The sequence below is a fragment of the Sphingobacterium sp. GVS05A genome, from assembly GCF_019969845.1.
In the GTDB taxonomy this organism is placed as follows: domain Bacteria; phylum Bacteroidota; class Bacteroidia; order Sphingobacteriales; family Sphingobacteriaceae; genus Sphingobacterium.
On record NZ_JAHXYR010000010.1, the window covers coordinates 115,344 to 230,686 of the forward strand.

The following is a 115,343-nucleotide window of genomic DNA, read 5'->3' on the forward strand; positions in this document are numbered from 1 at the left end:
GTTGTTGAAATGACAACAAAAGTTCATGCATAACTTTCAGTAAAAATCAATGTTGTTTTCTTCATTTTAGAATCCTAAACTACTTTTATCCCTTTATAATTTTAAAACAACAAAGTACAAATATAGTATTCTTCTAAAAAACGAAAGTAAATCAAGTGTAATATAATCTTGTTATTGATTTTGTGCAGTTATGCTGATAATGGACTCACGAATAGTCTCAGCAATCTGATGAAGCTCATCTTCACCTAGACTTAACTTAGGCCCAGCAAAATTTAAGTCACTTATTTTATTGATCGGAACAAGATGGATATGTGCATGCGCGACCTCCAATCCTACGACAGCCACACCAACCTTAACACATGGAATTACCTTTTTTATCCCTTGTGCAACAATTTTCGCAAATACCCAAAGCGCCATGTATTCATCATCTTCGATATCAAAAATGTAATCTGTCTCTTTCTTAGGGATGACCAGTACATGACCTTTTGCCAAAGGACTGATATCCAAGAAGGCTAGAAAATCATTACTTTCTGCAACTTTGTAAGCTGGAATCTCTCCAGCAACGATTTTTGAAAAAATTGTTGACATATTATTCTATATTGGAATAAATTCTTTTTGTATTAACGTATTGAGATATTAGTATTAAGTATTGAGACTTCGGTTGTACCAGCCATCGGCTTGCATAAGGAAAGTCTAATGTCTAATATTTCCTATCTAAACACATTTGATAAAAACGACCATAAACAACATAAATATGACGTTCACAACAAATATAAACAAAAAAGGTCGCGATTGCTAGAACCCGACCTTCTTAATATAAAGTTAATTTGTGGATGTGCGGTTATGGCGTACCGCACATAACCGACATATATTATCTCGAAATTTCTACAATTTCAAATTCGATCTTACCTGCAGGCACTTCAATCTCTGCAGTATCCCCTTTCGATTTACCCAATAACCCTTGAGCAATTGGTGATTTAACAGAGATCTTACCTAATTTAAGATCTGCTTCAGACTCAGCAACCAATTGATAAGTCATCACAGCTCCATTTTTTTTATTTTTGATCTTAACAATTGACAAAGCCAATACTTTCGATGTATCCAACTTGGATTCATCAATCAAGCGAGCTGTAGCCAACGTGTTTTCCAAATTGGCAATTTTAGCTTCATGAAGCCCCTGAGCTTCTTTAGCAGCATCATACTCCGCATTTTCAGACAAATCACCTTTGTCCCTAGCCTCTGCAATTGCATTGGCAATTTTAGATCTTCCTTCCGTCTTCAGATAAGCTAGTTCCTCTTTCAGCTTACGCAATCCTTCTTCCGTAAAATAAGTTACTTCTGCCATAATTTTATCTTTTTCTTATTTTCTACATTTTAAAAAAGAAACAAGACCATATTACCCTCGTCGGGAAACATGGTCTCGCTTTCAATCTATACGAAGATAATAATTGTTTTCAACAAAACAAATTCTTATCCATCAAATATAATCAAATCTCCTCTTCGTCAACAAATTTATACCCCAACCCTCTCACCGTTTGCAGATAATGTGGTTTATCAGGGTTTGTTTCGATCTTTTTCCGCAGACGCACAACATGCATATCCAATGTGCGTGTATTTACATTTGAACTATAGCCCCATACCACTTCCATCAACTCCTCACGTGTAATCTCCCGTCCCAAATTTTGAAGAAAATGTAATAAAATCCTGTTTTCAAGAATAGTTAGTTCAACCTTTTTACCATCACGTATTAATGAATGGATATTTGGATGGTGCTCTGTCTGCCCAAACTTGTAGATCTCCGGACTATTTTTAGGTAGAAAAAACTTCACCTTATTATCTATCATAGCAATCAACACATCCATATTGAATGGCTTACTAATATAGTCCGTCACACCAAAGCTATAAGCCTCAATCTTGTCCACATCCTGGGATTTAGCAGTCATCATAATAATGATATTCTCAAATCCTGCTTTACGGACATCTTCGCAGATCTCGTTACCTTCTTTTCCAGGGAGCATCCAATCTAACAGGACCACATCGGGTCTCTTTTCCAAGATTAAACTTTCTGCTTCATTCCCATTTCCGCTTTGGATGACTTGATAGCCTTCAGATTCTAATCGATGTTTTACCAAGAAACGTAAGTTCTCATCATCTTCAATAACAGCAACAGTGATGTCTTTATTCATAAGTAAATAATTTGTCTTTTAAATGTCTTATGGAATATCCAGTTTATTATCACAAGTCTTCATGCTTTCTAAACATGGATATTTCATATTTAAATTAATTTTTTAAACCGGAAATACCAACGTAAAGGTAGTGCCTTGCCCCAATTGACTTTTGACTGTAATGTCCCCACCTATAAACTCAGTGATTTCCTTACAGAAAGCCAAACCTAAACCAATACTTCCTTGCTGATTATATTGACTTTTTATTCTATAAAACTTTTTGAAGATATTGTTAAACTCCGCCTTCTCTATCCCAATCCCTTCGTCCTTAAAAGTGATAACAAAATTCTTCTTATTTTGTTGTATCGTAATATCCAAGATTTTATGCCCCGCTTTCGAATACTTATAGGCATTGTCTATCATGTTTTGAAACACACTACTTAATAACACTGGATCTGCCAGCATCGATGTTCTTACATCAATTTTTGTGCTAATTTTAAAGTCAGCATATTTTATTCTTGAAGAAGCAACCAGGTTTTCGGTAAATTCCTCCAGATCCACCTCTTCTTTGTTTAATTTAATAGTTTTATTTTCAATCTGGCTAAAAGATAATAATTTATTCATTAGATTATTGAGCCGATCAGCCTCCTGATCCAATATATTACCATACATTTTTCTTTCCTCGTCGGAAAGTATTTGTGCACTCTTAATATTATTTCCCGCAATTTTTATTACGCTAACAGGTGTTTTAAACTCGTGAGTCAAATTGTTGATAAAATCATATTGCAATTTAAAAAGTCTCCCGTTAATTTCTAAATTTCTATAAATTAAATACAGAATCGCTATTAAAATAATGTAAATCAATGAAATACCACCTAACACAGGCCAAAAACTACGATTTATTTCCGCCGAAAGAAAACTTTTACTCGATCTGAAAAGCAATTTATAATCAGCCAAAGCTCCTGGCAATGGCATTTCTGTTGAAATTTCATCATCCTCAGGTGTAATTGGCGCGCCCACCAATGGCACAATCGCTACCTTTTCGTAAAGATTTGTATAACTATTTTTCACCTCCAAATACATTGGGTCAATCTGAAAGTTGAACATATCCTGTTCATAGCCGACAGTATGGTCGAGATTTCCTTCCATAATGGATTTATAAACAATCAGATCATTAACCCTGGGTATATTTAAATACGTAATCTGGCCCGGCCTGATCGTATAAAATACCTTTAAAATATCCTTATCAGAAAGCTTCGCATTTGCCTGAAGCTTATCAATATAAGTTGCAAGTTTAACCCCTATATTATTAATTTCCTCAGAATGCAATCCCATTTGAGCACGGTCTAAAATTGTATTTTTATTCAATCCCGATCGGGACACCGTAAAAAAGGTAATTGTTTTGGGTTGAATCCGCAGGTTATTAACGATAAAACCATAGTTCAGATTATGATCATTATTGAATTGCAGATCAAAAAAACCTATTTCCCGTACAAAAGGATAAGAACTTAAAATACTATATGCGTATTTCCCTGCTTGTACAGAATCCAGGAAACCTTGGTAAAAAGACACCTCGGGGATTCTATTTTGAAAAAAGTCATTAAAGGGAATCAGAGTCTGATCAAAAATTTCAGATTTTCTATTTGTAAATTCATTTTTTATATGAGATTCAGTATAATTTCGAGATAGAAAAAGCGCAAAAATATAAAGACCACTGATGACGATAAAAAACACCAACAGTAATCCGTAGTTCTTTCGATAGCTGTATTTTTCTGCTTTCATATACCGCTCTAATCTGCTAAATATTTCGCCAAAAACCGCTCCAGCTCATTGTAATAGCCAAATACATTCTCATCTTTTTTGAAGGTTCTATCTTCATCTTCTTTTAGAACATACTGTACAGGAACATTGTTGTTCTTTAACTTTTGAACAAATTGGTTCGCATCAGTCACAGAACTAAAACGATCTTTTCCGCCCTGAACCAATAACACAGGGATCCTTACTTTATCAGAATGGAACACAGGAGATATATTTTTAAAGAGCTCCGCCTCCCTGATAGGATTACCAACGATCTGATACATCTTCTGTACATAAGATTTAAAATAAGGTGGAATGTCCCTAAAATAGGTGAATAGGTTGGTATACCCTGAATAAGAAACTGCACATTTATAAAGATCCGAGTTGAAACAAGCAGCATGAAGTGCAGAGTAACCACCAAATCCCTTTCCGACAATAGCGACGCGATTCCTATCCGCTATCCCCTCTTTAATCAGCCACTTCACTCCATCAGTAATGTCATCTTGAATTTTTCCACCCCATTCTTTAAAACCCGCTGTCCAAAACTTTTTCCCGAATCCTGTTGAGCCTCTATAGTTCATCTGAAAAACCAAATACCCTCTATTTGCCAAAAACTGCGCCTCATTATCAAAGCCCCACACCTCACGCCCATTTGGCCCATCATGTGGCAATACCACCATTGGAAGATCTTTTCGATTGGAATGAACCGGATAGGTCAAGTATCCAGATATCTCAACTCCATCTCTCGCTTTATAAGTAATAAACTCATTTGGAGACAACTCCTTGTCTTTAAGATCAGAATTATTATCGGTTAATTTGGTCAGTTTTTTTGTGGTAAAATCATAAAAATAAATTCCACCAGGATTAACATCTGTATAGGTTTTAATAATCACTTTTTCGCCTGAAGCATCGGTATTAAGAACTTGGAATTCAAAACCATCAATCTGTTTAGACAATTCATCATATTTCCGCTTTGTCTCCTCATCGAAGAAATGCCTGCTTTGCCTTGAGGTTGTATAATTCACAAACAACAAGCGATTTAGCTCCGGAAAATAACCTCCTGGACTCATATCAACCTCTTTATGGCTAAAAAGCTCGCCCAGTTCCCTTTCATTGACCAGATCATAGCTTACCAAGGCCAATTTATCACGGTTTATATTCGATAGTGCATAGATAATACTATTTGAACTGTCTCTATATCCCAGCGGAGTGAAACTACTTTCTACATCACAACGTATGACCTCCTTGAAAGGTTCTTTCTCAGAAGGACGGAAAAGAACAGATTGTTGTACGGAATCATTTGCAATAGCCAAACGTATCTGTCCATCATTGGAAGCAATCCAAGAGCTCATATTGCCTGGATTTTGTAAGATCAATTCGCGTGGTCGACCATCCAAATAAATACGATATAGATCAAAAAAAGAGGAATCACGATCATTAATCCCCGCAACAAAGCCCTCTCCACCGGACACCGTCGAATGAATCCATCTAAACCGCGCACGAACTGGCTTAATTAATGCCCAGATTTTCTCAGTATTAATATCCACAGCATACAAACGCAAACTGTCTTGAGAAGATTGTTCTGTCAAAAAAGAAATCTTGGAATCGTTATTCCAGGCAAAAGATTTTACATTGATATCATTCTGATAGGTTAATTGCTTGGAGCTATCCTGATGCTTCAAATCAATCAAATAGATATTTTTGCAATGATTATCCATGCCGATATAGGCAATAAACCGACCATTAGGGGAAATTTTAAAATTTGATTTTTCAGGTGTGGAAAAGAATTGATTGATGGGTATAGGATCAACCTTATGTTGTTGGCATCCCAACATAGTCAATGCACAAAAAAATAAAACAGTCCAAAATTGCAACCTCATAATCCCAAATGCGTCCTTATCAATTAACTCAAATATTGTAATTAAATACCAAATTGCAGTCAATGCAACCTTATTTTTACAAGATATAGTAATTAAACGTAATATTCAAAAATAGCGTATAAAACCGTATTTTTGTTTATGTTTTTATATAATGTCTCTGTTATAGCAGAAGAAACGATCCACAATGATATCGTTTCTTGGATTCAGGATAATATCGTGCAATCCCAAAAATTCCAAGTGCATTTCCTCGAAATGCTCCAGTCACCCCATGAAGGAATGACTTATTGCATCCAAGTAGTTTTACCTACTGAAGAACATATTGCGGACTTCCAACAGGTACATTTGATACCATTACAACAATTTATTTCAAAACTGTATAAGGACAAAGTTTTCCTTTTCGACAGTACAATGAAATACTTAAAAAAATAAAGAGCTCTAGAGCTCTTTATTTTTTTAAGTATGTATACAAACTACAGTTCTTAATTCATCTTATTTCCCTTGGATTCCTGATCCTTTTCACCAATTTCCAAAGCTAGTTCGTAACGTGGATCATAACTTATTTTAGGTGTTAAGAAATGTAATAGGATCAACCTCGCGTACCTAAAATTAAAGGGAGCAAAAATTAAGATGGTCACAGCTAAACCAGCCAAATAGAACCAAGGAGATTCACTTCCGGTCAAAATTGCAATAGCAACAGATACGGATACAATCTCAGCAACAGAAAGAGCATAACTGACATACATCGCCGCATAAAAATAGCCCGGCTCAACTTCATATTTAACACCGCAGTGTGGGCAAACGTCATTCATCTGTTGCTTCCGCAGGCTATAGACCTTTCCTTCAAATACTTTTCCAACATGACATCTAGGACATTTGGAATGTATCATTGCGTGAAATTTAGAAGTCGGCATCAGATTCTACTTTATCTCGTTAATAAATTTTTTGGTTGGAGGATTCTTTTTACGGTATTTCTTATACCATAGATAGCCCAGTCCCGCTGCTGCCAAATAGGGAATCACCAATAAAAATAAGATTCCATCATTCAATCCTCGTCCTTGCATATTACCGTCTTTGGTAGAATTCTCAGCTGTCAATGTACACATCGCACACTGTGCTTGAGAAATAGATACTGTCGAGCAGCTTAGGGTAAATATTACGAGTATATATTTAAACCATTTCATAGTCCAAAGTTACTGAAAATTTAGCGATTAGCCCACCAATACTTCAAATTTGTCCCAAAAACCATCTTGCGGCAATGAGGCCACCAATTCCATCTTTTCTTTTTTAATGGGATGTGTAAACACTAACGACCGTGAGTGCAAACAGATACTTCCCATTGAACTTCCTCTTGGATACCCATATTTGTTATCGCCAACAATAGGACAACCCATTGCTGCCAACTGTGCTCGTATCTGATGTGTACGACCTGTTAGGGGTTCGACCCGCAAGAGGTAGAATCCATTTAATTCACCCACTATTGCATAGTCCAATTCAGCGTAGGTACCGCCTTTCACTTCACGCGGAAATGCTTTCGTTACTCTTGTCTGTCTATTTCGAATTAACCAGTTGATCAATTTACCTTCAGCATTACGTGGACGTTGCCGTACGATTGCAAAATAAGTTTTTTTCACCATCCGGTCTTGAAAGAACTTATTCATACGTTCGAGGGCTTTACTTGTCTTCGCGAAAAGAATCATGCCACTGACAGGCCTATCCAAACGGTGAATAACACCAACATAAGCATCATTGGGCTTATCATATTTCTTTTTCAGATAGATCTTCACCATATCCTCCAATGAAAGATCCCTAGTTTCGTCGACCTGCACAATATCGCCTGATTTTTTATTAATCGCTATCAGATGATTATCTTCAAAGATCACCTCTTTATCTGTAATTTCAGATTTATTCATTTCTTCTATACTAAAAGGTTACGCAAACCTCTGTTATTATCTAAAAATCGGATTGAAATACCGAAAAAAAGGCCCTACGCAAGCGTAAAGCCTTTTCATATCTTCTTACTAAAACTTATTGTACACTATCGGCCTTTAGTGCTTCTGTTTTTTTAGCATTCTCTTTCATTTTTTTCTTAAAGAAGCCTCGTAACAAGAAATTATGTTGTAAAGCTTCCATATTTTCATCCAACTTTTCAGTACTAGAATTCAGATTATTAATGGCTGACTTAATTTGATTTGCTGAAGCAGGGTCATTCAATAAGACACCGACCGCATTGTCTTTATCGTTCAATCGACTAGAGGCATTATTCAAGTTATTGATCAATGCATTTGCAGTCTGCGATACCCCCTGCAACTGCGCTGCAGACTGACGTAAATTTGAAAAAATAGCGGTATCGGTAGTCAGATCGTGGATCAACCCTTTATTGCTGTTCAACGAATTTGTTAATGTAACCAAATTTGCAGAAGCTTTATTGGCATTATTCATTGCAGCACTGATGGACAGTAAACTCGCACGTAACGTATTCACCATCGCAGTATCGGTCAACATTGCACCAACCATACCTTTACCATCAGCCAAACCACGTGATATCTCGACAAAGTCAGTCGTAATCTTAGCCAAGTTTTCGTTATTTACCTGCAATGTTTCCATCATGGCCTCCATGTCTGCAGTTTTCGCTGATCTTAAAAAATCACCAGTTTCCACAGTAGGTGCATTTTGAGACCCCCCAGTAATAACAACAATTTTATTACCAATTAATCCATCAGAGCCCAATTTTGTGACAGCATCTTTGCGAATATATTCCGCAGATTTTTCTTCAATAGTTAAAACAACTTCGACATCCTGTACACTTTTAAAGTGGATATTTTTAATGATCCCCACCTTAACCCCAGAAAACCAAACATTACTTCCTACTTTCAATCCTGCAACATCAGGAAATGAAGTTGCTATCTCGATGTTTCTTGTAAATTTCTTTTGTTGACTGCCTAAAATAAAAATCCCGGCCAAAAGAATCAATACGCCTAAAAAAACAAAAATACCAACAATGATTGCTCTTTTATTTTCTGCCTTACTCATGTATATTATAGAATAAAATTATAATTATAAAACGCTTTAACACGTGCGTCATCTGTATCAAAAATTTCCTCAAAAGACCCCTGCCTTTCAAACTTGCCATCCAATAGCATTACAATACGATCACCGACTTCCTTCGCACAGGCCAAATCATGTGTAATAATAATTGACGATGTCTTATACCGCTCCTGAACCTCATTGATCAATCCATTGATATCCAAACAAGTGATCGGATCGAGACCCGCTGTAGGTTCATCATACATCATGATCTCCGGCCTAAGTATCAAGGTACGTGCGATACCAATCCGCTTACGTTGCCCCCCCGACAGTTCGGATGGCATTTGGTTGATGGCCTGAGATAAACCTACACCATCCAACACCTCCTCCACTGCATGATTAATCTCAGATCGTGTGAGATTTCGTTTATTTCTCACCAATGGAAACTCCAAATTCTCACGAACCGTCATACTATCATAGAGTGCACTATTCTGGAAAGAAAAACCAATTTTTAATCGTAATTCACGCAACTCACGATCATTTAATGACGTGACAGATTCACCCAATACATCAATTGTTCCTTCATCAGGCTTTAATAATCCCGATATCAACTTAATCAAAACTGATTTGCCCGTACCCGAACGTCCTAATACAACAAGATTTTCCTCTTTAAATAAATCTAGGTTAACCTCCTTGAGTACATGGTTATCCCCAAAAGATTTACTTACATTTCTGATTTCAATGACTGATTGAGAATGATCTATATTTACTTTAGTCTTTTCCATATACCGCTATCCAAAGAACGACAAAATCTGAACAATAATTATCTCCTCAATAAAGACAAGAAACATCGAAGCAACCACGGCCGCATTAGCGGCCTTACCTACTCCTTCTGTACCTTTCGAGGAAAAATAACCACAATAGCAACTTACAGCTCCAATAGTAAAGCCAAATATTACGGCACGTAATACCATAGCGCCTAAATCCTTGAAGGCAATTGTTTCAAATACCTGTGTAAAAAAGCTCAAAAAACTCAAGTCATCTTTACTCATCATACTCAGGTAACCACCTAAAAGGCCTATACCTGCCACATAAAAACATAGTACAGGAATACCAATAGTTGTAGCTAAAATTCTACTTACAATCAAATATTTATACGGATTAGTACCCGACACCTCCATTGCATCAATCTGTTCTGTCACATTCATGGAACTTAATTCAGCCCCTATCTGCGACCCCACTTTACCCGATGCAATCAAAGCAGTTACCAAGGGGGCTAAGGCACGAACAATCGCAATTGAAATTAACGATGGCAACATGGAGGTTGCACCAAATTCTTCCAAGGAAGGACGAGATTGTTTCGTAAAAACAAAACCAACGATAAATCCGGTTAAGCTAATCAAAGGCAAAGATTTATAGCCTATTTCATAGCATTGGCGTATAATTTCTTTGAATTCATATGGTGGAGTTACTAATTCGCGCCAAAACCGTAATAAGAAACGATGAATGTTTGCGAATTCTAGAAAAAAAGTCTGAAGTTTTTTAGCCATTTAAAAATATGTCTATGTCAAATTAATGTGTCATAAAACACCTCATATGCTCAACAAACACGTAACAATTCGAGCGGTAAAGGTAAATAAAAAATATGTATCTAAAATTGTCGTTTATGTAAAAAGATCATCAATTTGACTTTTATATAAAAAAAATCAGATTTATAGTGTACTGATTAAACCATTTAATACGTTATGCTGTCATAATAACAAAGACAATAGCATAGAGTTTTGTCTTACTTAAAATATTACGAAGATGAAAAATTTAGGAAACATAAAATATTGGGTACTGGGGTTAATCGGTGTTGCTTCCTTTACAAGTTGCACAACTACGATGGCTCAAAGAGGAGGATATACAGGTTATAATAACTATAACAATTCTGGTGTTTCATTTCAGACCTTCTATGATGAACTTTCACCATATGGACAATGGGTGAATGATCCAAACTATGGATATGTTTGGATTCCTGATGCCGGACCAGACTTCCAGCCTTATGCAACCAATGGTTATTGGTCCATGACAGATTATGGTAACACATGGGTCTCCAATTACGATTGGGGGTGGGCTCCTTTTCACTATGGCCGGTGGAACTACAATGATCGTTATGGTTGGGGATGGGTTCCAGATTACGAATGGGGACCAGCATGGGTAAACTGGCGCCAGAGCAATGACTACTATGGTTGGGCTCCACTAGGCCCTGGCATGAGTATCAATGTGTCGGTTAATATACCAATGAACTTTTGGACCTTCGTTTCGGTCAATCATTTTATGAACCGAAACATGGATAGATATTATGTCAACCGTCGAAATTATAACAATATCTATAATAGAACCACAGTGATCAACAATACAACGATCATCAATAATAACTATTATGTGGGCGGCCCGCGTAGATCTGACATCGAGCGTTATACAGGTAGAACTGTCAATGTAAACCGTATTAACAATGTAGATAGACCAGGATCGGTGCGCAGTAGTAATAGCCGTACAAGGTCAAACGAAATCAATATGTATCGTCCAAGTGTAGACCGCAACACTCGTTCATCTGCACGTCCGACCAATGTTGTTGACGCTTCAACTCGAACACGTAGTAATAATAGTGAAATTTCGGACCGCAACAATCGTGTCATTTCCAACCGGGATAACATCAATACCAGATCTGGGAATCGTGAGTTATATATTGACAATAGCGGTAATGCTTCGGTAAGATCACGCAATGATGCGAATAATAATAGCGGATCTACACGTAACTCTAGTAATACTAATGGACGCACAAGAGACAATAGCTCGAACAATAGAAATAATGTAGGTACAACACCTACTTCAGACAATTACGATTTTAGAACCCGATCCGGCAGAGAGTCGAATCCATCAAATACAAACAACCCTACTTCTACCAGTAGAACCAGACAAGGAAATGCTGTTGACAACAGCGGTGTTGTCAACAGCCGAAATTCGGACTATAATACACGAGTAAGAACAGGCACCAGCACTACAGGTGACGCGGGTTCATCCCGTAGTGGACAGCCAACAACAATGCCGCAACGAAATGGAAATTATGATGCTGGCAATACTAGAACACGCGCTAGTCAGCCTGTATCACAACCTAGTCAACCGGTGCAAAATAGAAGTTATGACACTGGCAACAGCAGATCGCGCTCTAGTCAACCTACAGCACAACCTAGCCAACCGGTGCAAAATAGAAGCTATGAAAATACCCGAACACGGTCCTCAGCCCCTTCTGTTGAAAGATCGAGTTCCTCGAATACAAGAAGTTCTTCAAACTCAGGAACCAGGTCATCTGAAGGAGCTGGTCGCTCAGGCGGTGGCTCCGAAAGATCAAGAACACGATAATAGGTCGAATTTATAAAGCAAAAAAGCGGGTCAGCACATCACTGACCCGCTTTTTTTGACCATCCCATTCTTGTTTATCTTCATTAGACCCACGGGAGTTCATCCCTCCCAGTAATTGATTTATTTCTCCCTTGTGCATAAATGGATTTCTTTGCTTCTTTAGTGGCTCAAACCACAGCTATCCTTATTTCGGACATCATGAAAGTTTTATTTATGATGAACAATCCGCACATTTTCATGTTAATTAGTAAATTTACAGCTTCAAACAAAAATCAGATTAATAAAGATGGCTTCATTCACCTCTATATTAGATAACGACTTTTACAAATTCACGATGCAGAATGCGGTAGTCAAGCTATTTCCAAAGGCAAAAGCACGCTATCACTTTATCAACCGGGGGCATCATAAGTTTCCAGAAGGATTTGACACTCTTTTAAAGGAAGCCGTAAACGAAATGGCAGACCTACGACTTACAAAAGCTGAAAAAGCTTTTTTTGCTAGAACTTGCCCCTACATTGATCCGACTTATTTTGATTTTTTACAAGGTTATCGCTATGATCCAGATGAAATAAAAATCACGCAGGATGGCCCCGATCTCGAAGTTGTTATTGAAGGATACTGGTATCGAACGATTCTTTGGGAGGTACCGCTGATGTCGCTGATCTGTGAGCTTTTCTATGAATCGCAAGGTTTGGTTCGCGCATCAGATGAGGAGGTTATTGCAACGGCCAAGGATAAAATCGAAAAATATAAAAAACTGCATATCACCATTGCCGATTTTGGTACCCGTAGACGCCACTCCTATGAAGTCCATGACTTGGTTGTCCGTACGTTAAAACAATACGGCGAAAAAACCTTTATCGGAACCAGTAATGTTCACCTGGCAATGAAATATGAAACCAAACCGATCGGTACCCATGCACATGAATGGTTTATGTTTCATGCCGCTAAATATGGCTACAAGATGGCCAACCTCCTGGGATTGGAACACTGGTCGGATGTTTATCGGGGTGATCTTGGAATTGCGCTGTCTGACACCTATACGACAGAAGTTTTCTTTCAGCAATTTGATAAAAAGCTTACCAAATTATTTGACGGAGTACGTCACGACAGTGGTGATCCGCTAGAGTTTACAGACAAGGTTATTATACACTACAAGAAAAACGGTATCGATCCATTGTCAAAGACAATTATATTTTCCGATGGCCTTGATTATGAGAAGGTGGAAAGAATTGCAAGTTACTGCGAAGGTAAAATATTGCACTCCTTTGGTGTCGGGACCAATTTCACCAATGATGTAGGACTTAAGCCGATGAACATTGTCATCAAAATGACTGATGCCCTTCCAGAAGATGATCAATGGACCCCAGTCATCAAACTATCGGATGAACCAATGAAACACACTGGCGACGAAGAGTCCATCTACATCGCAAAAAAAGTACTAATGATTAATAATGACAATGTATAGAGACGTATATGGTGAGGCCCTGGATGATTACTTTATCCATCAAGAAGAAAAATTTCCATTAGTCCTCCATACAAGCTATGGCGACCAAGACGAAATGCCTGTAGAAGTTTTCTTTAGGGATTCCGAAGATTTTCCAGAACTGGAGTTCATCGGATTATCGCTCTGTGATGGCCGGGTATTGGATGTGGGTGCTGGGGTAGGTAGCCACAGTTTATATTTACAAGAAAAGGGATTTGAGGTCGATGCCCTAGAAATATCGCAAACAGCTTGTCATATCATGCAACAACGTGGTGTACAATATATCATATGCCAAGATTTCTATGAATTCAGTGGACAAAAGTACGATACACTTTTGTTTCTGATGAATGGTGTTGGTATCGCTGGCGACATTGACGGTTTTAAAAAGCTGTTGCAGCATAGTAAAGAGCTCCTGACCGATAGGGGGCAGCTTATTTTTGATTCATCCGATATCGGTTATCTCTACGAAGATTATAACATCAAAAAACCCAGCCATTATTTTGGGGAGATCCAATATCAATACGAATATAAAGGACAAAAAGGAAATCCTTTCAAATGGCTTTATCTAGACCAGGATAAGCTGATCAAAATAGCCCATGAACTAGGCTGGGTTGTTCAGATTCTATATGAAGATGAACATGATCAATATCTAGTTCGTATGGAACCCAAAAAATAGCCACCCCATTTTAAGGCTTCACGTAGAACAGAAAACGCACAAAAAAACCTTAAATACTGACTAAGTATTTAAGGTTTTTTTGTCAATCAGGAAATTATCCGCCTATTTCAGGACTTCACATACTATTTTTGGGTTCTGATATAGATATCTCCCATGGAGGTTTTCAAGATCACATCCTGTCCGCCACCATTCATTTTCCCTTTCACAGTATTTGACATAATGTAAGAATTTTTAGGTTCTTCGACAGGCTTTTCAAACTGAAATTCATCTGCGGCATAGATATTACCCATGGAGGTCTTCATATCTACGTTAGCGCCGAATTTTACAGGGAAGGCCACATCCACCGCGCCCATTGCCGCGATGAGCGAGATAGGCCCTTTGACTGGCTGTACAAATTTAGCGACCACATCGCCTTGGGCGACTTTCACATTGAGCGGTCCAGTGACATTGATTACCTTTACATCCCCCATTGTACTAGCGACCTCAACCTCAGCTCTAATATCTTTTATTTCAATACCACCACCATTAAAGAGCCCACCACGACCACCTCTCACACTAATCGATAGATCAAAAGGAACCCGAACATGCACAGAATCCTCTAGTGGCATACCGATCATACTAATTTCCGTAACACCAGCGATATTTTGAATGTGCATTCCCATACCCGAATTATCGGACAGCCCAGAGCCATTGACCACACGCAGGCCTTTCGCCCGGTCATTCTCTTCCTGCTCCTCCACCTTAGCTGTAATCACAACATCTTTTCCATTATAGCCCTCGATAGAGACATTGTCAAATTTCAGCAAGAGCTTCTCACCTACATTAGGGACTTTAATTTCTTTCCAGACCCTCTTCTCACTGTCACCATAAGGCATTCTCATTGTCTTAGGAGGTTTAGGTGCCTTTGGCGGAACGGCGCGTTCAGCATTCTCCTTTATTTGGGCCTGCAATGCATTAGCAAAGAGCAGTACCATTCCCATAATCATTATTCTTATCTTTTTCATCTGTATAATTTTTTTTTCAATTGTAATGAGGCTATCAGATTTATTCTCCCTTGTGTGATTGATAAATCATAATGGTTTCATCTTCATAATTATTACTGTCTAGTCTATTTTTTCAATGGTATTCATGAGCTCACAAGCTCCATTTGTTTTTATTAAGGTGATGAAGCCTGGAGGTTTATTCCATTAGCTTAGCACGTCTCTACAGCTTCATCGTATATATTATTTGTTCTATTGGTGCAACAGTACCGCATAAGCTTGTTCTTTCACAAATTTCAATGTAAAGGGATCCTCTACAATCGCGTTCAGCTTATCCTTAGTACTATTTTTTATTTCCTGTTCATCTCTTTGTGCAATCATCTGCATCAGCTCAACCTGTAATGTAGGATCATTCTGTGCGACAAAAAAGTCCTGAACCTTTTGTTGCCTAACTTCTGGTGTCATTCCGTCCAGTAGGGTCTCAATCGCTGCCATACGTACATTACTGCTCTCATCCGAAACGGCTATTTTCTCTAATGCTTGTGTTGCATCCTCTTTCAGATTTCCTTGTTTTTGGAGTGCGAGTACGGCTGCTAATCGTGTACTTGCCCAAACAGAGTCCTGAAGCATTTGCATATAATCTTTTTCAAGCCCTTCTTTCTTATCTACAGTAACCTTTTGTGCCATCCTGTTAACTTCACGATGTATTTTTTGCGTACTTGTCATCGTCTGTATTGACCGTATCGGTTCCTTCTGACCAGCTTCTACTGCTACCTCTTGTTGAGATGGGCGCAGGATGTCCACTGGCTCTTTTTGAACAGGGACAGATTTCAAATCTGCTACTCTGCCCATTTGATCATCCTTTTTCTCCTGATTGAAGATGACAAAAGCCGCAGATCCGACCAATAATATAGCTGCCGCAATACTTGCCCATCGCCACAAAGGTTTAATCTTCTTTTCCTGTACCGGAGGAACAACCTGTGGTCTGATTTTATTCCATAAATCCACTGACGGTTCTTTACGGTCAAATGCATCCCGATTGGCGTTCACAAAATCCTTCAAATTATCCCGCATAATTATACCTCTCCTTCAATTGTTCGTAAATTTTCTTTTTGGCGCGATGGTATTGACTCCGCACCGCTACCGCTGTCATTCCCAAAGATTCGGCGACTTCATCGTGGCTCATATCTTCAAAAAGATACAGATTGATCACCATCTTGGGTATCCCGGTCAGCTGATCAATGACTGATTCCAAATCAGTCAGCCGACATTCTCGCCATTCCTTTTCCAATAGTTCATCTTCGCCTTCATCTTGGATTTCCAGATCATCAATCGGCGTATAATACTGCTTATTTTTCCGTAAAAGAGAAATAGCCTTATTCACTCCCATCCGTCTCAACCAGGCTTCAACACTAAGTACCGCTTGCCACTTATCCGATTTTGAGAAAAACTCCACAAAAGTCTCCTGCAAAACATCCTCACTTTCCTCCTGATTTGACAAAATCCGATAGATCGAGTTAAAAATCTTCTTCGCATAACGATGATAGAGCTGTGCAAAGCCCGACTCGTTACCTGATTGGCACATCGCTAATAAATCTTTATCGCTAAGTTGGTTTTGCACGTTTACTATTTAATACACTTAATTCCTATGTTTCTATTGTATAGTCGGATCGTTCTGGAAAATGTTGCAATTTAATTTTATTTTTTTTCTAAAATAAATAACATGCTATTTGTGAGCAGCAATAAATCTATTTTTTTTAGGTTTTAAATCCACAAAAAAACACCCATGGAAAATACCGTGGGTGCTTGCATTAACAAAATATACTTAATGAAGTTTTGTACTCTTCAATAAGAGCGCTTTTATTTCACTTTCAGATAAGTTTCAATAATCGTATGTTTTACCCCCAGTTCAGGCAAATTCTCTTCCCCGTGTTGGATAAGCGTATCCCCTTTAAATTCCAATTCAAAATCAAAGTTCTTACTTTCCCAATCGCGTAGACTACAGTATTGCAATCGCTCCTGATATTTTTTACCATCAAAAGAATAAGTTCCGCCTCCCGCAATAAAATGAGGTTCCTTTCCTTTCCCCTTTTCTTTATCATGATTGAAAAATGAAAAATGATCCTCGTTGAACATTTTAAACATTTCGGTTTTGCTTGTATCAGTGAAAGCAGTCACCGTATCTTTCCCTTTGATAGTCTTAGCCTCTAAGAGTCTGTACGTTCCGGTCAATGTTTTGTTTTTTGTGGTCTCATTTTCCTTCGTTTTATCAACTGCGTTATTACAGGAAAGAGCAATACATGGCAAGACCACGATTAGTAAAATTTGATTTTTTAGGTTCATAGTATTTTATAAAGGGTTTAAAGAGGCCAAACTACGAAAGTTCAGCCTCATAAAAAACAAACCATTGTGATTATTTGTCCCACCAAACGCGACCAGCGAGATTATCGCCTCCAGGTACTGCTGAAGAGGCTGCCTTATAGTTTTCTCCATTGATAGCCGCTTCATTTGCAGGATAAGGAAAGCGACGTGGAATAGTGGCAGAAGTTGCATTCCCTGGATAATTTACAGGAATTAGCACTGGGAAGCCTGTTCTACGCCAGTTACTCCAAGTTTCATAAAAATCAAGCATGGTAATCGTATGTGCCCAATACTGTGTGTTTATTTGCTTCAACCCCTCCGCAACATTAAATGGATGTGCCTTCAAATAAGCGTCTGCATCCGCTTCACTGATTGCCATTGAACTATCATATTGATCGAGGAAAGTTATACTACCTTTAACCCCTTTGTTGTAATGATCACTAGCACTCCCCCCTATTCCCCATCTTTGTGCAGCCTCAGCCAGAAGTAACTCGGACTCACCGTAGGTTAAAATAAATGTAGCACCTGTTCGTTTAACCATATTGGGATTAGGAGATGAATAATCTGGAAAAGTAGTATAGCTCGGATCTCCGTTGATATTATACAATGGATTGGATCCAAGATCCTTACCATTAGGCATACCTTTTTGTTTTGCTGGATCAGTTATAAACCCAGCATTTTGATCTTTGCTTTTCTCAGACAAGTATAGTTGAGTCACCGCAACCTTTCTCAATCGTGGATCATTATTTGATTTTAAATAATCAATAAAAGTCTTGGACCATTTTACATAATAGTTTTCCTGTCCACCATCGCCGAGGAGTACTTGGCTATTTCGGTTCTGGGTAACACGGGAACCAGACACATCATGCAAGATAAAGGCATTATCCGCATTGTTGGTCATCGTCTTCCCAATTGCCTTTTGGGCATATTCTTTGGCTTTGGCTTCATCTATTTTCACTAAGCGCATTGCTGTCCGGAGCAAAAGTGAATTCCCAAATTTCCGCCATTTCGCAATATCGCCCTTGTAGATAACATCTCCGGTTATTTTATCACCATCATCTTTTAAGGCTGCAGTAGCCGTTTCAATTTCCTTCAATAGATCGTTGTAGATGTCTTGTTGTTTATCGTATTTTGGTTTATAGATTTTATTGTAAAATCCCACACCTGCCTCAGAATAAGGAACATCACCATATAGATCTGTTAAACGGGCAAATATCAACGCCTTCCAAATTCTTGCGACATGATGAAGATTTGCATATTTTGGTTTATCTTTTGTAAACTCTACAACGTCAACGATATTTCTAACCTGCTCAATATAGGCGCCGACAGTTCCATTGCCCCAATAAGCTGCCGTATAACTTTCGTTTAACATATATTTATCTCCTGCCCAATAACTTACTACAGTAGACAAACCCTGCATCATTGTAGCCGAATAGATTAAATTTCCACGCCAAGTATCATAGGCAAAATCAAAACTTCCTGTATAAAACAATTGAGCAGAACTAAATGTATAATTAGGATCCCAATTATCCTTGCTATAAGAAATTGGGTCTGTATTTATTTTTTCAAAATCTTTTGTACAGCTACTTACAATTAGTGAAGCCACTGTAACCAAGCTAACAAATGCTGGTTTTATATATCTTTTCATGATTATTTGCAATTAAAATTTAATACTTAAATTAACACCATACGTACGTACAGCAGGAACACCACCGAGTTCCAAACCTGGAAAAGTAGCATTGTAACTTGATTCAGGGTCAATATTGTTTGTCTTTTTCATAATTATCCAAAGATTTCGTGCTACAGCACTAACTGTTATCGCCTTAATCTTGTTATTAAATAAATTGGATGGGAAAGTATATCCCACAACAATTTGACGTAGCTTAACAAAATCAGCATTGTTGACAAATATCTTCGATACATTGTTTGCAGTATTGGTATAGTGGGTTGCTGCTGTACGGCCCAAACTTTCGCGATCTGCTACTGTTTCTTGATGTAATCCAGCAATATATCCGTAATAATCCGTTCCTGAAAACAGCTTTCCACCCCATTTTCCATCAATCAAAAAAGAAAAATTGAAGCGTTTATAATTGAATTCATTGTTCCAGCCCGCAAACCATTTGTTCATTGCGGAACCATAAGGTTTTAAATCACCACGTACAGGAGAGCCATCATCCGCCTTAACAATATTGCCATTATCGTCGTATTTATAGTCAAATGCCATAATTTGGAAAGCAGGCATCCCAACCCGATTCATTAAATAGCCTACTCCTGAGCGTGAAGTTGCAACAGATTGCTCATCCATTCCCTCGGCCAAAGACAATACTTTATTATCATTATATGAACCGTTCAATGAAGAAATCCATTTAAAGTTTTCTGATTTGAGAATTGTTGCTGAAATTAATGCCTCAAACCCCTTATTTTGCATTTCACCTGCATTTAACACAGCACCGGTGTAACCACTTGAAGATGGTGTCGTTATAAACGAAATTTCATTTTTCGACTTTTTGTTATACCAGGTAAGATCTAAATTCACGCGGTCATTGAAGAGGCGTAATTCAGTTCCAATTTCCAACTCTGTTGCTGTTGAAGCTTTTAAGGAAGAATTGGGAATGTTTGCATTTGAAATTGTTCCCAATGGTTGTCCGTTCAGCGTTTCGCTCCTAAAATTATAAGTTAACAAGGTTTGATATGGATCTGTGGCTTGTCCCACTTGCGCAAAACCGGCCCTCAACTTTCCATAACTCAACCAGGATGGTTTTAAATATTCTGAAAAGATAAATGAACCCGAAACAGCCGGATACACAGAATTCAATTTATTGTCAAATCCGGGTGTTGCTAAAGTAGAAAACCAATCTGATCGTAAACTTCCGGTCAAATAAGCGACATCTTTATAGGCAAATTCCAATGTACCATAAGTGGATTGTGTTTCCGATTCACTTTCAAGATAACCAACAGACTTATTCTTTGCGTTTAATATATTATACACACCAAATATGGCGAAATCCGTACCTAAATTCGTGGTCTGTTTGATTTTCGTATTTCTGTAACTCGCTCCAATATTGGGGGTCAATGTATAATCTCCTAGTACAAAAGACTTACCAATCAATATATCTGTATTGACATCCGCAAATTTTGTTTCTTGCTCCGCAATCTTTCCACTTGGGTAATATCCCGCACCTGAGGGAACTACATTCTTATAGTGATCGGAATATCCGTCCCGTCCCACGCGTCCCTGAAAAAACAGGCCATTATTCATTGTGTATTTTGCAGTTACGGAAGCGATAGAGCGATCCCTATTGGTATTGTTGACAAATTCATTTGCAGCAAACCAAGGGTTAGTTGCATAAACATTACCTGCGTTATAAAGAATCTCATTGCCATCAGCACCTTTCCATGGCTTTAAATCGTTGATATTAATACTTGTCGGTAAAAACATCGCGTTATAATTGGCATTTCCAGCACCATCAGATACCATCGGACGGTTTTTCACCTGTTCTAAAATCATATTATAACGAGCGTCAACAGTCAAACCTTTAAGTGGCTCAAACAATCCGACCAAATTGAAAGACTGCCTCTTAAGACCCGAATTAGGTACAACAGATCTATTATTTACGTCTGTTCCTGATAGACGGATTGAACCACCCTCAAAAGATTTGTTCAATGCCAAAGTATTTGTCCATGTAGAACCTGTTCTATAAAACCTCTTAAGATTTCCCTCCTGTAACGAATATGGTCTTTCCTTTCCATCAAATTGCACAACTGGTGTACCATCCAACTTCGCACCCCAACTGGAACCACCAACCTGAGCGGCACCCGCTTGAGTATTTGGCTTCTCGCCATTAGCACCCTGGCCATATACAGTTTGCCAGTTGGTATTATCTATAATTTGTTCCCCTACGAAATTGCTATTAAAATCTATCGAATTCCCCTTCCCAGATTTTGTTGTAATCAAAATAACACCTGCTTTTGCCCGCGAACCATATAATGCTGAAGCCGCAGCTCCTTTTAATACCGAAATACTTTCGATGTCGTCAGGATTGATATTGCTGATTGCATCACCTAAATCTGGGGCATTGTCCCACTGACTGCCAGCGTTTCCTTTAGTATTCGCATTACCTATACCTACCGGCTTACTCTCCATAGGTATTCCATTAATCACATATAAGGGTTGATTTGTTTGATTCAGACTGGAAACACCGCGTATAGTTACATTCGAAGCTGCTCCCGCACCACCAGAAGTTGAACTAATATCCAAACCTGCTACTTTTCCGACAAGTGAATTCATGACGTTATTTTCACGTGCTGTAGTCAAAGATTCTCCTGCGACCTGTGTCACCGAATACCCCAAAGAGCGTTTTTCTTTTTTCATACCCAATGCTGTCACCACCACCTCGTTTAACATGCGGTTGTCTTCGATTAAGATGATTTTCATATCGCCATCTTTAGTTACAGCCGCTTCCTGCGATGCATAGCCCGCGAAAGAAACGATCAACGTATTGCCGGTAGCGGCGTCGATGGAAAACCGTCCATTAATATCGGTCGCCCGCCCTACAGCAGTACCTTTAACACGTACACTGGCTCCCGCTAACGGATTCCCTTTATCGTCTGTTACCGTACCCGAAACGACAACTTGTTGTTGTTGACTGACCACAACAAGTCCTTCTTTGGATACTGAATAAGCCAGTCCACTTTTATTGAAAAGCTTCGCCAACACGTCCAATACCTTCGTATTATTGACATTGACAGACACTTCTTTATTTAAATTCTCGTTTGTCGAATTATAGACAAAATAATAATCACTTTGCTCTTCGATCAGTTTAAGTACCTTGCTCAGTTTTGTTTTTTGAACATCCAAGGACACTTTTTGTTGGGAAAATACAGATGCTGAAACATTGATTACAGCACACGTAGTCATAATTAAGGCTAGTTTCATCCGGATAATGAATCTAAAATGCACAATATATCCATTGCGCATTTGCAATAAGCAATTTTTAATCATATTTTAGTGTTGGTTAAAATTAATATTAAGCAGCACGCCCCAATGTTGCTGCTTTTGGTTAATCATTTTTTCAATGAAGGATGGTGTTGGTCCACCATCCTTTTTATTTTTCTGAGATAGTTATTTTTTTCCCATATAGTTCAAATTTAAATGGTTCGACTTTTTGTAAAGCACTCAGTACCTGAGTAATGTTTTCTTTGCTAAAGGTTGCCGTGAAGCGATAACTTTTCAATTCTTCACTTTGAAGCTGAATATCCACATCATACCAGCGTTCCAGGGTTCTTCGTAAAGACTCGAAATCTTGGTCCACGATTTCCAATCTATTTTCTTTCCATGCGATATCTGGTATTTCGGTCGTATTTGACTCCACTACAGGGATATTTTCGATTGCAATTTCCTTAATAGGCAACTTACTTAGGCTTGGTTTATTTCCTTTACTTGCACTTACCGTAAGCTCAGCTTGGTTTTTAAATATCGTAATTTTTTGATTTGGCTTAATGACAACGGAATTCTCGCGCTGTCCTTTGCTTTTCATCTCAATAGACCCCTCCACCAATACAGCTTCGGCCGTTGGCTCGTCGGGATAACTTTTCACATTGAAGGTCGTTCCTAAAACTTTGATATCAAAATCAGAAGCCTGCACCATAAATGGCTTTTCTTTATTCTTTACCACCTGAAAATAACCTTCACCGACCAACCGTACCAAGCGCAATTCACCATTAAAATCCGAAGACAGCTCCAATTTACTCGCTGAGTTGAGGGTAACAGTACTGCCATCAATTAACTCAAAGGTCTTTTTTTCACCTTTCTTTGTCTGATACACCTGACCAACGTTTGTTATCGTCTGTGGATCAATATCCTTCGTCGGACGTGAATAGTACCATAATCCACCTGCAACCAAAGCAACAAATACTGCAGCAATAGCACCCCACTTTTGCCAGGTAATCTGGCGGATAGGTGCAGATTCAATTGGTGTATTTTGGAGATCAGTCTTCAATCTCTCCATCTGTTCATGGATAGATTTTCGGTTTCCGACCAAAATTTGGTAAAGACGTTTTGCTTTTAGGATCATTTCGGCCTGCTCTGGATGATTTAAGCAGTATTGTTGCCAGTAAAGGACACAGTTTTTATCTTCTCCAGAACAGTACTTTTGAAAAGTATCGTCAATCAAAAAATCTTCTAACTGTTTATAATCTTTTTGGCTCATTCTAATGGGTATTTACCCTATAGTGCCCAAGAAGAGATCTTTTTCCTAAGAAAAAAACAAACTATTTTATAAAATATTGATATTCAGGGTTTTTATTTTAAAAAACAACACGAAAAATGAGGTATAATGCGCAACGATACGCTATCATTCGCTTACAACACCGGTTGTCGGTATTATCATTAAATGTCCTTCAGCTCCTCCCGCAATATTTTTAGTGCATCGTAGAGTGTATTATACGCTGTTTTTACCGACATCTGCGTGATTTCAGAGATCTTTTCGTACGAATAACCTTCAAAAAATTTTAGATTGACCAATTGTTTTTGACGAAAAGACAACTTCTCCAGTGCTGCCTTCAACCGGATCTGAATAATCTCATTGGTTTGCACTTTGATCACAAACTCTTCATAAGGCATCTCAATCCATTCATCTTCCGCTTTTACATTCTGAAGTGCAGTATTAATTTTATGTTGCTTTTCGATCAGGCGTAGAATACGTCTTTTTAGAAAGGTAATAAGGTAGGACTGTACATTTTCAACACGTTCAAGCTGCGTTCTTTTTTCCCAGATCTTGACAAAAACCTGATCCGTCGCTTCACTTGCTAAGTCCGTATCCCCACAGGTACGAATTCCAAAATTAACAAGTTCTTGATAAAGCGCCCCATACAGATCAAAAAATGCCGCCTCGTCCCCCGTACGAATACGCTCCCACAACAGGCGGTACCCCATTTTATTTCTCATAACAAAGCATATAATCTGTATTCAAGCTATTTTACGTCCCTGTTTCCAAAAGTATAAACTTAATCCGTAAAAGGAAAAAGTTTTTATCTTTAGGTATAGTTATTTGTATGTGGTCTGAAATTATTATTGTCCTATTTATCTGTATTGTACTGAACTACTATGTATTGCGGTGGATTAAAGATAATCGAAAAATGCGTCCAAAAGGAATTTTGGCCTACTTAATCACGCCAATACTTTACCTATGTATCCGCTTATTGATGATGAAATGGGTATTTATTACTGTCTTTGCATTGGCCTGGATCGCGATTATTATCTTTTTGCTCCGAAAGTCTATTCACTATTTGACACCACAAAAATTTCACCCAGAAAATGAAGAAGTATTAGAGCCCGAAATCGTTGACAGCAAAATTGATGAACCTATTGCCTATCCTGAGAAACCAACCAATTCTGAGCGGGTATCAGGTATAGCTGAAATCCAGATCGTTCATTCAAATCCTCCCAGTGTAGGACCTGATAGCCCACAGCAGCAACTCAATTTACAACACAAGGCTATTTCTATTGACGAAGCAGCAGAAATACAGGCTGAGCAACACAAGAAAGATCGAAAATTTCTAATGTTACAACGTGTCTCTTTTTACGCGACTATTTATAACCTTATTTTTTGTCTCTTTCTTATTATTAGAAGAGCTTATTTACAGACAGACGCAAAGGATGATATCATTGGCCTTTTTGGCACTTTTCAGATTAACAGTATTGTATGTTTGGTCATCACTGCCATCATCTGCAAATTGTTTGATACGCTGAATAGATTAACCAATCTGATCCAAATGGAAAAAAGAGGTTATAAGTTTTCACTTTTTATCTTGCTTGGTATCGTCTGTTTTTTCTATTTCCGCGCAGATTTCATCACTTTAGAATCGCTAATCACTCAATCCTATACTAACCAGGGTGTCTTTTTTCTTGTCGGAATAATTACCTTCCTACTCGCGCAACTTGCCTTTATGACGATCGATTATCCCAGTTTCATTCGGTATCAATTTGCGCGAAAAAGAGATTTAAAAGCAATTATTATACTCAATCTATTTCTATTTGTTTTGGTCATGATTATCTGTGAGGTCCTATTGTCGGGACATAAAAACAGGTTCGATAGTAGCCATATTTTCACGCTGTACCCCACTGTACTGTTATTTTTTCTGGAGCGGAAAAATTACCTTCAGGCAAAAAACTATGTCAACCGTATGGATCTATAATCGTAAATTAGTCGCTTCAAAATCTTACATCGTAAAATTGACATGGAAGTGTCGGCAAATTAATAGATTAAAAAATCAGGGTCTTTAGTCCCAGCAAGTAAATATATTCAATGAAAACCATTTTCGCGATAATAGGCAGTGCAAGCGAACATTCATCCAATCATCAGCTCGTACGTCATCTCCAACATAAGGTAAACCCCGAGGTCAATCTTATTCTCTTTGACCGTCTGAAGGAGCTGCCACATTTCGACCCTGAGGAAAGTACATCCCGTCCGCCAATCGAAATCATCGCTTTGCGTCAGGTCATTCAGGATGCAGATCTGGTATTGATCAGCAGTCCAGAGTACATTTTTAGTGTCCCAAGCGGATTGAAAAATCTACTCGAATGGTGTGCAGCAACGACCATTTTTACAGAAAAACCCGTCAGTATTATTACCGCATCAGCACAGGGCGAAACGGGCCATGCCGAGCTACAACGTATTATGCAGGGACTTGGTGCTCAACTTGATCCCGAAAGGAATCTTCTTATTCAGGGCGTGAAAGGAAAACTTGACGCAGTAGGAAATATCTGGGATGAAAAGCTCGATCAACAGCTTGATTTGCTTGCAGAACAGCTCAAGAACTCTTAGTTAAAATACCATTGGATTAAGCTTAATGGTATAACAACACAATAAAAAGTTATTATAAAGTATATAAAGATTTCTAACTTAACAACATGCAAGAACAAGTCAATAATCCATTACACGGAAAACGGTTGGATACAATCATCGAGTATTTAGTGGAATATTACGGATGGGAAGAACTGGGACAAAGGATATCCATCCGGTGTTTCAATGAAAATCCGAGTGTTAAATCCTCGCTAACTTTTCTGCGAAAAACACCCTGGGCCCGTGAGAAGGTTGAACAGCTCTATGTAAAAACCTTAGGTAAAAAATAATCTTATTTCTAGGATAATGCAAATAATCTGATTATTAAGCATATCTTTGCCGCCATGAAAAAAATTGCCGACTACCGTAAGTTGTTAAATGTGGATAAATCAGTGGATCTCAAAACCCTAAAATCCACTTACCGGACGATCATGAAAGAATGTCATCCGGATAAATTTGTCAATGACGAAGAAGGTCGTTTGGCTGCTGAACAAAAGAGTGTAGAAATGATTGAAGCTTATCATTTTTTGGTAAGCATCTGCCCCGAGACAATTGAACAACAATTACCGATCTATACAGAGACAATCACGAATTCAGGTATTCAAGATATTGATTGGAAAGCCCAGATATTGACGATCACCTTTCACGATGGCAGTCAATATGAATACTTTGGCGTCCAACGAAATGACTATGTAAAATTTGTCAATGCCGATTCTTTGGGACGATTTGCACGTAGACATGTTTTCCATTCCTATCCTTATCGGAATGTGTTGAAGACTGCTACAGTTGTTGCATAATTAAACCCTATATTTCGAACCTTACTAAATAAATTGGTCTATAGACCAATTAAAACATAAACGCCCTTTGTCGAAATAACAAAGGGCGTTTATTTAAAATGTTAAATGTTTAAAAGCTACTTATATAACAGCTGTACAACCCAAATAGTTTTAGTTTTATAATTTTAACATTAACCCCGCTGTTCCACCACCATAGAATGTGTTTCTCGTACGGTCTCTTCCCCAAGCTTTCCATTGAGTACCACCGCCTGATACAGCATCTTCATCCCGCTCAGCATAATTGAAACTGGGAGCTACAAATATAGACAAGGCATCAGTCAACTTATACGAAGGAATCACACGAAAAGAAGATTGGTGATTGTCCAGCAATTTAAAATTGTCCGTTAAATGATTACGTGTGGTAATTTCCGTACGGAGTGCAAACTTGGACTTATTCAACAGTACAGCACCCAATCCCGCTTCAAAGGCATATTTCGCAGGACTATCGTTACCAAGAGCCGCACCTATAGATAAGACACTATAGAGTACCCGGCCTCCGGAACGAAACTGCAACGAAAGATAGCTATCCTCGTCTATGGCCAACGACAGATTTTTTTCTCCGTTTTTGATTAGATTTAACAGACCGATCGGGTAATCACTACTATCAGCAATATTAACTATTCCTGCGAGCTGAAATCCCTTTACTTTTTTTGCTTTATTGGCAATACCTGCTATTTGGATGCCCACATCTCCGCTGCTGTTGTTTAATACACCGGCTAATTGGGTTGTTCCGGCAGCTTCCTTTGCGGTATTAGCAACACCAGCGATCTGTACACCCAGTACCGTATCAGCCTTATTCAATACCCCGCCAATCTGAACACCTTTAACGGTTCCAAAAACCCGATTGCCTACCCCCGCTAACTGTACTCCACCTACATTACCGCCGACAGTATTAAATACCCCTGCCACCTGAAATCCCTGCATATTATATTGGTTGATATTGAATACCCCCCCGAGCTCAACGCCCTTCACTCCAGCGGTTGCACCGCCGATAATATTTAATGAAAACTTATTGACAATCTGTGACCGAATAAAGCCGTGTGAACTTAGTCCCGGTGTCATAGATATTTGATAGGGACTGTACAGAAACATACCACCCAGATTCATGCTCTGTATCTGTTGGGCAGGAGACAGGAATATCCGGCCAAAAAAAGACTTATAAAGGCCATGATCTTCTTCATAGCCTTCGAAATAACCGTATTGCCGTTTCTTTTTATCTCCTATTTTTGCTTCAATAGGAAAAATAACCATTACACTGGTATCCCGAAACATCTCTTTACTCACATTCACTGCGATCAGATTACTTTTTTTCTTGACATCCAATTCAAAATAACCATTTTTGTCTGTTAATGTAGATAATAAAGCACTTCGGTCAAAAATACTGGCATTGGATATCGGATTATTGGTTCGGATATTTTTGATATACCCTGTGATCACAACCTTGTCTTTCCTTGGCGTCTGTACCTCAAAATCAACCGACATCCGTTGCGGCGTATATTGAACAATGATATGTTTTCCTAATTCTTTAAAGCTATACTCCTTACCCAAAATCCCATCGAGATAATCATATAAATTTCCCTTATAAGCCCTGGGGTAAATGACACTATCCATCTGCAAGATATTTCCATTGAAGGAAAACAATACATCTTGCCGTTCCTTTAGTAGCTGAAAGACTTCGCCAACCGTTGCTTTAGAGAAAGCAGGCATTTGAATTTCAGTAGCGAGCTTTTGCTGCGCTAGCCCCCAATGAAAGGAGCATAGCAGAGAGAATAGGATATAAAATCTGATTCGCTTTATAAAAAATAGTATCATGATGCTATCTGTACAATTTTGCTTCGAAAACATGTTATCGCTTTTGATTATTTGTTAAGTGAATTTCTTTGCCCTGAACCTCGACCTTTAAGTCCAGGCTCTTTGCCATCACCTTGAGTATTTCGGTCAGGCTATTTCTTTCAAATTCGGCTGTATACGGTATTTGTTGAAGGCTGGGATCATCTATAATAACTTTATAGTCATACGCACGGGTAAGCAGCTCAGCGACATCCTTCAAGGGTGTATTCACAAAATTAAACTTACTGTCTACATAGTATTTATAGAATTTATCCTGGACAGGCTTTTTTTGCACTGTTGCAGTATCTGCATCTCTGATCGTCAGCATCTGATCTGGTCGCAGGAAAATCTCTTTATCTGCATAGGCCACTTTAACCAACCCCGTGGCAACGATGACCTCCGTTGCATTGGAAATGCGACGCACATTAAAACTTGTCCCTAGTACTGTTATATTCGTATTACCTGTCGTGATCACAAAAGGATGCTTTTTATCTTTTTGTACCTGAAAAAACACCTCTCCTTTTTTCAATTCCACATTTCTGTTTTTATTGCTCCAGGTGCTTGAGTAAGCTAACTCCGTATTTTTGTTGAGTGTCACCATAGACCCGTCGGGTAATGAATTTTGAAGTACTGCCTCCTGGCTAGCAAGATGCATTTCTTTTCGCTGTGAACGGTCAAATACATAGAATCCCACCATGCAGACCAACAAGATGCTCGCCGCAGCCCACCAATTCCATTGGATCAGGTTTGTTTTCCTTTTGGGGATTTCATCAAGTTCAGATGCTCTCCTGTCCCTAACAACTTTAAAATCCATCCAAGCCTTATCTACATCCACTTCTGGAACCTCCAGGGGTTTAGGCAAGCTATCCCATAACTTTTTCATTTGCAAATATGCCTCCCTATTATTAGCGTCTTTTTCTAACCATTCCTCTACGATCATACGCTCAGCTTCATTCGTTTCCCCGACCATATGTCTTTCTAGCAATTCCTTATTCATAGCATATAGATAAGATAGAAATACATTTTTCACTTTTAGGTATTCCGCTTTATTGTCAGGGTCTTCCTCCAACCAGCGCTGTACCAAATTATTCTCTGCTTCGTTAGTTTCCCCAACGATATATCTTTCAAGTAGTTCCTTATTCATAGCATATAGATAAGATAGAAAATAATCAATGTTAAATAATCCATAAGCTCAACCCGCAGATGACGCAAGGCCTTGCTCATATGCCCTTCGACTGTTTTTATCGAAAGATCCAATGTTGTTGCAATATCCTTGTATTTCATCTCCTGAAAGCGGCTCAGCTCAAACACCGTCCTGCTTTTTTCGGGCAGTTCAGCCAAGGCCACCCTTAGTTTTTTATCGAGGTCCTTACTGCTTTCATCCACTGCAGGCTCCCATTCCTGTCGATGCTGTTCATATGACTGATATTTAAGCTTACGCTGTTCCCTTTTGAGGACATTCATACTCTCATTATAGATAGCACGATAGAGGTAAGCTTTCAGCGAAGTATGAATCTGCGCTTCCCAATCTTTCTCCCATAACCTCAGAAATACTTGCTGTACGACTTCCTCAGCACCATCACTATCCCCCAAGTATCTAAAAGCATAACGATGTAATTCCTTGTAATGCGCTCGAAAAAGCTGCTCGAAATTCTTTTCTTTATTTTCCGACATTGGCCAAATCTACCATTTGATTAAACAATCTACTTTATACTAAGACAACACAAGTAGTTATTACCCTTATTTATTTTTTATTTTTTTTTCTCACTGATAATAGCCCTCCATCAACTTACTAATAACCAGCCATTACACGCTATCTCTATACCTGAGGTCATCTACCAATATGTACGATCATACCCCTATCCTCCATATATACCCGAAAACATAATTCTTCAGTATAAACTGCCATTATCCTCTCTGTATACAGGAGTTGATCCTTCAATATGTACAGCCAGTCGAATTAAATTATGACAATGTGCTATCAGCTATGTAAGATTGGAACTAAAGTTAATTATCTAAAAATAGAAAAATGTTTTTTTTCTAAGGGTATACTGATTTTCCGTTGTCATAGAATAAAAGAACACGAAAAACTAGATAACAAAAAAATAGTATCACAGATGAAAACAACAATCAAAGCAGCCCTAGCGGCATTGACATTATTCGGAATAACAGGTACAGTACAAGCACAGGAGGTTACCTATGGTATACATATAGGAAGCAACTATCACATGACATCATTTGGCAACAAATCCGTTAAAGACAATAACGGCAAAGTAGGGGTTTCTGTCGCTGCTTTTGCACGGATTGGAGATCGTATCTTCTTCCAACCAGGCATTGGAGCTAGTCTATTGCGAAAAGAATATACTTTTGAAAACACACAAAAGACGCCTAAATTCTATCAGATCAATCTTCCCCTCCAGGTCGGTTATACATTTTTGCAGAATGGTGATTTCAGTTTTCGTGGTCTACTGGGCCCACAATTAAATTACGACCTTAAGACTGTCAAATCCAGTGCAGCTACAGATTATAAGAAATTTTCTCTTGATGGCAGAGCAGGAATCGGCATTGACGTCAGTTGCTTTACAGTAGACGCTTACTACAGCCATGGATTCACAAGCGTAGACAAAACTTTGGATGCCAAGAATAAAACAGTAGGCATTATGGTTGGATATAAATTCTAACAGCAATTTTTCAAAAAACAGCTTCAAAAGAAGTTGTTACCATCACAAAAGTGTCTCCAAGAATGGAATTTTCGAAAAGAGCGCACTGGAGGATACGCATAAAATCAAAAAAATAGGATGTCCGACCATTTGTTTGGACATCCTATTTTTTATTTAGATTTTATTTTTTGCCAATAATTATTATTTTAGCACCACCAAAAATTATTACTGAAAAAACAAGTTTAGGATCATCAGATCTATATATCGGAATAATTCGGGATGTAGCGTAGCCCGGTATCGCGCCAGCATGGGGTGCTGGAGGTCGTCGGTTCAAATCCGGCCATCCCGACAAAAAAATAAAGCCCACTCTATTTTAGTAATTAAGCGGGCTTTATTTTTATAACACATAGTTCCATTGTCCGTTAAAACAATGGAAGATCCACTGATAAATTAAATTTCCGTCACGATCAGCTCCTGTTCCAGCATAAAAGTAACAATCCATTTCTTTCCAATTTTAAAAGCTTTTAAATTATTGGGTGTATTGTCACTGGATTCTGTTTCCAAGGGAACATAAGAATAAACAAGCTCGGCTTCTCCCTCTTGTTTAAATGTAGCCCCATTAATTAAAATAGTCTTTATTCCGTGTGTAAACGCATCCCCATATTCATAGAAAAAACGAAAATTATCCCCATCTGGAACCAGTATAAAACGATCAAAAACCTGATCCGCTAGTTTGACTGATGGCATAGGCTCTCTGTGATCGACCGGATAGAACTGCAGCTCATTATCGACTTTATCAAAATAAAAGGCATGCTTATCAACGGACAAAAAGCTTGGATGCCACGGTAAATTCGTTGGCAACTTTGCTGTTTCAACGGGCATTAATTTGTTATTGAGTGAGATGTGGTATACGACCCCATTTAATTTAAACAGCAGGGGAAAGTTTTCGGTAGTTCGGTTCATTGTCGCAAAGGGCAAATACTCGATTTTTCCTTTGGTAATATGTGCTTCTGTCAAAAATCTATCTAATGATTTTTGTGCAATTATTGCGCCTGTCCTACTGTTAATACATAACATTTCATAATTCACTGTCCGGTCCTTATGATAGAGGATATAACTATACTCCTGTGTCATATAACAGCGATCGATAATCATATCCCGTACCTCGGACAGTAATTTTCTGGAAGCCCTTTCCTTATAGAATATGTTTTTTACATTGGCTGGTTCCGCAATGTAATGTCCCCATTGGAATAGTTTATTAATGGTAAATAGAGCTCCATTTTCAACTCTAAAATCGAAGAATTCCTGGGCATTTGGTTGTTGTGGAGAAGCAATTGTACTGACTTGAATACTACTGTCAGAAGGATTGATTAACAACAGTTGCTGATCCTTAAAATTAAGATAATCCGGTTGAGGGTGTAACCTAATGATTTTGCCGTTTGTTTCATCTAGGGCAAATAGCCCATTCGTATTTTCCTTAAATGTCTTCGTCCATACCTTTGTCCCTTCTTTTAAGAATCGATCTTTTGGATAAAGGCGGCTCAAATTATCTAGCCAAGTCTTCCATTGTTCCCTTTGAGCATCCTCTTGCGGCGGACCTAAGGATACCATCTTATTTCTAACATCGTTTAATCGTTCCCTTGCAAGATCAGCTACCGCAGTAGGCTTGTAATCATGTATTGCCAGCCCTCCATCAGGTGTTTCCGCGCAACCCACATAGTGAACGATAACCTGTTGCTTGTTATCTAAGTGATCTATCCATTGCGGCAGGTCCCGTAGGTCGCGATAATCCGTAAAAATTGCCCACTCTATTGTATCCTTCAACGTAGGCTTATTAAAAATAGATGCTGAATAACGATCATTTTCAGACGCGATTTTATCCTTATTATGGGTATTGAAAAATGAGACATTCTTGGTATAATAGCAGTTTTCCACCCCTGGCACAGCAATTATTTCAAACGTAAAGTCCTGATCATAATTATACAATAAACTTCCTCTATCGGGAAAAAGGGGGATCAATAAAATATAATCTTTGCCAAGACGCTTGGCATCCTTCGGACTCAATTGCAGAAAAAAGCCATTTTCGGGAAGATAAATATCCCCTTTATTGAGCACAAAAAGCAACTTTTCCATTGCAGAGCTTAACTGGACAACCCGATAGTTTGACTTGAATTGCCCGGTAACAGATCGCACTTTTTCCATCGTATCCACTCCTGGCTGAAATTTTCCGTTATTTGCTATAGCATTGCTATTACCATGACATTGGCAAAACGCGATGACCAATACGATCAAGTAAAGTTGCCTAAGGACCATTCTCACTGTTTATTTAATCTTTTGCTTAATTAAATCTACATCTTTTTTATCGATTACAAAAAAACATTAAAAGCTTCCTCTTTTTACAGCTATCAACAGCGAAGGAAATTAAAACATGCGCTGATCTTGCCCAAAATAAATTCGTCGGATCAACTCCGGCCAATACGTTGTTAAATTATCTTTTTGTATCTGATCAAAAAAGCTTGCATTTGACTGGTCAATTAAAGGAACAACTTTCCCGCTACTGACGGTAATTCCCCTATTTGCTAATTGCTGTATAGCTGCTTGTTGAAGTAGAGATTCGTACTTATTTTTGGACTGCTTGCGTTGGTTTATCTGCTGTAGAAGATTTGTTTCACCGGTACTATTCCCCATTTTCTTTTGTAGATATGCTGCTAGCCAATCTGCAAGAATTTCATTTTTTTCATCAGGATAAGGCTCCCCTACACCGAGTTGAGATGGCCAAAGTCTTGACTCTTCTACCTTCAGGTTTGCTTCCTTATACTTTCTTTGCTGCAGGTATTGATAGGCCAGCATTAATTTGGTCTGTACATAGTAGTTATGTCCTTCGGTTGCCCCTTCAAAAGGAAGGATTTCGATCTTTTGCAATTCAGCTTCAGCGCGCTGATATTCTTTATTCAACAACAAAGTCCGTACATGTGCCAAGGTCAGGATGTAGTTCTTTGGAAACGCGCGGCGATACTTTGTACTGACCTGGAGTGCCTGATCATACTGTTTTCCTTTATTTAATAATTCAACTAAACGAAGACCATATCGCCATTCATTCGGTTCGGCGGTTACTGCTAGTCGCATAGCTGTAATAGACATATCGATCTTTTTATCTTCCTCAAGACTGGATTTCAGGGCAAAGTAAGCACCAAAATCCGACGGTTCAGTAGTCACGGCAGCTAATAGTTGCTTCGCTTTTTCGCCTTGATTTCGGAAACGATAAAGTAAGGCTTTCAAATAAGCTACTTTCCAGTTTTTGAGCTGTTCTCCGGCCCATTCAAACACCGGCTCACTTTCTTCACGAAAAGGAAACACAAAGGCAGGGCTGCTTGCTGTAGCACGTGTCAGGTAGCCCCGGCTCACTATTGGTTCCTCTCTAGTCAGCCAAGCCAGCCACAATAGCATCTCCGTATGCGGCTTATTCTTACTGAGTAGGGTAATAGCACGTTTATATTCGTGTAGATCGGCATACCAAATAGCCAGTTCAAAGCATTTTTCCGAAGCGAATTCCTGCTTTGATAACACTTCATTTTTCTCTTCAAATTGAATAAAGGCATTGAAAGGATCGTATTGGGCAATACGTTGACACAAAGCCGTATCCAGCGTTATCCCTTTTCGTTTCTGAATAAGTAGCTGTAATTGCAGGGCATCTATATTTAACGGATTCGCTAGTATCGCTTTTTCAGTATAGGCAAGCGCAGGCTCATCCTGCTTAATCCGGTAGTGGTACTTGGCAAGCTGTAGATAAGCAGCACTGCGCCATGTAGGATCTAAGGATGCAACTTCAAATCCGTCCAAAGCATCATGTGTCTTTCCCAACTTAATCGCAGCCAGACCATAATAATAATTAGCGGGAGCATGGTATGTATCAATCGCTAACGCCTGACGTGCATAGTCATAGCATTGCTTATAATTCATTTTGAACCAAGCAAGTTTGGCCTTTTCCAACAAGAAATCCAATTTGGGAACTTGCTTTTCCGTCAACCCATTTAACATGTTTTCCGCTACACCATATTGCCTAAACCGGAGTAAGTCCCGTACTTCAAATAGTTTGGTTTGATTGCTATCTATCGCTACTCCACTATTTGATCCAGTAGGTCGATTCAATGCAGCAGCAAGCTCATTCTGCCTTAAATCAAAATAATCTTTCCCTATTTTGAGATAAGAGGGAACATCTTCACTTTTTAGTTTCAAAGCAATGTGTTTTACTTCCCCCACTTGAGCGGACAGATAGCTCCCCCCCAGCCTCATACCATTACTGTCGAGTGCAAAGATGCTGTCCTGTAGCGGTCGTTTGGGATCGACGGTCAACAGTAGCTTTTTCGCTTCTTGCTTCACCTGTAGTGCCGCGGATAATTGAAAACCTTTAGGTTCGCCTATGCCAGCAAAAGGCATCCAATACTCCGTCCATGCATCACTCTGATAGGGGGCAAATCCAATTTGTTTGAATGGGGTTAAACTACTTGACGGCACATTTTGATTGAATAATCGACCACTTTGGATCTCCACATATTGACCGCTCTGATCTGTCAGCAGCTTCTCCCAGATCTGTCCATCGCCCGCTTGTGACCACAGAAATATTTTCTTGCCCAATTTATCTTCACGCAGGGCATATCGGGCCATGCCATTATCACGATCTTTATAATATACTCCAAAGGCCTTACTATGTGCCCCAAGGACGTGGTAAGATTTCGAACTGCCGAATGCATTTTCACGATAATTGGATAGGTCACGTCCTTTATCGTCAATGGGCCATGGATGTGCATCTCCATCATGACCGATGTACTTATTCCCTGGATACAAAAACTTCAAACCCTCGCCAGCCTCCACTCCTAAATTCATCCAGGTATAATAAGGTTGTTCAACGGCATTGCTATTGGACCAGAAAGAACGCGTGGAGAAATAGCCTTTGTCTTTTTCTAAACGAATTTCCATAGTCCAGTTGCTACGGCTCAAAAGATCAAAAGCATGAATAAAGCAACTAACACTGCCATCGGTATGCTCCTGTAACAGATAATCCACGGGAGTAGACGTATTGGGGGTATGGCCAATAATTCCATAGTTCGCTTCAATACCTCCGCTTGTCCATGGTCCCCGCATTGCAATATCTCTGAATTTCACGACCCCATTGTTATAGATATAATCCCGCTTTCCTACTTTATCATAGGCAGACCAGATCTTGCCCCCTATTTCGGGCATAACCTGAACACGGATATAATCATTTTCCAAGATCACGGTCTTCCATTCTTTTTCAATGGAAGTATTTGTAAAACCGTCAAATCGAAAATAAGGATAAAGTTTCTGTGCTGAAGCGATCGGGTCTGGATCCGAAAACGGATAAGTCGTATAGCGTTTTTTTATTTCAGAAATCCTTGCCGGCTGCTGTGCCAATACCGTGAGCGTACAATTCCCCAGCAATAATATCACTATCCATTTTTTCATTGAAATATGTATTTATTCATTAATTCACTAGCCACCAAAAGTTTTCCTATAACTCCCGGCAATTTCGACAACAACATTCCCCCAGCCCTTACTCCCCATGGAACCTAAAATAACTCCACGCTATATACAGACTACGGCTATTATTCTATTAAAAGAATGATTCCTTTATTCTTAGCAATAGAAATCTTATCTCCAAATTTATATGGTTTACCCGATTGAAAATCGGCTATTGTTGGAATCGATAGTTTCGCCTTTTTCGGATCAATACCTAATTTATCCCAATCAATAGCTAGTACCACATCAACGTCCGTATCGGCCCAGCTAGCTATAGCGACCATCGCTTTTCCAGGTCTGCTATAAACTGTTGTCAATACCTTCTCGTTATCTGTCTTTACCGGGATGTTTGGTGACCAGTAGCCAATCATATTGCTCCCTTTGATACCAAAGTTATCCCAGGTCTTCCATAAATCTTTCGGTGTCAGCTTTTGGTAAGGCATCCGATTAGTCATCCCATAGATCATTCCGCGCCAAGGATTACCGCCATCCTGAAGCATTTCGCCCATCAATCCAAAAGGGATCCCACTTACTTCTGTTAAGAAGAAATCAGGTTGGTTATTTTCGTAATCAAAATATTCGCCAAACCATAATCTATTGATATAAGGAAAATGCTCGAGATAGAGATTTGCACTGTTGTTAAAGCCATCGCTTTTGTTATATTGATTCGCAGAGTGTAAATCAATTAGGCCCGATTTCCCATTTTTGGTCAACACTCGCTTGATACGCTTCATTGTTACCCGGTCAAAAGCAACATCATCAAGATAAATTCCATCAATACCAATATTATCTACCAGCCAGTTCATGCCTTCTACATAATAGTTGTGCCATCTATTCATACCACTGTTGATAACGGCAGCATCTTTAAATTCGGGTACATACCAAGCGGCAAGGTAATTGTTTCCCACATGTTCCTGCAACCAAGAATAGCCGCCACCCTTTCCGGGTGAAAACACCTCCGTGCCTAGGCTCCGCAAAGGATAGAGCTCGTACACTCTGTTGGAAACCTCGCGTACCGTATTGTAAATCTTCACTTTCAATCCTGCATGATGTGCCTGATCAATATATTGCTTCATCTCTTTGGTCGCGATAAATGGATAATTGATATAGGGATTGATCACGTTAGCATGGTGGATATTAATGACATTGGATCCACTTGCCACGACCGAATCTACCGGTTTATAAGCGTGATAATAGCGTTCATTCCATTGTGTTTCAGTATTTATCGGATGGAATGGTGTAATTAATAGAGTAAAATTATAATAAAGTACTGCTCCTTTTTTAAGCTGACGTTCACCACTATAGCTATTGACCAAAACCGATTTGCCCTTGAGACCGATATCTATTCCACCTTTATTCTCATTACCCCAGGAGGTTGGCAGCACCAATGGTTTTTGAAGATAGAAGTTTGTGTTAAGTGGCCGTGAATAATGTTCATCGCGCAGTGAAAACTGAAGTCCTGCATTTACAGAACCAATCCAGCCGCCATCTTGATTCTTATTTGCGACATCCCATTTCCACGAAAGCTGTTCCGGTCGCTTTCCTCCCTTCTGTCCTAGCCCCATAAAATAGTTTGCTTTGTCAGGCATGACTGGAATATGCATATTGATATCTTTTAAAGTGATATCATTTAATGCTGTTAGTTTAACCACATAATGTAGATAACCATCAAATTCCAGTTTCCCCTCCACTTCCATCGTCAGGTCGGCAGATTCATTTTTGGCTATCCAACGATACTCACCTTCATTTTTCTCTTTAAATTGAACGCCCGAAGCTTGTAGCTGTATTTCCTTTCCGTCTGAGGCACGATAGAAATGAAAATGTACAGGTTCATACAACAATGTATTTGGCTTTTTTGAGATCGATGTCATTTCGGGCGTAAAAAATGTACTGATCTGTTTGGGCAGACCACTTGCGCTCAACTTAACTTCACGTCCCAAGAGCTGTAAGGTTGAATCAGCTGTCAAAGCAATTGGCGTATAGGGTGCAATGACAGTATTCTTTTGCGCCAGCGTTGAATTCAGCCAGGGCAATCGAGTCATTTTCCAGGGTTGGTCAACACTTGCCAGTCCACTGGCGTTGTCCGACACATGAAATACAAGCTTGACCTTCTTGGCTGTAGCATTATTCGCTTTTACCGTGGCTGTGCCGACATAAGTCCCCACCGGAATATTTTCCGGCACTTGCATGCCACACCAAAGGGCTTGTATCTTGTTAGCAGGTACATTCACAGTCAAATGCATCGCCTCTCCTGTATAAGCCGTGCCTTGCGTATTTAAACAGTTCAAGCTATTGGCAGCAATAATTACCCCATCGCTAGACTTAAAATCCGAAAATGATACCTGAACTGTTTGAAGGTCTCGCTTCGGCGACCACAATCCCAATTGAAAAGCATAGTATTCGCCTTTTTGTGCATTTCCCTCCAGTTGATTCGGAACCTTAGTTTTCGTCATCCACAGTTGTGGGAGGTTATTTTCCATTTTTATGGGAGACTCCCGTCTTTCAGGAAAAACAAAATAATCTTCTTTTGCGTTGCTGTTCAAGAAGCTTTTGATCTCCGCTTTAGTAGCCAGCACTTCCATGGGATCATTGCTATTATACTGATCCACCGCTTCAAACCGTTCAACAGTGATACCTTTGGAACTAATAGCGCCATTTTTTGCCGCTTGAACGGGTGCTGGCGTTGAATTTTTCAAGTAGATCGCATCCGGATAATTTCGGCTACGTCCACCCATTTTATAAGGTAAATAATAAACATAATATATTCCCTTGCCTGAAGTCGGACGAAAACCTAAGCCACCCGATTCTGCATTCATCCAGAGATAATTAATCGACGTTACCTGTTTATTACTCGCACTATCAACAATTATGACCTCTTGATTATCCTCAACCCATCGGTTACGCCAAGGAATAACAGCTTGAACCTCTTTTTGATCTGTATTTATCTTGAGAACCGCACGGTGATTACCAAGTTGATCCGCATCCCATTTTTGCTTTTCAGGCGGATAAGCCAGCTGTCCATGGACAGCGTTTACGAATAATGATACGGCAAGGATTGTTGCCAGCTTACTATAGGCTGTTCTTTTCTTCATCATACAAGGTGTTAGGTGTACACAAAAGCCAGTACACGTAAATAGTTATTAATTGCCATTAAAGTCACCTTGAGCGAAAGTGATTATACCGGATATATACCACACTCAGCTCAAGGTGATCTTATGCTTTTTTATGCATTAGTTTTTTCGATATTTATTCCAAATTTCTTCGGGGACATACAGGGCACGATAAGGTATAAAATAGGCATTTAACTCCCAGAGTACTTTACCTTTTTTATCTGTTATGAGCACCGATCCGGTCTTTGAGCTTGTTTGCAGCAGATTGCCATTCTCCAATTCATAAGCACTTCCCATTCTTGCAGTAAATTGTTTTTTAGGAATAGGGGCTGCATAAGCTAATGTTGCCGTTTTGTTCTTTTGGTCAAGGATGAAGGCGATGGCACGGGACTGTTTATTGGCCGTTGTACTATCACGAGGGGAGAAATCGCCATTATCAAAAAGAAGTAGTTCACCAGTTTTGGTGATATGCGGTGCATGCTGAAAATAGAACAAGTCTTTTTCCTTCAATTTAAAATCACCGTCCTTTCCTAGTTTCCAGAGGATATCGCCCGTTTTCGCATCAATTTTCCAAACTTGATTTTCAATTGGTGAAGAAGTGAGGTAATTGCTGTCCCTGTCAAAGGAAATGGTATTAAAGTGGAATCGGTCATGTTTTAGGCTATCCAATTTTTTATCGTTCTGAATATCCCATTTTTTCCAGGGGGACCATTTTTTCAACACATTGCCTTTGGTATCCATGGTCAATATAGCATCTCCCCAAAGCGTATCTTTTGGATGACCGGGTCTATCATCTATTCTAAAATCCCTGACGATACCAACGATATTATTTTGCTTATCCATCTGTACGTCGTGATGCATGACGATCCCCTTTTTATCCAGATCGATCCGGGTAATTTCCTTTCCTGTCAGATCAATCTCTACCAATACAGTCCCGCCTACAAATCCGATCCTTCCGCTGCGCAGATAATAACTGGCATTGGTTGATTTCTTACTCGGTTGGTTGGGCTTATTGAACTCATCTTTACTTGCAGGAGCCAGTAAGGCTAAAATTGTTCCCCTAGGTGTTAATGAAGCCAGGCGTACACCCAATTTCTCATCTTGCCAATACCATCGGATCGTTCCTTTCCCGTCGACCATAGCCATATAGCCTGGATAACCGCGATAGCATAATAATACCAGGCCATTCCCCAGTGCTTTTTCATCATGCGGGTGGTCGGCTTTGATCCAATCATGCACCATCCATGGCGATTGCGGTCTTGTCTTAAAAGACCTTTCACTGGATTTGATGGGGATTACTTGATCGATGACTATCCGAAATTTGTAGCTGCTATTAGGTTCCAGCGTCAAGAGATGAAAGTTATGATTCAGTGACGATTTCGACACAACGGTTTGATGGACCTGCCCACCATCCTCTTTCCAATATTCGACATAGGCATCCGCAGCTTTGCTCAGACGTACATGAATATCCTCATCGAGGGGCAGGTTATTGGGTGATGTGAGTTCAATCGTTTCGATTTCTACCTGATTGCTGTAATAATAGTAACCGGCAGAGGCAGCCACTATGGCCGTTAATACGATAATTGCTTTGAAGAATTTCATCTGCACATATTTTTTTATTCCGTCTTATTATTATTTAGGCAATCGTGATGGATTTGCTGCAGTCATTTCCTGATGTAAGCGGGCCTCTTCCAATGGATAAGGAAAATACCGCATTGCTTCAGTAACATTCTCCCTCAATCCGCGACCTTTAAGATAGGCATTACTCACTTTTTCATAACGTCCCAATCGGATCAAGTCTTGGCGTCTTTTATACTCGAATACCAGTTCAAAACCACGTTCATCCACCAACGCATCAATCATCTGGTCCTTACTTGTCGGTACTGGGAAGTCTGGATGATCACCATAAGCTGGTGCACCAGCCCGTTTGCGAACTTCATTGATGTAAGGCAATGCAGCTGCGGGCCCATTCAATGCATTTTCAATTTCCGCTTTACACAAAATCACATCCGCTAAACGAAATACTTGTATGGTCCGTCCATCAAGATAGGAGTTGTTGACCATATCGTAGGAGTATTTTTTTGTAGCGACATTTTGCAAAAACTTCACTGTATCACTAGGCGGTGTTGTCTGCCCTTTTGCTGGTAGCATGTAAAAAAATCCATGTTTCGTATTTTTATCACGTGCCGCTTTACCCTCGTAATTGTAATAGAAGAATTTTTTTCGCGGATCGAGATCACTATACTTCCGCCAAAAATCCAATGATACACCGTAATATTGCCATCTATCCGGTACTTCTGGATTATCGGTTGGACCAAAGTGGTTTGTAATCTCGCCTCCATTTAATGTAGGTTCATGTAGAACACCAAAGATCAAACCCATATCCACCTTATTGTCATCAGACCATTCTTTCTTAAAGTCAGGGTTTAATTTATATATACCTTTGTTTCGCAGCGCCAGTACTTGATCAATATAAGTCTTTGCTTTTTCATAGTTATGTGAACGCATATACATCTTGCCCATCAGTGTAAGCGCGGCACCTTTTGTCGCACGTCCAATTTCGGCGGCCCATTTTTCCGGAAGGTTATCCATTGCATATTGACAATCTTCTGCAATCTGTGCGTCGATTTTTTCAACGGGAGCCAAGGGCTCATTGTAGCTTTCTGTAGGATTTTTAACCGTAGTAATTAGCGGCACAGGCCCCCAAGCATCCGTTAGATCCATATAGGATAAAGCGCGCAGAAATCTCGCCTGTGCAATAATTTCCTTTTTACGCCCCTCAGAGATCGTTACATTTTCAATACGGTCAATCAGCATATTCGCATTACTGATAACCTGGTACATATTCTGGTAGTTGAACTTAAAATACCGGTTATTGTCATCGTATGTAAAATTACTCATCCGTGTAGGATCTCCAGCTGCCGTAGAAAACCCTATATCAGTCGCATAATCTGTAATCATCACCAGATATCCCGCATAATATAGATAGGCATCACCGGGATAAGGTGACAAACTTGTATATATACCTGTTAAGGCTGCATTAATATCGCTTTCTGTTGAATAGGCGTTTTTAGTTGTTAGATCGCTATATAACTTTGGTTCGAGCTTGGTGCAACTTTGCAAACTTCCTGTAAGAATAGAGGCTAGTCCAGCTATCCCCAGCATATATTTTATATTCGTTTTAATCTTGTTCATGTCGTATAGAATTTTTGGGTGTTACATATTAAAATGTGGCACTAACGCCAAAAGTAAATGAACGCATTGAAGGATAGGAATTGAAGTCCAATCCCACACCAGCATTAGCACTCTGGTTATTTCCGGATCTATTCTTTACCAACGCATCATTTTCATAACCTTTAGTATCCACCTCGGGATCCCAACCGGAGTAATTACTGATTGTAAATAAGTTTTCTGCCATGCCGTACACACGGATGGATTGAATTGCTTTCGTTTTCAATGGAACGGTATAACCCAATGTCAAGTTCCGTAAACGTAAGAAAGATGCATTTTCAACAAAATGATCATTGATATACCCGCCATAACTCATATAATAAAATCCATTTCTTGGGATATCCGTGTTGGTATTAGTCGGTGTCCATCGGTTCAACGCTTCTGTACTCCGTTGCCATTCGAGATTCATACGTGTCATATTGAGCATATCGTTTCCTATATTCCCATAGACAAACGCAGTTAGATCGAAATGTTTATATGTAAATGTATTGGTCATACCAAAATTCAATTTCGGATATCCCCGACCAATGATTGTACGGTCAGCTGAGTTGATCGTGCCGTCACCATTGACATCAGCAAATTTCGGATCACCAGGATCTGAGTTAGGTTGAGGAGCATACTTCTCCCCCTGTTGGATCACACCAAGATATTTATAACCAAACAAGGATCCTAGCGATTCACCTACACGAATCACGGAATAAGCCTCTTCCGAGACATTGCCCATTGGTTTTGAAGAAGTCAATAGTTGATCTGGTTCACCACCGAGACTGGAAACTTTATTACGGTTCATCGCAAGGTTCAATTTTGTTTCCCAGTTAAATTCACCCGTCATGTTCTTACTTGTTACCGAGAACTCCAATCCTTTATTATTCATCGTTCCCAGATTACGCTGTCCAGAGCTATATCCAGTGTAGTATGGCAGTATACTTCTTATCAAGAGATCGTTTGTCTTCTTGTAATAAGCATCCAGGGTAAATGCCAATCTATTTTTAAAGAATGAAAAATCAACCCCCACATTATACTGCGTGGTGGATTCCCATTTTAGTTTATCGTTTTCAGGGTAATTCGGATTTTGCTTTACACCACCGGCGTTATTGACGCCATCAAAAGTATAGTGTCCATTATCCATTAAGCCATAGGAAGCATAGTCCGCCACGCGGTCATTTCCGGTCTGACCGTAGCCCAATCTAAACTTTAAATCTGAAAACAACTGTTGCTCTTTCATAAAGTCCTCATTATAGATTTTCCAGGCAAAGGCCGCTGAAGGAAAAGTTCCCCAACGGTGATTGGGACTGAAACGCGAAGAGCCATCCCTTCTTAAAGTCGCCGTCAACAGGTATTTATCGTTATAAGCATAATTTACACGCCCAAAGAAAGAGATCACGAGATTCTCAGATTTTGCCGAATTCACGCCAGTAATACTCGAAGCCATCCCTACATTATTGTACTCTAATAAATCAGTCGAAAATCCTTTAACGTTTATGCCCTTATTGTTACGCACATATTTTTCGTACGAATAACCGCCCATCACATTCAAGCTATGCTTTTCGTTAAATACTTTTGCGTATGTCGCGTAAAAGTCAATAAGATTATGTGTTTCATTATAGTCAGCCTGACTAGCAACCCCATCGTCGATGCCCCCTTGATAAGAATCTCTGGTTAGATAGCTACCTAATTGGTCATGGGTAATCTCTGTCCCAGCATTCATACGTAATGTCAATTCTTTGATCGGATTGACTTCGACGAAGATATTTCCATTTAATTTGTCGCGTTGCACATCGTTGATTCGAGAAATTAAGTTGGCCAATGGATTATCACCCTGTCCGCCCGGAGGCCTTCCAAAGCTACCATCGGCATTATACACTGGAACCGTAGGATCATAAGTAAGGATGCTATACAATACATTGGAATTCAAAATATTTCCATCATAAACCTGCATATTGGATTTCTCTCGTTGGGCAGACAAAGTTGCACCAGCTCGAATAAAATCGTTAACTTTTTGATCCACATTGATACGCCCCGATACCCGATTAAAATCCGTTGTCTTCAGAACTCCTTTTTGATCAAAATAGCCTAGGCTTGTCAATACTTTTGTTTTCTCACCACCTCCAGAAAACTGTAGGTTATGATTCTGCAAAATGCTATTGCGCATCGTCTCTTTTATCCAATCGGTATTGACATCCGACTCAAGCTGTGATTTTGTGTATACTGCATATTCCTGATTTTCTCGTCCCTTAATTTCTTTATACAATGCATTAGCCAGATTCATATATTGCTTGCCATCCAAAAAAGTGAAGGGATTAATCGGATTTTGTGTCCCCACATAACCACTATAAGTAATATTATTTTGATCTGTCTTACCTCTTTTCGTCGTAATGATGATGACACCGTTTGCACCTCTGGATCCATAGATCGCTGTTGCTGATGCATCTTTGAGAATGTCCATGGAGGCGATATCATCTGGGTTGATATTGATCCCATTATTTGTAGGGAAACCATCAATAACATACAATGGATCATTACTTCCACTGATGGAATTTGTTCCTCGAATCCGAATAGATGTACTTCCACCCGGAGCTTTCGAATTTTGTGTTACTACTACTCCTGAAGCTTTTCCTTGCAATGCTTGCCCGACATTACTCACAGCACCGCCTTTTGTTAGCTCATTGCTCGAAAGCGAAGCAATGGCCCCCGTCAGATCACTTTTTTTCTGCTTACCATATCCGATCACCACTACATCTTCCAATTGGTTGACTTGATCCTCCAGGATAATAGACAGGGTTGTCGCGCCCGAAACTGACACTTGTACATCTTTTTCTACATAAGTCTGATAACCTACATAGGAAAAGGTTAATTCATAACCTTTGGCATTAGGGACTTCCGCAAAACGAAAGCTCCCGTCTGATGCACTAGAACTGCTCGTCGAAAAATTACTTCCCGCATTTTTCAATACGATACTGACCCCAGCTAGACGCTGTCCGGCAGCATTCTTGACAATACCATTGATCGTTCCAGCCAGACATTGAAAGGACATCAGTGTCAGGAGCAGCAAAACAAAAAATGGTTTCTTGGTTAAGTTGAGTTTTACCATAATTCTATTTTTTAGGTTTGAGTATATATGTGTTCTGTTGTTTTTCCAACTTAAATGGATTTACTTCAACAATCAATTGTAGAATGGATTCAGCCAGTTGTGTTTTATCCTGTAAATCCATAGCCGCATTCCTCCGGAAACGCCCTTTTAAACGATAATTCCTGACCAGTAACGAATCATACGATACAGGCATATCTAGTTCATGATTGATGTATTGGATAATTTCGGACAGGGAAGTTTGTTCCATTTCCAACCAGTTTGCCGATTGATGAATCGTCATTGGGTAACTATATTCTTTTTCTTTCGCTGTACCTATAAGCTGTGGCAAGAAATTAACTACACGGTCAGCTCCTTTACTAGTGTTTCCGAAGTCGGAAAGAACCATTTGCGAAGCTGCTGAGAAGTAAATTTGCTGTCCAGGTTTCAGGATTTTTACATGCTCGGCACTTTGCATTACATGTGCCACACGTACCTTCCCTTCCAGCAACTGTACAAGGACGTCTTTAGAGCGACTTGTGTAGTTTACAATAAATTGTGTTCCGAGTGCGGTTGTTGTCAATTGATCACTCTCCACAATAAAAGGCTTAGATGGATCTTTTGCTACTTTAAATTGAACTTTTCCCTCCAATACCTTTACATATCTGAAATCAAGATTTGATTTTATTCTGACCTGCACCAATGCTCCCGGTGCAAGAACAAGATGAGATTCATCGTCCGTAATGATTTCTTTGGGCCGAGATAACGGATTATAATAGGTCTTCCTAATGATCTCTTGTGCAATTTGACCTTGTCGTTCCTCAAACAGATTTGAGCAAAAAAACAGCAAGCCAAAGACGACAAAAACAGTAAATATCTTGGAGATATTGCCATTCCTACGCTTAACATTTTTCTCCTGTGCAATATAAGAGGTCCAATCATCCTCCGAGATCAGGTCATCCAATAATTTCGGGTTCTCATTAAGCCAAGAGAAGACAAGTTTAGCCTCTTCCGCTGAGCATTGGTTTGCCAGGAATTTATTTAATAATTGCTTACGATTCATAACAGTTGTTGCCCATTTGCGAGCAGGTATTTAACTGTTATACGAATAAAGGTTACCTTATCCCCTAAAGCAATTTGAAAAATTTCTTAATGAATTTTAAACCGATACTAATGTGATTCTCTACGGTCTTAGGCGAAATAGATAATTTGACGGCAATTTCTTTGTAACTCAACTCTTCAAACTTATGTAGATAAAAGACCTGCTGCCTCATAAAGGGCATTTGCGCAATCAGCCCTTTGACATATTCCAACTCGTCTTTGTAGGCGATCCGTCTTTCCATATCTTCATACTGGCTCAGCACAAAAGGTTTCTCAAAATCTACGTATTTTCGGTTTAAGGCCTGCCTGCGAAGTTCGTCAATCAATTTGGTACGCGCAATCTGAAAGAGCTGTGTACTGAATAGCACCCGCTGATCTGCCCCATTTTTACGTTCCCAAATGATCAGAAATGTTTGTTGGACAACATCTTCAGCGAGATCCGAACACTGCGTTTTCTGATATAAAAAATAATATAATTTTCTATACCAATAACGATAGACTAGAAAAAATTCTTTTTCGTCAGTCGGTGCGCGCTGTAGGATGTCATTAATCATATTCTACATTTAGATGGTCGTATTTCCATACAATCTTTCCGATGAAATCTTGTAATGGAATAAGCTATTTGAAAGTTTCTAAGTTTTAACCGTCAAATAACCAATCCTCTTTGGCTAGTTATCCACAACTAAAGTGACTATTTTTTATCAAAAAAACAAGATAATATTTTCGGGTTCAATAGGTATCATCAGGGAATTTTGAGGGATATACAGCTAGCAGCTTCAGAAAATCGCTAATTTGCCCAAACAAAAAAAGTATTTAAACTACCACAGTAATGACGATAGTCTAAATACCTTTAATAAAAAATCAGCAATCTACAAGCCGCCTCCTAGGGAGCAACTGTAGCTTTTGCGTATTAATAACCTGGATTTTGTTTCAGGTTAGGGTTTACCGCAATCTGTTGGCTAGGAATTGGATAAATCAAGGTTTTTGGATCTGGATCAGCTGCCTTCTCTTGCCATGCCAGTAAAAACTTGCCGAATCGGATCAGATCTTGTCTCCGCCAACCTTCCCAATACAATTCACGTGCACGCTCATCTAATAGATTGTCGAGCGTCAAGGTCGTGAAGTTAGTAACGCCACGATTGGTACGAATTTTATTGACTAAATCTAGAGCTTCTGAAGCAGAACCTGTCCCACCTCTCAATACAGCCTCTGCTTGCATTAATAACACATCAGAGTAACGAAACACAACCCAATCGTTATTCCGTTGTCCAGTCACCGCATAGTCAAATGCATACTTCATTGGGCGGATACCTGCCGTTTCCAATGTGGTCCCCGAAGTCCTGATTGTTACTTCACGTGTGAATGATAGGGGTGCTGTTGAAGGGTTTCGAGCCATTAGGGCCTTATTGGTACTCCAATTATATTGCTGTCCGGCAAAAAAGCCTACATTCTGACGTTGGAATTTCTTGGTTCTATTTGAGGTAGTATCTGCTGGATAGTCATAGTAAATACCTCTACGCTCATCTGCCGCCGCAAATTTATCATAGTAATCCGAGAGTGTACACCAGCCATTCCATCCTCCTGGATTCAGATTATAATGGGCAACTGTATTCCAGGTTCGATCCACATTACCACCTCTTTCTCCATTTTTATTGAATAAGGTATAGATATTCTCGGTTGATTTTTCATCATTATCCGGGGCAAAATTATCAAAATACTTTCCTTTTGCAGATACCGTATATGCTCCACTTGCGGTAATTTCTTTTGCTAAAGCAACCACTTTATTCATGTCCTCTGCCGCAAAAGTTGGTGTTTGCCGAGTTAAAAATGCGCCCTTATTTAAGTAGATTTTCATCAATAATGTTCTTGCGGCATTCCTATTTGCTACATAAGCCGCTCTTGGCCCATTGGCGGGTAAACTACTTAAGATTTCGTTCAGTTCTTTTACCATAAAATCAATGGCTGCCTGCGGCTGCAATACATCTGGCGCTATTTTAAAATCTTCAAGTGAGGGGCCCTGTCGTAAAGGCACTACTCCATAGAGATCCAAGAGATCAAACATGGCCAAAGCGCGGATAAATCTTGCTTCTGCAGCCTGCTGTGCATTTGGATTGCTACGCACGACAACACCCGCGTTGTAAACTGCAGTACCTAAACTAACAAAGGTATTATTCATATAACCATTATCTGCATTCCAGGTATGAAGATGAATTGCCCGGTGCATTCCGTTATCATCCCAATCACCACCACGCGTAGGGGCCATCGCCGCATCTGTTGATATTTCCTGCATTACCCAACGCTGTTCCTGTTGATAAGGAGTATTTAAAGAATTATAAGCAGTCACTAAGAGTGCCCCCGGATCTATAGCCGATGTCCCCTCCTCTAGTTCACCCCTAAATTCTTCCTTCAGTTTTGTACAAGAGAATGTACTTGTCACAACTGAACCGATTATTCCGATATATAATAAAGTTCTTAATTTCATCTGTCTTATATTTTTGTTATCCAATGACATTTAACAATATACTTATAGTGAGAAGTTCACCCCCAATAGAATATTTCTGGCTGGAGGATAAGGCAAATACTCAATACCCAATGATGGGATACCATTACTGGAACCATCGGTGTTAACCTCCGGATCGAAGCCTGTATATTTAGTTATGATAAAGAGGTTTTGTCCGGTGAGGGAAACATTTAAATTTTTAAGTGTTTTCCCTATGTTGCCCACCTTATAGCTCAATGTCAAATTAGCCATTTTTAAATAATCTCCTTTTTCCAGATAACGTGTCGAGGCTGACGCTGAATTCGATGTGGATTCTTTAACAGATGTATCAAAGAAAGCCGAGCCAATATTACGGGAAGACAAATTACTGATGCCTAAAGTTGTCGCGGCAGTGTTATTGAATAAGTAATGCCCAAGTGCACCATTCATATTCGCCGCCAAAGAAAATTGCTTATAGCTAACATTGGTCGAAAGACCTAGCAAAGTAGTAGGATTAGGGCTATTCATATAAAATTTGTTACTTGCAGGATCATTCGTTGTATTGATGCTTCCGTCGTGACTACGATACATACTTGTCCCTGTCTGCGGATCAATACCCTGATAATCGGCCAAATACCATACATTTAATGGTTGACCATTGACCATGCGCTGTCCCAATACACCTGAGAAACCTTGTCCTCTCAATGCACCAGTTTCATAATAACCAACCAAACCGCTCACACTATTTTTTAGGAATGTAGCATTACCGGTCAAATCCCAAGTCCAGTTGTCATTTTTCACGATTGTACCTGTCAATGCAATCTCTACCCCTTTATTGACAATTTCACCATCCAAATTTACCCAGATACGTCCAGCAGGGCCATCCTGTGCTAATGTCTGTTCAAATAAGGCATCCGTAGTTTTCTTATTGAAATAGTCAATTGAACCGTACAAACGTCCTTTTAATACAGAGAAATCAATACCAGCATTGAGTGTTGTGGAGGTTTCCCATTTTAGATCTCTATTTTGAAAGTTGGCTCTACCTACACTTTGATTGCCGAAGGTAAATCTATTCAATGAGGCTCCCGAAGGAAATTCTTGATTCCCTGTTTTTCCCCATCCTATTCTAACTTTCAACTGATCAAAAATTCCGCTGGATTTCAAAAACTCTTCCTGCGCCACATTCCAAGCGATCGCAAGGGATGGGAACATTGCATATTTGTTGTTAGCACCAAATTTAGTTGAGCCATCTCTTCGCGCTGTCGCTGTAAATAAATAGCGATCCAAATAATTAAATCCACCACGTAAGAAAAATGACTGCAATTGATTGGTCGGACTTCTGTAAGAAGCTATTTCTCGGGTTGAAACTGTCGAGTATTGCAAATAATCAAAGTAATCTAATCCCATATACTTAAATCCGCCACCGAATGAGATGTTGTTGTTGTAATTATAATCCAAATACTCATAACCAGCAACAGCGTTTACACTCCAGTCATCGTTGATTTGTTTGTTGTAAGAAAGCATATGTGTCATCTGCAAATTTGTCTCGCCATTATTAGAGATAAATGCTTGCTCATTATTCACTGCCGATGGATCAATTAGCCCAGCTCTATACATACCTTCACGGTTACCAGTTTGTCGCATGGCACTATAGATAAATCGGTACTCTAAATCATCCGTAATTTTATAGTAAGGTGCCAAATTGACCACCATGGTGTTTGTCGTTGCAACGTCCTTGAACGCTTCGATACTGGTCAATGGATTACGTGTGGTTGAACTAACAAATGTTAAATTGCCTTTATCATCGCGCAATGGTCTTGTTGGATTCCATTGTAGGGCCTGCGAGATTACATTTCCTTCCGACCCCACGGTTGCGTTGATTGGTGCATATTTGTTATCCATTTGAGTTAAGAACACAGCGAAGTCAAGTCCTAATCTTTTGTTTTCCAAAAAGCGAAAGTTACCGCTAAAATTTGCAGTATATTTCTTCAATTGGGATCCACGGATAATACCATTTTGGTTTAAATATCCACCAGATAAGCGATATTTCCCGTGCTCAGTACCCCCGGCTACATCTGCATAGTAATTTTGAGTTATTGCTTTTCTTGTAATTGCTTTAAAAGCATCTTCGTTACCGCCAAAGTCAGAATTTGCTACTTCAGAAGGCGTATAATAATTCAATGCTTCTCTAAATCGCGACGCATTTAGCACATCCGGATATTCACGCATCGTAGATACCCCCGCAGAAGCACCAACAGAAATTTCCGGTGGTCCGACTTTTCCTTTTTTCGTTGTGATTATAACAACTCCATTTGCTCCACGTGACCCATAGATTGCTGTAGCGGAAGCGTCTTTCAAGATATCCATGCTTGCAATATCACCTGGATTCAGGTAAGTCAATGGGTTCCCTCTATCCGAGGAAAATCCGCCCCTGCCCTCCGGCAATGGTGAATTACCTGACATTGGCACCCCATCAAGTACAAATAGCGGATTATTGCTCGCCCGGATCGACGAATTACCACGGATACGTACTGTGGTTGATCCACCTGGCTGCCCCGTGTTGTTAATAACCATTACACCAGGAGTTTTTCCCTGGATCAATTGATCAGGGCTCGTCATTATACCTTTATTAAAATTCTTGGCACCAATCGTTACCATAGATCCCGTCAGGTCTCTTTTACGAGCAGTACCGTAACCAATGACAACCACTTCATCCAACCCCTGATTGGAGCCAGGTTCAAGTGCAATGGTCATGTCGTTGCCTGCAATTGGTACTTCCTTGGTTGCATAGCCAATATAGGATACCTCAAGTGATTTCGCATCATTACTGATATTTATTGAAAATCCACCGTCAGCATCGGTGGTTGTTGCTGTAGTACTCCCTTTTACTTTAATGGTAGCACCAGTCAATGGACTTTGGGTCTCATCCACAACCTTTCCTTTCAGTACCCTGGTCTGGGCTACCGCAAAAAAGGTTGTAAGCAGTAATGCTGGCATCATTACACATTGCGCAAGTAGTTTGTTTTTCATACGCTTCTAAATTGGTGGTTTAATTGATTATATTATGTTGAACTATGTCCTGTTCAAATAATGTTAAGTGATTTCAAAATCTATCGCAATCAAAAATTTCGTGCTTCATTAGGCACCCGTCAAATAGCGACAACTGACCTTCTTAAAACAACATACTTCGAGAGAAACCAAATTAGAAACAGTGCAAAAATTTAAGACATTGAAATATAGCATCATCAACGCTAAACATTGAGAAGAAACTCGCTGAAAAATAAGATTACAGGTTTTCACTGTCATAATTTTAGGGCAAGACATACGTTTATATTTGGTTATTATCGTTCCATAAAAATGAGAAAATCTTTACTGCAACCCCAATCATAGCGTCTCAATTTTATATCACAGTGTATCAGCAAAACTCTTTTTTTTCTTTTTTATTGACTATTTTTAGAGATACATTATCAATTTTGCGCGTAATAACCCTTATACCTATCCTCTATCTCCTACTTGTATGGACTAACCTACAGGCGCAATCGTTCTATTTTAAAAATTATCAACCCCACGATGGTCTCTCAAATAGTTCTGTTAAGTGTATTACGCAAGATACCCAGGGCTTTCTTTGGCTAGGGACTAGGAATGGTCTTAATCGTTTTGATGGCAATCAATTTAAGATATTTAGGCACAATGCTTCAGATCCCACAAGCATCGGGAGCTCGTCTATTTTAAGTATCCTTACCGATAGCAAAGGTATACTATGGGTAGGAACGACACGGGGGACCTATTGTTACAATCCGGTTAAAGAAAACTTCCAACCATTCAATAGAATACCGATTGGAGAGGTAAATGCCATACATGAATATGCAGGTTTTATCTGGCTGCTTTCCACGGGAAAACTCTATCGTTATAATCCTTACACGACGGAAATCGTTCCTTTTGATCAAAACAAAAACACCCTAGTAGCCATTACCAGCAGCAAAAAAGGCGGGCTGTGGACCACAGATATTAACAGTACAATCGAACGCTATCAGGTCAACTCTGGCAAATTTGTTCAAATTGCACTCAAAAAAGCAGATCGGAAAGCACTGGCTAACACAAAGACCGTCTACGCCATCAACGACTCCTTACTCATGGTCGGCACCATCAATTCAGCCTACCTGTTTGATTTTAAAAACGGAACGTTAAAAAACTTATTTGCAAACCATTACCCCCAAAAAGTCATCCAGGCAAATTGTATTATCCAACAGACAGAGTCGGTATACTGGATCGGAACGGAGACTGGAATATATACTTATGACATCCATACAGGTCAGAGCCAACACATCAAAAAGGATCTGCTCAATCCATTTGCCATATCGGACAATGCTGTTTTGAATTTCTATCGGGACCGTGAAGATAACATCTGGTTTGGAACATTTTTCGGCGGTTTTAACCAATACAGCAACCAATTCGACAATTTCAAAAAGTACTTGTATGGATTTGGAAAATCTGCCTTATCAGGGAATATCGTACATGACATAAAAAAAGATAACTATGGAAATTTCTGGATAGGTACAGAAGATGGTGGTCTAAACAAAATAGATGCTCAAACACAACAGATCCAGCATTTTGTTGCCAATGGAAAAAAGGGAAGTATTGCACATAACAATGTCCATGGCCTCGCAACAATCGGCGATGAGCTCTGGGTAGGCTCCACAACACATGGACTGGATATACTCGACGTAAAGACCGGAGAATTAAAAAAGCACTATGACCGCATCGGTAGAGGCCCCTTGCAAAGTAGCTTCGCTGTTTGCATCTTTAAATCCAGAGACAACAGCATGTTTGTCGGAACGGATCGTGCATTATATGGCTACAATAAACACAGCGACAATTTTAACCTCCTTCCTATTAAAGCCTGGATACAAGGAATTTACGAAGACGAATATGGTATACTTTGGGTCAACACTTATGGCAGCGGGGTCTATCAATATAATCGCGGTACTGGTGAGATACAACATTTAAGCTCCGAACAAGGTAAATGCAATACGCTCGTCAATAATTACGTCAATGGCTTATTTGAAGACAGCAAAAAAAATCTGTGGTTTTGCACCGAAAGTGGCCTTTCAAAATACCGTCGTGATGGGCATTTCACCAACTATCTGACCGAATCGGGTTTACCTTCCAATCAAGTATTTAAAGTATTGGAAGACGATAATAACAGCATATGGATATCAACAGGTGGTGGACTGGTCAGACTGGACGGAAATCTCCCCCATATGGTCATCTATACATCGAGAGACGGGCTTCCCGCGGATCAGTTTAATTATAATTCAGCATTTAAAGATAACGACGGTACATTATATTTTGGCACCATAAAGGGAATGGTAAGCTTTAACCCGACAAAATCCATTAAGAATAGCTTTATCCCGCCCATATTTATTAGTGACATTCAGATCAACAACGAGAGCATACCAGTTCGTGAAAATGGCATACTGAAACAATCCATCTCACTATCAAAAGAGATTCAACTGTCCTATAACAGTTCCAATATCAGTTTTAATATCGCAGCCCTGAGCTTTGTTTCCCCAAAAAGCAATGCCTATCGTTATATCATGGAGGGGTATGATAAGGGCTGGACGGATATTACAGGCAACCAAAAAATATATTATAATAAGCTTCCTCCCGGAACCTATACCTTTAGATTTAAAGGGGCTAACAATAATGGAATCTGGAACCCGGCGGAAAAACAGCTACGTATTGTCGTCTCTCCCCCCTGGTGGTCATCCAGCTGGGCGTATACCATTTATTTCGTTACTTTTAGTACAATTATTTTATTGATCTTGAGGTATTACTTTTTGCTGATCAAAGCAAATAACGCGCAAAAAATGGATAGCTATGAACGTAAAAAGGAACAAGAAGTCTATAATCTTAAACTTGAGTTTTTCACCAATCTAGCCCATGAAATCCGTACACCACTGACTTTAATCAAAATGCCACTGGAGAAACTCATCCGTACACATCAATTTGAAGCTAATGACACGGTAAATGACCTTGCCTTGATCGAAAAAAACACTACAAGGCTGATTAGGCTAACTAATCAACTTTTAGACTTTAGAAAAGCAGAAACAAATAATATGAGCCTTATCTTTACAAAAACGGACATTAACAACTTGTTACTTGACGTTTTCAATGATCTGAACACACTCGCAAAGGAAAAGATGTTGCAATATGATCTTTCCTTGCCCCGGATTACACTCACTGCCCAAGTCGATGAAGAAGCTTTGCGAAAAATATTCACCAACTTGATTCATAATGCCATAAAATATGCTGCTCATCAGGTACATGTCAAATTGCTTCCTTTCAACAGTGATGATATTATGTTCAATATCGAATTTCGAAATGATGGTGATATTATTCCCTTCGAAAAAAGGGAAAAAATATTTGAACCTTTTTACCGATTAAACGAATCGAACAAAGATACCGGGACGGGTATTGGCCTTCCTCTCTCCCGCTCCCTGGTCGAGCTTCACCAGGGTTCATTATCGCTGGCTTATACGGAAGAAAATAGGAACATCTTTCTGCTCTCGCTCCCAATCCTGCAGGAGCAGACCTTGGACATCAAACCAATCCTCGAAGAGACAGTGGTTCCTAACGAAGACAAACGGCAAGCAAAAATAGATCAAAACGTCGAAAAACCTGTCATCCTGATTGTCGAAGACAACAAAGAAATCTTGGCCTACCTCAATAAGGAGCTGAAAATTGATTATACAATTCTACGTGCTGGCAATGGAGCTGAAGCACTTGAAATATTGGATCAGGACAATGTACAGCTCGTCTTGACAGATATCATGATGCCTATTATGGACGGCATCGCTCTTTGCAAACGTATCAAGAGTGATATCCTGTACAGCCATATTCCGGTTATCTTCCTCACCGCCAAAAATGCACTTGATTCTAAAATTAATGGGCTGAAAATCGGTGCTGATGCGTATATCGAAAAACCCTTTTCACTGGAATTCCTGACCGTACAGATCAGAAACATCCTAAATAACCGTAAGATCATCAAAAATTATTTTACAAATTCTTCCATTTCTAATCTGACGGATATTAATGTATCGGCTCCTGACAAGGATTTTATCAGCCAGCTCAACACAGTGATCTATGATAATATTTCAGATATCGACCTCAATGTGGACGAGCTGGCGCGCTTAATGAATATGAGCCGGCCAACATTATACCGTAAAATTAAAGGCTTATCTGACCTGACACCCAATGAACTGATCAATATCTCCCGCTTAAAGAAAGCAGCCGAATTGCTAGTCCAAAGAAAATATAACATTACCCAAATTTCCACGATGGTGGGCTATACTGTACAATCCAATTTTTCGAGAGATTTCCATAAACACTATGGCATGCCGCCAAGTATTTACATGACCGAAAACAGCTGATTGTCCCAGGGCTAAGCAACGGTTAAGGAAAAATATCAGAAGTGATCGTTATCGAGACAGTTCAAAGAGCCCGGTGAATGAAGAGGTTAAATCAGCCGATCAAATCCTAGAATAGTCTGATCATGTTATCCGCAGGTAAGGATAACTACTGAGAAAGTCAAAAAAAGAACTGCATGGGCCATCTTTGGGCCACATGCAGTTCCTCAAATCTAGTGCTGGCTTTTGGGAACAAAAAATGCGGCCAAAAACATAAATACACCGGCAAGCAATAAGCCATAGATGGATTGGCTCTGGAAGATAAATTTAATGATCATTCCTCCGAAAAATCCACAGACAATCTGCGGCAGCGTGATAAAAAAGTTAAAAAGCCCCATATACACACCCATTTTTGTGGCGGGTAAATGATCGCTCAAAATGGCATAAGGCATAGCCAATATGCTGCCCCAGGCGATGCCGATCCCCAGCATGGGTAAAACAAGCATGTTGGCGTCTTTTATGAAGAACAGCGAGATCAACGAAAGCCCACCGACAATCAAGCCAAAAGCATGGGTTTTACTCCGGCCATAACGTTTAGCAATCCTGGGGATAAATAACGCATAAATAGCCGAAACACCATTGTAGATACCAAATAGCACCCCCACCCAATTAGCGGCTTCCATATAGAGATCCTGACGGTTGCCAGCTTTCGAGTAAAACACCGATTCTGCAATCGCCGGCGTTGTATATACCCACATCATGAATAGGGCAAACCAGGAGAAAAACTGTACCCAGCCCAATTTCCTCATCACTGCCGGCATGACTTTAATATCCCGTATGATCGTGCTTAATCCAAAAGCCGCAGCATTCTCCACAGGCTCAATGGAATTTTTAGCAAATGATTTCAGTTCCACCGGACTATATTCTTTCGTTTTGAACACCGACCATAACACTGAAAGTAATAAAACCAGTCCACCGATATAGAATGAATAAATCACGTTATTAGGTACATGTCCTGGCTCTGCAGTGCCGGCAAACCCCAAATAATTGGTCAGGATATAAGGCAATAGTGATCCTACAACCGCCCCTATACCAATGAGAAAGGTCTGTACTGAAAACCCGAGACTACGTTGGCTACTGGATAAATTATCACCTATCAACGCCCTAAAGGGTTCCATCGTTACATTGATCGAGGCATCCATAAACATTAATAGCCCAGCCCCTATCCACAGAGGCGGAAGCAATGCCACAACCAAGGCAGCATTGGGCATGAGAAATAAGGTCAATGTGGTCAGTAGTGCACCGATCAGAATATAAGGGCGACGACGTCCAAGACGGGTCCATGTCCGATCGCTATAATGCCCAATAATGGGTTGAACGATCATGCCAGTGATCGGTGCCGCTAGCCAGAATAACGACAGATGCTCCACATCAGCACCAAAAGTTTGAAGGATACGTGAAGCATTACCATTCTGTAAAGCAAAGCCCATTTGTATTCCTAAAAATCCAAAACTCATGTTGACGACCTGGCTTATACTTAATTGAGGTTTATTCCCCATAATTAGCTATCAAAATTTAAGACAAAATACAATTTAATTACCATTTCAGCGATTTGCAAGTGCAGAAGCCTTCCACTCTTGCAAATGCGAATCTATCCGACCTGGGGCACCTCTTTTCGGCTCCGCGCGGCCAACGTAAATGCGTCAGTCGTAGTCTGTATATCAACACCTGTATCGCTGATATTGTCTACTGTATATCCATCGCCATGTACTTCGATCAATAGAATAGCACCGCGAAAGAGCACGCGGAACTTATACCCTTTCCATTCCGTAGGTAACATAGGATTTAAATATAGTTTTCCTTCTTTTACACGCATTCCGGCAAATCCTTCGACAATCGTCATCCAGGTACCGGCCATCGAGGTGATATGCAGACCATCTTCAGTGTCGTTATTATAATCATCCAGATCCAGGCGCGATGTCCGTAAATAGAACTCATAAGCCTTGTCAGTTTTACCAAGCTTAGCCGCTAATATGGCGTGTACACAAGGAGAAAGCGAGCTTTCATGTACCGTAAGCGGTTCATAAAATTCGAAATGGCGCCGCAGGGTATTGTTATCAAAGCATTCCTCAAGAAAATAAAAGCCCTGTAGCACATCCGCCTGCTTAATATAACAGGACCGCAAGATGCGATCCCAGCTCCATTTCTGATTGATAGGGCGCTGTGAAGGATCCAGGTCCCCTACTGCAATCAGTTCTTTATCCAAGAAACCGTCCTGTTGCAAAAAGATCTGCCGTTTTTCATCATAGGGATAGTAAAGGTTATCGATGATATGTTGCCAGCCATTACGTTCCTCACCGCTTACACCCAGCCGGTCAGACAGCGCATTAAAGAATTCAGGATGAGCACGTTCAGCATCGCTCAAGCAGTTCAGGGTATATTCCAGACACCAGGATGCAATCCGGTTGGTGTACCAGTTGTTATTTACGTTATTCTCATATTCGTTAGGTCCGGTTACGCCCAACATGACATATTGCTGTTTATCCGTGCTCCAATTAACGCGTTGGGCCCAGAACCTGCTGATGGCAACCAAAACATCCAATCCATGCGACCAGATATAACCCGTGTCCCCAGTATAACGGACGTAGTTGTAAATGGCAAAAGCAATGGCACCATTGCGGTGTATTTCCTCAAAAGTTATTTCCCATTCGTTGTGGCATTCTTCACCATTGATGGTCACCATCGGGAAGAGGGCCGCGCCATTGCTAAAGCCCAATTTTTCTGCATTTTCAATTGCTTTGCCCAATTGTTGATGGCGATACAGCAAGAGGTTTCGTGCAATCTCTGGCGATTGTGTTGCCAGGTAAAAAGGGATGCAATACGCCTCGGTATCCCAGTAGGTTACCCCCCCGTATTTCTCGCCCGTGAAACCTTTTGGCCCGATATTCAGTCGGGCATCCTCACCGGTATACGTTTGGTTAAGCTGAAAGATATTGTAGCGGATGGCCTGCTGAGCAGCCACATCACCAAAGATCTCGATATCACTTTCAGCCCAGATTGCCTGCCAAGCTTTGGCCTGTTTTTCCTTCAATTGGTCAAACTGCAATGGGGCCAATTCCGCCAGGCGCGCTGTCGCAACTGCCTGCAAGCCTGCGGCCGCATGGTTTTCCGATGTTACGATCGCTACTCTTTTTTCAATGCAGAGTGTTTGCGATCTGGCTACTGTCGTGCGATACTGTTGTCCTACACAACCATTTTCCGAAATGCTATCCCCTGCGCTAATGATGCCATCCGCTCCTGTAACCCGCGTTTGGAGCTCCGCGCAGACTTCAAAGCCCGTTTTCTTTGTCCGTGAGCAGACAAACAGGTTGTCTCCCCGTTCCCCCTGCGCCAAGGGCTCCCAAAACTTCTCATCGTAGTTGCTGTCCCGATTGACGACCTCTGCATCCAAAAACGAAATTAGCTCGATCGCAACATCAGCTGTCAATGCTTGGATAGTATATTGTAAGGATGCCGTTTCAGAAGCAAAAAGATGATACATACGACTGGCCTCCACCTTCACTTCTGTTCCGTCGGGCATCACCGCAACAAAACTACGCTGCAAAACACCCCGTTGCATATCCAAGCGGCGTTCAAATGATTTTACCTTAACCTTTGCCAGATCCAGTGGCTGACCATCGATCATGATTGTCAGTCCGATCCAGTTGAAAGAGTTGATTACCTTGGCAAAATATTCGGGGTAACCGTTTTTCCACCATCCCACACGGGTTTTATCTGGATAGTAAATGCCTGCCAGATAAGAGCCCTGTAACGTTCTTCCACTAAACTGTTCTTCAAAATTGGCCCGTTGTCCCATGCGTCCATTACCAATGGAAAAAATACTTTCCGAAAATTCGTTATGATCAGGTCTAAACTCATCTTCAATAATTTGCCAAGGATCATGCTTGATATATGTTTTCATACGTTAATTGCTACTATAATTTAAAATTTATCGACTAATGCGCCTAAATTGGCCACGATGTCATCCGCTCCTTTTAGGTTATCGGCCTCTCCAACACCAATAACCTGCATATTGGCAGCCTTAGCGGCATCAATGCCCGCTTGGGCATCTTCAAGTACCAGACAATACGGAGGTGCCACCCCCAAAGCCGCTGCTCCTTTAAGAAATACTTCCGGATCCGGCTTAGATGCGCTGACGACATTCCCGTCAATCAATGCATCGAAATAATCCACAATCCCAGTTTTCTGAAGGATGTTCAATGCATTTTTGCTGGCCGATCCCAATGCGATCAAAATATGCTTTTCGCGAAGCTTATTGAGCAGGTCGAGGCTACCGGGAAGCAGCTGTTCAGGATTGAGCTGCTCGATAAGAGCCAGGTACCACTGATTCTTCTGAACCAGCAACTGCTCTTTTTCCTGTTCGGATTTTTCCAATCCGGCCCATTTCAAAATAAGTTCCAGCGATTCCACCCTGCTCACACCTTTCAGTTGCTCATTATCCGCCACAGAGAAGGAATAGCCCAGACTCGTAGCCAGTCTATGCCAGGCTTGAAAGTGGTAGATTGCCGTATCCACCAACACACCGTCCAAATCAAATATTACGGCTTTTACAGTAGTATAATTAATCATTGAAAAAATGAAATTTAAAATATCGCGTTGTATTAAAATTTTAGGTCAAGTACTTTCGTCTCGTAAGCCGCCAGTTTGATTTTATGATCAGTTGGTTTCAGTGCCTGTTGACTGATGACGTCCACATAACCTGTTGCTTTTGCATTCCGTTCAGCGAAGCGGTCGAGCTTCACTTCCTTTTCCTGATCGTTGCAGTTCATCACAACCATTACAGTTTGCTGATCATTATAGCGGAAATAGACGTATACACCATCCTCCGGCACATACTGCATCGTTTTTCCTGATTGCAGGACAGGATGCTGCTTGCGGTAGTTGGCGAGGGTGCGGACAAAAGACCACATCTCCTGCTCGGCTTCTGTCCGGCCTGCGACGGTGAATTTATCCTTCTTGTCGCCAGCAAAACCACCCTGAAAATCTTCGCGCAACAGACCATCCGGATTGGAAAAGTTCTTCATTAGGATCTCTGCTCCATAATACAATTGGGGGATCCCCCTTGTCGTCAGCAGCCAAGCCATAGCCGATTTATATTTTTGTACATTTTCGCCTACGACCGAGAAAAAGCGATCCTTATCGTGATTGTCCAAAAAGATAACATTCTGTTGCGGTTGTGGGTATTGGTAGTCTGAGGCCAACGTGGTGTAAAGTTTATTTGCTCCTGCTGTCCATTCGCTCTTTTGATTGAGCGCATCCCCAATCGCATAATTCAGCTGAAAATCCGTTACCCCCATCAGCTTCGAATCAACCGCCTGTCCCACACGCTTCCCGCCTAGAAAATAAGCTTGGTTTGCGACCCCGTGTACCCATGTTTCACCAAAAAAAGTAAAGTTTGGATACTCCTTTTGAATGCGGTCGGTCCATTTTCCCATAAAATCCAGATCGTTGTAAGGATAGGTATCAATACGAAATCCGTCGATGGCTGCTGTCTCTATCCACCAGATATGACTTTGCGTCAAATAGTTCTGTACATACGGGTTCTGTTGGTTCATGTCCGGCATCGTCGGTACAAACCAGCCTTTGACCATTTTCTTTTTATCCGCCGCAGAGGCATAAGGATCGAAAACAGTCTGATCCTTGTAAGAGGTCTGGGTATATTCCGGCCATTCATTAAGCCAATCCGCCATGGGTTTGTCTTTCACCGTCCAATGGTAACTGCCGATATGATTGGGTACGACATCAAAAATCAGTTTCATCCGGCGTTTATGCAACTGCTCGCCCAATTGGACATAGGTATCATTGCTTCCAAAACGTGGATCAACATGATAGGTCTCGGTATTTGCATAACCATGATAGGAAGCTAAGGGCATATCGTTGGTCAATACGGGCGTCATCCAGACCGAGGTCACCCCCAGATCCTGAAGATAATCCAGTTTACTGATTACGCCTTCGAGATCTCCACCATGCCTTAAATACATGGAATCCCGGTTCAAGCTCATATCCAACATCCCCTTTACCTGATCATTTACCTTATTGCCATTCGCAAAACGGTCGGGCATAATCAGGTAGATCAAGTCTTCGCTGGTCACTCCCTGTGCTTTGACACGTTGATCTCGTTTTTTGAGTTCATAGCGATAGGTCAGCTTCTTCTTTCCCTGACTAAAGGTAAAGGTAGACCAGCCTGGTTGAGCTGCCGCTGTTATCTTCACATCCAAAAACAGGTAATTGGGATTTTCTGTCCGGTTCACCCGAAGGAGTTCGATGCCTTTGTTGTCAACCTGTACCTCACTTTTCCCAATCTGAGGGCCATAGACGACAAGCTGCAAGGTTGGGTTTTCCATTCCTACCCACCAGTTCAGGGGTTCCACCCGCTGAATGGATTGCCCCTTTAAGGGGCTCCATCCAAGCGCTGTTAGTGCCACAATTCCTGTGGTAAGTCGTATCGTTGTTTTTAGTATGGTCGGCATCATTTCTTGGTTAAAGTGTATGTATTCGCATTGAGATCAAGGACGATATCGTAAGTTCCCGCATTTGCTACCGCGATATCGGCACCACCGGCGACAAGATTTCCATTGGAACCGCCGAAGTTGGTGCCCCAGTCATGATTCTTGCGAAACTTGATCGCGCCGGCTGTTAAGTTGACCCTGAGTTTCCACAATTGGTTGGCATTATCGTATTTCATGTCTGTGTCTGCATCCCATCCTTTTGGCGTAGCACTTCCGATGACACCCCAACTATGGTCTTTGAATATGATAGTATTCGCTGTTGTATTGACTTCAATTTCGAGGTTGCCTGCGCGCGGTGCTTTGATGTTATCGCCGCTGTTATAGGCAATTTTACCCGTTGCCGTCTGCCCATAGGAATTTGCCCAATTACGTTCAGTGGTCAGCTTAAATTCCGAATTCGCCTCTGGGAAGGAAATAATGCCCGTGTAGACGCCGTTACTCGTCGGCGAGACAATGGATTCAGCAGTAGCCGGATCCCAGCCTTGGTATGCGCCGGGCACATACAAATAGCTTGTTGATGCATAAGGGACAGCTTTAAGGCTAGCTAAAGCAGAAAAAACCGCCGCAATTTTTGAATTGATACTTGACTTAAGCCGAACATCAAATTCAGAAGCCGTTCCTGTAGGAACGCCAAGAGAAAGCAAGTAACTATTCAATTCGTAGCCTGTGAATCCCATTGCGCTTCGTCCATTTGGAATAACGACTTCCTTTACCGTTTTGAAGTTGTCTCCTTTAAGGCCAAATTGAAGCACATTGGTCACCGCTGCCTGAAAACCAAAGTCAGGTTGGATCATCCGAAGGTGCAATACCGTATCATTCGCATTTGCTTTGGACAAGGTCAGATTCGTCTTGTCAAGCGTTAAAGTCGCCGGTTTTACAGCGTCGGTACTCGCCAATCTTGCTTGTGTTTCGTCTTTTTTACAACTCTGGAAAGTCGCCAATAGCAGTAGCACCAATCCTATATAATGTATTATTTTCATTTCTAAACATCTATTTATTAATCACTTAAACAAACCCTTCTACCCAGACTTTAATCCTTCTATCGCAACGATAGAAGCTGTGGGATCAAAGTTTGATCATCCGGTTAATTGTAGCCAGGATTCTGTACTAGATTCGAATTCGCTATAATATCCGAAGCAGGCAACGGAAACAACGATCTATACCCTGCAACTGCCTGACCGCCAAGCACGCCCCCTTTAAAAGGCCAGAGGTAACTATCCCCGGTAAATTTGCCATAACGGATCAGATCCGAACGTCTAAATCCTTCCCAGTAGAGTTCCTTCACACGCTCGTTGAGAATATCGTCCAACGAAAGGTTTGTCAAGTTGCCCGTATTGTTACCATAGGCACGTACACGTAATTTGTTAATATAGTCCAATGCCTTTACTAAAGTACCGCCAGAACCACCGCGTAAAGTTGCTTCGGCATAGATCAAGTTCATTTCTGCCAGACGGATCAATGGGAAATCTACGGATGCAACGAAGCCTTCGGCAGCCGGAGGAGCAGTCTTACCATCCTTGTTTACATTGCGGAATTTGGTTACTGCCAGCCCCTGTTTATAGACGGCAATATCTTCAATTTTAACACTTGTATTCAAGTGAAACATTGCCCGCTTATCTGTTGCTCCGGAATAGTCCCCAAAAATAGTTGCGATATTATCACGTGTTCTATTACCGGCCCAGCCTCCGCCCGGTACACCAAAAGATGTCGGATTCATTGTTGCGTCAATCGCTGCATTGATCAGGTAAGTTGTTCCACCCTTGCTCTGAGTCTTGGTCCCATCATAAGGTAGATAGAAAATAAACTCAGGGTTGTTCTTATCATTATCAGCATAGAAAAGCTCACGATAATTTGCCCCTAGACGATAAGCCGAATTCAATACTTTTTCCGAATAGGTGATGGCTTCAGTATATTTTTTATTCCCGGCGCCTAGGTATACTTCGGCATTGAGATACAAACGAGCCAGCAATCCCCATGCTGCGACCTGATCCACCCGACCATATACATTCTGTTTAGGCCCCTTTAGTTGTCCTGCTACTTCCAACAGTTCTTTCTCCACATAAGCGAAAAGCGCTGGTCTTTTAATCTGGGGAGGAGCCACCTTACCTACAGGCGTTTCTTCGGTCACAAATGGTGGATTTCCGAACAAATCAAGTAATACCCAATAGTTGTATGCGCGTAAGAATCTTGCTTCGGCGCGATAATAAGCTATTTCAGCTTTATCAGCATCCGAAATTCCCCGCGCGCTTAATTTGGCATCGGTACTTTCTCTTAAAAACTCATTGACCAAGGTTGCGCTATAGATGCAACGGGTGTAGAGTCCACGGAGCATAGGATTGCTATCGTCAAAATTGAGATAGTCCAGACCGCTGATGCCAGGGTCGTTAAGCCATGCACATGCAGCCTCATCGGTGGTGAGTTCCTGCGCGTTCCAAAAAAGGCGTAAAAAATCCGAGGTTCCGGCATCCAGGCCACCTAGATCCGAATTGTTTGGCCCCGAGGTACTCGTCAGTACCAATGAGCCATATAATCTGGCAAAGGATGAAGTATAACCCTTAAAATCCTGGTAGGCAACATCCGCTGTAATATCATTGGTCGGTTTTAGATCCAGATCCTTATGGCAGCTGCTCAAAGCAATGGTCAGTAAACAGACGCCTATATATTTATTTAAACTTTTCATTGTTATTCATTTAAAAATTCACATTTACACCTAATACATAGGTACGTGGTCTAGGATAGAAACGGTCATCTATTCCATTCGAAATCTCGGGGTCAACGCCTTTATATTTGCTGATGGTAAATACATTCTGTACGGTTGCTGAAATCGACATAGACGCCTTACTATTCCGTATAAATTTTCCTAGATTGTAGCTTAAATTGATATTATCCATCTTTAAGAAAGAAGCATTCTTGATGTAATAATCACTTTGTAGCTGTTTGAGGAGAAAATTGGTATTTAGAAAGTCCACTGGTGCGTTGTTAACGACCAAAACTGCCTGATCATTTATGTTGGCACCACTTCCCAGATTAGAGGAAACATTGTCGTACACATAGTTATCCAGATTTGCACGCAACACCGTGGATGCTGACCATTTTTTGTAACTGTAGGCTGCCGTAAAACCTAAAAGATATTTAGGCAATGGAGATTTATATAAATACCGATCATTATCACTAATCACACCATCGCCATTACGATCGACGTAAACGCCTTCTACCGGATGCCCCTGCTCATCATACACCTGCTGGAAAACATTGAAACTATTGGGCATAAAATCCACCTTATGTGCCTGAATATTCCCGCCTGTTCCACCGCGGATACCACCTGTCTCCACTATAAAACCTGGATCATCGCTTTGCGTCAGGTTAGTCACCTTGCTTTTGTTGTAGGTAAAATTGAAACCCAGATCCAACGAAGAACGCTCTGTTTTTAAGGGAATATAGTGAAGGTTAAACTCCAAGCCCTGATTTTCCATATTACCGATATTGGTCAATAGGAAATTACTAAAATTAGATCCCACCGGAATTGGAATAGTGCTCAATAAGTCTTTAGTCTTTTTCGAATAGTAATCTATACTTCCATAGAATCTGTTATCCTGAAAACCAAAGTCGATACCTGCATTATAGGTTGTAGTACTTTCCCAACGAATATCGCGGTCGTAAACTAAAGGTGAATTCAGGTAATAATAGGTATCACCGAAACGGTACATGGATTCATTACCACTGATGGAATAATTAGGCATGTAGGAATAATTAGCAATACCATCTTGCTGTCCGGTTTGTCCATAACTCAGGCGAACCTTCAGATCCGATACGGCATCCAGCTGTTTTAAGAAGCTTTCGTTTTTGGCACGCCAGGTAAAGCCTACAGATGGGAAATAGCCCCAAGCATTATTATTTTGTTGGTCAAACCGCGAAGAGCCATCAATACGTAGGGTTCCTGAAAGGATATAACGGTTGTCAAATGAATAAATCAAACGACCATAGTAGGATATCAGCAAATTTTCGGGTTTGTCAAAGGCCCGCGTTGGTTCATTTAAGATCCTATCCCCCTCAGCGTTGGTCCGGTTGAAATTATAGACTTTACTGCTGTTTTTATAATAGCCATACCCCAATGTTGCATCGATATTACTTTTAATTGCAGAAAGCTCCTTATCGTATTTTAGGTAAAACTCCAGGGTTTTGTTATTGATATCGGTCTTATATTCCGTGCGTTCTCCGCCCTCATTAAAATTACGTGCTGCAATTGCCGGTGTCAATGTATTCCCTTTGGACCGGGCCAGATCGTAGCCGACATTTAAGTTAGCATGTAGTTCCGGCAGGAAGTGAAAACTATAATCCAATTTTGCATTACCGATACTACGGAACACATCCCCTTTATCTTTACGAAGCTCCAGCAAGGCCAGCGGGTTGCGGGGCGCATTGGGGTTGGGTTTTCCTCCTTGTATCCACTCATAATATCCACCAAAGCTATTTTTATCGTCCACATAGACGGGCTGTGTCGGATCGAACTGTATAGCCGAACCGATGGCATCCTGTGTTGCAAATTTGGACTTTGACCAGGTCCCGCGTACATTCACATCCAACGAAAGGTGATTGTCGAGAAATTTCGGTGTCAAGGCCAGCGCCGCTGTTGTACGTTTGAGGTTATCATTTTTCAGCACCCCGTCCTGATTCATGTATCCAGCCGAAATGCGGTAAGGCATGTTTCCTGCTTTGGAAGCGATATTGATGTTGTTATCCGTGGTAAAAGCATTGCCATAGATCACATCCTGCCAATCGGTATTGGCCGTCCCCAGCAGCTTTTTCATGACATCGGTTCCATTTGTATTGACATAGTCCCGAATCTGATCGGCAGTCAGCAGATCTACCTTTTTGCCCACGGTAGCCAAGGAGTTTTGTGTAGAAAAATTGATTTGCGTACCCGATCGACTCCCTTTTTTTGTGGTGATCAGGATAACACCATTAGACGCACGAGAACCATAGATGGCTGTAGCGTTAGCATCTTTCAGGATGGTAAATGTCTCGATGTCATTGGGGTTGATCAAGCTTAACGGATTGGCCACACCTGATACCGATCCGCCGGCCAATGGAATACCGTCTACCACAATCAATGGATCATTGCTGGCATTCAGGGAGGCTCCTGTACGGATGCGGATAGTACTACCTGCACCCGGCTGTCCACCACTTGTGGTGATCTGTACCCCCGGCACCTTACCCATGATCAATTGTTCGGGCGAGGAAATCTGCCCTTTTTGAAAGTCTTTGGAAGTAACTGTGCTGATCGAACCGGTAAGTTCACTCTTTTTCTGCGTACCATAACCGATCACAACCACTTCTTCCAATTGGCTTGCATCCGATTTAAGGTATAAATTTAAAGGCTTACTGCCCTCTCGCACCTGAATCAGGGTATCGAGTGTAGCATAACCTACCATACTGACTTTCAGGCGCAATTTTCCCGCTTTCAATCTATCCAAGCTAAAATCCCCGTTTGCATTGGTAGACAGCGATCGCTGAATATCCTCGAAGCGCAGCGTTGCGCCACTCAAGGAAGTTCCTTTCTGGTCCATTACTTTCCCTTGAAGCGTGGCCTGCTGTGCGAATGCCGAAGCACTCACCCCGAGTAACATGTTCAAGGCCCAAAATGGACGTAATAGCTGTTTGTTCATAAAATAACTGTTTATTTATTTAGTTTAGTTTTGCTGACCAGTAGATATTCTCCCGGCTGAAGACTTGCTTTCGTTTGATTGGTCCAATCCAGGGTGCTTCCTGTAAAATTATTTTGCCAAACAGAGCGTAAAGACTTTGGCAGTGCAAAGTCAGCGCTTGTAACGCCAAAATTGCCAAGTACCCCTACTTGCTGCCCATCTTTCTCCAACAGAAAATATTTCATGGCCTCTTTCGTTCCCGATTCTACGAGCATTCCATCACGAAAAATGCTATTCTTTGTTTTGAAACGCGTCAATGCTGCGTAGACCTCAAAAAGCTGTTTACGCTTGTCCTGTTTCAGATAATCCCAAAGGATCGGTTTCTCCCCGGTACGCCCATTTTCATCGATGGAGATATCATAACCGTATTCGCCAAACTGCCAGATCATCTTGGGACCTGGAGCGGTCAATAGGAATAGGGCCACCTGCTCCATCCGTGCTAAAGCCGTATTTAAATTTTTTATGCTATAGTTTCCTGACGCATTTCCATAATTGAGGCATTTGAACAACAGGCGTTGTTCGTCGTGACTTTCCATATAGGAGACAAATGAAGGCTGTGACATGCCATGACTGCTGGCAAAGAGACGACCAAGGTCAGATCCGTTGTTGCTATTCCAACCCATCGCAGCCTCGTTAAAGACAGCATTCATATTATTCCAGAGCAGTATGCCGGACTGCGCCAATTCCATTTCCTCCTGCTCACCACCGAGATGTTCCAAAATTACATAACAAGTCGGATCAAGGTTATGGATATGCTGTTGGTACTGCTTTAAAATCGCAACACGCGATGCATCATAGGCATTCCAAGCCGACAGGTCAGTCTCCGATGTGCCCGAATTTTTCTGTGTAAAACCTTTCGAGAGATCAAAACGAAAACCATCGATCTTATATTCTTTCAACCAATAGGTCAACATATCTTTTACAAAGGCCTGCGTGTAGGCACTCTCATGATTAAAATCAAATCCCACGTTAAAAGGATGTCTGGCAATGATATTGAACCAGGGATTATGGCTGGAAATGTTTGCATTTTCGGCATATAGCTGTACCATTGGCGACTGACCAAAGGCATGATTAAATACTACGTCCAGGATAACGGCAATGCCATTTTCGTGGCAGGCATCGATATAAGCCTTAAAGTCATTCTTCGATCCATAGTACTTATCCAGCGCCCGATGAAAAGAGGGGTTATAGCCCCAGGTCGAATTGCCCTCAGACTCTTGAACAGGCATCAGTTCAACTGCATTGACCCCTAAGCGTTTTAGGTAGGACAACGAATCCTTAAGCGTTGCATACTGATGTTGCTTGACAAAATCACGTACCAGGAGTTCATAAATCAGCAGATCCCCAGCGGCAGGTTTAACAAAAGAGCTTACCTTCCAGGGATAAGGTTTCGCAGTAAGGTCAAGTACCGCAACGATTCCACGTCCCCCCTGTGGATACGAGGGCAGATTGGCGATTTTAGTTCCTAATGCAGGATCGTTTTGCGGGTCGAGAACCAATTCGGCATAGGGATCGGCTATATATTGCTGACCATCGATCAGAAATTGATAGGTATATGGTTTTGTAAAGTCCAGATCCGACAGGGTTATCCACCATGTTTTTCCATCCGGTGTCTGGCTCATCGCATATGCCGAGGTTGCCTTATAGCTGTTAAAATCGCCTAATAGGTATACATTCTTTTTTAAGGGTGCGGTAAGCGCAAAACTCACCTGCTTTTTTGTTCGGTCAATTGTAATACCATTCGGATTGATTCCGGCTGGCAATGCAGCGATTGCAGGTTTGGCCTGTACCAATAATTGCATTTTACTGCTCACAACCTTACCATTACTTTGGAGCCGGGCTTCAATTTCATGCATGCCATCGATTTGCAGGCTTAGCTTTTTCTCTAGCAAAGACACGTTGTTTTCTAGGGCAATTTGCACGCCGTTATCCCATAAGGTCATTGTCCCGGGCTGACTACCTTGCACTTTGAGCGTTAACAGATCGCCGACATTATAGTTATCTTCTGCCAACAATGGGCTCGTGGGTTGCGCCACCGGAGAAAGAAAGCGGATAGCGCCATGCTCCCCGGCCAGTGGCAGAAATAAATCCGAACCATCGCGGTTGCGTTGCACCAACGATCCATCCGCATTACGTACCAGGAGCGCGATCTGACCAAAAGCAGTGCCGTTGTTGAGCTTAAAAAATGTTGCCGGATTCAATGTGAATCGATATCTACCAGCCGAAACAAACTGCAGTTTATAGGTATTATCGTTCTTATTCCAATCGGTCAGCACATGTTGCCAGTCTCCCCCGGTGGTAGCAATCAATCCGGCATGCATGTAAAGATCGGCAGCACTTGCTTTTAAGGCTCCGTTACCTTTCGAAAAATCAAATTGCAGTGTAATTTCCTTATCCCAAAAGATAAAGGGCGAAGAAGCATATACCAAACCAGTAGCATCCAGCTCGGTGATAGGCGGTTGTTCTGGATCAACGATATCCTTTTTGTTGGCGCAAGAAGACAACAGGATGAGTATCCAAAGACACCCGAGGTAATGAATTATATGCTTGCCCATCGATAATTAGCTTTGCTTGGTTTGTTTTGGGAACGTTCCCGAAACTAAGGAAAAAAGAAATCGCCAGTTGCGATTTGCCTATTAGTTCCCTTCCAATGTTTTACAAAAATTGATTATTTAAATTCTTCGGGAATGTTCCCGGAGTGAATCAAAGCTAAGTATTGGGTATATTAAAAACAAATATTTTTTTACTTATTTCTGGCTGGATTCTTGAAAAATAAGCTGGGAATCAAGATAAACCGAATTAGCAAACTTTTCATTATCGGGGTCATCCATCTTCTCCAACAGTAGTTTTGTCACTAATTCTCCCATTTCGAACGCGGGCTGTTTGACGACACTGAGAGCCGGATCGATTAGGTCCGCAATATCGAGACAAGAAAAACAGATTATTTTCAGCTGTTCCGGAATCCGTATATTTAATTGCTTTGCAACCCGGATACTCGAGATTGCCAAACGTTCGACAGCAGCAAATATAGCATCGGGTTTTTCCGTTTCGATGAGCTTTGCGATATCCTTCATATTCTGTTCGGCATCGTTGACGGTATCGAGGATCAATTTGGGATCAATACGTAGTCCAGCTTCAGTTAGGGCTTTCTCGTAGCCTTCCTTACGCACTTTACCAATAGATATATGGGGATTTATTGCTAGGTATGCTATTCTTTTGCAGTCGTTTTCAATCAGATGTTTCGTCGCCTCATAAGCCGAATCCTGGTCATTTCCCGTGATATACCCCCCCTTCCAATCGTCATAGGTCCGATCAAAAAACATGACCGGAATCCCCCGTTCTTCGAGCAATTGGATGTGGGAATGATCTTTCCCCTCCCCTGATGCCGAGATAATAACCCCATCCACGCGACCATTGACCAAGGAACGGACAATCGATGCTTCATTTTGTACCTGATGATCCGTCACATAGATCAAGGTATGATACCCTTTTGACCTCGCCACAGCTTCGATACCCTTAATGGCCTGGGAGAAAAACTTATTTCCAAATTCGGGAATGATGATTGCAATTGTCAGGCTTTTATTCGCTTTAAGGCTGCTGGCATATACGTTGGGTGAAAAGCCGATTTCTTCAGCCATTGCCAGGATACGGGCCTTGGTTGCGGGATTGATGTCCACATTGTCCCGAAATGCACGGGAAACGGTTGATTTTGATAAACCTAGTTTTTTGGCCAGATCAACGATTGTTAATTGAGACATAGTGGTAGTTCCCTCTGCTGTTAAGCGCTTAATAATTGCGTTATGCAAATAAAGCAATTATCTTTCCAGAATAACAAATTTTCTTTTCCAGTTTCCTTACTTTGTTGATTATAATACGCCCCATCTTTTTTCCATGCAGCCATTTCTGGTATATTAGGCGTATTTTTTCCAGATAAGCTGATAGGAAAAGACAAAACAGCCCCGACAAGATATATTTGCCGGGGTTGCTCTGGCTCAACTGTTAAAAACAACCGGCACAATTGTACTTATTCAAGTAACTTATTCCTGAACCGGCACCAACGTAAGCGATGCAATCTCTGGTAACATATCACCTTCAATTGCCGCTGCCTCTAACGTAACCCTGGTACTTGGCTCGCCGATAACCTGCTGCGAAACTTCTACCGTACCCAGTTCCATCTCTTTAAATCTTGTTCCATTTTCTGCAGCAAAAGCAAATGGAAGCTGCTGTCCAAGTGCCGAAAGTATCACCTTACCTTTATGTTTTGCATTTGGCAAATAACTAATCAATACACGGTATTTACCTGGTTTTTGGATTTTGATGTCCCAATAGATCCGGTCATTGCTATCTTTCCATTGTCCGATGGCATTTGGACGATTGGGATCATGGGTCGACGCACCGATAATTTTAAGTCCTTTTCCATCTAGCAATTTTGCGTTATTTGCATTCATCACAATACGTCCATCCGCCTGAGTCTGCGTCAGATTTTCCTCCACATCCGGTTTACCCTGAATTTTGACAACAATTACTTTCGGTCCTTTTTCAATGTCGAAAACATCAACCGGAATCACGGGTCTTCCCTTATCTACCGCAACCTTTAGCTTGGTTTTAGGGCTTGCCATCGCATAGGCGACAGTGACTTTGTTTTTGATCGGTAGATCAATTTTTCCGCTGGCAGGTCGATCAAATATATGTAAATACAATATACCTGCCTTTTGCGTACAATAGCCCCAGTCCAATGCCTGAAAAGGACTTGCTGTGGTACCGTAAATCGCCTCCTTATTGACCTGCATCCAATCACCTATACGCTCCATAATTTTAATCGCTGGTGCGGGAATCGCTCCATCCCCATCCGGTCCTACATTGAGCAGAAAATTACCACCTTTGCTTACCGTTTCCACAAATAATTGCATGATTTTAGGAAAGCTCTTCCAATTTTGATCATGAGCACTATAGCCATAACTTTCGTTCATGGTATGGCTGACTTCCCAATCCATGCCCGGAAGTCCTGTTGGTGGAATATATTTTTCAGGGGTTCCAATATCACCATTTTTGTTTTCTAACCCATCCCAAAACCGATTGTTGATAATGATATTGGGCTGCCATTTGATCAGATCTGTCAACATGCGTTTTGTTCCCCAAGCCTCACCTTGGTGCTGTTTGCTGCTAAAGTCAGGCCAGAGCATATCCAATGGGCCGTAATTCTGCGCAAGTTCTTTAACCTGTCCATAGAGGTATTCCTTATAGCGGTTATGGTCAGGCTGGTGGTTATCGGGATTCGGATTTAAATTAAAAGCCTCATAGGAATCTGGATGCTGCCAGTCGAGCAATGAATAATAAGCACCTACTTTCAATCCTTCCTGACGAAATGCAGTCATGATCTCTTTATATAAATCCCGGCCTTTGGGGGATAAGTTGGCACTTCCTGTAATGTCATTTTTTAAGGCGTACGGCTGCTGGCTATTAAATAGGCTAAAACCTTCATGATGTCTGGAAGTCAATACCATATATTTCATTCCTGCTTTTTTAGCCAGACGTGCCCAGGCTTTAGGTTCAAACGAACGTAAGGTGAACTTTGGTTTCAGCACGGCAGCGTACTGCTTGCTGGGGATTTTCCCCCAGGTCTGGATCCATTCAGCGTAATGTTGCGGATATTGCTTTCCCTCAAAACTACCTCCAGCGGCACTGTACAGTCCCCAGTGGATAAAAAGACCAAAACGTGCCTCTCTAAACCATTCCATCCGTTTATTCTGGCTTTCGGTCCATCCGGGCACACCTTCATAAGGTATTGATTTTGTCTGGGCAAATGATCCCTCGGTCATACACAAAAGCATTCCCACTACCGCTGCGCATTTCCATTTAAAAAAATTAAGTGTCATTATTATATTGTGTTATACATAAAAGTTCATCGCAAAAGAGCCTTCGCTAAAAAGTAAATTGGCGTTACAAATTAGGTCTAGTAATTGTCATCCCGCAAAACAACTGTTAAATATATCAAATCGAAGCTAGTCTTTAAAATTATTCTAGCTAATCAGGTATTTATTTTACAATGTGATAGTAACCTGATTGTGATCAGCTTAGGGCATAAAACAAACGGGCCTTTTAAAGAAAAAGGCCCGTTTGTTTTATGTGTAAATGGTTTATTTGTCCCTGAATGTGGCAATGTTTACATCTCGAAATACTAAGTTATTATCGCCCACAATACGTATCCGAGTCATTGGTTCCTCCGGAAAAAACAAGCTGGTCATTGCGGTTAATCCATTATCAGCAAAGAGCTCTACGGAACTGACATCAATATATAGGCTTAATGATAATGATTCGCTATTGGATAGTCGCCCCGCTATGCTTCTTTTTGGGAAATCTGCATTGAAAGCAATTTCCCCAGATTTTGAACGATCAATATAATAGGCGTCCTGATCTTTGTCATAACCAACAACCAACTTATTTCCAACAGCATTAGACAAAATAAGTTTAAAATTCTGTACTTTTAGCTTATTGATCTCCAATCGAAATGCTTGTGGCAGCTGCTCTTGCACCGTTAGCTCTTTTGATTGATTTGCCTGATATTTTTTTACAGACTGAAATGCTTTAGCCACCTCGGGTGCTGCTGTGCTGCCTACATAATATTTTTGATCTACTTTTTGCAAAGCTAATTCACGTGGGATTGTTGAAGATGAGCGCCAGCGCGTCGTTGGTACCACATTGGCATATTGCCAGTTGCTCATCCAACCGATCATCAGGTGCCGTTCTCCTAAATTGCTCCAGGTTACACCAGCGTAGTTATCCGGCCCCCAATCTAACCATTTGACTGATGTATCTGCGGGCTGAAATTGATGTCCATCGAAATCACCTACAAAATATTGTGTTACCGAACCACCATTGGGGCCTCCCGGATTGATGCTGACCAATAATACCCATTTGGTTTCACCGTTATATTTCATTGGAATCAGGTCAGGACATTCCCAGACTCCACCATGTGCTCCCACTTCCTTACCAAATTCACTCTCCTTTTTCCACTCTTTTAAGTCTTTGGATGAATAAAAGGTGATGCAATCTTTGGTCGCTAAAGTCATAATCCAGCTTTTTGTTTTTTCGAACCACATCACCTTTGGATCCCGAAAATCCCAGATTCCTGGATTTGGCAATACTGGGTTACCTTTATATTTGGTCCAGGTTGCTCCCTGATCCAGGCTATAGGCCAAACTCTGATTTTGGTGCAGACCTGTTTTTCGGTCTTCCTCCTGATGGTTGTGATGCGTAAAAATAGCGACCATAGCCCCTTTTCCAAACCCAGCGGTATTATTCTTATCAATCACTGCACTTCCCGAAAAGATCGTCCCCAAACTATCGGGATACAAAGCAATTTTTTGTTCGTCCCAATGAATCAGATCCCTACTAATAGCATGTCCCCAGTGCATGGGACCCCAAACAGATTTTTCGGGGTTATGCTGAAAAAAGAGATGGTAATTTCCATTAAGATACACCATTCCATTGGGATCATTCATCCAGCCCTGCTTGGGGGTAAAATGGTAGATCGGCCGGTATTTTTCAACAGGCTCATTTATGTCTCGCTGTCCTACTTGAGCAAAAGCCGAACTCAACAAACTCGCAAAGAGCATGATGGTTCCATATTTCTTTATTCTATTCATATCTTATTAAGTTTTATATCACATTATCCTCACCGTGCCTTAGCCAATAAAATAGCTAAAATTCTTATGATTTCTCGACTTTCATTGTATTGACTTTTATCGTACCCTGATCGGCATAAATGGACCAGGGGTTCCGATCCATTTTATAGATCCGATTGGTAAAAGCGACGTTATTATTTACGTAAACCACACAGATCGATTTCTCGATTACAATTTTCACATCAAAGACCTTATTGGCGGGGACAATCAACGGCGTAAAATTAAGTTCTGTTTTACCGGCTATTCCACCGAGACCCGTTTCACGATTCATAAATAATGCAGGCATACCCCAACGGTTTGAAGACGTCAGATCAAAGGCAATACTATACAGCTCCGAAGGATCGTCACAGGCACCAAAAGAGAAACCGAAATAATCTGATTGCGAAGCATCTATGGTCAGCGACATTTTAACGCTAGCAGTATTGCGGTTGAATCTTGCATAACTTCTGGCGCCAGACTGTGCAGTAATACTATATGTTTTATTATTTTCGGAAACATTTCCAACGGCATTCAGCTTTTCAAAAGCCAGTTCTTTATTAAACTTATTGTTTATTGCAGCAGGAATGGTTGGATATAATCTCCCCGTCGGTCCCTGAACTAATTTATGCGAGATTAAACTTCCTGACCAAGGTAATTCATTGTTGCTGTTCACCGTCTGACCTGTTGAACACCAACCTGAAAGATAGCGTGTCGTTCCATCCGTAGCCGTCTTTCCAGCATACAGAAATAAACCATCGAAAGTTTCATGATGACCATCTGCATCACGACAGATCCTCCAGGGACCATCCGGCGAATCAGCAATTCGATAAAAAGTCTTCCTGTGCTCATCCCTATTAATCCGTGAAAATGTTAAATACCATTTACTGCCCATTTTAAAGATATCGGGACATTCCAATATTTCAGCATCCGTTTCAATCTCATGTTTACCCACTGCGGGTGCTGCAGTCGCTAACAGAGGATCTATAATAGACCAGCTGTTCAGATCTGTGGATACATACCGTGCTATCGCCCCTTTGCCATCCTTACGGGTCGTGACCAGCATCACATAACTACCGCGACTTTCGTCCCAGTATACATGTGGATCCCGAAAATTATTCTGATCATAGCCTACACTGGCCTGTATTGTCCCACCAGGCTGTTTCATCCAGTTCAGCAAGTCTGCCGATGTTGCGACCATCACTTTTTCAGCCGGATTCAGGTTACCGTTATGACCAGTATAAAAACAGTAATAGGTCTGACCTCTCTTCATAAAACTGCCTGTTCCAATCCATTCATCCTGACTTCCGCCAGCACCGGCGGGCAATATTTCCGTAAAGCCTTCAAATGTTGCATAATCGCTGGTTTTGGTAACATAGATCGGGTGGCGATTTGCATTTTCGTAGAGATAGAACAAATAGTACTTTTTGTCATCGACATTATAATAAGGCATTGGATCACCGACAAACCCTTGCTGCGGCTTATAAAAAGTCTGAAACAGACCTGTCTCCTGTACCATGGTACAGGAGGTGGATCGGTCTACTGAAGCAGGGTCATCAGGTTTGTCGACAGGCAGGGTCTGATCCCCACTTTTACAGCTCGTCAGCAAGGCTATAAAGCATAGTGCTGGAAATAAATACAAGTTAGTTTTCATTTAAAATCTCCTAATAAAACCATATTCCAATTATTTACTCCGGCTATTCTTTTGGCAATGCCTTCAACTCGTCCCAATACATCCGCTGGGTCGGGAAAACCACCGGCTGTCCATTGGGATGTTCATGGGGCATTACAAGAATATTATTGATGGTTGCTGTTCTCCCAGCAGGAATCTCAAAGATCAATTCCTGCCATTCCCCGACATGTGCTTTCACATACCTTGCCCGTAACCAATCTTTATTCTGTTCGCCATCCGATTGGGTCTCCAGCTGTACATCTCCTTCCACATCCTTCAATACCATGATAGAGAAACGGTTGTACTCTGCAGGGTTAATATTCACCTTATTGGCATTCCATAATGCGCCACCGTGCCAGCCAGCACCTGTTTCAGCGTCTCTGATAAAGGATGCACAGAAAGGTGTGGTATTGGCCCCTTTCGTCTTTGGATTAGCATAAGGTGAGTCTAACCCACTTACACCCAAACCATCAAAATGCGGTACAACAGTTTCACCATTATAAATTGTCAGTACCTGCTTTGGTTCCTCGCCGAGTATGGCCGTTACGATATATTGAAATGTTTGCCCCATATAGGTAAGCGTATATTTTACCGGGGAACTCAGATTCACAAATCCGCCCAGTCCCGGTGCAATGCTCGCTCCCGATGTGAACTCGACAGATGGTGTGAGGCTTTTCAAGTCTGTTCCCAAGGGCAGATAAATTTTGATTTGCTTATTTTGCTGATCAATTAATCCTGATCGGTTTCCGATACGAAAAGCCGTTATTTCCGCCTTTATTTCTTTGACAGTAACCTGGTAAGTATTATACAAATTACCGTTATACACACGATAGGTGACTGGTGTCGTGGAAGAAAAGGAAAAATTTTGTACCAGACCCGAAGCCGGAGATACCCTAGCTTCACCCGGCAATTCAATTACAGGAGCAAGCGCTGATAGATCTGTTCCTGCTGGTACCAACACACTGATGCTGCCTTTCTGCTGATCTATCGTCCCTATGGCCGTACCAACTTTAAAAGACAAGATGTCCACGTCAGCATTTAGATCAAGAGCGCTTTCAACGTCCTGTTTACAAGCTGAAAACAACCCTATAAACAGAAGCATAAGCCCCAATCCGATGTTATATTTTAATGTTCTCATTGGTATAAATTGGTTAGTATGTTAGTTAATATCCTGGATTCTGCTTGTATAGGTATTTGCTCAGTCTGATTTGTGCTTCCGGAATAGGCAAATATTCACTCTTATTCGCTGTAAAATGAGCTGCGGCATAATAAGAACGACGCGATTTCTCTGTTTCATAATAAGCATTCATGGTCTGCTCTGCGATTCCCCAGCGTACCAGGTCGAAGAAGCGTCCATTTTCCATGGCTAATTCCAGACGACGTTCCGCACGTAAAGCCTTCCGTGCATTTTCCTCATTCCATATAATGTTATCTCCATTTTTATAGGTTTCTACCAACATTTTATCCGTCGCATAGCCCGTCATGGTGGCGCTATTTTTTGCACGAATACGCAACTGGTTGATCAGTGGTAAAGCTTCGGTGGGACGGTGCAATTCAATCAGCGCCTCAGCACGCATCAATAGGACATCGGCAACACGCAGTACAATACGGTTTTTTGTATTTGCAAAGAATGGTGCCATTGGAACAAAACAATCGCAATCTGGATCGACATTCTCCTTCAACGATGCATACACCGAATAGTCCGCAGGATTGCGGTTCCAGCTCTCCTCGTAAATGCGTTTGGTATTATATTTATAAGGTAATCCGGGAATTGCCACAGTATGGAATAGTCTTGGGTCGTATTTTTCCGATGCATTGAAGCTATTCAATGTATTGTAATTATCAAGCGGTACCCCTTTTCCCGTTGTACGGAATACGTTCACCAAATTCTGGCTAGGTTTATTGAAATCACAACAGCCCAGACCCATCGGAACAGAGAGCAGATCCGAGAAATTTACACGGCCGAATTTCGTGCCATCATCTTTTGAAAATTGGATTGAAAACAATGCTTCTGTACCATTTTCATATTTCCCCGGCAAAAAGTTGAAGGCAAAATCCGTTTCAAGAGCATGGTTTGATGCAAGTACGATGTCTGCGTTCTGCAATACTTTTTCCAGATCTCCCGGATTGATTCCGGTTACCACATGGCGTTCCTCGTTATCCTGACGGTAGGCTTTGTACAGGTATGTTTTAGCAAGATAAGCTGCTGCCGCAATTCGATTTGCACGACCGACTTCCGTCTGTACAGCTGGCAAATGATCTACGGCATACTGAAAATCATCGACAATCTTTTGCCAGAGTGCATCATTGCTCAATGCTCTATTTGACACAGTCTCATAGCTATCTACCGGCACATTTTCATCAATGTAGGGTACATATTTAAAAAGCGTCTTGAGCATAAAATAGAAGTGCCCCCGTAGAAATTTCGCTTCGGCCAACTTCCCTTCCTTGCCCTCAAAATTGTTCATTTCCTGAATCGTTTTGATGGTGGTATTAGCCCGTGAAATAGCGACATAAAGCTGAAACCACAGTTTATCTACCTCAGCAAAATTGGTTGTGACATTATTGGAGACCTCAAGAAAATGGAACGTCTGTATATCCTGCGGTCCCGATCCGCCTTTATATGCATCATCAGATCGTACTGTACCATAAGGCCATAAGCTAAAAGGCACATCATAATGATCATTGCCTAAAGCTGCATAAGTGGCTGTCAGTAATCTTTCTGGTTCCTTTACCTGGTCGGAGCTCAGTACGCCATTAGGTGTCTGATCCAAGAACTTGGTGCATCCGGACAGCAGCCCCGCAAACACCATCATTATCGCGATTTTATTGGTTATTTTTTTCATTGGAATTCTGTTTTTTTATATTCCATATTTCCATGGATTTATTGTTTTGGTCCCTCGTCTCCTCCATTCCCCTCTCATCCACTAAGGCTTTTGGTTCTCTCTTCTAAAAGCCAATATTTACCCCCGCTGTCCATGTCGTCGGGATCGGATACCCCCAACCTACATTCTCGGGATCTACGCCTGTGAAGTTCTTCGATTTAACTGTAAACAGGTTCTGACCAGTAACATACACACGTAGGCGGCTCATCCGCAAACGAGAAGCTGTTGCCGTTGGTAAGGTATAGCCAAGCGACAGGTTTCGGAGTTTCATATAGGATCCGTTTTCGATAAAGTAATTGGAAAGACGCCCCTCATCATTATTGTTTGTTGTCTGCAAAGCCGGAATTGTGGATGTCGGATTCTGTGGAGTCCAGGCATTAAGTAACCGTACACCTTTATTGGAATTCACATCATCGACACTCCAGAAATCAGTCTGTTTTTTCAACCAGTTTTCAACGTCTATGCCCTGCACCCCTTGAAAATAGGCGGACAGATCAAATCCTTTATACTTCAATGCAATATTCAAGCTATAGGAAAAATCGGGATGCGGGTTGCCGATCCAGGTGCGGTCCATATCTGTGATCTGCTGATCAGCACCATAGACATTAAGATAACGCAAACGGCCAATTCCTTTACCGGTCTGGTTGACATGATCATCCACCTCCTTTTGATTCTGAAAGATGCCATCCGTTACGTAACCGTAAAATGAACCCAATGGCCGACCGATAATATTATCGCCCTGACGACCACCATAGGAGTTTTCCACGGCTTCGGGCAAATGGGTCACCTTATTTTTATACGACGAAAGGACTGCGGTCACATCATAATCCAGACCAAAGGAAGTCTTATTGCGGTAGCCTGCCGTAATATCCAAACCTTTATTTTCCATCGAAGCACCATTAGCCCAGCGATAGCCGCCTTCACCGACGACACCGATGTAAGCAGGATTGATCAGCATATCTTTTGTCGCTTTAATGTACCAGTCGACTGATCCGTAGAGACTCTGGCCAAATAGCGTGAAGTCCAAGCCGATGTTGGTCTGTGTCGTTGTTTCCCATTTTAGATCATTATTTTCAGTCTGGATTTTTCGGTACCCGGAAGGGAGAGTCCCTGTTCCGGTACCTGAAAGATCATAAGCGGTACCATCGACAATATTCCAGGTGGGATCCCCCACCCCATATTCAGGTACAAAGAGCCCATAGGTCGCCAAGTTGCCAATTCCCTGATTACCGGTCTGCCCCCAACCTGCACGCAATTTAAGATCAGAGATAAAGTCTTTGGTACCGGCCATAAAATCTTCGGATGAAATCCGCCATCCTGCCGTTACAGCCGGAAAGGTTGCAAAGCGATTGTTTTTCCCAAAACGCGAAGAACCATCATGTCTCACGGTGAAAGAGGCCAGGTAGCGTTCATCGTAGGAGTAGTTAGCCTTTCCAAAATAAGAAAGAAGTGAAAATCCTGTGGAGCCACCACCCACAGCAGCCGTCCCTGTACTTACACCGGGCCACATATATTCTGGTGTTTCAATGGCAAAAGCGCCATCCCCTGCTGTATATGCGTTAAAATTGATATCGTTCTGACGATTCATTTCTATACCAGCCAGTAGATCTATGGTATGTTTGTCAATCTCTTTTCTATACGTCGCTGTATTCGACCAAGTCCACTTTAACCCTTGAGTCTGTTCCATATTAACAGCGCTTCTGTTGCTGCTCATAAAACCCGAACGATAGGAAACTTCAAGGTTGCGTTTGTAGAAATTACTATAATCAATACCGTAACTTGTACGCAGGTGCAAGTCTTTGATCAGCTGCAAATCGGCGTAAGCATTTCCGAATAGGCGCCAGTAATTGTATTTATTACTCCTGTTATCATGCAACAAGCGCATCGGGTTATGACGGTCATTCATCCCCAGGGCAGGACCACCCCAGCCTATTCCGTCTACGGTATGTACAGGTATGACCGGCAATGCCTTCAAGGATAGATCAAGCACATCACCAGGCACCTGCACCTCCCCGGTGTTGTTCACTGTAAAATTCTCGCCGACAACCAACTTACCGTCAAACAGTTTATAATCGGCATTCATCCGGGCTGATATACGTTGGAAATCCGTATACCGAAGTGTTCCACTGTTATGCAGATAACCTACGGAAAAATAAGAACTTGACTTTTCTGTCGCCGAACTCAAGGTTGCATTGTACGATTGAAGCAAGCCCGGTTTGGAAACTTCATTGAACCAATCGGTATCTGCGGCATACATCGTACGCTCGCGATCGATATATTTGGATACAAATACAGTGTTGAGCTGCGGCAAGCCATTGGCATCGTTGTTCCACTCAAATTGATAGCCGATATTATTGCTGTTCGGATTACCGCCGCTATTGATCGTTGCCCGCCACAGCGCCTGACCATACTGCTGTGCATTGAGCACCTTCATGCGATTATTAAAATGTGTACTGGTCACATAAGCGTCTACAGTAAGCTTTGGCGCTCCGAGTTTTCCTCTTTTTGTTGTGATCACGATAACACCATTTGCAGCACGTGAGCCGTAGATACTTGCCGAGGAGGCGTCTTTTAATACCTGAATGCTCTCGATATCGTTGGAATTGAGCTCATGCATCCCACCTTGTGTCGGTATACCATCGATAACATAGAGTGGATCTTGGCTGCTGTTGATCGAGCTGATACCACGCATCCGTACAGTGGCTGCGCCACTTGGGCTACCATCAGAAGTTACTGTCATACCCGCTACGCGCCCCTGAAGCGCCTTCATGGGATTATTTTCAGGGGCTTTCATCATTTCGGTCACATTGACGACGCTCACAGCGCCGGTCAGATCCTTCTTGCGCTCTCGCTGATAGCCGGTGACAACTACCTCATCGAGTCCTTTTTCGGTACTGACCAACCGGATATCCAAAAATTTCTTGTCCCCCAATAGTATTGTCTGGGATTCGTAGCCAACATAGGTTATTTCCAATGTACCGCTGTTGCCCGATAGCTGGAGTACAAATTCCCCTTTTTCATTTGTCTTTGTTGCCTGTCCGGTTCCCTTGACCACTAATGACGCTCCGATGATGGGAGCGGCTGTTCCGCTGTCCGCAATCCGCCCCCGGATTTCTGTCTGCTGCGCAAAAGCAACAGCTGAAAAGAGAGCCAAAGACGGAAGCAACATAGCTTGCTGTCTTGTAAACATAATTGGTTATTATAAGTAGATTATTAATTTGATTATTTTTCCTCTTTTTGCCTTTACCGCATTTTCCCTTTTTGCAGTACAGGCAGCTATAGCTTCATCTTCTGTTCGCTATCACGGAAGATGGGATTCAGCCAGTGAAAGCGGTTGATATCCTCTGCATTATAAGCAGGACATGCTCCGCTACTCTGTGTCACAAAACCACTTAACGTAGCCGCAAATTCAAGCACTTCTTCCAAGGCGATTCCTTCGGCCATCTGAAACCGTTTGGTCAAAAAAGCAGCTAAAAACGAATCGCCACTCCCGATGGTATCTTCCACATGTACTTTCAATGCAGGAAAATGATAACTGATATTTGCTTTTTTATGATGGTATACTGCTCCAGCCGCGCCGTAAGTAACAATAGCTTCCTGAATAGAGAAACAATCTAACAGTAGATCTACCCGCTGCTGATCGGTATACGTTGTAGCTGCCCCACTCCATTCAGCGATAATATGCAGTTCCTCCGCGTTCATCTTAACGAGATCCGCGTAGTGTAATAGTTCATGCACACGATGAGGATCGAAAAAAGGAGCACGCAAATTGACATCCATTATCCTGAAGGAAGCCTCCTTTAATAAGGTCAACAGGCTTTCAAAACTCACGTCATCGCGACAGGCCAAACTGCCATACACCAAAAAGTCAGCTTTGGAAACAGCTTCCAATACAGCCGGTTCCGCTGTAATTCTGTCCCAAGCAACAGGATATACAATATCGTATTGTACATTACGATCTGCATCAATTGTCACTTCAACTGTAGAGGTCGGCAAGCTGTCATCGTACTGAAAGAAGGCCGTCGGAATCCCCAGCTGTTCACATATAGTAAGCAGTTCATATCCATTTTCATCCCTTCCGATACGTGTAAGCATTTGTGCAACAACACCTAGCTTATTGAGATGATAAGCAACATTTAGCGGAGCACCGCCCAGTTTTTTTCCGGTCGGCAGATTATCCCAAAGAACTTCTCCGAAACAAACTCCTTGTATTGATTTATTCAGGTTTTTCATTGTCATCATTATTTGTACGCATAAGCGATTGGATCAATAATAGCGCGATACTTAATGTAGATTGATGGTCTGCCCCATATCTTCCAGCGACCGTCCTTTTGTTTCGGGCATAAATTTCAGCACATAAACAAGCTGCAATACCATAAATAGCGCAAAAGTCAGGAAGGTACCCCCACCACCGAGCACCTCTGTCAGCGCCGGAAAACAAAATGTAATAATCGCAGCCATTACCCAATGGGTCAAGCTGCCAAATGTCTGGCCTTTGGCACGCACATCATTCGGAAAAATTTCGGAAATAAACACCCAGATCACAGCTCCCTGAGAGAAGGCAAAGAAGGCAATAAAACTCATCAGGTAGATTGTAATAGCAAATCCTGTTGTTTGCCCCGTATAGAAAGCCTGCGATACCAGTGCGAGTGATATGATCAATCCGATAGAACCCACCAGCATCAGTTTTTTGCGACCTACCTTATCTATAAAATTGATAGCCACTAAGGTGAAAATAAAGTTGATCACTCCGATCCCTACCGTGGAAAGTAAGGAACTTTGGGAACCGAGGCCTGCCATTTCAAAGACACGCGGTGCATAATAGATAATCGCATTGATACCCGAGAGCTGATTGAACAGCGCAAAACAGAAGGCCAATAAAATTGGTCTAGCGTTTTCCCGTATAAATAATTTGCCTTCACCTGCCATTACATCTTTCGATGCCTGAATTTTCTCGATCTCAAGCTCATAGCCCTCAGAATTGATTCGCTGCATGATTTTTGTTGCTTCAGGTAGGTTGTTCTTATGCAATAACAGCCATCTGGGACTTTCGGGAATAAAGAAAATCAGCACAAAAAACAGCAACGACGGAAAACACTGCACACCCAACATCCAGCGCCAGGATTCTTCCCCTACCTGTCCGATAAAATAGTTTGATAAATAAGCAATCAAAATACCCAGCACCACATTGAATTGGAAGAGACCTACCAGCTTGCCCCGGGAAGCTGCGGGTGAAATTTCGGAAATATAAATAGGTGCCGTTACCGAAGAAACACCGACACCAATACCGCCCAAAAAACGGAATAAAATAAAAATTGTCCAGTCATTGGCAAGCGCACTTCCGATCGCTGAAATAAAATATAATGCTGCTACGACAAATAATGTATTTTTCCGGCCGAGCTTGTCCGAAGGCAAAGCGCCCAATGCCGCACCGACTACCGTACCTATTAACGCGATGGCCATCGTAAGCCCATGCTGAAACTCACTCAAATGCCAATGCTCCTGTACTGCCTTTTCAGCTCCTGAAATAACAGCTGTATCAAAGCCAAATAAAAATCCGCCTAATGCCACTACAAAAGACCAAGCTAATACCGTGTTTTTGTTCATCTTATCATCTATAATTGATTAACCCAAATTTAACCCTAGCTTCACGGTTACTTAAATTTGAAGACAGCAAAAACATTTATTTATGTAACATTTTCAAAAACAACACAAAACACTACATATCAACAAATTATACTAATTCATGATTTTTAAACTTTCAGTTTTTAGACATATCTTATAGAAAATGATACATATTTCAGCCATCTCTTTTTAGTGTATGGAATACACTAACCTTGGGCTTATTATCTAAAAAAACTGAAATGATGTATATTCGGATAGTAAAGGGGAAATAAACATGGGAAAATATACCTTCTATGGCATATTGGTCCTGTTGCTTTTTTTGGGGTGCCAATCGGCAAACCAGAAAAAGAAGCGGGTCATTGCTTTTTCACAGTGCATCGGAAATGACGCATGGAGGCAGACTATGCTTGAGGAAATGAAACGGGAACTCTCCTTTAATCCCGATATTGAATTCTTATACCGCGATGCCCAAGGCAATAATGCTGTTCAGATTGATCAGATACGCGAGCTGACCAAAGCGGGTATCGATCTGTTGATTGTGTCACCCAATGAGGCCGAACCGCTTACACCTATCGTTGACTCAGTATTCCAGCGCAAAATACCGGTAATTGTAACAGATCGCAAAACCTCTTCGGGTCAATACAATGCTTATGTGGGTGCCGACAATCTTGCCATCGGAAAATTAGCCGGTCAATATAGCCAAGCTGTCCTCCAGGGTAAAGGTAGGGTCGGATTGGTAACCGGCTTATCGGGTACCTCCGCCTCGATTGAACGTGAAAAGGGATTTATGCAAAGTATTTCAGCAGTAAGTGGCATGCAGGTCAGTGCTGTTATCCACGGTGGGTGGGAAAAGAATATAGCCTATACCGAAATGCGCGAGCATATCGCTCAAATGACACAAAGTGATATTATTTTTACCTTCAATGACCAAATGGCAATGGGCGTAAAAAAAGCATTGGACGAGGTGCAACTTCAAAAAGATATTAAAATCATTGGTGTAGATGCGCTGCCAGGACCGGGTAATGGTCTTGAGCAGATTATACAAGGTCATATGTATGCCTCTATGCTCTACCCTACTGGCGGAACTGAAGCGATCAGAACGGCACTGGCGATTATCAACAATCAACAATATCGACGTGAAAACATTCTCGCTACTGCTGTGATCGACAGAACAAATGCCGAACTATTGGCGCTACAGTCACAAAAGATACAACAGCAACAGGTAGACATCGACAAAAGACAGGAATTTATCACTGAGCAGAACCGGATTTATCAAAATCAAAAATCTGTTCTCAATGTTCTCGTTGTCAGTTTGGTGCTTGCAGTTGTATTTGGCGGTATTTCTATTATCGTTATCAAAAGCAATTTGGAAAAAAACAAACATCTTGAAATCCAGAATGGCGAGATCTTATCTCAGCAGAAACAGATTGTTGAAATGAATAGCCAGATTCAGCAGGCCGCAGAAATCAAAAACAATTTTTTCACCAATATCTCCCACGAATTTAAAACACCCCTCACCCTTATCTTGGCGCCCATTGAGGATCTCGAAATGCGAAAAGATCTATCAGAAGATATCAAAGAGCAATTATCACGGGTCAAAAGAAGTGCAAAAAAATTGCAGCGACTGGTCAGCGACCTGATCGACATTCATCGGATCAGCAAAGCAAAAATAAAGCTTCAGGTATCAGCTGTACCTATCGACCCTTTTATCCAGCAGGTCATCAACAGTTTTAAACCGCTGCTCAAAAAAAGCAGAATATCGATCAGCTACATCAATAAGAGTATGCTCAAGGAGGTCTGGATTGACGAATATCTGATGGAGCAGGTTTTATCCAATCTCCTTTCCAATGCGATAAAACATACCACTACCAGCGGTAGAATTGAAATTTCACTCGAAGAAAATAGCTTCAAAGATTATTTCTACTTACGTGTGCTGGATAATGGTCTAGGGATAGCGCCCATTGATATCGAGCATATTTTTGATCCCTTCTATCAAGGAACAGGCAGCCGGAACGGATCTGGAATCGGTCTAGCCTACGTCAAACAAATCGTCGAACTGCATCATGGTCAGATCACAGCCAGCAGCAAATTAGGACATGGTTCGATCTTCACCCTTCGGATGCCTATCGGAAATACCCATTATGAACAGGAGGAGATCATAACAGCTGTATCCGGTGTAAAACCTGTATTCAAGCACCAAGACTTTCTGGATACTGAAGTAAAATCTTCTGATAAGAATCTCTCTTTTCATTCCAATAAATCGAAGAGCATTATGATTGTTGAAGATGATGATGAAATCAGGGATTATCTGAGATCTATCTTGAAAAAAGACTATAATCTTTTTTTAGCGCGAGATTCGCATCAGGCCGGCACTCTGATGAAAGCACATTTCCCAGATTTGGTGCTCACCGATATCATGTTACCCGACGGCAGCGGACTAGATATCCTCAAAGACATCAAAACATTCTACCAGACGGCCCATATTCCTGTCATTCTGTTGAGCGCATTAGCCAATGAAGAGACCATCCTTGAAGGAAGTCTCTTGAAAGCAGATGATTATATGACCAAGCCTTTCAATGCCGCAGTCCTTCGGGCAAAGATTGCCAATATGTTACAATCACGGCATCAGCTTAAAGAAAAATATAGTAGTAATGTCGAGCAATTTGACTCACCACAGTCAGATACCGTTAATGAAAGCGACAGACGGTTTCTCAATAGCTTTTCGGCTATTGTCGAATCGAAACTGTCCGATCAGCGGCTGAGTGTCGACGATATTGCTGGCGAGCTCAACCTCTCGCGTGTGCAACTTTATCGTAAAGTCAAACAATTGCTCGACTGTAGCATCAGCGAGTATATTGTCGAAAGGAGACTCAAAAAAGCAAAAAGCCTGATGGCTGACGGACTCAATATCAATGAGATCTACAGCAACGTCGGTTTCTCCTCAGCCTCCTATTTCGCCTCGGCATTTAAAAAGAAGTACGGACAGTCGCCAAGCACTTTTAAAAAAGAACTGGATCGAAAATAAGCGATCAACTATTTAAAAAGACCTTTCCTCTTAAAAATACAAAAACTGATCAGCATAAATAAGATGATCATAGCGATATTACTATAATCGAGTCGTTCAAAGCCATCATTTTCATTCATTATATTCATGAAGGCCTTATAAGTACCGGTATAAGGAATAAAGTCTGAAAAACTCTTTTGAGCCACAAATACCGAAAACACCAACATAAACATGCTCACGCCAATGGGATAAATAAAGCTTTTGAATAGCAGACTTAATGCCAATTGTATCATTGAAACAGCCGATAGCGTGATAAAAAGCTTCAGAAAGGTAAAGAAAATTACCATCCTATAATCGTGATTTTGAAAGCCAAGTACCGGGTAAATCAAACCCAGTATATAGCCGCTGATTAAGAATGCTGCGTAAGCAAACAAGATAGAAAACAGTATGGTTAGCAGGATAAACACAGCCTTTGAAAAGAATATTTTTGACTTATCAAGCGGTAATGTAAACAGTACCTTATAGTTGTTATTCTTATACTCGACATCACAGCAGGCATAAACAAATAGTGCCACCAGAATCGGGTACAGCAAATAAAAAAACTGAAAAACATATCTTCCTAGCAATACCTTCCAGGGGTTAGGTACCGCACTTATACTGCCCGACCGGATGATATCGTATATAATATAACCATCGATCGCGAAAATAAGCAATACCGGAGCGATAAGGACGCCAAAAATCTGCCGGTTTCTAAGTAGTTTATATTTTTCAGACAAAAAGGCGGTATAAAATGTATTAGTCATTCGAGCGGGCAATTAAGTTTATAAAAATCTGTTCAAGATCTGCACTATGGGAATCCAGTCCATAGATTTCAATGTTATGTTGCACCAAACATTTAATCATTTGATCAAATTGGTTGTCATCTACTATTTTCACCACAACAGTTTGTCCGTCGGTTCTTAATACCGAAAATTTGGCATTATTTAAAACATTGGTCGTGCGTGTAGCGTCCGAAGTTCGCAGTAATGCCTCCCGTTCTACCTGACGCAACAGCTCGTTTTTAGTTCCCTGAAAGATCATTTCTCCCCCTTCGATGATGCCAACATGTGTGGCTATCTTTTCGAGCTCGCTTAGAATGTGACTTGACAGAAATATGGTTTTCCCTTGTTCATTGAGCAAGCGAAACAGATTTCTCATTTCGACAATTCCCTGTGGATCGAGCCCGTTTAGCGGTTCATCCAGAATCAATAGTTGTGGATCATGAAATATAGCCATAGCAATTCCGAGCCGTTGCTTCATTCCCATAGATAAGGTACTGGCTTTTTTCCTTTTCTCCTTTCCGAGATCTACCATTTCGAGCACCGCATCGATTCGTTTTTCTCCCTTTTTGTGGATGATATCCAAATATTTTAAATTCTCAAAAACGGTTAATTTGGTGTAATAGCAAGGTGATTCGATGAGATTGCCCACATTAGCATAGATGTCGCTACGATTTGCTTTTAAACTTTGTCCCCGAATAAAAATAGCATCAGCGTTATCCTGCAAGAGTCCAAGTAGGAGTTTAATCGTAGTAGACTTTCCGGCACCATTTCGTCCAAGATAACCATAGATACTTTTGTCCGGGACATGTAGGTCAATGTTATTTAAAATGGTTTTTGAACCTATTTTAAAGCTGAGTTTTTGTGTTAGGATACTTTCCATTATTGTTCGAAATAGGTGGGTCTTTTATTTACGTCGATATAAAAAATGCCATCAATATAGTCAGTCCATTTTCTTTCCTCTTCCATACCTTGGTTGATGGTAGAGACAAACGACCTCCTGAGCAAAGCTGTATCAGGCAGGCTCCGCAAATCCAGAAAGAAATAAGGTACCCCTGTTTGATGGAATATATTTTCAATGGCCAATTTACTAGGTTTATCCACTGTTTGACCGGCATCATTTTTCTGTCCGTAAGAACTAAAATCAAGCATGTAAGCCTGACGGTCGTATTTCTTTTTTAGGTAAGCACCCAAAGGAAGGTATTCCTTGTTATAAGCCGTTGAAAAGGTATGAATATTGGCACACCAGACAATGATCTTCTTTCCTGGATATAAAGAATCTATTTGGTACTGCAGATTTTGGGCCATCAATGAATCGCGTAGATGCATACTCTGCATTGATCCTGGAGTATAAGACCAGGACTTTTCATAATTAGCTTTTATATCGGCTAGGTATAAGCTATAAACGCGCTGTTCCTCGTCCCTGCCCAAGGTTCGTAATCTATACCCCAATTTACCTATTTCATTTAAAAACTGTTTTTTAGCTGTAGAATCAAGGGTTCTATTAGCATACCTGGCTAGGGTCAGGTACTCCAGATTGTTAAGTTCTTTTTTTAATAAGGGATAATCTTTTAGATCGATCTTATTTTTAAGGCAAAAGTCCTCTAGCAACTTTGCTCGTTTATCACCAAGTAATCGACCAGAAAACTGAATATCAAATCCACCGAGAGTAATTGGCTTACCTGATAATTTGGACTTTTGATAGTAGCTTATCAGTGGATCCGTTTCGATGTTCCGCCACCAAAAATCAAACAAACCAAGACCAGCCAAAGATTGTTTAGGAAGCTGCATAGTTGGATTTTCCATTTCCTTATTCATGACCCACATATCATACTGTCCCGCTTCATAGAGTACAATGCTATAATCTAATTTTTCGTGGAGATAACGGATCAACCTCGATTTGGCCCGAAAAGTTTCTCCATCGTCATGCTGCATCTCCCCTAACATCAGTATCCTATTATCCTTTAAAATACGATCGAATATTTGAAGATCGGAAAAATTACTATCAGTCATCAAAATATTACTGATTACCTGCTTATTTTGATTTACCTCCCCCAGCAAAGCCTGATAATTCGGTGGAAGCCGATCATTATAAACAAGTTCATTAAAAACTAAAATAATCGCAATAAGAGCAGTTATTGCGAGAAGTATATGCTTCATTCTGCACGATTAATTCGGTTTATATTTCCAGAAATAGGTAATTAAAGATACACTACTCCGTACAACTTCTAATATAAGATGATAATTTTTGTCTTTTCCATAAATAATTGATAAAAATTTACAACAACAACAACAACAACAACAACAACAACAACAACAACAACAACAACAACAACAACAACAACAACAACAACCTATATATGCGAAAGAATCAAGTATGCTACAATACAAAGAAGTCCGTTGATCGATTGACCAACGGACTTCTTTTCAATAAAAATCGTTTAGAAGATTCTATGATTATAAAATTTAATTTCCCCAATTTTTATTGGCCTTATCTCCCATCACAAACTCAAGTGTGCCACCTTTCAGTATATCAGCATGGTTTAGTTGTGTGCTATTCAATGGTTTTCCATTGAGGGTAGCCGACTGAATATATTTATTTTTTACCGAAGCGTTCTTTCCGATAATTACAAAAGATTTGCCGTCAGGCAAGCTGATGCGTGTTTTCTCAAAAAATGGAGATCCGATACTATAGGAAGCCAGTCCCGGAGTAACCGGATAGAAACCCATCTGAGAAAAGACCACAAAAGCCGACATACCACCACCATCCTCATCACCGGGTACACCCATCAGATCATTTCTGAACCATTCACCGATCAGCTTATGGATCCGTTTTTGCGTCATCCAAGGCTGTCCAGCATAGTTATATAGATATGGAATATGCAGCGCAGGCTCATTTGCCATTGAAAACTGACCGACATTGCCTGTATGATCTGGCAGCTGTGCATAGAAATCAAATTTAGATCGCCCAAGCGGCTGCTGGAACATTTCATCCAGATACTGTACAAACAACTGGTTACCCCCCATCAATTTGATCAGATCCGGAATATTGTGCTGTACATCCCAACGGTATATCCAGGCATTATTTTCACCATAATATTCACGGGCACCCTGTCCTCCGGCAAAAACATAGTCAAACGGCATGATAAAATTACCTTTGTCATCTTTAGGATGGAAAAATTTGGTCTGCTCGTTGAATAGATTCCGATAATTGAAAGACTGCTTCATAAACAGATCATAATCGCTTTTTTCACCCAATTCATTAGCCAGTTGTGCCAGACACCAGAGGTCGTAGGAAGTACCCAGTGTGACAGCCACAGGTTGACGTCTTTCAAAACCATGTACTTCAGGATAAGTTTCCTGTTCGCCAGGATGCAAAGCTGGGATATACCCTTTTTCTTTGAAAAAATCATCCATTTTTCCGGCAGGCTTATCAGACCATGGGGCCAAAGTCTTTTCCGTAATCGCTCCTTTTGCTGCCAGATAGGCTTTCTGTATATCAAAACCACGAATCCCCTTACGATAGGCATCCAGCAAGGTTGCGACCCCATGGTTGGAATTCATCCTTCTGCTATCCCCCGTGATTTCCGGAAAGGTCGGCAACCAAGGTTTGTCCATCTGCTCTGACATCCGTACAAAAGAATTGAGGATATTAGATTCTGTAGCCGGCTCCAACAGGACCCGTAGCGGATGGTGCGCACGATAGGAGTCCCAGATCCAATCATCTGTAAAAAATGGCTTTCCTTCATCCGAATGGATCTTACCATCAAATGCGCTAAAATAACGTCCGCCTTCGGAAATGTTTACCGGACGCTCATAAGTTCTGTATAAGGAAGTATAAAACACATTTTTGTCTGTTTCATTACCTCCTTCAACAGCAATTTTCCCTAAGGCCTGATTCCAGATTTTACGTCCATTCTCTGCAAGTTTCTTTTGATCAAAATCAGCAATTTCACGGTTCAGATTGGCTTTGGCCTGTGCTGCATCAATAAATGAAACACCGTATTTCATCTTCAAATTGGCTCCGGACTTGTCAAACTGCAGTACGAGACAAGCATTTTTTCCCTTGGCATCCGTTCCCTTTTCAAGCTGTTGTCCCTGTAATTTGCTTACAGCACTAGGTTTGATTTCAGGAATTGCATAGATATACACACGTGTCCCATTACCAATTTCCTGTGTTCCTGAAAGCGCCTGTCCGTCCCATTTCAGTTCCCCATCACGTGAATTGAATTGTAGGTATTTAGTGGATGTATTCGGGAAGGTAAACGTATACATCCCCGACTGATGCGATAATGCATAATCTACTTTGATATCTTCCTGATCCAAAACAACGGAATAGCTATAAGGCTTGATTTCCTCCTGATCATAACTATACAATTGTACCGGGCTCAACTGGTTTGGCAAACGCAGCATTGGGCTCAAGTTAAAAGCCGACGATCCACGGTGGCTCGTTACGATAAGCGGAAGACCATATAAACGGTCCGAAGTAAAATCCCCTCTTTCAGGATATACACGCAGTATACTGTTCGGTAGGTGAACAGTCGGATAAGTTGGAACCAATAGATGGCTGATATTTCCCATGTATGGATTGACATAATCCACAAAGTCTTTCGTGTTTTTGGCTTGGGAAAAACCTTTTAGCAAAAAGATTGAAAAAAAAGTACAGCAACAGATTGTGCGTAAAATTACATTAGATTTCAAATTGAGATTCTTATTTAGCATTATAATTAATTAAGTGATCAATGGTTTAAGGGAAAACTAAGGTTTCGTCCCTAAAGTTAGTTTTTTTTGATGAAATATTAGGATGGAAATTTGCATGTTAAGTGATAATACCTATATTCGGCAAGCATTCATCCAATTGGCTACAATAGCGCATAAACCATCAATTAATATGAAATTACCCACCTGCTGGATCCGATCGACACTGATTACCTTACTGGCAACATGCTTTTACCTGAACAGCATTGCTTCACAAGTCCCCAAGGTCGTTTATCTTTCCGACTATGGTATCCTGCCCAATACCGGTACCAACAGCTCCGCAGCAATCAATAAAGTCCTTCAGACAATTCTCGGAAAGACCGATAAAAAACAAACCCTTGTTTTAAAATTCAAAAAAGGACGCTACGACTTTTATCCCGAGGGAGCTTTGTCAAGGACATACTATATTTCCAACCACGATCAGGACAATCCCAAGACAGTAGGTATCGCATTTGAAAACTGTAACAGCCTCACAGTCGATGGCCAAGGCTCCGATTTTATTTACCATGGTCGGATGTTACCGATTGCCTTGATCGAAAATAAAAACCTGACCCTTAAAAATATCCACATTGATTTTGAACGTCCGCAGATCTGCCAGGTCCAGATCCTGAAGAATGACACAATCAATGGTACGATCGTTTACAAAACAGCTCCCTGGGTGACCTATACAATCAAAGACAGTGTATTTTACAATACCGGCGAAGGTTGGGCCATGCGCCCAACATCCGGAATCGCCTTTGAGGAAAAAACCAAACGCATTGTTTACAATACCAGTGATATTGAGGTAGGAACAAAAAAAGTAACCGAGCTTTCGCCGGGTGTTATTCAAGCTGAGCAATGGAAAAACCCAAAGCTTATTCCGGGCACCGTCGTGGCTATGCGTGCAGGGCATCGCCCCAGCCCCGGTATTTTTGTCCATAAAGGAAAAGATATTCGACTTGAAAATATCAGCGTGCATTATGCGGAAGGCATGGGCTTATTGGCGCAGCTCACCGAAAATATCAGCCTCGACAGATTTCAAGTGGCACTACGCGGTGATCAAGATCCCCGCTATTTTACCGCACAAGCCGACGCGACCCATTTTTCAGGCTGTAAAGGTGTCATCGTCTCCAAAAATGGGCTATATGAAAATATGATGGACGACGCCATTAATATCCATGGTACTTACCTTAAAATCACCAAGCGCTTGGATGATAAAACACTGGTCGGCCGTTATATGCACGACCAATCCTACGGATTCGACTGGGGTGATGCTGGCGATACCGTGCAGTTTATCCGATCGGGGACGATGGAACTTTGGGATCAGAAAAACCAGATTCAATCCATTCAGATATTGCGAGATAAAGAGGACGATCCGATCCGCGAATTTAAGATTACGTTTAAACAGGTCCTTGATCCAGCGATCGATCCAGCGAAAACAGCAATCGGTATTGAAAACCTCACCTGGACACCCCGCGTTCTTTTCAGTGGCAATACCATTCGTCACAATCGTGCACGTGGTGCATTGTTCAGCACGCCGAGAAAAACACTTGTCGAAAGAAACCTCTTTGACCATACCTCTGGCACCGCGATCCTGCTCTGTGGCGACGCCAACGGCTGGTATGAAACGGGCAGCTGTCATGACATTGTGATCAGACAAAACACATTTATCAACGCCCTAACCAATATGTTCCAGTTTACCAATGCTGTTATCTCGATCTATCCTGAAATTCCGGATCTTAAAAATCAACAGAAGTATTTTCATAGCGGTATTATCATTGAAGACAATCTCTTTGAGACCTTTGATAAGCCCATACTTTATGCGAAGTCTGTTGACGGTCTTGTTTTTCGCAGCAATCGAATCAAGACAAATAAGGCCTATCCAGCTTTCCATTGGAACAAAAAAAATGTATTCTTCGAACGTGTTACGCACAGTGAAATTTCAAACAATACCATTGATGGGAAGAAAAGTGAGTTAACAAATTAGATCAGTAGCAAACCATTTGTCTCTATGTTATCCTTCAAAAACAATAGATTACTGATCTTATCGCTACTATGCAGCAGCATAGGATCAGGGCTCCATGCCCAGAACGTCAGCCGTGCACAAGAACGGCAAGTAACCGAACGCCCCAATATTGTGGTATTCTTTGTCGATGACCTGGGTTGGCAGGACATGTCCGAACCTTTTTATCAGATCAAAACAGCCATTAACGAGAAGTTTCACACGCCGCATATCGAATCACTGGCCAAAGATGCCGTCAAGTTTACCAATGCTTATGCCACACCGGTGTGTACACCTTCACGGGTGAGCTTTCTCACAGGTTTGAATGCAGCACATCACCGGGTTACAAACTGGACAAGTCCCAAAGCCAATACACCCACAGATAGTAAGGATGAGTTGCTGAATCCGCCGGACTGGAATATCAATGGATTGAGCCCCGTACCCAATATTCCCCATACGGTCTATGCTACACCATTTCCAAGTATTCTCAAGGCCAACGGCTATTATACGATCCATATCGGTAAAGCCCATTGGGGATCTGCTGGCACTCCGGGTGCCAGTCCGCTCAATTTGGGATTTATGGTCAACGTAGCGGGCCATTCGGCCGGGCATCCACAAAACTACTACGGGGAGCAGAACTACGGGAATCTTCCAGGCAAAACCAGTTATCAGGCTGTGCCTGACCTGATGGAATACCATGGTTCATCCACCTTTCTGACCGAAGCATTGACGCAGGAAGCATTGAAAGCACTTGCCGAACCTATTCGCCGCAAGGATCCCTTTTTCCTTCATTTCTCCAACTATGCTGTCCATGTCCCGATTCAGCCCGATCCACGGTTTGTACAGCGATACCTTGACCGTGGTCTGGATTCTACCGAAGCAGCTTATGCCTCTTTAGTGGAAGGCTATGACAAAAGTATGGGTGATATTGTTCAATTTCTAAAAGACAAGGGCGTGTACGATAATACAGTGATCATCTTTTTGAGCGATAATGGCGGACTCAGTCTCAGCCCGCCACGTTCGGGTGATCCCCATACCCAAAATCTGCCACTGAAGGCCGGTAAAGGTTCTCTTTACGAAGGCGGCATCCGTATTCCACTGCTGATTAAACAGGCCAGCGGACATAGCGGGAGCAGCACCTCGGCACCGGTTATGGTCGAAGATCTATTTCCAACCATCCTCCAAATGGCAAAAGTAAAAGAGTATCAACTCGTACAACAAAAACCAGACGGCAAGGACCTGACAGGCCTGTTAACGGGAAAGAACGACGAAAGTTGGAATAGTCGCCCTCTTATCTGGAATGTCCCCAATAAATGGACTGTTCCCGATGGCCCGGGTATCAATTTCTTCTCCGCTGTACGCCAAGGCGACTATAAGCTGCTTTATGACATGAAACAGGGAAAACTGGAACTCTACAACCTTCAGGATGATATCGGTGAACTGAATAACCTTGTTCCAAAAATGAAAGGGAAAACCAGCGAGCTCAGCAAACTACTTTCCAATCAGCTGCGGACATGGAAAGCCCAGTTGCCGACCTACAAAACTACGGGACAACAGATCCCCTATCCCGATCAGCTCAAATCTGTTGATCAATAGCTTTTATGGTCAACAAAATAGTTTTTTAAATTGGCATCAACTTTTATAGAAAGCCTTCGCGATCAAATCGCAAAGGCTTTTTTTTAAACCTTATTAAACTGATACATCATTCACACTGATAAAGATACTGGATAGCCAAAAATAACTATTAACTCTAGTTAGCCAACTTCTGTAACCAGCTGAATAGATCTACAGTGACTTTATCTTGAACAACGTGGTATACCCATACGGAGAATCATGAGCCGTACAGAACATTAAAATTGAGCTTTACACAAAAACAAAAGATGGCTCGGCTACCTATTTTTGTATTGTAAAAACAAGTAAAGATGAAAACAAAGCACAAAGCCGCAGGCTTCTTCCGATTTTTGAAATGGTCAGCCCTAACGCTTGTTGTTCTCATCGGATTAATCACCAGCTATATGATGCATCCCCAATTTGGCAAAAGACCCTCAGGCGAAAGACTTAAACGTATCGAACAATCGAAGCAATTCAAGGATGGAAAATTTCGTAACAGCAGTCCAACGCCACAGCTGACACAAAGCTGGACGGTAGCCCTTTCCGATTATTTCTTCAAAAAATCAGGCGAGACTAGCCCCAAACATAAGATACCTTCGGTTCCAGTCAATTGGGATAGTCTTTTTACCAGATCCCATGGTTTGGTTTGGCTGGGGCATTCCTCCTATCTGCTGCGTGCAGACGGAAAAACTATCCTTGTCGATCCGGTACTAAGCGGCAGCATATCGCCTATACCGGGCAGTGGCAAAGCCTTTGCGGGCGCCGATGTAACAACAGCGGATGCGCTTCCAGCCATCGATTACCTATTTATTTCCCATGATCATTACGATCATATGGATTACAAAACGCTCAAAACACTGCAACCCCGAGTCGGCAAAATAATCGTTGGACTTGGCGTGGGTGAACATCTGGAATATTGGGGCTACCGCAACGATCAGATTATCGAAAAAGATTGGTGGGATCATGTGGATCTAGGAAATGGATTTCATGTAACGGTCACACCTGCAAGACACTTTTCAGGTCGCAGCATTTGGTCAGCCAATACACTTTGGGCCTCCTATGTCTTGGAGACGCCGAGCCTGAAACTGTATCTGGGTGGTGACAGTGGTTATGACAGCCATTTTAAAGAAATCGGCGATAAACTGGGCCCATTTGATTTGGCCATACTCGAAAATGGACAATATGATCTGAGTTGGAAATACATCCACATGATGCCCGAACAAGTGGTGCAAGCTGCAAAAGATTTACAGGCAGCAAAATTATTACCCGTACACTCCTCCAAATTTGTCCTTGCCAACCATGCCTGGTACGAACCGTTGGAGCGTATTTCCAAAGAAGCATCCATACAACGACAACCCCTACTTACCCCACGCATCGGTGAAGTAGTTGATCTGGATGATACCCACAATGGCCCCAGCTACTGGTGGAAAAACTAATTAAGCGATTGAATTAATTGTCGCTGGTGTTATTCCAAATTTCTCTTTAAAGGAAGCGTAAAAATGAGAGAGGTTTTCAAAACCAAGATCAAGGTAAATGTCCATGGGTCTTTTCCGCTTATTCTCAATCAGATAGTACGCCTCGGAAAGACGTTTCTCCTGTAGCCATTTCCGGGGCGAGGTGCGGAATATTTTTTCAAAATCACGTTTAAAACTCGCTAGACTACGACCGGATAACTTGGCAAAATTCTCCAAAGGAACATTATATTTATAATTTTTTAACATAAATTCCTCCAGGTCAATCTTAAAGGGTTCGGAGAAATCAAACAGTAAATTTTTTAACGAGGGATATCTTTCCAATAGTAAAGTAATCAATTCGTATATTTTGATAGTCTCCATTTGCGGGCTGACTCGATCCGAAGCCTCCGCATAAGGCGCCAGCGACTCAAAATAACTTTTGATAAACGCATCGCCTTCAAGGAGAATATTGTTGTCCGCCGCCTGCTTTTTATCCGAAGAGAGCTGATGATCCAACGCATACTTCTTGAGCCGGTCGGTGTGGAGCAAGATTGCGATAGACTTATAGTCCGCATTTTTCGATGGGTATTTGAATGCCTTTGCCAATTGATTTCGTCGGGCAACCAATAGCTGCCCTTCCTTTGTCACCAGCTTTCCCTTTTCATGATCAAAATGTGTTTCCCCGGATAGCTGGAACATCACCACATGTTCGGGAATAAACTGTTCATGACCAAAGGCCTTATCTACGTAACAAGAATACAAAAAGGCCTTTCCAAAATCTTTTTCTTCAATACTCATAATCACTTTTCTTTGATAGATTGACAACTACTTTTTTGCGGCGAGCCGCTTGCGGATGATACTGACAAATTCGGGCGAAACACCGAGGTAAGATGCGATATAATATTGCGGTACCCTTTGTGATATCGTGGGATATAAGTCGATAAATTCAAGATAGCGTTCAGCCGCAGGTTTCGCCATGGTATGGATCAGTCTATTTTGCAATACCGCAAGTCTACGTTGTACCAACATACGAAAGACACGTTCAAATTTCGGTATTGTCTCCAGTAGTTTCTCTTTAGTTTCAGGAGTCAGCATCAAAAATTCACATTCTTCCAATGTTTCCATATACAGGCTCGATGGTGTATGATAATGGAAAGAAGCGATATCACTAATCCACCAATCTTCGACCGCAAAGGCCAAAGTCACCTCAAAACCATTTTCGTCAAGATAATAAATACGTACACAGCCTTTCTGAAGATATCCTTCAAACTGGCAGACTTCCCCCTCCTGCAGAAGCATCGTTTTCTTGGGTTCCTTCCGTATGGTCAGCAGATCGGTGAACCGTTCAGTTTCCTCATCTGTCAAGGTTATGCACTTTGATACATTTTTGAGGATATTTTCGTATAGCATAGCAATTCGTTAACCTTAATTATTTTCGTGTAAAATATAACCCGCACCATAGATACTTTCAATATGGAGTTTGTTATCGAGCTGGAGCAATTTACGGATACGCGAGATAAAAACCTCCAGGCTTTTACCATTAAAGAAGTCCGTATTTCCCCAAAATAACAATAAGAGATCCTTCTTGTTGACCAATACGTTTTTATTAAGGATCAGATGGCGCAATAATTCCGCTTCTCGAACGGTCAACTTTTGCGCATTCCCCTGGTTATCGCTCAAGCTGTGGCGCTCCATATCCAGCGACAGCTGACCGATGTGTAGCGTACGCTCTGACGTTATTTCGGGTGCCGAGACCATGGTCAATAAATTGCGAATCTTGAGCAATATTTCATCCATGTCGAAGGGTTTGGCAATATAGTCAACGGCACCCAATGAGAGTCCCTTTAGACGCGATGCACGCTCCTGCAGGGCTGTCAAAAAGAAAATCGGCTGCCCGTTTCTAAACCGCAAGATCTCATGGGCCAAATCGAAACCATTTCCATCTGGTAATTGCACATCGATAATCACCAATTTGGCGATATATTCCCGAAGGGTTTCCAATCCTCCTTTCGCGGTACATTCCCATATCACGGTAAATCCCTTATAACGGAGATAGCGCGAGAAAACCTCGCCCAGATCAGGTTCGTCTTCGATCAAAAGGATATCAATCCTGTTTTTTGCTATTGAAAGACCCATTGTCCATGTAAATATAAAAAATAGTACCACCACTTAGGCTATTTTCGATGCGAATTGTCCATCCCAACCGATCCAAACAAGATTTCACATAGTATAATCCCAATCCGAGTCCTGGCTTGCCAACCGAAGACTGCCCACGATAGAATGCCGTAAATAACGCATTCCTGTCCGAGGAGTCAATTCCTCGTCCATTATCCTCAACTTTGAGGCAATACTGCTCAGCTTTCTGTTCCCAGCTCAATCGAATCGTCTTGTGCAGATGGTCATTAAATTTGATAGCATTTGAAATCAAATTGTCAAGTATCGAGAAATAATACCCTTCGTCCAGCCGTATGAGCAAATCCTTTTCAAGTGGGATATAACCAATTTCAACCTCCCCTTGATAACGAAGACACAATTCATCCAGGATCTCCCTTGTCAATAAGTCTATAGGAGCCTGTATGATTTTAGGCTGCTGTTCTTGTAATGCAACAGATCCCATTACCTGCTCAAAATAATCGCGGAGCCTTTTAGCCTGTCGTTCCACAATCCGCCCCAATTGTACCACCTCTTTATTGTCCAGATTAGCGTCCCTGTCGATCAGGCTATGTGCACTGACCAGGATTGTTGTCAAAGGGGTATTAAATTCATGCCGCATATGGTTTAAGAAACTCGTTTTCAGATGGGCCAGCTTACGTTGGTTGACCCAGTTTTTGTATGTTCGAAAACTCAGCAGTACGATAACAGCAATACAGGCCAAGGAAAGCAAAAATACGGGTGCCATTTGCTGAATAATCCGCCAGTTTCGGTTCTCATAATCGACATAGAGGCTATAGGTAAACCGATAAGGTATGGGCTCCTTATCACTAACCGCCAGCTGGAATACCCGATTGTTGAGCGAGGTCTTTCTGAGCGAACCACTGATGGTTCCAGAGCTATCGTCACTGGCACTTTCATAGAAGACCTGCCAGCTATTATCCGCAGCATTGTAAAGTTCCAACTTATCGAAATGGAACAAGTAAATGAGTGCAGGGTCGAGCTTTTGTTGCTGTACGATTTGCCCAAAGATGCTATCCAAGGACTGTTTCGTCCGCATAGTTTTGAGAAATAATTCCATTCGGGTCTCACCATACTGTACTGCACCGGGCGACTTATCCGTCACTTTCTTATACCAGGTGTTCAGGTAAGGCACCAGTTCCGTTTGAAATACGGCATCTCCTCCCGGAAAGATCTTGTCATCCATAATGGCTGTACCATAGGCATTCTGGACCAAATTGAGCTGTCCAATCTGGTAGTTCTTGTCTTCGAGCTGATAGGTTTTAAATATCAGAAAGCCGATCAGTACAGTCAGTAGTAGGAAGCTGGCACCAAATGCCCAAGGGTATATATTTCTATCGGCGCTGTTCATCTGTTAAAAATAACATCTATTTATCTATTCGGAATAGCTATTAACCTTTTATTAGGCATTCATTAGGTTTCCGTTAGGCACAGTGTAATCTCTTGCATCGTATCTTTACCAGATAACAAATTAGCAAATTATGTCCAAAATTTCACAGACCTTACTTTACGGCTTATGTTACCTATTACTGAGCAATATCGTATATGCACAGTCAAATTTCTCAAAGAAAGTACTTGAACAGAGCCAGCTTGATTTTGTCAATCTGGGGTTCGGCATGTTTATTCATTACGGCATGCCCACCTTTATGGAGCAGGATTGGTCCGATCCAAATGCACCACTTGAGCTTTTCAAATCCCCGAAGCTCAATGCCGACCAATGGGCTAAGGCAGCCAAGTCGGCCAACATGACCTATGGTTGTCTAACGACAAAACATCATAGCGGATTTCCGATCTGGAACACAAAAACCACCGATTACAATGTAATGAACACTCCATTGCACCGCGATGTAGTCAAGGAATTTACAGAAGCCTTTCGCAAAAATGGTCTGCGTGTCATGCTCTATTATTCCATCCTGGACATACATCAGGGGATACGTCCACATACCATCACCAAAGCCCACGTCCAGTTGATCAAAGATCAGCTGACTGAATTGTTAACACAATATGGTGAGATCGATGCTTTGGTAATCGACGGCTGGGATGCTCCTTGGTCACGTATCTCGTATGATGACGTTCCATTTGACGACATCTATTATCTGGTCAAGTCCCTACAACCCAAGTGCCTATTGATGGATCTCAATTCGGCAAAATATCCTGGGGATGCGCTATTTTACACGGATATCAAATCTTACGAACAGGGTGCTGGACAGTTTATCTCCAAAGAACATAATAAGCTGCCGGCAATGGCCTGTTTACCCCTACAACAGAGCTGGTTCTGGAAAACATCTTTTCCTTCGACGCCGGTAAAAGATGTGAAGGAACTCGTAGAGAAATTCGTCATTCCCTACAACGATGCCTATTGCAACTTTATGCTCAATGTCGCACCCAACAGTGACGGTCTGATGGATCAAAATGCTTTGGATGCGCTAAAAACCATCGGAGCACTTTACAAGAAAACACCCAACTACAAAACATTACCTAGCTACCAAGCACCGATTGTAGACCATAACATCGCTAGGCAGATTCCTTCCAATAGCAGTTGGGGTGAAGATATGAGTATTATGGATTTCGCCAATGATGACAATTTCGGTAGCGCATGGGTATCCAATCCGTCTACCAAAGGAGAGATCTGGTATGAACTGGATTTTGAACGCAGCAAAAATTTCAACAGTATTGTCATTACCGAAGGCAAGGATAATCCTTCCAGCTATAGTCTGAGCTATTTGAAAGATGGCAAATGGTCTCCCCTTGCGGCAAGTCCGGTTATACAGGGGCGTATCAAGATCTTTCGCTTTGATGAAGTATTGGGGCAAAAATTACGCTTGAGTATCCGACCCGAAAAAGAGCGTGTGGTCCTGAATGAGGTAGGTGTTTATCAGGAGAGGCGGTAAATAGATCCATTAGTGATCGAAAAAAACAGTCAAATAATGCTGAGTTTACCACCATTAACTTAATGCACAGTCAATTCAAACCGATAATAACATAAAAAGCATCTCCTTTTGAGATGCTTTTTATGTTATTGAACCAAGCTATTATTTAGTCCAGCCCGGGTTTTGTGCCAGGTTGGGATTTTTAACAATTGCCGTAGCTGGTACTGGATAAAGGTATTGTTTATCTTCCCAGCTTCTCGGAACAGCCTTATACCATTCGAGGTGATTATCTGTTGTCATCGTTTGGAAATTTTTGCTACCTCCGCCAATCGCTACTTTAGCCACCCCACTTGGTGCCGTAATGGATGAAGCCGATTTACTACCATCATAGAAAATCACATCCGGTTTGCCATCGTGATCCAAATCCATCAGTTTTTCCAATGCTGGCACATAGATACCTGTCCAAGCAAGGTTGGCCATCGAGGACCCCATTTTCCATCTTTTCAAGTCATTGAAACGGAAGCCCTCCAGTGCTAGCTCAACCTGCCTTTCACGACGGATTTCCAATAATACAGGATCATTTACATCGGGAAAAAATGTATTTTTCAAATAGTTGTCCACCTTGGTTGGCAAGCTATTATTTCCTGAAGTGATTCCTGCTCGTGCACGCAAGGCGCCAATGGTTTTAGTCCAATCTGTTAAATTCAACTGCCCGAGTTCCTGCTTGGCCTCGGCATAGTTCAACAGTATTTCAGCATACCGCATCAAAGGTACTGCGTTGATGTTATAGGCACCATTATCATAATAAGGATCATCCAGGGTATATTTAATCGGTTGATAGCCCGTGTATGTATAACTTGCAAAATTTGGAGGGGCAGCCTCTCCCCCACGCTTATACCCTGGTGTACGGATCAGCTGTGCCAATCTGTAGTCACGGTTTTGGCATTCCTCATAAAATTCCTCAGTTTGATAATTAGGACGATCCGTATAAGGTGTTCCATCAAGATTCAAAATGCTATTGATAAAGGGTCTTACCAGGCTCAGTCTTGGTCCATAGGTCGCCGAGGTCCACCACCAGTTGGCATCGTTCATCAATGCCTGATCTTTGCTGAAAGCAAGACCGAACATGACTTCCTGCTTCACAGGCTGGTTGCTCACAAATAATTGACGCTGTGACAGCTTTAGATCATTGGCCACATACACACTATAAGGCCCCGTTTCCATCAAGATCTTTCCTGCATCAGCGGCCATCTTAAAGAAATCCGCCGGTGTTGTCGCCAAGTTTAATTGGTGGTATTTTCTAAAAGTTCCTTCAAATAAGGCCACACGAGTCTTTAGGCCCAATGCAGTCCATTTATTAATTAAGGTACCATCTCCGCCGTCTCCTGTAATATTTGCATAGGCAAAATCCAAGTCTTCCATAATACGCTTCATCACCAGTTCACGTGAATCCCTTGGCGCATGGAGGATATCTGTCTCATCAACGGTCAATGGATGATCTACCCAAGGCACATCACCAAAGCGTACCACCTTATCGTAATAGAACCAGGCCCTAAAGAAGCGGGCGATACCAATATAATTGTTTTTGACCGCATCACTCAATTGTGGGCTTGTACATTTGACGATCATCTGATTGATATTCCGTAAGGCTGTCCAGCTCCAGCCCGTACTGATTTCGGCAGAATAAGCACCTTTCACCATAAAATCATTCAAGCTGTTTACTGCAGCGTAATCTGCCATCGCATCCCCTTTAAAAGCATCGCTTCTGGAGGTGATATCCCGGTAAAAAGAGTTACTGTAATTTTTCAGTCCATTCTCCGTTCCGAAGATATCCTCTTCAGTTGCCGATGCTTTCGGTAGCTCGTTCAATTCACATGAACTGAACAAGAGTGCTATTATAGGTATAAATAAGATTCTTTTCATTTTTAATACATTATAATCCAATGGATAAATTAAAACTAATGCTCTTCATCACCGGATAGTTAAATCCGTCGCCACTATTGGAATCACTTACATCCGGGTCAGATTTCATGAGATTGCCCACATCAAGATCTTTTGTTTTTTTATACAGAGGCGACCAAGTCCATAAATTCTCGCCAGACAATCCGGCTCGCAGACTGCTGATCTTGAGCTTAGAGGTCACAGATTTTGGGAAATTATAGCCAATCTGGATATTTTTCATCCGGATATAGGCGATATTCTGCAGGTACCTTGTCTGCGGTGTTGCTTTAATAGACTCATTATAACCTGCGTACCGAGGGAAATAACCATTTGGATTATCCTCTGTCCAATAATTATTGAGGTGCCATTCAGGTAAATTGTTATATGGTCTATTATACTGTCCCCAAAAGATGGATTCATTGCTTGGGTACCAATTTTGTTTTCCTACACCCTGAAAAAAGGTAGAGAAATAGACATTTTTCCAGTCCATATTGATATTGAAGCTATAGATATAACGAGGCTCGTAGTTACCGATAATAGTTTTATCACCATGGTTATTGATTGTATTCGTTCCATAGTCGATTACCCCATCGCCATTGAGATCTGCAAAGCGTACATCACCTGGATAGATAATTCCAGAATTGGACGATTTGATGACCTTTTGTGTCGGAGCCGCATCAATTTCCGCCTGATTTTGGAAAAGTCCCTGCGTAACATACCCCCAGATTTCGCCGAGTCGTTGTCCTTCATAATAACGGTCGGTCTGGTAGCGATCAGTCTGCAACAGACCAGCTTTATTTTCATAGCGATCGATAGTCGATCGATAGTCTGCCAAAGTAGCTTTCACCGACCAGTTAAATGGACTATTGTTCCAGTCGAAGCGGTCCTTATAGGCAACACTCAATTCATAGCCCTTCGTTGTCATATCCGCATAATTACCTTTTGGCGATTGCGCACCGAATATATCTGGCAACTCCACGCTGAAGGTATACATGTTCAAGGTCTTACGTTGGTAGAGGTCACCTGTAAAGGTCAGCCTGCCATTTAAGGATGAAAAATCCAATCCAAAATTAGCTGTACGGGCCGTCTCCCAAGTCAGATTATCGGGAATAACCTTTGGTACCGAGGTATAAGAAGGTTTCTGTCCATTCAACAAACGATCCATGATCTTGATTTCATAGAGATCCATGTAGGTATAAGGGTCCACATTACCGTTCCCCAGTGAACCATAAGAAGCGCGAAATTTCAGGTCAGAAATAATCTTTTTGTCTACCGTAAAGAAGGGTTCTTCAGAAATGCGCCAGCCCGCAGAAGCAGAAGGGAAAAATGCCCATTGTTGGTTGGTCGGAAATTTGGAAGAACCATCGTATCGCCCATTGAATTCAAATAAATAACGATCCTTGAAAATATAATTGGCCCGCATAAATACACCAACATTCCTATACTTATTATAACCAGCGGTAGCGGTTGTATTTTGCCCGAGAGCCAGGTTGATATTATCCACATTTTCGGTCAATAAGCCTGTTTTCGTAATATAGGAAGAGTTATAGACACGTTGTTCGTAATTATACCCCAGCAAACCTTTAACATAATGGTCACCTATTGTCTTTTCGTATTCACCGTAAAGGTTTCCAAATAGATATTTCCAGTTTTGGTCTACCTGGTAAATATTGTTGTTCATGTCTGTTTCCAGCTTGAGCATCTTACCTTCTTGCGTGCTATAAGGGACAGGCACACGTACACGGGTCGAGTTAAAATCGCGATTTCTAAAAGTCAGATCGCCCTTTATCCGCAGGGTATTGTTAAGAAATTTGGTCTCAAAAGAAGTGGTATTACGGAGATCCCGATTTTCACTTTCGGTTCTATTTTTTCCATAGATAAAATCACCCACAGAATAGGCCGCCGAGAAGCTAAGCGAGCCATCAGGATTGAATATCGGCGAAGATGGATGTCCTTCATCCGCAATATTACGCCAGATATTCCCCCCTTCACCACCCGTCGTAGGGTCGCGGTATTTCGCGTAGTTATAATCGATATTATTAGCGATACGCAACCAGTCATTTACCTGTAAGCCTGCTTTTGCCCTGGTATTGTAGGTCTTGTATTTATCACTATTAAAACGGTACATCCCATTATAATCATAGGCACGTCCAGAGATGTAGTAATCCAGCTTTTCGGTATTGCCACTTACCGACAGGTTATGATCCTGTACAAAGGTATTGTCCTTGATCAAGACATCGTAATAGTCCTCATTACCATAGTAAACGTAATTTCCTTTATCATCGACTGTAATTTCATCCGTAATCCCCTGCTCTTTGCGGCGTTTGAACTCGTTGAGCCAGTCCATTGTAAAGATCTGTGTTTTATTCAGCTTGCTTGGGATAGAGGAATAATTATTCCAGGCATTATAGGCCGTAAAGAAATGCGATGCATACTCGTAGCCATCCGTTACGAATTTGGGTCTAGCAATTGGTTTCTGGAAGGATCCGCTTCCGGAATAGTTAATGGACGATTTTCCCGACTTCGCTCTCTTAGTTGTAATCAATACTACACCGAAAGTCCCCCTTGCGCCATAGATTGCAGCAGAGGAAGCGTCTTTTAGTACCGAGACATTCTCGATATCGTTGGGGTTGAGTGAAGCTGGATCCCCTTCTACTCCATCGATCAAAATCAAGGCACTTCCGCCCTGGCCGATTGACGTGGTACCACGGATATTGAAACTCGGTGCCCGGTTGGGTTTACCATCAGCCGGGACGATATTTAGGTTGGGAACAACACCTTGTAGCATTTGGCTCGCATTGGCAAGTACACGGCCTTCGAAAACTTCTGAGCCGACCTGATCCACTGCTCCGGTCAAGTTTGCTTTCTTCTGCGTTCCGTAACCGACCACGACAACTTCCTCCAACTCGGTATCTTTGGACTCCATTACAATTTGTAATTGAGCTGTGTTGACAGTCACGACCTGCTCATGGTACCCCACCTGGGTTAGTTTAAGCTTTTGGCCGATGGCAGCTTCGATGTTAAACATTCCCGATGCATCGGTAGATGTCGTTTTTTGACTGGATAAATTGGTGATGGTAACACCGGGCATAGCTGCGCCGTTTTTGTCTTTTACCACACCTTTCACGGTAGACTGAACTGCAATAGCTTGCGTCTCTCTGTTCAATTTGACATAATTACGCTCTACATTAGCCCATGTGGGATATGAGAGACCCAATGCCATACTGATTAGTAATGTTTTCTGCATTTTTAGCCTGGTTTAGAATTCAGCACCAAAATTGGCGCTTTCTCTTGGCTTATAATTTACCTTAATATTAAGAAATATTTAATTAATCCCCACCAACACCGAAACTAAACAGGTTTAGCACACTTATACTTAATAAAAATTTAACTTATAAACAATACAAATCACATAAGTAATCGAAGAGCTTCCCTATCCTTATACCGTACAAATGTCAGACGATTTATACGAGAAGAATTGCTACTATTGATCGAGTTTCCTCCCATTGCTGCATCCATTGTTTACAAATTCCCTCTTCCTCTATTTTCTTAAACTAGTTCAATGACCAGGAAAATCCGTTCGCCTAATTTTGAATAAACTATTTAAGATAATAAACGATAATGCCGAACAGACAAGACAATTCAAGAAGATTTTGCTAAACCCAAAAACAAATTCACGATATATCGTGAATTTTAAAAAACATAAAAAATCTACAAAAAACTAAAAATCAGAAACATAACAAAAAAGGCCTCTAAATTGAACTTTAAACTTTATAAAACAACATTTAAAACACATAATTTATGAAACCATCAGCAGAACTATTATCTCCAAGCAATCATGCACTTGTATTGATCGACTTCGAAGGTCAAATGGCCTTTGCTACCAAAAGCATTACCATGGAGGAATTGAGAAACAATGTAGCAGTTATATGTGGTGCTTCCAAAATCTTTAATGTTCCTACAATTGTCACTACCGTTGCCGAAGAGAGCTTTTCAGGCCCGGTATTTCCAGAGATTGAGACCTATTATCCACAAGCTAACAGCGGGTACATTGACAGGACGAGCATGAACACATGGGAAGATGAAGCTGCCTACCGCGCGATAACAGGTACTGGAAAGCAAAAATTAGTTCTTGCGGGACTATGGACAGGTGTTTGTATTGTCGGTCCAGCGCTTTCGGCTCTAGCTGAAAATTACGAAGTCTATGTCATCGCTGACGCCTGTGGCGATGTGAGTCATGAAGCACATGAACGTGCCATGCAGCGCATGATCCATATGGGAGTAAAACCAGTGACCTCGGTTCAGTATCTATTGGAATTGCAACGAGACTGGGCCCGCCAAGAGACCTATGTTGCTGTGACAGACCTGATGAAAAAGCATGGTGGTAGTTACGGTCTAGGCATTCATTATGCCCACAATATGGTCAAGCATTCCTAACATCATCCAAACAATTTCTACTCAAATCAGACCCGTGCATCGACAACAGTTTATAGTCCACCATTTTCGTCAAATCGCCCTCGCGTTGTTGCTATTTGGCGTATTACCAAATCTCTTCGCGCAGAGCTACAAATTAATGCGTTTTGAGGAGGATTACAGTATACTCGCCGATTCTACCCGCCATGGTTATGCGCGGATCAAATTTAGTCCGCTGACAGCAGACGGCAAGATTTGGTTATCTATAGGTGGTGAGGCACGGGCTGAATACGTAGATTTCAACAATGAAGGCTGGGGGCGCTTACAACTTGGACATAACAATTTTTTATTGCAACGCTATAGCCTGCATGCAGATATTCATTTTGGCAAACGTCTTCGGTTATTCACACAGGTTCGATCGGCATTGCAACATGGCCGCAAAAATGGTTCCCGTCAGATCGATGAAGATCAATTAAATATACAGAATCTATTTATCGACGGAACCATACTACAGCAAGATAACCGTTCGTTGTTGCTCCGTATTGGCAGACAGGAACTTGACTACGGTTCGGGCCGGCTGATCTCCGTCGGTGAGGGGCCAAATGCCAGACGATATTTTACAGGGGCTAAAATTGCTTATAATGTAGGTAAGGTCAATCTCGAAGCCTTTGCGATGATGGCCGACACCATTAGGCCTGGAATTTTTGACAATAGCCCATCCAAACAGATCAACCTTTGGGGTGCCTATGGCAAAATTACCGTTCCGAAGCAGGCAAATTTCGACTTATATTACATCGGTATCTATCGCGACCGCTCAATTTTTGAGGAAGGAACATCAGCGGAAACCCGTCATACTATAGGGGGCCGAATTTGGAAATATGGCGGCGGATTTATATACAACCTCGAAGGCGCCTACCAGTTTGGATCTTTTGGCAAAGGTAAGATTTCCGCATGGACCGCGTCACTCGATATCGGTTACCTCTTTGAAGAGAGCGATCTCAGACCTTCGATCAATCTGCGCAACGATTACATCTCAGGGGACAAAAAAGCTGGCGACGGCAACCTTCAAACTTTCAACCCCATTTATCCCAAAGGCGGATATTTTGGTTTCAGTCCCCAAATAGGCCCGGTCAACCTGATTGATATCCATCCCTACGTTACACTCGATCTGCTTTCGAATCTGAAGTTTCAAGCCGACCTTGTCTATAATTGGCGTCATTCTCTTCAGGACGGTGTGTACAGGCCTAGTGGATCTTTTAATCTCGCAGGAGCAGCTTCCAGAAAACGTTATATCGGCACAGCCTATCTGGCAAACTTCACCTATGCTGCAAGTAAACAACTCTCATTGGTAACCGGTATACAATATTTCAAAACAGGCGCATTCATTGAGGAAATTATTAACACCCCAAAAAACGGGGTTTTCTTTAATGGTAGAGTAGCCTTTAAATTTTAAAAAAATGAAAATAACGAAGAAAATATTTCAACAGAAAAAATTTCCATGGGCACTGATCGCCTTTCTTGGATCCATTACTATTCTACCCAGTCAGGTTAATGCCCAAACGGAACCCGTTATACAAAAAAATACAGCAATAGGGACAAGTAAAATTTGGGGTAGTGTCGATGGGTTAGCAATAGAAGGACTCGTACAAGGTCCTTCCGCAGCTATCAGCGACCTACAGGTTGCATGCGTTTTTGAGTATACCGAAGGGGATATTTTTATTTCTCCTCCCGCTTTACCCGCAGCTTTAAACGGTCTTGTCCATCTGGATGAGGCATTGCATGGTAACCTTACCGAAATCCGGAAATCCGGAAAATTCCGCGGACATGCACTTGAAACCATATTACTCGCACCGATACAATCCGGCGAACTTGCCAGCAAAAAATTGCTTTTGATTGGACTGGGCAAACGTGAAGATTTTAATGCTGAGCTGATGAAAGATGTCGCGCATGTAGCTATGCGGGAAGCGCTAAGATTAGGAGCAACTAATTTTAGTTTCGCCAGCGACCTCAAGGACGCTGGAGTAGATTCACCTACCGCCCTTGTCGCTGAGAATGTTGTGCTTGGTAGTATCGATGCCTTTCGTACCCAAAAGTGGTTGGTCGAAAAGAAAATGGACAAAGCTCCAGTATTAAAAAAAATCACGCTTTTGGCAGGACCCGCTTTTTTTGAAACCGCAGGCGAAGGAATTAAAAAAGCAATATTCTCCTTACACAATTAAACCGAACAGCCATGAAAGCAGACCTTATCTTATATAACGGAAAAATCACACATTTCGACAGCACCCAACAGGAAGTGAGCGCCGTAGCAATTCAAGATGGTAAATTT

81 protein-coding genes and 1 tRNA gene (2 of these 82 cut by a window edge) are annotated in these 115,343 nt (G+C 41.4%); 20 read left to right on the plus strand and 62 right to left on the minus strand.

The features are described from left to right. The 6 genes from LC454_RS22410 to LC454_RS22435 all read right to left on the minus strand — a co-directional run. Positions 1 to 31 carry the beginning of a DedA family protein gene (locus LC454_RS22410; RefSeq protein WP_223584681.1) on the minus strand. 620 nt of this gene lie to the left of the window's left edge, so 31 of the gene's 651 nt are visible here — the first part of the coding sequence; its start codon is at positions 29 to 31; the stop codon falls past the left edge of the window. A 140-nt stretch (positions 32 to 171) separates the two neighbouring features. Further along, a complete protein-coding gene (locus tag LC454_RS22415) occupies positions 172 to 588 on the minus strand; it encodes an HIT family protein (RefSeq protein WP_108635710.1) in 417 nt (138 codons plus the stop codon). A 283-nt stretch (positions 589 to 871) separates the two neighbouring features. Continuing rightward, positions 872 to 1,345, minus strand: a complete 474-nt coding sequence (greA, locus tag LC454_RS22420) for a transcription elongation factor GreA (protein ID WP_108635709.1) — start codon at positions 1,343 to 1,345, stop codon at positions 872 to 874. Between the two features lie 142 nt (positions 1,346 to 1,487). Beyond that, positions 1,488 to 2,186 carry a response regulator transcription factor gene (locus LC454_RS22425; RefSeq protein WP_077438378.1) on the minus strand — a complete coding sequence of 233 codons (699 nt, stop codon included), beginning with the start codon at positions 2,184 to 2,186 and terminating at the stop codon, positions 1,488 to 1,490. Between the two features lie 102 nt (positions 2,187 to 2,288). After that, positions 2,289 to 3,947, minus strand: coding sequence for a sensor histidine kinase (locus tag LC454_RS22430; protein WP_223584682.1), 1,659 nt, complete (start codon positions 3,945 to 3,947; stop codon positions 2,289 to 2,291). 8 nt (positions 3,948 to 3,955) lie between these two features. Continuing rightward, positions 3,956 to 5,842: an alpha/beta hydrolase family protein gene (locus tag LC454_RS22435; protein WP_223584683.1), complete on the minus strand. Its 1,887-nt coding sequence runs from the start codon at positions 5,840 to 5,842 to the stop codon at positions 3,956 to 3,958. Positions 5,843 to 5,980: 138 nt separating this feature from the next. On the opposite strand from LC454_RS22435, the gene LC454_RS22440 reads away from it, so the two are divergent. Further along, positions 5,981 to 6,271, plus strand: a complete 291-nt coding sequence (locus tag LC454_RS22440) for a DUF4286 family protein (protein ID WP_223584684.1) — start codon at positions 5,981 to 5,983, stop codon at positions 6,269 to 6,271. 50 nt (positions 6,272 to 6,321) lie between these two features. Here LC454_RS22440 and LC454_RS22445 read toward each other — a convergent pair whose 3' ends face one another. From LC454_RS22445 to LC454_RS22470, 6 genes are all read right to left on the minus strand, one after another. Next, a complete protein-coding gene (locus LC454_RS22445) occupies positions 6,322 to 6,729 on the minus strand; it encodes a DUF983 domain-containing protein (RefSeq protein ID WP_223584685.1) in 408 nt (135 codons plus the stop codon). 30 nt (positions 6,730 to 6,759) lie between these two features. Then, a complete protein-coding gene (locus LC454_RS22450; protein WP_223584686.1) occupies positions 6,760 to 7,023 on the minus strand; it encodes a hypothetical protein in 264 nt (87 codons plus the stop codon). Between the two features lie 27 nt (positions 7,024 to 7,050). Next, positions 7,051 to 7,752 carry an RluA family pseudouridine synthase gene (locus LC454_RS22455; RefSeq protein WP_223584687.1) on the minus strand — a complete coding sequence of 234 codons (702 nt, stop codon included), beginning with the start codon at positions 7,750 to 7,752 and terminating at the stop codon, positions 7,051 to 7,053. A 115-nt stretch (positions 7,753 to 7,867) separates the two neighbouring features. Further along, positions 7,868 to 8,872 carry an MlaD family protein gene (locus tag LC454_RS22460; protein WP_223584688.1) on the minus strand — a complete coding sequence of 335 codons (1,005 nt, stop codon included), beginning with the start codon at positions 8,870 to 8,872 and terminating at the stop codon, positions 7,868 to 7,870. Between the two features lie 5 nt (positions 8,873 to 8,877). Then, positions 8,878 to 9,651 (minus strand): ABC transporter ATP-binding protein, encoded by a 774-nt coding sequence (locus tag LC454_RS22465; protein ID WP_223584689.1) that lies wholly within the window; start codon positions 9,649 to 9,651, stop codon positions 8,878 to 8,880. A 6-nt stretch (positions 9,652 to 9,657) separates the two neighbouring features. After that, positions 9,658 to 10,416: an MlaE family ABC transporter permease gene (locus LC454_RS22470; RefSeq protein WP_077438387.1), complete on the minus strand. Its 759-nt coding sequence runs from the start codon at positions 10,414 to 10,416 to the stop codon at positions 9,658 to 9,660. Between the two features lie 256 nt (positions 10,417 to 10,672). Between LC454_RS22470 and LC454_RS22475 the strand changes: the two genes are divergently transcribed. Beyond that, positions 10,673 to 12,271, plus strand: coding sequence for a DUF6600 domain-containing protein (locus tag LC454_RS22475; protein ID WP_223584690.1), 1,599 nt, complete (start codon positions 10,673 to 10,675; stop codon positions 12,269 to 12,271). Positions 12,272 to 12,281: 10 nt separating this feature from the next. Here the strand turns inward: LC454_RS22475 and LC454_RS26485 are convergent, their stop codons facing one another. Continuing rightward, entirely contained in the window at positions 12,282 to 12,410 is a 129-nt protein-coding gene (locus tag LC454_RS26485; RefSeq protein WP_262903138.1) for a hypothetical protein, read from the minus strand. Positions 12,411 to 12,557: 147 nt separating this feature from the next. On the opposite strand from LC454_RS26485, the gene pncB reads away from it, so the two are divergent. Beyond that, positions 12,558 to 13,739 (plus strand): nicotinate phosphoribosyltransferase, encoded by a 1,182-nt coding sequence (gene pncB / locus LC454_RS22480; protein ID WP_223584691.1) that lies wholly within the window; start codon positions 12,558 to 12,560, stop codon positions 13,737 to 13,739. Then, entirely contained in the window at positions 13,732 to 14,433 is a 702-nt protein-coding gene (locus LC454_RS22485) for a class I SAM-dependent methyltransferase (RefSeq protein WP_223584692.1), read from the plus strand. The genes pncB and LC454_RS22485 overlap by 8 nt, the downstream gene beginning before the upstream one ends. Before the next feature lie 122 nt (positions 14,434 to 14,555). Here the strand turns inward: LC454_RS22485 and LC454_RS22490 are convergent, their stop codons facing one another. From LC454_RS22490 to LC454_RS22525, 8 genes are all read right to left on the minus strand, one after another. Beyond that, positions 14,556 to 15,437 (minus strand): DUF4097 family beta strand repeat-containing protein, encoded by an 882-nt coding sequence (locus LC454_RS22490; RefSeq protein ID WP_223584693.1) that lies wholly within the window; start codon positions 15,435 to 15,437, stop codon positions 14,556 to 14,558. Positions 15,438 to 15,665: 228 nt separating this feature from the next. Continuing rightward, positions 15,666 to 16,487, minus strand: a complete 822-nt coding sequence (locus LC454_RS22495; RefSeq protein WP_223584694.1) for a HEAT repeat domain-containing protein — start codon at positions 16,485 to 16,487, stop codon at positions 15,666 to 15,668. After that, positions 16,477 to 17,034 (minus strand): RNA polymerase sigma factor, encoded by a 558-nt coding sequence (locus LC454_RS22500; RefSeq protein ID WP_147420431.1) that lies wholly within the window; start codon positions 17,032 to 17,034, stop codon positions 16,477 to 16,479. Before LC454_RS22500 ends, LC454_RS22495 begins: the two co-directional genes overlap by 11 nt. 239 nt (positions 17,035 to 17,273) lie before the next feature. Next, entirely contained in the window at positions 17,274 to 17,756 is a 483-nt protein-coding gene (locus tag LC454_RS22505) for a hypothetical protein (RefSeq protein WP_223584695.1), read from the minus strand. Between the two features lie 70 nt (positions 17,757 to 17,826). Next, a complete protein-coding gene (locus tag LC454_RS22510; protein ID WP_223584696.1) occupies positions 17,827 to 19,422 on the minus strand; it encodes a SusD/RagB family nutrient-binding outer membrane lipoprotein in 1,596 nt (531 codons plus the stop codon). Positions 19,423 to 19,434: 12 nt separating this feature from the next. Beyond that, complete coding sequence (locus LC454_RS22515; RefSeq protein WP_223584697.1) at positions 19,435 to 22,776, minus strand: SusC/RagA family TonB-linked outer membrane protein; 3,342 nt, start codon at positions 22,774 to 22,776, stop codon at positions 19,435 to 19,437. Between the two features lie 103 nt (positions 22,777 to 22,879). Further along, positions 22,880 to 23,983, minus strand: a complete 1,104-nt coding sequence (locus LC454_RS22520) for a FecR family protein (protein WP_223584698.1) — start codon at positions 23,981 to 23,983, stop codon at positions 22,880 to 22,882. Positions 23,984 to 24,162: 179 nt separating this feature from the next. Further along, on the minus strand, positions 24,163 to 24,720 hold the full coding sequence (locus tag LC454_RS22525) for an RNA polymerase sigma factor (protein WP_223584699.1): 558 nt from the start codon (positions 24,718 to 24,720) through the stop codon (positions 24,163 to 24,165). A 107-nt stretch (positions 24,721 to 24,827) separates the two neighbouring features. On the opposite strand from LC454_RS22525, the gene LC454_RS22530 reads away from it, so the two are divergent. The 4 genes from LC454_RS22530 to LC454_RS22545 all read left to right on the plus strand — a co-directional run bounded on the left by LC454_RS22530 (position 24,828) and on the right by LC454_RS22545 (position 27,414). Next, positions 24,828 to 25,970 (plus strand): hypothetical protein, encoded by a 1,143-nt coding sequence (locus tag LC454_RS22530; RefSeq protein ID WP_223584700.1) that lies wholly within the window; start codon positions 24,828 to 24,830, stop codon positions 25,968 to 25,970. Positions 25,971 to 26,080: 110 nt separating this feature from the next. Next, a complete protein-coding gene (locus LC454_RS22535; protein WP_223584701.1) occupies positions 26,081 to 26,599 on the plus strand; it encodes an NADPH-dependent FMN reductase in 519 nt (172 codons plus the stop codon). A gap of 86 nt (positions 26,600 to 26,685) precedes the next feature. Beyond that, entirely contained in the window at positions 26,686 to 26,907 is a 222-nt protein-coding gene (locus LC454_RS22540) for a VF530 family DNA-binding protein (RefSeq protein WP_223584702.1), read from the plus strand. A gap of 54 nt (positions 26,908 to 26,961) precedes the next feature. Beyond that, positions 26,962 to 27,414 carry a KTSC domain-containing protein gene (locus LC454_RS22545; protein ID WP_120259893.1) on the plus strand — a complete coding sequence of 151 codons (453 nt, stop codon included), beginning with the start codon at positions 26,962 to 26,964 and terminating at the stop codon, positions 27,412 to 27,414. A 156-nt stretch (positions 27,415 to 27,570) separates the two neighbouring features. Here the strand turns inward: LC454_RS22545 and LC454_RS22550 are convergent, their stop codons facing one another. From LC454_RS22550 to LC454_RS22560, 3 genes are read right to left on the minus strand one after another with little or no spacing between them, the layout of a single operon-like run. After that, positions 27,571 to 29,265, minus strand: a complete 1,695-nt coding sequence (locus tag LC454_RS22550; RefSeq protein WP_223584703.1) for a carboxypeptidase-like regulatory domain-containing protein — start codon at positions 29,263 to 29,265, stop codon at positions 27,571 to 27,573. Between the two features lie 34 nt (positions 29,266 to 29,299). Then, complete coding sequence (locus LC454_RS22555; protein ID WP_223584704.1) at positions 29,300 to 30,427, minus strand: FecR family protein; 1,128 nt, start codon at positions 30,425 to 30,427, stop codon at positions 29,300 to 29,302. Beyond that, positions 30,424 to 30,957: an RNA polymerase sigma-70 factor gene (locus tag LC454_RS22560; protein ID WP_223584705.1), complete on the minus strand. Its 534-nt coding sequence runs from the start codon at positions 30,955 to 30,957 to the stop codon at positions 30,424 to 30,426. Before LC454_RS22560 ends, LC454_RS22555 begins: the two co-directional genes overlap by 4 nt. Before the next feature lie 443 nt (positions 30,958 to 31,400). On the opposite strand from LC454_RS22560, the gene LC454_RS22565 reads away from it, so the two are divergent. Both LC454_RS22565 and LC454_RS22570 read left to right on the plus strand, forming a co-directional pair. Beyond that, a complete protein-coding gene (locus tag LC454_RS22565; protein WP_223584706.1) occupies positions 31,401 to 31,964 on the plus strand; it encodes a porin family protein in 564 nt (187 codons plus the stop codon). 254 nt (positions 31,965 to 32,218) lie between these two features. Next, a tRNA-Pro gene (locus tag LC454_RS22570) sits at positions 32,219 to 32,292 on the plus strand. Positions 32,293 to 32,393: 101 nt separating this feature from the next. Here the strand turns inward: LC454_RS22570 and LC454_RS22575 are convergent. The 10 genes from LC454_RS22575 to LC454_RS22620 all read right to left on the minus strand — a co-directional run bounded on the left by LC454_RS22575 (position 32,394) and on the right by LC454_RS22620 (position 53,499). Then, positions 32,394 to 34,256 (minus strand): hypothetical protein, encoded by a 1,863-nt coding sequence (locus tag LC454_RS22575; protein WP_223584707.1) that lies wholly within the window; start codon positions 34,254 to 34,256, stop codon positions 32,394 to 32,396. Positions 34,257 to 34,364: 108 nt separating this feature from the next. Next, complete coding sequence (locus LC454_RS22580) at positions 34,365 to 37,427, minus strand: DUF5107 domain-containing protein (protein ID WP_223584708.1); 3,063 nt, start codon at positions 37,425 to 37,427, stop codon at positions 34,365 to 34,367. A gap of 140 nt (positions 37,428 to 37,567) precedes the next feature. After that, a complete protein-coding gene (locus tag LC454_RS22585; RefSeq protein ID WP_223584709.1) occupies positions 37,568 to 40,576 on the minus strand; it encodes a glycoside hydrolase domain-containing protein in 3,009 nt (1,002 codons plus the stop codon). Between the two features lie 135 nt (positions 40,577 to 40,711). Next, positions 40,712 to 42,193, minus strand: coding sequence for an aryl-sulfate sulfotransferase (locus LC454_RS22590; protein ID WP_223584710.1), 1,482 nt, complete (start codon positions 42,191 to 42,193; stop codon positions 40,712 to 40,714). Between the two features lie 30 nt (positions 42,194 to 42,223). Beyond that, positions 42,224 to 43,786 carry a RagB/SusD family nutrient uptake outer membrane protein gene (locus tag LC454_RS22595; RefSeq protein WP_223584711.1) on the minus strand — a complete coding sequence of 521 codons (1,563 nt, stop codon included), beginning with the start codon at positions 43,784 to 43,786 and terminating at the stop codon, positions 42,224 to 42,226. A 28-nt stretch (positions 43,787 to 43,814) separates the two neighbouring features. Beyond that, on the minus strand, positions 43,815 to 46,913 hold the full coding sequence (locus tag LC454_RS22600) for a SusC/RagA family TonB-linked outer membrane protein (RefSeq protein ID WP_223584712.1): 3,099 nt from the start codon (positions 46,911 to 46,913) through the stop codon (positions 43,815 to 43,817). Positions 46,914 to 46,917: 4 nt separating this feature from the next. After that, the gene (locus tag LC454_RS22605; RefSeq protein WP_223584713.1) at positions 46,918 to 47,952 is read right to left on the minus strand and encodes a FecR family protein; all 1,035 of its coding nucleotides are present in this window, start codon (positions 47,950 to 47,952) and stop codon (positions 46,918 to 46,920) included. Between the two features lie 64 nt (positions 47,953 to 48,016). Continuing rightward, complete coding sequence (locus tag LC454_RS22610) at positions 48,017 to 48,544, minus strand: RNA polymerase sigma factor (protein WP_223584714.1); 528 nt, start codon at positions 48,542 to 48,544, stop codon at positions 48,017 to 48,019. A gap of 356 nt (positions 48,545 to 48,900) precedes the next feature. Then, positions 48,901 to 50,472 carry a RagB/SusD family nutrient uptake outer membrane protein gene (locus tag LC454_RS22615; protein ID WP_223584715.1) on the minus strand — a complete coding sequence of 524 codons (1,572 nt, stop codon included), beginning with the start codon at positions 50,470 to 50,472 and terminating at the stop codon, positions 48,901 to 48,903. A gap of 42 nt (positions 50,473 to 50,514) precedes the next feature. After that, positions 50,515 to 53,499: a SusC/RagA family TonB-linked outer membrane protein gene (locus LC454_RS22620; protein WP_223584716.1), complete on the minus strand. Its 2,985-nt coding sequence runs from the start codon at positions 53,497 to 53,499 to the stop codon at positions 50,515 to 50,517. Between the two features lie 443 nt (positions 53,500 to 53,942). Between LC454_RS22620 and LC454_RS22625 the strand changes: the two genes are divergently transcribed. Continuing rightward, positions 53,943 to 57,902 (plus strand): two-component regulator propeller domain-containing protein, encoded by a 3,960-nt coding sequence (locus LC454_RS22625; protein WP_223584717.1) that lies wholly within the window; start codon positions 53,943 to 53,945, stop codon positions 57,900 to 57,902. Between the two features lie 209 nt (positions 57,903 to 58,111). Here the strand turns inward: LC454_RS22625 and LC454_RS22630 are convergent, their stop codons facing one another. From LC454_RS22630 to LC454_RS22715, 18 genes are all read right to left on the minus strand, one after another. Then, positions 58,112 to 59,437, minus strand: coding sequence for an MFS transporter (locus LC454_RS22630; RefSeq protein ID WP_223584718.1), 1,326 nt, complete (start codon positions 59,435 to 59,437; stop codon positions 58,112 to 58,114). A 92-nt stretch (positions 59,438 to 59,529) separates the two neighbouring features. Continuing rightward, positions 59,530 to 61,839, minus strand: a complete 2,310-nt coding sequence (locus LC454_RS22635; protein WP_223584719.1) for a family 65 glycosyl hydrolase domain-containing protein — start codon at positions 61,837 to 61,839, stop codon at positions 59,530 to 59,532. Positions 61,840 to 61,859: 20 nt separating this feature from the next. After that, positions 61,860 to 62,507 (minus strand): beta-phosphoglucomutase, encoded by a 648-nt coding sequence (pgmB, locus tag LC454_RS22640; RefSeq protein ID WP_223584720.1) that lies wholly within the window; start codon positions 62,505 to 62,507, stop codon positions 61,860 to 61,862. Between the two features lie 32 nt (positions 62,508 to 62,539). Next, the gene (locus LC454_RS22645) at positions 62,540 to 64,411 is read right to left on the minus strand and encodes a glycoside hydrolase family 13 protein (protein WP_223584721.1); all 1,872 of its coding nucleotides are present in this window, start codon (positions 64,409 to 64,411) and stop codon (positions 62,540 to 62,542) included. Then, on the minus strand, positions 64,408 to 65,427 hold the full coding sequence (locus LC454_RS22650) for a SusE domain-containing protein (protein WP_223584722.1): 1,020 nt from the start codon (positions 65,425 to 65,427) through the stop codon (positions 64,408 to 64,410). Before LC454_RS22650 ends, LC454_RS22645 begins: the two co-directional genes overlap by 4 nt. Positions 65,428 to 65,531: 104 nt before the next feature. Further along, positions 65,532 to 67,127 (minus strand): RagB/SusD family nutrient uptake outer membrane protein, encoded by a 1,596-nt coding sequence (locus tag LC454_RS22655; RefSeq protein ID WP_223584723.1) that lies wholly within the window; start codon positions 67,125 to 67,127, stop codon positions 65,532 to 65,534. A gap of 10 nt (positions 67,128 to 67,137) precedes the next feature. Then, a complete protein-coding gene (locus LC454_RS22660) occupies positions 67,138 to 70,113 on the minus strand; it encodes a SusC/RagA family TonB-linked outer membrane protein (protein ID WP_223584724.1) in 2,976 nt (991 codons plus the stop codon). 11 nt (positions 70,114 to 70,124) lie between these two features. Then, a complete protein-coding gene (locus LC454_RS22665) occupies positions 70,125 to 72,707 on the minus strand; it encodes an alpha-amylase family glycosyl hydrolase (protein ID WP_223584725.1) in 2,583 nt (860 codons plus the stop codon). Positions 72,708 to 72,899: 192 nt separating this feature from the next. Further along, positions 72,900 to 73,910: a LacI family DNA-binding transcriptional regulator gene (locus LC454_RS22670; protein WP_223584726.1), complete on the minus strand. Its 1,011-nt coding sequence runs from the start codon at positions 73,908 to 73,910 to the stop codon at positions 72,900 to 72,902. Between the two features lie 20 nt (positions 73,911 to 73,930). Then, entirely contained in the window at positions 73,931 to 74,161 is a 231-nt protein-coding gene (locus tag LC454_RS22675; protein WP_223584727.1) for a hypothetical protein, read from the minus strand. A 28-nt stretch (positions 74,162 to 74,189) separates the two neighbouring features. Next, positions 74,190 to 76,028 (minus strand): alpha-L-fucosidase, encoded by a 1,839-nt coding sequence (locus LC454_RS22680; RefSeq protein WP_223584728.1) that lies wholly within the window; start codon positions 76,026 to 76,028, stop codon positions 74,190 to 74,192. 261 nt (positions 76,029 to 76,289) lie between these two features. Beyond that, positions 76,290 to 77,798: a glycoside hydrolase family 32 protein gene (locus tag LC454_RS22685; RefSeq protein WP_223584729.1), complete on the minus strand. Its 1,509-nt coding sequence runs from the start codon at positions 77,796 to 77,798 to the stop codon at positions 76,290 to 76,292. Between the two features lie 64 nt (positions 77,799 to 77,862). Next, positions 77,863 to 79,467 carry a glycoside hydrolase family 32 protein gene (locus LC454_RS22690; protein WP_223584730.1) on the minus strand — a complete coding sequence of 535 codons (1,605 nt, stop codon included), beginning with the start codon at positions 79,465 to 79,467 and terminating at the stop codon, positions 77,863 to 77,865. Between the two features lie 43 nt (positions 79,468 to 79,510). After that, entirely contained in the window at positions 79,511 to 80,623 is a 1,113-nt protein-coding gene (locus LC454_RS22695) for a hypothetical protein (RefSeq protein WP_223584731.1), read from the minus strand. A gap of 25 nt (positions 80,624 to 80,648) precedes the next feature. After that, on the minus strand, positions 80,649 to 82,331 hold the full coding sequence (locus LC454_RS22700) for a RagB/SusD family nutrient uptake outer membrane protein (protein WP_223584732.1): 1,683 nt from the start codon (positions 82,329 to 82,331) through the stop codon (positions 80,649 to 80,651). A gap of 103 nt (positions 82,332 to 82,434) precedes the next feature. Beyond that, positions 82,435 to 85,560, minus strand: a complete 3,126-nt coding sequence (locus LC454_RS22705; RefSeq protein WP_223584733.1) for a SusC/RagA family TonB-linked outer membrane protein — start codon at positions 85,558 to 85,560, stop codon at positions 82,435 to 82,437. A gap of 86 nt (positions 85,561 to 85,646) precedes the next feature. Further along, a complete protein-coding gene (locus LC454_RS22710; RefSeq protein ID WP_223584734.1) occupies positions 85,647 to 86,603 on the minus strand; it encodes a carbohydrate kinase family protein in 957 nt (318 codons plus the stop codon). Positions 86,604 to 86,654: 51 nt separating this feature from the next. Beyond that, positions 86,655 to 87,977: a sugar porter family MFS transporter gene (locus LC454_RS22715; protein ID WP_223584735.1), complete on the minus strand. Its 1,323-nt coding sequence runs from the start codon at positions 87,975 to 87,977 to the stop codon at positions 86,655 to 86,657. A 292-nt stretch (positions 87,978 to 88,269) separates the two neighbouring features. Between LC454_RS22715 and LC454_RS22720 the strand changes: the two genes are divergently transcribed. Further along, a complete protein-coding gene (locus LC454_RS22720) occupies positions 88,270 to 91,020 on the plus strand; it encodes a substrate-binding domain-containing protein (protein WP_223584736.1) in 2,751 nt (916 codons plus the stop codon). 8 nt (positions 91,021 to 91,028) lie between these two features. Here LC454_RS22720 and LC454_RS22725 read toward each other — a convergent pair whose 3' ends face one another. The 4 genes from LC454_RS22725 to LC454_RS22740 all read right to left on the minus strand — a co-directional run bounded on the left by LC454_RS22725 (position 91,029) and on the right by LC454_RS22740 (position 96,539). Beyond that, the gene (locus tag LC454_RS22725) at positions 91,029 to 91,802 is read right to left on the minus strand and encodes an ABC transporter permease (RefSeq protein WP_223584737.1); all 774 of its coding nucleotides are present in this window, start codon (positions 91,800 to 91,802) and stop codon (positions 91,029 to 91,031) included. After that, a complete protein-coding gene (locus LC454_RS22730; protein WP_223584738.1) occupies positions 91,795 to 92,700 on the minus strand; it encodes an ABC transporter ATP-binding protein in 906 nt (301 codons plus the stop codon). Before LC454_RS22730 ends, LC454_RS22725 begins: the two co-directional genes overlap by 8 nt. Next, complete coding sequence (locus LC454_RS22735; protein ID WP_223584739.1) at positions 92,700 to 93,977, minus strand: erythromycin esterase family protein; 1,278 nt, start codon at positions 93,975 to 93,977, stop codon at positions 92,700 to 92,702. The genes LC454_RS22730 and LC454_RS22735 overlap by 1 nt, the downstream gene beginning before the upstream one ends. Positions 93,978 to 94,283: 306 nt before the next feature. Further along, complete coding sequence (locus LC454_RS22740) at positions 94,284 to 96,539, minus strand: GH92 family glycosyl hydrolase (RefSeq protein ID WP_223584740.1); 2,256 nt, start codon at positions 96,537 to 96,539, stop codon at positions 94,284 to 94,286. A gap of 169 nt (positions 96,540 to 96,708) precedes the next feature. Between LC454_RS22740 and LC454_RS22745 the strand changes: the two genes are divergently transcribed. The 3 genes from LC454_RS22745 to LC454_RS22755 all read left to right on the plus strand — a co-directional run bounded on the left by LC454_RS22745 (position 96,709) and on the right by LC454_RS22755 (position 101,603). Then, positions 96,709 to 98,541 (plus strand): hypothetical protein, encoded by a 1,833-nt coding sequence (locus LC454_RS22745; RefSeq protein WP_317196279.1) that lies wholly within the window; start codon positions 96,709 to 96,711, stop codon positions 98,539 to 98,541. Between the two features lie 24 nt (positions 98,542 to 98,565). Next, positions 98,566 to 100,152, plus strand: a complete 1,587-nt coding sequence (locus tag LC454_RS22750; protein ID WP_223584741.1) for a sulfatase — start codon at positions 98,566 to 98,568, stop codon at positions 100,150 to 100,152. A 326-nt stretch (positions 100,153 to 100,478) separates the two neighbouring features. After that, a complete protein-coding gene (locus LC454_RS22755) occupies positions 100,479 to 101,603 on the plus strand; it encodes an MBL fold metallo-hydrolase (RefSeq protein ID WP_223584742.1) in 1,125 nt (374 codons plus the stop codon). Here LC454_RS22755 and LC454_RS22760 read toward each other — a convergent pair whose 3' ends face one another. The 4 genes from LC454_RS22760 to LC454_RS22775 are packed head-to-tail and all read right to left on the minus strand — an operon-like array spanning position 101,604 to position 105,144. After that, entirely contained in the window at positions 101,604 to 102,419 is an 816-nt protein-coding gene (locus tag LC454_RS22760) for a helix-turn-helix domain-containing protein (protein ID WP_223584743.1), read from the minus strand. 27 nt (positions 102,420 to 102,446) lie between these two features. After that, positions 102,447 to 103,031, minus strand: coding sequence for a Crp/Fnr family transcriptional regulator (locus tag LC454_RS22765; RefSeq protein ID WP_223584744.1), 585 nt, complete (start codon positions 103,029 to 103,031; stop codon positions 102,447 to 102,449). Positions 103,032 to 103,046: 15 nt separating this feature from the next. Then, positions 103,047 to 103,757, minus strand: a complete 711-nt coding sequence (locus LC454_RS22770; RefSeq protein WP_223584745.1) for a response regulator transcription factor — start codon at positions 103,755 to 103,757, stop codon at positions 103,047 to 103,049. Further along, positions 103,726 to 105,144: a sensor histidine kinase gene (locus tag LC454_RS22775; protein ID WP_223584746.1), complete on the minus strand. Its 1,419-nt coding sequence runs from the start codon at positions 105,142 to 105,144 to the stop codon at positions 103,726 to 103,728. Before LC454_RS22775 ends, LC454_RS22770 begins: the two co-directional genes overlap by 32 nt. A gap of 130 nt (positions 105,145 to 105,274) precedes the next feature. On the opposite strand from LC454_RS22775, the gene LC454_RS22780 reads away from it, so the two are divergent. Continuing rightward, entirely contained in the window at positions 105,275 to 106,684 is a 1,410-nt protein-coding gene (locus LC454_RS22780) for an alpha-L-fucosidase (protein WP_223584747.1), read from the plus strand. A gap of 141 nt (positions 106,685 to 106,825) precedes the next feature. On the opposite strand, the gene LC454_RS22785 is transcribed toward LC454_RS22780, so the two are convergent. Both LC454_RS22785 and LC454_RS22790 read right to left on the minus strand, forming a co-directional pair. Continuing rightward, positions 106,826 to 108,586, minus strand: coding sequence for a RagB/SusD family nutrient uptake outer membrane protein (locus tag LC454_RS22785; RefSeq protein ID WP_223584748.1), 1,761 nt, complete (start codon positions 108,584 to 108,586; stop codon positions 106,826 to 106,828). A 10-nt stretch (positions 108,587 to 108,596) separates the two neighbouring features. Beyond that, positions 108,597 to 111,851, minus strand: a complete 3,255-nt coding sequence (locus LC454_RS22790) for a SusC/RagA family TonB-linked outer membrane protein (protein WP_223584749.1) — start codon at positions 111,849 to 111,851, stop codon at positions 108,597 to 108,599. A 554-nt stretch (positions 111,852 to 112,405) separates the two neighbouring features. Between LC454_RS22790 and LC454_RS22795 the strand changes: the two genes are divergently transcribed. The 4 genes in view from LC454_RS22795 to LC454_RS22810 are tightly spaced (at most 11 nt apart) and all read left to right on the plus strand, a layout consistent with a single transcriptional unit that may run on beyond the window. After that, complete coding sequence (locus tag LC454_RS22795) at positions 112,406 to 113,041, plus strand: hydrolase (protein WP_223584750.1); 636 nt, start codon at positions 112,406 to 112,408, stop codon at positions 113,039 to 113,041. Further along, positions 113,013 to 114,470, plus strand: coding sequence for an alginate export family protein (locus LC454_RS22800; RefSeq protein ID WP_223584751.1), 1,458 nt, complete (start codon positions 113,013 to 113,015; stop codon positions 114,468 to 114,470). Before LC454_RS22795 ends, LC454_RS22800 begins: the two co-directional genes overlap by 29 nt. Positions 114,471 to 114,474: 4 nt before the next feature. Next, positions 114,475 to 115,236 (plus strand): M17 family peptidase N-terminal domain-containing protein, encoded by a 762-nt coding sequence (locus tag LC454_RS22805; RefSeq protein ID WP_223584752.1) that lies wholly within the window; start codon positions 114,475 to 114,477, stop codon positions 115,234 to 115,236. Between the two features lie 11 nt (positions 115,237 to 115,247). Continuing rightward, on the plus strand, positions 115,248 to 115,343 hold the 5' portion of the coding sequence (locus LC454_RS22810) for an amidohydrolase (protein WP_223584753.1). 1,788 nt of this gene lie beyond the right edge of the window; the window shows 96 of its 1,884 coding nt (coding positions 1–96); the start codon lies at positions 115,248 to 115,250; the stop codon falls past the right edge of the window.

Excerpts from the sequence above, each read along its gene's own strand:
- LC454_RS22415 (WP_108635710.1), bottom strand. The coding sequence starts at position 588 with ATGTCAACAATTTTTTCAAAAATCGTTGCTGGAGAGATTCCAGCTTAC.
- greA (WP_108635709.1), bottom strand. The coding sequence starts at position 1,345 with ATGGCAGAAGTAACTTATTTTACGGAAGAAGGATTGCGTAAGCTGAAA.
- LC454_RS22425 (WP_077438378.1), bottom strand. The coding sequence starts at position 2,186 with ATGAATAAAGACATCACTGTTGCTGTTATTGAAGATGATGAGAACTTA.
- LC454_RS22430 (WP_223584682.1), bottom strand. The coding sequence starts at position 3,947 with ATGAAAGCAGAAAAATACAGCTATCGAAAGAACTACGGATTACTGTTG.
- LC454_RS22435 (WP_223584683.1), bottom strand. The coding sequence starts at position 5,842 with ATGAGGTTGCAATTTTGGACTGTTTTATTTTTTTGTGCATTGACTATG.
- LC454_RS22440 (WP_223584684.1), top strand. The coding sequence starts at position 5,981 with ATGTTTTTATATAATGTCTCTGTTATAGCAGAAGAAACGATCCACAAT.
- LC454_RS22445 (WP_223584685.1), bottom strand. The coding sequence starts at position 6,729 with ATGATACATTCCAAATGTCCTAGATGTCATGTTGGAAAAGTATTTGAA.
- LC454_RS22450 (WP_223584686.1), bottom strand. The coding sequence starts at position 7,023 with ATGAAATGGTTTAAATATATACTCGTAATATTTACCCTAAGCTGCTCG.
- LC454_RS22455 (WP_223584687.1), bottom strand. The coding sequence starts at position 7,752 with ATGAATAAATCTGAAATTACAGATAAAGAGGTGATCTTTGAAGATAAT.
- LC454_RS22460 (WP_223584688.1), bottom strand. The coding sequence starts at position 8,872 with ATGAGTAAGGCAGAAAATAAAAGAGCAATCATTGTTGGTATTTTTGTT.
- LC454_RS22465 (WP_223584689.1), bottom strand. The coding sequence starts at position 9,651 with ATGGAAAAGACTAAAGTAAATATAGATCATTCTCAATCAGTCATTGAA.
- LC454_RS22470 (WP_077438387.1), bottom strand. The coding sequence starts at position 10,416 with ATGGCTAAAAAACTTCAGACTTTTTTTCTAGAATTCGCAAACATTCAT.
- LC454_RS22475 (WP_223584690.1), top strand. The coding sequence starts at position 10,673 with ATGAAAAATTTAGGAAACATAAAATATTGGGTACTGGGGTTAATCGGT.
- LC454_RS26485 (WP_262903138.1), bottom strand. The coding sequence starts at position 12,410 with ATGCACAAGGGAGAAATAAATCAATTACTGGGAGGGATGAACTCCCGT.
- pncB (WP_223584691.1), top strand. The coding sequence starts at position 12,558 with ATGGCTTCATTCACCTCTATATTAGATAACGACTTTTACAAATTCACG.
- LC454_RS22485 (WP_223584692.1), top strand. The coding sequence starts at position 13,732 with ATGTATAGAGACGTATATGGTGAGGCCCTGGATGATTACTTTATCCAT.
- LC454_RS22490 (WP_223584693.1), bottom strand. The coding sequence starts at position 15,437 with ATGAAAAAGATAAGAATAATGATTATGGGAATGGTACTGCTCTTTGCT.
- LC454_RS22495 (WP_223584694.1), bottom strand. The coding sequence starts at position 16,487 with ATGCGGGATAATTTGAAGGATTTTGTGAACGCCAATCGGGATGCATTT.
- LC454_RS22505 (WP_223584695.1), bottom strand. The coding sequence starts at position 17,756 with ATGAACCTAAAAAATCAAATTTTACTAATCGTGGTCTTGCCATGTATT.
- LC454_RS22510 (WP_223584696.1), bottom strand. The coding sequence starts at position 19,422 with ATGAAAAGATATATAAAACCAGCATTTGTTAGCTTGGTTACAGTGGCT.
- LC454_RS22515 (WP_223584697.1), bottom strand. The coding sequence starts at position 22,776 with ATGATTAAAAATTGCTTATTGCAAATGCGCAATGGATATATTGTGCAT.
- LC454_RS22520 (WP_223584698.1), bottom strand. The coding sequence starts at position 23,983 with ATGAGCCAAAAAGATTATAAACAGTTAGAAGATTTTTTGATTGACGAT.
- LC454_RS22525 (WP_223584699.1), bottom strand. The coding sequence starts at position 24,720 with ATGAGAAATAAAATGGGGTACCGCCTGTTGTGGGAGCGTATTCGTACG.
- LC454_RS22530 (WP_223584700.1), top strand. The coding sequence starts at position 24,828 with ATGTGGTCTGAAATTATTATTGTCCTATTTATCTGTATTGTACTGAAC.
- LC454_RS22535 (WP_223584701.1), top strand. The coding sequence starts at position 26,081 with ATGAAAACCATTTTCGCGATAATAGGCAGTGCAAGCGAACATTCATCC.
- LC454_RS22540 (WP_223584702.1), top strand. The coding sequence starts at position 26,686 with ATGCAAGAACAAGTCAATAATCCATTACACGGAAAACGGTTGGATACA.
- LC454_RS22545 (WP_120259893.1), top strand. The coding sequence starts at position 26,962 with ATGAAAAAAATTGCCGACTACCGTAAGTTGTTAAATGTGGATAAATCA.
- LC454_RS22550 (WP_223584703.1), bottom strand. The coding sequence starts at position 29,265 with ATGATACTATTTTTTATAAAGCGAATCAGATTTTATATCCTATTCTCT.
- LC454_RS22555 (WP_223584704.1), bottom strand. The coding sequence starts at position 30,427 with ATGAATAAGGAACTACTTGAAAGATATATCGTTGGGGAAACTAACGAA.
- LC454_RS22560 (WP_223584705.1), bottom strand. The coding sequence starts at position 30,957 with ATGTCGGAAAATAAAGAAAAGAATTTCGAGCAGCTTTTTCGAGCGCAT.
- LC454_RS22565 (WP_223584706.1), top strand. The coding sequence starts at position 31,401 with ATGAAAACAACAATCAAAGCAGCCCTAGCGGCATTGACATTATTCGGA.
- LC454_RS22575 (WP_223584707.1), bottom strand. The coding sequence starts at position 34,256 with ATGGTCCTTAGGCAACTTTACTTGATCGTATTGGTCATCGCGTTTTGC.
- LC454_RS22580 (WP_223584708.1), bottom strand. The coding sequence starts at position 37,427 with ATGAAAAAATGGATAGTGATATTATTGCTGGGGAATTGTACGCTCACG.
- LC454_RS22585 (WP_223584709.1), bottom strand. The coding sequence starts at position 40,576 with ATGATGAAGAAAAGAACAGCCTATAGTAAGCTGGCAACAATCCTTGCC.
- LC454_RS22590 (WP_223584710.1), bottom strand. The coding sequence starts at position 42,193 with ATGAAATTCTTCAAAGCAATTATCGTATTAACGGCCATAGTGGCTGCC.
- LC454_RS22595 (WP_223584711.1), bottom strand. The coding sequence starts at position 43,786 with ATGAACAAGATTAAAACGAATATAAAATATATGCTGGGGATAGCTGGA.
- LC454_RS22600 (WP_223584712.1), bottom strand. The coding sequence starts at position 46,913 with ATGGTAAAACTCAACTTAACCAAGAAACCATTTTTTGTTTTGCTGCTC.
- LC454_RS22605 (WP_223584713.1), bottom strand. The coding sequence starts at position 47,952 with ATGAATCGTAAGCAATTATTAAATAAATTCCTGGCAAACCAATGCTCA.
- LC454_RS22610 (WP_223584714.1), bottom strand. The coding sequence starts at position 48,544 with ATGATTAATGACATCCTACAGCGCGCACCGACTGACGAAAAAGAATTT.
- LC454_RS22615 (WP_223584715.1), bottom strand. The coding sequence starts at position 50,472 with ATGAAATTAAGAACTTTATTATATATCGGAATAATCGGTTCAGTTGTG.
- LC454_RS22620 (WP_223584716.1), bottom strand. The coding sequence starts at position 53,499 with ATGAAAAACAAACTACTTGCGCAATGTGTAATGATGCCAGCATTACTG.
- LC454_RS22630 (WP_223584718.1), bottom strand. The coding sequence starts at position 59,437 with ATGGGGAATAAACCTCAATTAAGTATAAGCCAGGTCGTCAACATGAGT.
- LC454_RS22635 (WP_223584719.1), bottom strand. The coding sequence starts at position 61,839 with ATGAAAACATATATCAAGCATGATCCTTGGCAAATTATTGAAGATGAG.
- pgmB (WP_223584720.1), bottom strand. The coding sequence starts at position 62,507 with ATGATTAATTATACTACTGTAAAAGCCGTAATATTTGATTTGGACGGT.
- LC454_RS22645 (WP_223584721.1), bottom strand. The coding sequence starts at position 64,411 with ATGATGCCGACCATACTAAAAACAACGATACGACTTACCACAGGAATT.
- LC454_RS22650 (WP_223584722.1), bottom strand. The coding sequence starts at position 65,427 with ATGAAAATAATACATTATATAGGATTGGTGCTACTGCTATTGGCGACT.
- LC454_RS22655 (WP_223584723.1), bottom strand. The coding sequence starts at position 67,127 with ATGAAAAGTTTAAATAAATATATAGGCGTCTGTTTACTGACCATTGCT.
- LC454_RS22660 (WP_223584724.1), bottom strand. The coding sequence starts at position 70,113 with ATGAACAAACAGCTATTACGTCCATTTTGGGCCTTGAACATGTTACTC.
- LC454_RS22665 (WP_223584725.1), bottom strand. The coding sequence starts at position 72,707 with ATGGGCAAGCATATAATTCATTACCTCGGGTGTCTTTGGATACTCATC.
- LC454_RS22670 (WP_223584726.1), bottom strand. The coding sequence starts at position 73,910 with ATGTCTCAATTAACAATCGTTGATCTGGCCAAAAAACTAGGTTTATCA.
- LC454_RS22680 (WP_223584728.1), bottom strand. The coding sequence starts at position 76,028 with ATGACACTTAATTTTTTTAAATGGAAATGCGCAGCGGTAGTGGGAATG.
- LC454_RS22685 (WP_223584729.1), bottom strand. The coding sequence starts at position 77,798 with ATGAATAGAATAAAGAAATATGGAACCATCATGCTCTTTGCGAGTTTG.
- LC454_RS22690 (WP_223584730.1), bottom strand. The coding sequence starts at position 79,467 with ATGAAAACTAACTTGTATTTATTTCCAGCACTATGCTTTATAGCCTTG.
- LC454_RS22695 (WP_223584731.1), bottom strand. The coding sequence starts at position 80,623 with ATGAGAACATTAAAATATAACATCGGATTGGGGCTTATGCTTCTGTTT.
- LC454_RS22700 (WP_223584732.1), bottom strand. The coding sequence starts at position 82,331 with ATGAAAAAAATAACCAATAAAATCGCGATAATGATGGTGTTTGCGGGG.
- LC454_RS22705 (WP_223584733.1), bottom strand. The coding sequence starts at position 85,560 with ATGTTTACAAGACAGCAAGCTATGTTGCTTCCGTCTTTGGCTCTCTTT.
- LC454_RS22710 (WP_223584734.1), bottom strand. The coding sequence starts at position 86,603 with ATGAAAAACCTGAATAAATCAATACAAGGAGTTTGTTTCGGAGAAGTT.
- LC454_RS22715 (WP_223584735.1), bottom strand. The coding sequence starts at position 87,977 with ATGAACAAAAACACGGTATTAGCTTGGTCTTTTGTAGTGGCATTAGGC.
- LC454_RS22720 (WP_223584736.1), top strand. The coding sequence starts at position 88,270 with ATGGGAAAATATACCTTCTATGGCATATTGGTCCTGTTGCTTTTTTTG.
- LC454_RS22725 (WP_223584737.1), bottom strand. The coding sequence starts at position 91,802 with ATGACTAATACATTTTATACCGCCTTTTTGTCTGAAAAATATAAACTA.
- LC454_RS22730 (WP_223584738.1), bottom strand. The coding sequence starts at position 92,700 with ATGGAAAGTATCCTAACACAAAAACTCAGCTTTAAAATAGGTTCAAAA.
- LC454_RS22735 (WP_223584739.1), bottom strand. The coding sequence starts at position 93,977 with ATGAAGCATATACTTCTCGCAATAACTGCTCTTATTGCGATTATTTTA.
- LC454_RS22740 (WP_223584740.1), bottom strand. The coding sequence starts at position 96,539 with ATGCTAAATAAGAATCTCAATTTGAAATCTAATGTAATTTTACGCACA.
- LC454_RS22745 (WP_317196279.1), top strand. The coding sequence starts at position 96,709 with ATGAAATTACCCACCTGCTGGATCCGATCGACACTGATTACCTTACTG.
- LC454_RS22750 (WP_223584741.1), top strand. The coding sequence starts at position 98,566 with ATGTTATCCTTCAAAAACAATAGATTACTGATCTTATCGCTACTATGC.
- LC454_RS22755 (WP_223584742.1), top strand. The coding sequence starts at position 100,479 with ATGAAAACAAAGCACAAAGCCGCAGGCTTCTTCCGATTTTTGAAATGG.
- LC454_RS22760 (WP_223584743.1), bottom strand. The coding sequence starts at position 102,419 with ATGAGTATTGAAGAAAAAGATTTTGGAAAGGCCTTTTTGTATTCTTGT.
- LC454_RS22765 (WP_223584744.1), bottom strand. The coding sequence starts at position 103,031 with ATGCTATACGAAAATATCCTCAAAAATGTATCAAAGTGCATAACCTTG.
- LC454_RS22770 (WP_223584745.1), bottom strand. The coding sequence starts at position 103,757 with ATGGGTCTTTCAATAGCAAAAAACAGGATTGATATCCTTTTGATCGAA.
- LC454_RS22775 (WP_223584746.1), bottom strand. The coding sequence starts at position 105,144 with ATGAACAGCGCCGATAGAAATATATACCCTTGGGCATTTGGTGCCAGC.
- LC454_RS22780 (WP_223584747.1), top strand. The coding sequence starts at position 105,275 with ATGTCCAAAATTTCACAGACCTTACTTTACGGCTTATGTTACCTATTA.
- LC454_RS22785 (WP_223584748.1), bottom strand. The coding sequence starts at position 108,586 with ATGAAAAGAATCTTATTTATACCTATAATAGCACTCTTGTTCAGTTCA.
- LC454_RS22790 (WP_223584749.1), bottom strand. The coding sequence starts at position 111,851 with ATGCAGAAAACATTACTAATCAGTATGGCATTGGGTCTCTCATATCCC.
- LC454_RS22795 (WP_223584750.1), top strand. The coding sequence starts at position 112,406 with ATGAAACCATCAGCAGAACTATTATCTCCAAGCAATCATGCACTTGTA.
- LC454_RS22800 (WP_223584751.1), top strand. The coding sequence starts at position 113,013 with ATGCCCACAATATGGTCAAGCATTCCTAACATCATCCAAACAATTTCT.
- LC454_RS22805 (WP_223584752.1), top strand. The coding sequence starts at position 114,475 with ATGAAAATAACGAAGAAAATATTTCAACAGAAAAAATTTCCATGGGCA.